Source organism: Halomonas sp. 111, assembly GCF_052379685.1.
GTDB lineage: Bacteria > Pseudomonadota > Gammaproteobacteria > Pseudomonadales > Halomonadaceae > Vreelandella > Vreelandella citrativorans.
Window position 1 is genome coordinate 1 of sequence record NZ_JBQSYV010000005.1, and the last position, 113,118, is coordinate 113,118.

Here is a 113,118-nt window from a genome sequence, read left to right on the forward strand (position 1 = left end):
GAGGGCAGAGCGATTTTTCATAAGAATCATGCCTTGGTCTTGTTGATTAAATGACACTGCAAGCTATAAGGCGCTACGAGATTAATGACGCCAGGTCCTGTTAGTCGATGTCAACAGCCGAACGCCATCTGCCAGCGAGTGTTCGCTTGTCATTTTTGCTATTTTTAAAATGAACAGTCTGTGATCAAATGATTGGGCAGTTAAGGGTCTTTCGTCAAGCATGGTGACGGAGTTTTTGGATGGATGGTTACTATACAAAAGTATAAGTATTATGCTTCTACAGCTTTTTTTGGCTAATAATTTATATTATTCAATCGCTTGCCATAATTATGTTTTATCTCTTTTGTATAAGCGCTGACATATACTTTATGTTCTTATGATCAATCTGTTTACAAATGATCATCTGGTGGTAGATTGAAGGCACCAGTAGGCGGCTGGATAGAGTGTCTGAATATTTGTTGCTATCGGTCGCTGTGCTTCTATTGCTTGTGCGGAGAGAACCAAAATGTCTAATAAAACGCCTACTCTCAGAGTCGCGATTGGTGGTGATGAGGCTGCTTACGGCTTAAAGGAAATGCTGATTAGCCATGTTCGTGAGCTAGGCTTCGAGGTTGAAGATTTTGGCACGTTTAATGCTGAGCCGGTGCTATATCCTGACGTCGCATTTGAGGTAGCAACGGCCATTAAGGAAGGGCGTTTTGATCGTGGAGTACTGGTTTGTGGGACAGGTATTGGAGTAGCTATTTCTGCTAATAAAGTGCCTGGTATACGGGCTGCTCAAACGCATGATGTTTATTCGGCCGCTAAAGCTCAAACCAGTAACAACGCACAAATCGTGACCCTCGGGGCGAGAGTTGTGGGGCCAGAATTAGCCAAGCTAATTGTCTCCACATTTTTGAGTAATCATTTTTCTGGTGGTGCTTCCGAGTTAAAAATAGCAAAAATTGATGAGTACGAGTCTCGATTAACAACCCGCTAAGCATAAGTTGATGAGATGGCGAGACTGATTAATAGCCAGAAATTAACAATAACACCACTATGCAAGCTGTGATGACGCCGTATGTCTTCACTCCGGAGGTATAATAATGACACGCCTGTTTAATGATCCGAGTGATTTTCCTGAAGAAGCGCGCTTAGGATTAGTGGCTGCTAATCGCGATAAGTTGATGGCCGTACCCGGTGGTGTTGTGCGCAGTACGCGCAGTGAACCCGGTACGGTAGCCGTTGTAATTGGGGGGGGGAGCGGCCACTACCCCACGTTTGCTGGTTTGGTTGGGCAGGGGTTAGCGCATGGCGCCGTCATGGGGAATCTGTTCTGTTCTCCTTCCTCTCAGCAGGTTTACTCAGTGGCTAAAGCAGCCCATAACGGTGGAGGTGTGCTGCTTTCGTTTGGCAACTATGCGGGTGATGTACTGCATTTTGGTGAGGCACGAGAGCGCCTCATTGCCGAGGGCATTCCTTGTGAAATCGTGCTGGTGACTGATGATGTAGCTAGTGCACCGCTAGAAGAGATAGATAAGCGTCGTGGCATTGCGGGGGACTTAACCGTTTTTAAGGCCGCTGCTGCCGCTGCTGAAAACGGCTTGTCGCTTGAAGAAGTCGTCGTGGTGGCGAAAGAGGCAAACCGTTGCACGCGCTCTTTTGGTGTTGCCTTTGAGGGATGCACGCTGCCGGGAGCGGATGATTCCCTTTTCCATGTGCCTGAGGGGAGGATGGCTATTGGGTTGGGGATTCATGGTGAGCCTGGTATTAGTGAGGCTGATGTTCCCACCGCCGATGAACTGGCAGAAATGCTCGTTAATCGATTGCTGCAAGAGGTTCCTGAAGGTATTGCAGTCAGCGGAGCCCGCGTGGCCGTGGTACTTAATGGGTTGGGTACCGTAAAGTACGAAGAGCTATTTGTTATTTATCGCAAAGTCGATGAGCTATTGCAGAGTGTAGGCATACATATTGTAGAGCCGGATGTGGGTGAGCTGGTGACTAGCCTGGACATGGCGGGGGTTTCACTGACATTTTTCTGGCTTGATCAACAAATGGAGCCGCTTTGGACCGCTGCAGCTGATGCGCCTGGCTATCGAAAAGGCAGTGTCAAGCCCGCTGAGGCGTTAGACCCGGCTGAGGTAGAGGTCGTGGTGCAGGATACTATTCCTGAGGCCAGCGAGTCTTCTCGTAAGTTAGCGCGGGGCGTTATCGAGTCGCTGGAGGTCCTTGCCAATACCGTGAACAGCCATTGCGATTTATTGGGTCAGATTGATGCCGTCGCGGGTGACGGCGATCATGGCATCGGTATGCAGCGTGGTAGTAAAGCTGCGCTAGAAGGTGCTAACGAGGCTTTTAATAAGGGTGCAGGCGCGCAAACAGTGCTGCAATGGGCAGGGCAGCGCTGGTCAGATAAAGCGGGCGGTACATCAGGGGCTATCTGGCGGGTGATTTTGAAAGCAATGGGAGAGTCGCTAGGTAATGATAGGCCGCTCTCTGGCCAGCGCCTTGCGGCAGGTGTGATAAGTGCGCGTGATCAGGTAATGGCGTTTGGTAAGGCGGAGTTGGGTGATAAGACGCTCGTTGATGTGCTGGTCCCATTTGCCGATGCTTTATCCAAAGAGGTTGAGAAGAGCGGTGGGCTGGTGGCTTGCTGGGAAGTTGCCGCACGCGCTGCTAGCAAAGCGGCTGACGAAACGGCGAAACTGTTACCCCGAGTGGGGCGGGCACGCCCGTTGGCAGAAAAAAGTCTGGGCACGCGTGATGCAGGGGCTGTTTCGCTCGCGCTGATCATTCAAGCGCTTATCCCTGTATTGAAAAAGTGTGAGCCTAGCTGACATTATACGTTCTCGTGCGAGGTGCTCTTAAGTAGGAGCGCCTCGTTTTTAAGTACGTGCCATGCTTTTAAACAATTCCCGGATGCTGAATGAATAGTCAAGATACTGCTGACATTGACTTAATGACAGAGATTTCGACTCTCTACTATGTACAGGGGGAGACCCAAGAAGCGATCGCTAATCGGCTTGGTCATTCACGAGTACGAATAGGACGTCTGCTTAAAAAGGCACAAGCAGAGGGAATTGTTGATGTTCGAGTACGAGTGCATCCCGCTGTTAGCATTGAAATTGAGCAAGAGCTTAAGCGACGTTTTGGCCTCAAGCGGGCGCTAATTGCCCTGGATAACGCGGACCCAGATGCGCAGCGTTCAGGTGTGGCTAGCCTGGTGGCAGATCACCTATCGCGTAGCTTGATTGATGGCCAGATTGTCGCCGTTGGTATGGGGCGTAATGTAGCCGCCGTGGCAGATAACGTTTTTCAGGCAGAGGTATTAAAGGTTTCTTTTGTCTGTGCAATTGGCGGATCGCTGCGTGCAGGTGAGCATATGAACCCTGATCATATTTGTCGACGCTTGGCGAGCCGGTTTGGCGGCGATAGTGAGACACTTTACGCTCCTGCCTTGGTACAAAACGGCGATGTAAGGGACGCATTGTATGAAAATTCCACTGTTCGCCAGACGCTGGACCGTGCGCGACGCGCCGATACCGCTTTAATTGGCGTGGGCGACGTAAGTGAAGATAGCAATATGGTACGCATGGGATGGTTTTCTGCCCAAGAGATAGCCGAAGCGCGCCTGTCTGGGACGGTGGGGGATATGATGGGTTATGACTTTATCGATATCCACGGTCAGCCTTCTGATACACGCATGCAGGGGCGTGTAGTAGGCCTTAATATTCAGGACCTTACGCGAATTCCCGATGTTATTGCTATCGCTAGTGAGAATACCAAAGCTGTGGGTATTTTGGGTGCGCTTCGCACAGGCGTGATTGATACATTAGCGACCAGCGTCACTAATGCTCATACTATTCTGCGCCTTGATGAAGCGACTCAGCGCAATGTGACATAAGCAGATGCCTATCTATTGGCTTTTTGGCTGGCCTGAACGCCCAATTTATTCAGTTGCTTGGCAGCTTTGGTTATCTGCTTAATCCCTTTTTCAGTCACTTCTTTGTTTATCACTTTGTCCATGGCATATGCATTTTGGTATGCCAAGGATGTCATGTGTTAAGCAATGCATTTAATAACCCTATGATCATATGATCGAGGGTTGTTTACGTATTGCTTATATAGGGAGATTTTATGCCTTATAGGGTTTTTATTTTTTATTGTTAATAATCAATTTGTTATGGGCTTAGTCTAAAGTATGAGCATGAAAAGTTACAATATAAATTGACTCGACTATCCTTAAAGTACTTAACTCATATGTACACGGTGATATCTTTTGTAATGCACGAAAGGTTGTAAACCATAATAAGAGACATTAGGAGTGAGCAATGCGTAATGCCGATAACAACAAGCACGCTGAATTACCACTAACCATGCAAGCTGTCGTGGCCTATGCTCCAGGTGATTATCGTCTTGAGGAGGTTGCTGTTCCAGAGGCGAAAGAGGGAGAAGTGGTGATTAAGGTCGAAGCATGCGGCATCTGCGCAGGTGATCTTAAGGCATACGAAGGCGCACCCAGCTTTTGGGGAGATGATACTCAGCCCGCTTATATAAAGGCTCCTATGATTCCGGGGCATGAGTTTATAGGTCATGTAATGGCATTGGGCGACGGCGTTAAACACTTGGAAATTGGTGATCGCGTTATATCTGAGCAAATTGTGCCCTGCTGGGAATGCAGATTCTGTAACCGGGGTCAGTATTGGATGTGTGAAAAGCATGATGTCTATGGGTTTCAGAACAATGTAAATGGTGGTATGGCTGAATACATGGTCTTCCCCAAAGAAGCCATTAACCATAAGCTCCCCGATGAAATCCCGATGGAAAAAGCGGTCCTCATTGAACCCTATGCTTGTTCACTGCATGCCGTTAAACGTGCACAGGTGGAGCTGGGTGATGTCGTGGTTCTCTCCGGTGCAGGTACGCTTGGGTTAGGGATGATCGGCGCGATTAAAAAATCCGGCCCTTCGAAACTGGTAGTCCTGGATCTCAATAATAAACGGCTAGAGCTTGCCAAAGAATTTGGTGCGGACATCGTTCTGAATCCAGCTGAGGTTAATGTTGTCGACTATGTGAAAAGTATTACAGAGGGGTACGGCTGCGATATTTATATTGAGGCTACGGGAGCAGTTAAGTCGGTAGAACAGGGGCTTTATATGATTCGTAAACTTGGGCGGTTTGTTGAGTTTAGTGTTTTTAAAGAACCTGTTACTGTTGATTGGAGTATTATTAGTGACCGTAAAGAGCTGGATATATTGGGTGCTCATTTAGGTCCCTATTGCTACCCATTGGTTATTGAAGGTATTGGTAATAATGATTTTCCGACGGATCGTGTAGTAACTCATAAGCTTCCATTGAATAAATTTCATGAGGGGCTGGATCTTATGCGCAATGATCCCGATGCATTAAAAGTGGTGTTAATTCCAGACTGGAAGTAAGCCGTTAAAGATTTTTATCATAAGCATAATAATAACCGGAGTGACCATGTCAGCGACATTAAATTCGTTGCCCGCTAACAAGCGTATAAAGGTTTATGTGGTGGGTGTTTGTGCCATAGCGCTTATTGTATTAATGGCATTTGATACCAAAATTGTAAGCCTGACCGAGCTTGAGAGTGAAATGGGGTTTTCAGCAGAAAACTTTGCACAACAAAGCTTTCCTGAGATTAAAGAGTACGTAGAAACCAATGCAGTAGAAGCAACCGTGTTGGCGCCAGAGGCTCTTGAAAGTGCCGTTGCGTCAGGAGAGAAATACGGTATTCCATCTGGTATTGGCCATATTATACCGGTGACTTTAACAGGCGTGGCTGTAGACGAAAAGTCGGGCATTTATACCGTTAATGTCGCTGGTATGTCCGATGAAATTGTTGTTCGGGTACAAGCTGGGTCGGCGATTAATGGCACCGCGCTTCGCGATACCACTGGGGATATTCAATTTAGTGATTTCACCAACCAGATTGAATATCAAAATGCAGGTGCTGCTTTAAATGAAGAAATGAAGCGTCAGATACTTTCGGAAATGGCAGGGCAGGATTTAACGGGAAAAACTTTAGTGATCGCTGGCTCCTTTAACATGATTAATCCAAAGAACTGGCTAATTACTCCGGTGAGTATAGCGATCACTGACTAAGGAGTAGCTATGTATAACAATCAGAAATCGACAGCTAAAACTAAAACGACTTCACGTGAGGTGATCCTTTCTGCACGTAATGTTGAAAAACGTTTTGGTGCAGTGCAAGCCCTTAAAGAAGTCAATTTCGATATACACCGAGGGCTGGTGACTACGCTTTTTGGCGAAAATGGGGCGGGAAAATCTACACTGATGAAAATTTTGTCTGGCGTCATCCCTCAGACAGCTGGAGATATTGTTCTTGAAGGAAAAAACGTTTGCTTTTCTTCACCATCTGATGCGGAAGCATTAGGTATTACTATCATTCACCAAGAGCTAAGTTTGGCTCCTAATTTGAATGTCCGCGATAACATCTTCATGGGGCGTGAGCTTACTAAAGTTAGTGGTAGCGTCGACTATAGCGAAGAGGCACGTCAGGCTGAGCTATTAATGAAAGAGTTGGATGAGCCCATTCATCCCTTAACGCCGGTCGAAGATCTGCGTGTTGGTCAACAACAGATCGTTGAAATTGCTAGAGCGCTGTCCAAAAAATCCCGCATTCTCATCATGGATGAGCCGACTTCTGCATTAAGCGCGTCGGAGGTCGAGACACTGTTCAAAGTAGTCCGGGATCTCAAAAGCAAGGGTGTATCGATTGTCTATATCTCACACCACTTAGAGGAAGCGCTGCAGATTACAGACCATGCTGTTGTTCTGCGTGATGGCGTTATGACCGCCTATGCCCCGCGCTGCGAAATCGACCTTCAGTGGATTGTAAGGCACATGGTGGGGGAGAGCTTTGATCTTGGCTCACCCCCGGAAGGGTATGAGCAAGGAGACATAGCGCTTTCTATTCAGCACCTTTGCGTAAGTGACGATAATGTCGCAGATCGCTATGTGGTGGATGACTTGTCACTTGATGTTCGTGCGGGAGAAATAGTCTGTATTTATGGATTGATGGGGGCAGGAAGAACAGAGCTACTAGAGTGTGTTGCTGGGCGAGTAAGGCAGTCGGAGGGGAAAATACGACTCCAGTCACAAGAGATATCGCATTACAACATTGCACAGCGAATAGAAAGAGGTTTGGTGCTAGTACCGGAGGACCGCCAACGGGATGGATTGGTGGCAACCATGACAGTCGGGCGTAATTTGTCGCTGGCTAGCATCAATGCATTTACTCGCAAAGGACTTACTTCATCCAGCTTAGAGGAGGGAATGGTTGCTTCAGCCATCAATAAGGTACATATCAAAACAGATGGTGGTGAGGCTGAAATTGGCTCATTGTCTGGAGGCAATCAGCAGAAAGTTGTTATCGGTAAAATGCTGGCAACCAATCCTGACGTCTTCATGCTTGATGAACCGAGCCGAGGTATTGATATTGGCGCGAAAGCAGAGGTCTTCAAGCTGCTCAGTGAAGGGGCGCGCGAGGGCTTGGCAGTCGTTTTTACAACATCTGAAGTAAGCGAGTGCTTAAGCATACCGCATAGGGTTGTAGTGATGAGCAAGGGGCGAATCTCTGCTGAATTCGGGCCTGGCGTATCGAAGGAAGAAATTATGGCCGCTTCAGGCGAATCAGTTGCCGCGTGAGTATTCAATCGGATAGGTGTTTAACATGTCTCATTACAACAACGGATCACGAGTCAAAAAGGGCAATATTGATATCATCAAGATATTATTGGAAGGAAGGGCCTTTTTTGCATTGATCGCGATTATTATCGTCTTCTCTATTCTCTCGCCTGTTTATTTCTCGACAGGCAATTTTTTGACGATGTCCTCGCACGTAGCTGTTTTCGGTTTGCTAGGTATAGGAATGCTGTTTGTCATCCTAACGGGCGGTATAGATTTGTCGGTAGGCTCTACGTTGGCGCTGTGCGGAGTATTTGCCGGCATGCTGCTAGAAGGGGTTGAGATTGAGGCGCTTAATTTAGCGTTCTTTCCCTCCGTGTGGGTTGTTGTAGTGCTTACGTGTTTACTAGGTGGGCTAGTCGGTAGTATTAACGGTGTTCTGGTTGCCTATTTTAAAGTGCCTGCTTTTGTTGCCACATTGGGCATGTTGTATGTTGCTCGTGGGGCAGCGCTGTTGCTGACTGATGGCCTGACTTTTAATCGCTTGAGTGGTGATCCTGCATTAGGTAATACGGGGTTCGAGTGGCTTGGTTTTAACAAATTATTGGGTATTCCTGTGGGGGTTCTGATCCTCTTTTTTGTGGCTATTGTGTGCATGCTGGCGCTAAGTCGCACACCGTTTGGCCGCTGGGTCTACTCAACGGGTGGTAATGCAAGGGCGGCAGAGTTATCAGGTGTGCCTGTTAATAGAGTGAAGCTCTCTGTTTACATTATTTCCGGTGTATGCGCTGCCTTGGCTGGGATTGTTCTTGCCTCTCAATTAACGTCAGCAGGGCCCACTGCAGGAACAACCTATGAATTAACGGCAATCGCTGCAGTCGTTATAGGGGGGGCTTCACTAATGGGTGGGCGCGGCTCAGTAAGAAATACTCTGCTGGGTGCATTTGTAATTGGCTTCCTGGCAGATGGCCTGGTAATCGTTGGGGTTTCTGCCTACTGGCAAATGGTGTTTACAGGAAGTGTTATTGTTTTTGCCGTCATGCTTAATAACATTCAGTACAGTGCCAAAAATAAGTCTTCTAAAAAGTTAGAGACAAAACAAATAGATTCAAAAGATAAAAGTTCTGAAGCAACAGCCGCTTAGCGTGGTTTTGCTTAGAAGTATGGCCTGCGAAGGACTGCGCAGAAGTTCTAATAATCATAACTATGAGGTGATGTATGTTTCCAAAAAGTAAAAAGCTAGCTCTAACAGCGCTTGCCAGCATGTCAATGCTAGTAAGTGGCTCTATTGTAGCTCAGGATAAAGGGCTAATATCTATTATCGTGAATGATATGTCTAACCCCTACTGGCAAACAGAAGGAGCAATTGCTGAGCGCACCGCACAAGAATTAGGATACACAGCGAATGTCAGCTCACATGTAGGTGATACAAATACGGAAAGTAATCAGGTTGATACGGCTATTACCAATGGGGCTGAGGCTATAATTTTGGATCCTGCTAATGCAGATGGCTCCATTGGCGCTGTCCGAAGGGCTGTCGATGCAGGTATTCCTGTATTTATAATTAATGCTGAGATAAATGAACAAGGATTAGCTAAGGCTCAGTTAGTTTCAAACAACGCTCAGGGGGCTGCGTTAGGTGCGCAAGAGTGGGCAATGCAGTTGAACGGGGAAGGGACCTATATAGAATTAGAAGGTCCGCCTTCAGATAATAATGCAGCAACACGCTCTAATGGGTATGAGACTGTCCTGAGCCAGTATCCTGATCTAACCCAAGTAGCCTCTGACATCGCTAATTGGGATCGTACCCAAGGGCGCAATAAGATGCAGAGTATGCTGCGTTCTCACCCAGATATTAATGGTGTCATTAGCGGTAACGATGAAATGGCACTAGGGGCTATTGTGGCTCTCAAACAAGAGGGCCTGCTTGACGGTGTGTTAGTTGGTGGGTTCGATGGTTCACCTGATGCCGTTGATGCAGTTCGTTCTGGTGAGTTGTCTTATACTGTATTGCAGCCTGTAGCTGTCTTTGCAGAAGATGCCGTCAGAATTGCTGATAATTATATTAGTACTGGCGAAACTGGCTTGGACAATGAAAAGCAGCTGTATGACTGTATTCTTATTACACCAGATAATGTTGATGACTATATCGCACCCTTTGTACTAAAAGGATAGATGATCAGAAAGTGACCTAAAGGCCAGCCAGTTTTATACTGGCTGGCCTTTTTAATAAAGAGAAGAGTTGATGATTTATAATTATGGTTCAATTAATATCGATTATATTTATCACGTTCCTTATTTTGTTCGTCCCGGAGAAACACTTGGGTGCGATGAACACAGTGTAGGGTTAGGTGGTAAGGGGGCAAATCAATCGCTGTCAATAGCACGCGCTAATGGTATGGTAAGCCATTGGGGTAGAGTGTCTTTAAAAGATACTTGGGCGGTTGAAGAGCTGAAAAGTGCAGGAGTAGATGTATGTGATATAGAGTTAACCCAGCAGCCTAGTGGACATGCTATTGTTCAGATTGATGAGCAAGGGGAGAATTCTATAATTTTGTTCCCTGGTGTTAATCACGGTGCTGAAAAAGAACGTTTGGCATTGTTGCTATCCAAGGTTAAGTCGGGAGATATGCTGCTTATTCAAAACGAGTGTGATGGGCTTGGCTATATTATTCCGCTTGCAGCTAGCCGTGGTTGTAACGTTATATTTAATCCCGCACCCATGACCGCAGATATATCAAAACTACCCTTGGATCAATGCAAGTTACTTTTTTTTAATCGCACTGAAGCCGCTTCTTTATTAGAAATGCCGATAAAGTCGAGCGCATCAGATTTGCTCAGAAAGTTAAGGGATAAATTGGGCAGTACCGAGATAGTACTGACCTTGGGAAGCGAGGGCGCATGGTATTCATATAATAGTAAAACTTATTTTCAAGCCGCTTTACCGGTGAGAGCTATTGATACCACAGCGGCAGGTGATACCTTTGTGGGCTATTTTCTCGCAGCTCGCCAGGCGGGCGCTGAGCCACTTGAGTGCCTCAAAAGAGCAACGGCAGCCGCCGCGTTAGCCGTTCAGTACCGAGGTGCTGCCAGCAGTATTCCAAGGGCAGAAGAAGTCGATCGGTTGATGCGGCAAGAAGGGATATAAAGTGCTTTTTTAATATTTTGATGGCTAAGATTTATCCGCCCTGTGCACACGTAGGGATGCGGTTATTATGTGTATTGATGGCTAACATTAATTGGATGCGATGATATTCCGCTCGTTGGCTTTTTATTTTTTTCGCTGATCTTCCGGTCTTTTTCTTCCTCTCAGTATTTCCACATCCTGGGTTTGAGTGTGTGTTTATCTCGTACATGCTCAGACCTTGAGAGCACCCTGCCTTTCTCTCTGCGCTTCGCCATTGGTTGACCATTTGTCCATGGTTTTATTTATATTGCCTGCGGCTGTTGATACGGCATTGATTTGGCGCGTCTGTTTTATATAGTAAGGCAGTGTTTTTCGTTTATCTTTTTGTTTTTGTTGGATTTTTATATGGTTTTTTATTGTTCTGTTTTTTATATTTATTAAATTTAATGTTATTTATCATAGACTAAAGTTCTGTTTCGAGGAATATAAATTGCCTTTATCTTCAATTGGTCAACCAATTGGAGGTGACTTGCATGAGTCAAACAGCTACCGCATCGAAAGCCAGTACCGTAAAAGCGCTTCGACAGCGGGCTTATAGTATTCGCCGCCACGCTCTTCGTATGGGCGAAGTGCAAGGTCAGGGCTATGTGGGTCAAGCTCTGGGAATCGCCGATGTGCTGGCCGTTTCCTACTTTCACGCTTTAAAAATCGACCCTAAAAATCCTGAATGGGAAGAGCGGGATCGCTTTCTGCTGTCCATTGGCCACTATGCCATCGCTCTTTATGCCGCTCTGATTGAGGCAGGCGTTATCAGTGAAGACGAAATTGAAGACTACGGCAGTGATGACAGCATCCTGCCCATGTCCGGCATGGCTGCTTATACCCCGGGCATGGAAATCACCGGCGGCTCCTTGGGGCACGGTTTAGGTATCGGTGTTGGCATGGCGCTTGGACTTAAGCGCAAACAGAGCACTTCACGGATTTTTAATCTGTTATCCGATGGTGAGTTGAACGAAGGCTCCACTTGGGAAGCGGTAGCCTCAGCGGCGCACTGGAAGCTGGATAACCTGATTGCCATCGTTGATGTTAACGACCAGCAAGCCGACGACAAGTCTTCAATGGTGCTTAATTACGAGCCCGTCGCAGATAAGTGGGCGGCGTTTGGCTGGGAAACCTACCGCGTTGATGGCAACGATCTTGAAGCCGTACTTGAAGCCTTCGATAGCGCCTTGGCAAGTAACTCCGACAAGCCCCGCGTGATCATTTGCGACACCTTGATGGGCCGCGGCGTGCCTTTTTTGGAAAAACGGGATAAGAACCACTTTATTCGTGTGGATGAAAACGAATGGAGCGTGGCGCTCAAAGAGCTTGATGACGTTTACGGTATCCAGTCAGGGGAGAAATAAGATGAGCGCCAAGAAGAAGCTTAAAACATCGGCCATGATCGCCTCCATTGCGGGGGAAGACCAGCCGACTACCTCGGCGCCGTTTGGCCACGCGCTGGTCGAGGCCGCCGGTAAAAACGACAAGATCGTCGGTATGACCGCGGACTTGGGCAAGTACACCGACCTGAATATTTTCGCCAAGGCCTACCCGGATCGTTATTACCAGATGGGTATGGCCGAGCAGCTTTTGATGATGGCCGGTGCCGGTATGGCTCGCGAAGGCTTCATTCCCTTCGTGACCACCTATAGCGTATTCGCCTCGCGCCGCGCCTATGATTTTATCTGCCTGGCGATTGCCGAAGAGAATCTTAACGTCAAGATCGTCGGCGGCTTGCCTGGCCTGACCACCGGCTACGGCCCGAGCCACCAGGCCACCGAAGATGTTGCCATCTTTCGCGGCATGCCGAACCTGACGATCGTCGACCCGTGTGATGCGGTCGATATCGAGCAGTCCGTTCAGGCGATGGTGGATTTCAACGGCCCGGTATATCTGCGCCTGCTGCGGGGCAAGGTGCCGCGAGTGCTGGACCGCTTCGAAGGTTACAAGTTCGAAATTGGCAAGGCCAAGCAACTGATCGACGGTAAAGACGCCCTGATTATCTCCTCAGGCCTGATGACTATGCGGGCTATCGAGGCTTCCGACGAGCTCAAGGAGAAAGGCAAAGAGGTGGGTGTGCTGCACTGTGCCACCATCAAGCCGCTGGATACCCAGACTATTCTGGAAGAAGTGCGCCGCCACCCGGACCGCCCCGTCTTCGTCGCCGAGAACCACTCGGTAGTAGGCGGCTTGGGTGAAAGCGTGGCCTTGCTTCTAATGAAAGAGGGTGTGGCCGTCAAGTTCTACCAGATCGGCCTGCCGGATGAGTTTTTGGATGCCGGTGCGTTGCCCACCCTACATGACCGCTACGGTATTTCTACCAAGGAGGTAGTCAAAACCATTGAGCAACATGTTGCTGTAAACGTTAATTGATTCAGAAGCTTAATACGCTAGTTACAACTTACAACAAATAATCGAATTGAGAGAAACGTCATGAAAAAAACTGTTCTTGCTACTGCCATCGCCGGCGCTGTTTTCTTTGCAGGCAGTGCCACCGCCCAGCAGACCCTTCAGTTAACGCATAATGCGGCAGAGGGAAACCCCAAATGGGAGGCATCCGAGCTTTTTGCCGAATTGGTTGAGGAGAAAACCGATGGTGAGTTGATAGTTGATGTTGGTGGTAATGCCCAGTACGGCGACGATATGGAAGCCTTGACGCTCATGCGTATGGGGACTCTGGCGTTCAGTACCAATAGCCAAGGCGCAACCTCCAGCGTAGTGCCTCAATTCTCCGTGCTGGGTCTGCCTTTTCTCTTCGACTCGCTGCCCGCCGCTTGGGAGGTCATGGATGGTGAAGTGGGTGCGGAGCTGAAACGCTTGGCCGAAGAGCAGAACCTGGTACTGCTTGGGCTGTGGGATAATGGAATTCGTCACGTCAGCAACAACGTACGCCCGATTGAGACCCCGGAAGACCTGCGAGGCTTGAAGATTCGCACGCCGCCGGATGAAATGACGGTGGATATCTTTGAGGCGTTGGAAGCCAATCCTACCCCCATGAATTTCTCCGAGCTTTACATCGCGCTTGAACAGGGTGTGGTAGACGGCCAGGAAAATCCTTTGATGAATACCTACTCGTCAAGGCTCCACGAAGTTCAGGATTATATCTCGCTGACCGGGCATAAATATGAGTCCACACCACTTCTGATGAGCAAGATGATGTGGGACATGCTCTCTGCTGAGCAGCAGCAGGCGGTCCAGGAAGCGGCTGACGAGGCAGGTGAATTCAATCGCCAGGCTTCTCTTGAAGCGGATGAGCGGCTTCGTAGCTTGATCGAAGATGCCGGTGTGAATATTAATGAGGTTGATAAGGCGCCTTTTGTCGAAGCGACCTCCTCTGTTTACGATCTGTGGCGGGAAGAATATCCAGAGCTTGTGGATATGGTAGTTAACGCCGCTCAAAACGAGCAGCAGTAACGAACCGGAGGGGTTTTTCATGACGCTCTCAGACGAGAGCCGCAACAGCGAAGCCGGCTTACCGGCTTCGCTGTTAATCGGCTCGAAGAACTTGATTTATCAAGTATCCAAGTGGTTGGCGATCATTTCGATCGTGACCATTTTCGTGTCCCTGCTCTCTGGGGTGGTCGTTCGCTATCTTTTCTCGACAAACCTTGGCTGGGCGACGGAAATTCCCAACCTGTTCTTTCCTTGGTTAACGATGGGCGCCATTGTGGCGGCTGCGGCTAGAAACGAGCATATCGGGATTGAGCTGGTGGTGGAGAAGCTACCAAGGCTACCCCGGAAAGTTGTGACACTCACTGTGAATGTGATCGCGCTGGTGGCCTTCAGCACTATGGCTTATCACGGCTTGAATGTGGTGGAGATTGCAGGCGGACAGCGCTTTCCCATTACGCGTCTTGGCATGTCTTGGGCGTATTGGTCGGTGGTTGCTGGGTTTGCAGGGCTCGCACTTGTCTCGCTGATCAATAGTGCATTGGTTCTGGTGGGCGGTGAGGAGCAGTCCGACCCGCAGGTATCGCACGGGGAGGAAGGAATATGACAGTTCAAATGCTAGTGGCGTTTGTTCTTTTCTTGCTGATGGCAATGCCCGTGGGGTATTCGCTAGTCATTAGCGGTTGGGCGGCATTGTCGGTCTTCGGGCCCATGCCTTCCAGTATGGCGCTGATGAAGATTTTTCAACCAACGCAGAGCTTCCCTCTTCTGGCGATTCCTTTCTTCATTCTGTCCGGTAGCCTGATGATGTCGGGCAAACTCGGCCAGAAACTGGTCGGGTTGGCTTCGATGCTGGTGGGCAAGTATCCTGGCGGGCTGGGCCAGGTCAGCGTAGTTGGTTCGACGGTGTTCGGCGGGGTATCCGGCTCGTCCGTAGCGGAAGCTTCGGCGCTGGGTTCAATGCTCATTCCTTGGCAGAAACGCGAAGGCTACCCCGGTGCGTTCGGCGCAGCGGTCACCTCGGCTTCCTCGGTCATCGCCGGGCTAATGCCTCCGTCGATTCCACTGATTCTGTTTGCCACTGTGTCCAACAGCTCGATTGCCTCATTGTTTATTGCCGCTGTGATTCCCGCCCTGATGCTGGCGGCCGGTATGATGCTGGCTTGTTATTTTGTGGGCAAGCGCCGTGGGTTTCCTCGTCTTAAGCTCAAGCACACGCGTGCCGAGATGCGCAGCACGCTGTTTACCGCACTACCTGCACTGTTGATGCCTGTTTTTATTGTCGTACTGCTAAGAGCCGGTATTGCTACGCCCACCGAGGTCAGCATTATCGCTGTGGCTTACGCGCTGATGGTCAGCGGTATCATCTATCGCGACTTGACCGGCGAGCGGGTGATGGCCGCACTGGTCAATACGGTGATCACCACCGGTATCGTGATGCTAATAATCGCGGCGGCCAATATCATCGCCTATATCTTGACCTCGGGTGGTGTGCCGCAAGCCGTGGCCCAGTGGGCCGTCGAGTATCTTCAACACCCGATTCTGATCATTTTGGCGATCAATTTGCTCCTGCTGTTAATCGGCATGTTCTTGGATCTACCCGCTGCGATCCTGCTACTGGGACCCACGCTCGTTTCCATTGCCAACGCGATCGGCCTGGATCTGGTGCAGCTTGGCATCATGATGTGCGTGAATCTGAGTATCGGTCTGTTTACACCTCCCATCGGCACTACGCTGTTCGTCTCAGCGGCGATTGCCCGTGAGCGCATCGGCGCGGTCGTCAAGGAGCTCGCTCCGTTCTATCTGGTGGCCATTATCGTGCTGTTGCTGGTCTCTTATGTACCGGCACTGATCATCTACTGAGGTTTGGCATGCATAACATTGCTTTTGCAGGACTCGGCGCCATGGGGCGCCCCATGGCCACGAACTTGAAAAACGCCGGTTTCAGCGTGTTGGGGGTCGATGCCTTCGAGCAGGTGGAAACCGCCTTCAACGGCCAGGCCACGACAGATGAGACGAAGCACCGCCACTTGAGCGAAAGCGAGGCGCTTTTCATCATGGTGGTAAACGCCGAACAGGTACGCGCCGTGCTGTTCGGTAACCCAACGGATGACGAAGCTTCGAGCGTGATGAGTTCGCTGAAAGAGGGCGCCTGCATCGTGCAGATGTCGACCATCGCGCCGGACGACGCCGCGGGTATCGCCAGCGAAGTGGCGGCGGTGCGTCCAGACCTTCACTACGTCGACGCGCCGGTGTCCGGTGGCGTGGTGGGCGCCCAAGCCGGCCAATTGACCATCATGGCCGCTGGCAGCGAGGAAGCTCTTGGCCGATGCTCGAAAGCGTTTGATGTGCTGGGAAAGGCGGTGTTCGTCGCCGGGCCCACGCCGGGCCAGGGTGCGGCCATGAAAGCCGTCAATCAGCTGCTGTGCGGCGTGCATATCGCCGCGGCCGCCGAGGCGCTGTCGCTTGCTGAAAAGAGCGGCATCGAGGCGTCGGTCATGCTTTCGATGGTGCAGGGCTCGGCCGCTTCGAGCTGGATGCTGGGCGACCGCGGCCCACGCATGATTGCCGAACCCGGCGAGGTCACCAGCGTCGTCGATATCTTCTGTAAGGACATGGGCATTGTCTGCGACTCCGCCAAGGGCGCCAAAGCGTTCACGCCGCTGGCGGAAACCGCCCGGCAGATGTTCGTGGCAAGCTCCGAGCGGGGTGAGGGCAAGCTTGATGATAGCCAGGTCATCCGCACCTACCGACTGCTCAACGGCAAGGGATGAGGCGACCCATGGCAACGAGTTTTATATCCGTCAGTACCGCTGCCTACGATGGCTATGGGTTCGATGTGATCCTGCCTTCGCTTGCGCGGTGCGGGGTGACAAATGTCGAGTTCGCGTTTATCGATGGGTACGTAGAGGCGTTTACTGATAGCGACTTTACCGAGTCATTTGCCAACGATTTGAAAAACGAAATGCGCCGCTATGGTCAGCAGTGTCATTACTTCTCAGGCCATATTGATCTTGGGCTTGAAAACGCGGCTGCCAGGCTCGAAGCGCGCTGCCGTTTTGCGGCTTCGCTAGGCGCGAGTTTTGTCATTACTAACGCGGCCACGTGTGAGCATGAAAGCACGTTCTTTAAGCAGGCCGCTACACTGGCCGCCATAGCGCGTGAGTATGGTGTGCGTATTTTGCTTGAAAACCCCGGTAACGGGGTGCCCAACGTGTTCGATAGCTCGGCGGATGCGTTGGCGTTACTTGAACGGTTGGGTGATGAGGCCTTCGGTATTAACTACGATATGGGGAATTTGCTCTCACACTGCCCTGGGCAGAATGCCCTTGTTGATGCCCGAGCGGCCATGCCTATCGCCGATCACTTTCATCTCAAGCCCTGTGCTCGACGCAGTGATGGGTTTGATTTTGTTTCATTTGGCGAAGGTGATACAGACGACAAAGCACTCGCTGCTGTGCTGCTTGACCAAGACAAGCCGTTCTCTCTGGAGCTTCCATTTCGACTGCATCGCGATGCTGGCGCTCAGCCGTGGCGCGATGAACAACCACTGCCGCTCGATAGAATCGAATCGCAGATTTTACGCTCCCTTGAGGAGCTGGCTTTACTTACCCAATATTAATAAAAGGAAAACGTCATGCTGCTTAAAGGTAAAGTATGTATCGTGACTGGTGCTGCAGGTGAAAAAGGCATTGGCCTTAGAGCGGCGCGTCTCTTCTACGAGCACGGTGCTTCCATTGTTATTTCCGACATCAATGAGGCAGCCTGCGAGAAGGTACGCAGCGAGTTTGATGCTGACCGCTCGATGGTCGTAACAGGTAACGTGGTAAGCCGTGATGACTGCTTCAGCCTAGCGAAAGCCGTGATGGAAAGGTTTGGCAGAATTGATGTGTTGGTCAATAACGCTGGTATCACTCAGCCGGTTAAGTTTGAAGAGATTACGCCAGAAGATTACGACCGTATTTTGGACGTTAACCTGCGTGGCATGATGTATATGTCGCAAGCTGTCGTGCCGCACATGAAACAGAGCGGAGCTGGGTCTATCATCAATACATCATCGGTTTCTGCACAGCGAGGCGGAGGTATCTTCGGTGGCCCACATTATAGTGCGGCCAAAGCCGGTATGCTGGGGCTTGGCAAAGCCATGGCGCGCGAGCTCGGTGCATCTGGCATTCGCGTTAACTCCGTAACGCCTGGCTTGATTGCCACCGACATTACTGCTGGCAAACTTGATGATCAAATGAAGGCTAAAATTCTGGAAGGTATTCCGCTAGCTCGCTTGGGTGGGCCTGCCGATGTTGCCAACGCTTTCCTTTTCCTGGCAAGCGATCTCTCAAGCTACATGACAGGGACAACCCTGGATGTGAACGGCGGTATGCACATTCATTGACTATGATAAGCTACCCTTATGCTTAAAATACGGTATAGGGGTAGCACTTGGATGACGCTATGAGCCAAATGGATCCGAATCTTTTGGATAGGCTTAAGGAGTTTGTTTCTGTCTCCGAACTTTCCCGGGATGGCCGGTTAAAGCTCCCGCCAGAAAGAGCGCTCTGTGAGCACTTTGATATGCATCGCTCATCGGTACGGAATGTACTTTCAGTGCTGCATAGCCTTGGGTTCATTGAACGCAAGCAGGGCAGTGGTACCTTCCTCAAAATGCCGGAGCCGGTGTTTATGCAGCTCTACTTTGAGCTGGCACTAAAGCTTAACTATATCTCTGTTGATCATCTGGAAACTGCCCGGGAAATGTTTGAAAAAGAGATTGTCCAGGCAGCCGCTGTCAACCATCAGGCCCATGAGCTAGAGCAGCTTGAAAGGCTCTGTAGCAAGATCGTTAATTCCACCGATGTACTTGAAGGTATTCAGGCGGATTACGAGTTCCATGAGCTGTTGGCGATTATGGCCAAAAATCCCGCTGTGTTGATTATTTTTCAAGGGCTGTCATCGGTGCTTAAAAAAGTACTCCATCAGCGCAGAGTTCTTGCCAGGCAGTCAAAGGGTGCACAAAAGAAAACCAACGAGACCCATATCGCGCTTGTTGATGCTGTTAAAACCCGTGATCGCGAGTTGGCACGCCAAGCCATGCACGACCATTTTGAGACTTGGAATCAGCAGACATTACGCTCCTTCCCCCAAGAGAAAGCGTCTGCTTTTTCGATAGAGTAAGCACTTATATTCCAAGGCAGCGGAGCTGTTTTGATAGCCAGCGTAGCGTTGCTGCCTGTCTGATACACGTCAGTGTCAGTCTCCACAGCGATGGCACTGGCAATTCTGCAAGCAGCTTCGTTCTCCTGGTTATTGGTGTCCTTGTATAGCCCAGTCAGTGATAAACTATCGATATATTTAGCGGGTTAACAAACCAACCCGCTGGGGTAGGTTGCGGTAGCGAGGGCTGGTGTGAAAGGTGTTGTAAGTACAAGAAGTGCAAAAGGACTGTTAACGTCGCTCATCGTTGGTGCGATAGGCGGCACGATTTTTCAACTTACCGGTTTACCGCTTGCCTGGATGCTTGGCCCTCTGGTTGCCAATCTGCTGGTTTCCTCTCGGGGCGTTAACGTTGTAGTGCCGGAGCGACTGCGCAATGTTTTTCTCGCTGTTATGGGGTTGGTGTTAGGCAGCCAGGTGACACCGGAGCTCGCTCAGCGGGTGGTCGATTGGCCAATATCAGCCGTGCTATTGCTGGCGGGCATTAGCGCCTCTACGGTAGTGGCCTCGGCCTGGTATCGGCGCTGTGGGTTTGATTCTGTCAGCGCCTGGTTTGCCGCCGCTCCTGGCGCCATGACGGCGATGATTATCCTGGGCGACAAATGTGGCGGTGACCCTCAGCGTATTGCTATTGCCCAGTCGCTTCGCGTGATTTTGGTGATTTTAGTGTTACCTCCTCTTTTTTGGGCCTACGAGGGCGGGGAGGGTGGCATGGCGTTGCGGGCCAATGAGTTTGAACATGCCTGGATGCTATTGCTTATTCCTCTGCTACTGCCGCTCGGGCGCTGGCTACGTTTTCCTACCCCCGCCTTATTGGTACCGTTGCTTACCGCTGCACTGCTTTCAGGGTTTGATATTGCCAGTCTTCGCTTGCCTGACTGGGGAATGAACCTGATGCTTTGGGTATTGGGCAGCGCAATCGGTTCTCGTTTTAAAGGCATGACGCGACGGTTGTGGGGGCGCTATTTATGGCAGTCAGGCATTGCCACGCTGTTGGCGCTTATGGTGTTGGCCTTGTTTGCCGAATTGATTCATCAGTTTGTGGGCGTTGGCCGTGATGTCGCTCTGCTGGCGCTAGCACCCGGCGGGGTTGGCGAGATGGCCATTTTGGCGGTGGCGCTTAATATTGACCCGGTATTCGTCGCATTTCATCACCTTCTTCGCATGGTGACGTTGATGGTTTTTGCGCCATTTTGGGCTCGTTGGCTTTTACGGCATCAGGCATCTAACCCTACTAATGATCGATAAGTAACGTAAGGAACGTTCATGTTTTCTCGTATGCTGCAGCCGCTATTTCGTTACTTTGAAACGCGCGTAGATCCTTACCCCATGGAGGATGTGCAAACACCGCCTAAAGGTCTGTTGCCCTTCATCAAGCACTTCTCGCGCCCGGTATTGCCGTTGCTGATTGCCATGACGCTATTTACTGCGCTGGTGTCATCTGCGGAGGTGGTTTTCTTTAACTATATGGGGCAACTGGTTGATTGGCTGGGCAATGTAGAGCGTGAAGGCTTTTGGGCTGCGAATGGGCTTTGGTTGACCGGGGTAGGTGTGTTGATGCTTGTGGGGCTGCCGCTGCTGGTGCTGGCTCAATCGTTGGTTACTCATCAAAGTATCTTCGGCAATTACCCGATGATTGGCCGTTGGCTCTCGCATCGTCATATGCTCAATCAAAGCCTGGCTTTTTATCAGGACGAGTTTGCCGGGCGGGTGTCCCAAAAAGTGATGCAAACCGCCCTGGCGATCCGCGAAACGGTCACCAAGGTGATGGGCCTTTTGGTCTATGCCATTGTGTACTTCACCGGTGCGGCGATTTTGTTGGGGCGGGCCGATTTATGGCTATTGCTTCCTTTGGGGCTTTGGCTTGTTGGGTATCTGGCCATCATGCGCTTTTTTGTTCCTCGGCTGCGTGATGTGTCCATGGCGCAGGCCGATGCCCGCGCGCAGATGACTGGGCGCGTGGTCGACAGCTACAGCAATATTCAAACCATAAAGCTATTTGCGGATACCGAGCGTGAGCAGCGCTATGCACGCGATGCCATGGAGGGGTTCATGGAAACCGTGCACCGACAGATGCGTTTGGTGACCATTATGAGTGTCAGCCTAACGCTACTAAATACCGCGCTGCTGGTAGGCACGGCAGGTATGGCGATTAGCACCTGGTATTACGACGCCATTTCGCTAGGCGTATTAACCATCGCGATTGCGCTGGTGATGCGCATTCGCTTTATGTCTGACTGGATTTTATGGGAAGTGGCGGGCTTGTTTGAAAATATTGGTACGGTACAGGATGGCATGAACACTATTGCCCGCGAACCGACCATCAGTGATGTGCCCAATGCGCCCGCCCTCCATGTACCGGCGGGTAAAATTCATTTTGATGCGCTGCGCTTTGGCTACGAGCAGGCCAAAGGCGAAAGTCGAACCGTGTTTGATGGGTTGAACCTGACAATCGCCCCTGGTGAGAAAATTGGCCTGATTGGTCGTTCAGGCGCGGGTAAATCGACCCTCGCTAACCTGCTGCTGCGTTTTTATGATGTTCAGGGCGGGCGCATTCTTATCGATGAGCAGGACATTGCTCAGGTCACGCAAACCTCGTTGCGTCACCAGATTGGCATGGTGACCCAGGATACCTCGCTTTTGCACCGTTCACTGCGCGATAACATTCGCTACGGCACCCCACAGGCAGATGATGAAGCGGTATGGGCCGCCGTATGCCGTGCCCATGCGGATGCGTTCATTAACGATCTGGTGGACCCTCAGGGGCGTCGTGGGTTAGACGCACATGTGGGCGAGCGCGGCGTTAAGCTCTCGGGCGGCCAGCGCCAACGTATTGCCATCGCGCGCGTGCTGTTGAAAAACGCGCCTATTTTGGTATTGGATGAAGCCACGTCGGCGCTGGACTCTGAAGTGGAAGCCGCCATTCAAGAGCAGTTGGATACGTTAATGGAAGGCAAAACGGTTATTGCTATTGCCCATCGTCTCTCTACCATTGCAATGCTTGATCGACTGATCGTGGTCGAGCAGGGGCGTATTGTAGAAAGCGGCACGCATACCGAATTGCTCGCTCAAGACGGTATTTATGCGGGGCTATGGAAGCGCCAGTCGGGCGGCTTTCTTGGGGTCGATATGTGATGTTTCTGATCCTCTGCTAACGTGTTCCAGATGACAGCTAACCCAGGAGATCGACAATGCAAGTGGTAACGCTACAGGCCCCAGGCGGGCTGGATAAACTTAATGTGCAGGATGCCACGGCACCTGGCGCACCTGCAGCGGGTGAGATTCGCGTACGCATTTATGCAAGCTCGCTGAATTTTCATGATTACGGCGTAGTGGCGGGCAAAATGCCGACCGCTGACGGCCGTATTCCCATGTCGGATGGGGCGGGTATTGTTGAAGAGGTCGGTGAGGGAGTATCCGAGTTTTCAGTGGGTGATCGCGTGGTATCGACGTTCTTCCCCTACTGGTTGGAAGGCCCTGCACGCATTGGGGATTTTACGACGACGCCTGGCGATGGTGTTGATGGCTACGCCTGTGAACAGGTGGTTCGCCCGGCACAGTGGTTTACCCATCAGCCCAAGGGGTATAGCCATGCTGAGTCGGCAACGCTCACTACCGCAGGGTTAACGGCATGGCGTGCACTTGTGGTGGATGGCGGCTTGAAAGCAGGCGATACGGTTTTGGTGCTGGGCTCTGGTGGTGTATCCATATTTGCGTTGCAGTTTGCACGTATGATGGGCGCCCACGTTATCGCAACGTCATCTTCCAACGCGAAACGCGAGCGGTTACGTGAATTGGGTGCTACCCATACGATTAACTACAAGGAAACCCCTGAATGGGGCAAGCAGGTTAATGAGCTGACGGATGGTCAAGGCGTTGATCATATTGTCGAAGTAGGCGGACCTGGCACGCTACCGCAATCTATCGAAGCGATCAAAATTGGTGGGCATATCTCACTGATTGGTGTGCTGACGGGCCGCCAGGGTGACATTCCAACGGTGAAGCTAATGGCGAAGCAGGCGCGTTTGCAGGGCCTGATTGTGGGCAGTCGTCGCCATCAGATAGAGATGATCAAGGCTATTGAGGCTAACGATATGCGCCCCGTGATTGATCGGGAGTTTGCATTAGCCGAGATTGCGGAGGCTTTTCGCTACCAGGAGGCAGGCAAGCATCTAGGAAAAATTTGTTTAACGTTCTAAAAGCGTTGACGTGTGACCTTTACCAGCACTACCCACAAGGAGGTGCTGGTAGAGCAAGGTGGTTATTCTGCTAAACGGCTATACACGACGCCCTTGATTTCAAGCTCCCAGATATGCTCATAAGGCACGGTGATGCTATCCACCTCATCAGGATCATCGTGACTTTTGTGTAGCTGCTGTTCGGGAATGACCGTTGCATCCATTTTGCGGGCGAGCTGAATGCGCGCACTAAACCGGTTGCCAGCCTGGTCAATAAGAACGCGCTCTCCCGACATGCATTTTTCAAGCTTGGCATAGAGCTCTGCCTCGCTAACATGAACAATACTCATGGTCGCCTCCTGCGTAACATGAAATGGTTGCGGATAATGGTTATCTCTGAAGATGTCATTTTAGTCGATAAGTTCGAATAGCTCCGCAGAGATTTATCCTCAAGATACTAACCTTGTTCTTGTGTAATGTATTGACCGTAAACCTCAGATCGTTCGTTGTTTGATGGCGCCTACTTATCAAGCGTCTGTCCATACAGAGCGACAGCGTTTGGCGGTGTACTGCCGAGGCAGTGAGGTGTGGCAGCAGTTTTTGTTTATTACCGACCTAACCGTGCAGGGGAAGCAGGTGCTGAGCGATGCCGGTATTAACCCCGCGCTGTTGTCACCGAATGCTGCGCTGGGTGGTCATGCGGTATTGGCCGTCAGCAATACGCTGACGGCCACTTTAAACGTACCGAGCGTGCTATTTACGCTGTCTCTTCGGGTAGCTCAGCGCTGTGGAAGACGTTTTGTACATCGTCCAGGTCGGTGAGCATGCCCACAAATTTTTCAAATAGCGCCACGTCATCGCCTTCGAGCGGCGTGGTATTTTGCGGCAGAAACTGAATCTCATCAATTTCAAAATCGAGCTCACCGAATGCATTCAGCAGGGCTTGCTTGGCTTTAGCATATTCGGTGTGTGGCGCATAAACTGTAATACGCGCTTCTTCCTGCTCAATGTCGGTCACATCAACATCGGCTTCCATTAGAGCTTCAAGCACCGCCTCTTCTTCCTGGCCGACAAACGCAAAAATCGCGCAGTGATCGAACATGTGGCTAACGCTGCCGGGGGTGCCAATCTTGCTTTTCGTTTTGGTAAAGCAACCGCGTACATCGCCAAAGGTGCGGTTAGGGTTATCGGTTAAACAGTCGACAATCACCATGGCGTTACCGGGGCCAAAGCCTTCGTAGCGTGCTGGCGAGAAGTCTTCTCCACCTGCGCCGCTGGCCTTGTCTAGCGCTTTATCAATAACGTGCGAGGGAACCTGCTCTCTTTTTGCACGCTCTATTAAACCGCGCAGGGCAAGGTTACCGTTCGGGTCGGAGCCGCCTGCTTTTGCAACAACGTAAATTTCACGCCCGTATTTGCTGTAAACCTTGGTTTTTGCGTCGGCCGTTTTAGCCATCGATTCTTTACGGTTTTGAAACGCCCTACCCATATCGGAGTCCTTTATTAGCCGTGCCACGCCTGTCTTGACAGCAGGCGTCATTTTCATCGAAAAAGGGGCAAATTTTACCCAACAGCGTACCATGCTAACAGCGTTATTTAAGAGAGACGACGTTATACAGCAAGCAACTCAGCCGGTAACGGCATTGGCGCATGTAGACGATGATTCATTAACAAGTAAAAAGAGGAAAAAATGCCGTTCTCACTCTGGTTGTCACTCGCGGCTATCTGCGCCATGGGGGCGATGTCGCCCGGGCCCAGTCTCGCTCTGGTTTTAAAACACACGTTGGGCGGTGGGCGGTTGCCAGGCATTACTGCTGCCTTATTTCATGCGGCTGGTGTCGGATTTTATGCGCTTCTGACCGTCTGGGGGCTGGGCGCGTTAGTGACTCGTTCGCCTGACGTTTTTCAACTGGTTACCTGGGCGGGCGCTGCCTATTTAGCCTGGTTAGGCATCAAGGCGTTACGGGCTGGTAGGGCGGGGGCAATGAGTCAACAGGGGGCGGTAACCACTCGCCGTCAGGCGGCCAAAGAGGGAATGCTAGTAGCGCTGGGTAATCCCAAGCTGATTATCTTTTTTGTAGCGTTGCTGAGCCAGTTTGTTACTCCTGATATGAGTAGTGTGGCAAAGATGATCGTCGTACTAACCGCTATGCTTATTGATGGTGGCTGGTACGTGCTGGTGGCGGTCGGCTTGTCGCATTCGCGGGTACTGCCTTGGTTGCAGCGCCATGCGCACTGGGTCAATCGATTAACCGGCGTGCTACTGATTGCGCTGGCGCTGCGCGTTGTCATGGGGCCAATTACCTTGAGTTAATAGGCCGTTGTGCTTGGCAATAATCGATATAAGGCGCTGGTGCCATCCCTGTAGCCGTGGCAAGGTAGTGTTTATATCGCCTGGAAGGTGTAAGGCTTAATAATGACGATTTACGATCAAGACTGTTACACCCACCAAGGGCAGCCGTTTAATTTACGCGCGCTGCGTGGGCAAGTGCTGTTGGTAGTTAATGTGGCCAGCCAATGCGGATTTACGCCGCAATTAAAAGAGCTTGAGGCGCTATACCAGCGCTATCGTGACCGCGGCTTCACCGTGCTGGGGTTTCCCTGCAACCAGTTTGGCCGTCAGTCGCCGGAAAGTGCCGAGGCATTTTGTACTTTTGGTGAGCAAACGTACGGGATAAGCTTCCCATTGATGGAAAAAATCAGTGTTAATGGCAACCACGCACACCCGCTATTTGTCATGCTGAAACAACAGGCGCCCGGGGTCTTGGGCACCCAAGCCATTAAGTGGAATTTTACCAAGTTTCTGGTTGGACGCGATGGCAGGGTCATTGCCCGTTTTGGCCCGCGAGATCATGGGCAACCCTTACGCTTGGCATTGGAAGCGGCGCTGGATCGTGAGTAGGTCATTGACCATCAACGAACCAGAGTGTTGACAGCAACTTAATGCTCTCCACGGGCAACCTTAACGCGGTTCATAAGCTCGACCCAGCGGTGGCGTACCATCATGGTGGTTAGCCCGGAAAAAAGCGCCCAGCCTTTGCGTCGCCACCCCTTTAAGCGCAGGTTATGGCTCACCAACTGTTGCATCAGCTTATGGTCATCAAACTTTCGCCATTCGCTGGCAATCGAAAGTTGATGGCGTGACATCACCGGGGCTAGCTCCAGGCGAAACATCCACTCAAGCTCCATCAGCGGCATGTCGTACTGGTTAATGACCTCGACCATGCGGGCGTAATCCCGTTCGCTGGGTTCGCGGTCTAGCCATAAGGGGGCCAAGGCAAGCCAAAGGTCGCCGCGCTCGTCGACTAGTTGCTGTGCGTTCATGATGGCCTCGCAGGCATTTAAAAGAAGGGGCACTATCCTGCCGTGAAAGGCAAATAAGCTCAAGAGCGGACAGCGCCCGCTTGGCAAGCTAAAATAGCCGCCATGCTTACAGCATTGTCATGCTGATAATGAAATCAATCCGATAGTGAGGTTCGATGTGATTATTAAACCCAAAGTACGCGGCTTTATCTGCACGACTACTCACCCTAAAGGCTGCGAGCAAAACGTGCTCGAGCAGATTGAAGCAACCCGCGCGCGTGGTTTGGATAAAAGCGCCGGCCCCAAAAAAGTGTTGGTGATCGGGGCTTCCAGCGGCTACGGTTTGGCTGCTCGGATTACCGCTGCCTTTGGTTACGGCGCCGATACGCTGGGCGTGTTTTTTGAAAAGCCCAGCAGTGACACCAAAACCGGTACGGCGGGTTGGTACAATAGCGCAGCGTTTGACAAGTTTGCCAAGCAGGAAGGTCTTTACAGCAAGTCGATCAATGGCGACGCCTTCTCTAACGAAGCGCGTGAAAAAGCCATTGAGCTGATCAAGCAAGATATGGGCGAAATCGACCTGGTGGTGTACTCACTGGCATCGCCTGTGCGCAAGCTGCCGGATAGCGGTGAACTCAAGCGCTCAAGCCTAAAGCCGATCGGTGAGACCTACCGCGCCACGGCCATTGATACCAATAAAGACCGGATTATCGAGGCAGAAGTGGAGCCTGCCACCCAGCAGGAAATCGACGATACCATCACCGTGATGGGTGGCGAAGATTGGGAGCTGTGGATGGACGCGCTGGATCAAGCGGGTGTGCTGGCCAAAGGCGCACGTAGCGTGGCGTTTAGCTATATCGGTACGGAAATTACCTGGCCGATTTACTGGCACGGCGCCTTGGGTAAAGCCAAGGAAGACCTGGACCGTGCGGCCACGGCGATTGATGACAAGCTTAAAACTAGCGGCGGCGGCGCTAATGTCGCGGTACTCAAATCTGTTGTTACCCAGGCCAGTGCAGCTATTCCGGTGATGCCGCTGTATATCGCCATGGTGTATCGCATCATGAAGGAGCAGGGCGTACACGAAGGCACCATCGATCAGCTCAATCGACTCTTCGGCGAACGGCTTTATGCAGCAGAGCAGAGCGGTGATATGGCCACGGATGATAAAGGCCGTCTGCGTCTGGATGATTGGGAGCTGCGCGATGATATCCAACAGGCTTGCCAGGATCTGTGGCCGGAAGTGACTACCGAGAATCTGTTTGATATCACCGATTACGCTGGCTATAAGCATGAATTCTTAAAACTGTTCGGCTTTGAGCGTGATGATGTCGATTACGACGCCGACGTGAACCCTAACGTTGAGTTCGATGTGGTTAATTTATAAACCGTTAAATCGGTAAGCGACTTGCTTACCGCTTTAATGAATTGCCGGGCCTTTGTGCCCGGCAATTTGCGTTTGACGCGTAAAGTCCGCTAGCGGCAGGCGCAAAATCAATCACTGTTAAATGTTTACTGCTGGATACGCAAGTCCTTGAAGGTTCTGCCATGGTTAAAAGCAGAGTGTTACTCGCTTTTAACCATGGAGGAAATATGACCCGTACCGCACGAGTGGAGCCAGTTAGCGAAGACCAGGGCGACGCGATCATCGTATCGGGTTGGCGCGTTGTCGATGTTACCGAGCCCGATGCCCCTCAAGAAATATCCCGCTACGACACTGAGCCGCAAGCAATTGAGGCAGCGCGCCGCTTTGAAGCCGAAACCGCCCACGAACCTGGTTCAGCGTCTGATGATACTCAGGATTACGATGCGTCTGATCCCAACGCAGGCAAAGACGTTTCGTAATAGAGTCGTTTCAGCTGCGGGCCAGAAGATGCCATGCACAAACGATGTCATGAAACTGATTGGATAAACAGGCAGCGATTATCCCGCAACTGGCGGGTATTGGTGATTTTCAATTCGGTCAACTAACTTGTAAGAGTATGGCACTCAAGGAGAGACAGCATGAAACGGACTACATTAGCGATTGCAATTGCAGCTCTTTGCACTGGAATGTCCAGTGGCGTGTTTGCTGAGGATAACCAGCAAGAAAATGGTCAATCAGAAGGTGCGCTGGAACAACAGGAAGAGGCGGTCGATGAACAGGACGACGTTCAGGATGAGCAGCCCGCCGCTATGACAGGCGGCAACGCGGCGTCTTCTTCGGATGTTGACCAGGAGGGGAGTGATGATCCGAACGACCTGATGTCTCGCCAAATAAGTGATATCGAAGGCATGACAGTGGTCAATATGCAGGATGAAGACATTGGCGATATTGACCGGATCGTTGAGCATAAAGAGTCTGGCGAACTGTATGCGGTTATTTCCATTGGTGGCGTATGGGGAATCGGTGCCGATGAAGTGGCGCTGCCATTAGATGAAATTGAGATGAAGGACGACCAACTGGTTACCAACACCACCTATGGTAGTGAAGAGATAGAAGCGACGGCAGAGCAGTATGACGAAGACAATTTCAGCCAGATAGATAACAGTATGACCGTAACGCAGGCCCAGCAGCATCCTAATTAAGATACTGTCATGAGCATGGCCATCTAATGCCTGAAAGGCCATAACACTTTGTTCATGAGTTCGCCTTGCCTTGTATAATGAGGCAAGGCGTTTTTTTGTCGTTAAACGATTATCAAGATCGTTATTAACTTTCATACAAGTTTTAAGAAAGATGGTTTTTTATTGTTACTTTTTTCCTCCGTTGGCTAACGTTTGAAGAGTGACTCATCCAAGGAGGACATCATATGAACCGGACAATAGTAGCCATTGCTATCGGTGCTATCTTTACGAGCATTTCAACAGCCGTGTTGGCCAATGAAAATGATGCATCACAGAGCGACGGTCAGATGACCCAGCAGCAGGACAGCTCAACAGCCGGACAGCAGCAAAGTACGGACACTCCCCGTAATCAGGAACAGGGTGATACCGAGCGTGAAACTGGCACTCAAGGGCCTCAACAGAGTTCCGAAAGTGACGACTTGGATATGCCTGACCAGGCCGATATAGACAGCGACGATACGCAGAATGAACAAGGTGGTAACCGCTTGGAAGTTTTGAAAGATGAGGATGCCGACCAGACCACTGTTGAATAATGTAAAACCTCACCATTGTTTCTTGACGAGTCTTACTAAGTAAGCGGTGATAATATACGTGTTAATTTTTATTATAATTCATCGTTAGCTTTGCTCTTAGGCGCTTAGGTCTACTAGCTTTTTAAGTGCAAGCCAACACAAGGAGCAATATTATGAAACGGACAACACTAGCCATTGCTATTGGTGCGATTTGTGCAGGACTTTCAGGCGGCGCTCTGGCTCAAGACGCTAACCAGAACGACACTGACAATGCCGATCAAATGACGCAGCAGCAAGATGCTACGGCGCAAACGCAGCCACAAGGCACAGCAACTGACAGCCGTGCTCAGTCTCAGCCTAATGGCGACGAAACGATGGACGTTGAAGTCGACCAGGAGCCTGCTGAGGTAAAAGTTGAACAAGACTCTCCCAACATTCGAGTAGAGCAGTCAGAGCCGGACGTGACGGTCGAGCAGCCTGAACCCAACGTGACGATTGAACAGCCCGAGCCCAACGTTACCGTTGAAGACGCTGAGCCTAACGTTACTGTTGAGCAGGGTGGCGAGCCTGACGTTAACGTCGAGCAAGCCGATGATGCACAGGTCGACGTTAATAGCGATGACGATCAAGAACGCCAGCAGGCTGCCCAGGATAATCGTAACGACCAGGATGGCAATAATTCATTGATGTCTCACCCGGTTAGCGAGCTGGAAGGTATGGCCGTCATTAACCAGGATGGCGAAGAGATCGGTGATATTCAACATATCGCTCAACACAACGACTCTGGTGACCTGTTTGCCATTATCTCCGTCGGTGGTATCTGGGGCTTCGGCGCGACAGAAATCGCTTTGCCGATGGATGAAGTGGAGTTCCAGGATGAACAGCTCATCATGAATACCACGTATGGCAGTGACGAGATTGAAGCGTCCTCAGAGGATTATGTCGAGGATAATTATACGCAGGTCGATAGCGATATGACGCTATCCGAAGCGAAGCAGAATCAAAACCAATAAGCGATTTGATCGATAAGCGGCTTAGATGCTGACAGGAAGGGCAGGGCGTTCGCGCCTTGCCCTTTTTCTATTGATGGCTCTGTTATCAATACGATGTATCGCTATGCCCATCACTTCGGCCCTCAGCTGCGGCCCTCAACTACGGTCCTCAAATACGATCAGCGCTAGCTAGGTGCGATTGTGCGTTTCGATACTTAGGCTTTTACCTCTTCCTGCTCTGCAAGGCTGGTTTCTTTGTCAGCAGATGACTCTTTGGTGGTCGCTCGCGTACTAACACCTGATGCATTGCCTTTCGCCGGTAACGTTTTGGTATGGGTGGGCGCGTCATTAAAGCTGTTTTTTAGCATTTCATTGTCGGCGCTCATATCAATGCTGCCGTGGAAAACGCTGCCATCTTCAAGCACAAGGCAGGGCGATACGATGGTGCCAGTCACTTGGGCGCCCTTGTGGATCGTTGCGCGGTGTAAAGCGATTAAATTACCTTCTACTTCGCCGGATACGTGCAAAGTATGAGCAAACACATCGCCTTTAAAATAGCTATTTGCGCCTAATGTGACGGTGTGCTGTTTGCAGGTGATAGTGCCGCTAACACGCCCTTTTACGGTCAAATCCTCATCACTATTGATGTCGCCTTCTACTTGCGTATGGCTACCGATAATGGAGGTGCTGGGGCGCGCATTGCTGCTGGTTGGCGTGCTCGATAGAAGCGTGTCACTTGAGTCTGGAGAGCTGGGCGGCGTCGTTTTTTGCTCGGCAGTTGCATTCTTGGCTTTATTAAACATCGTTAACTCCTGGTAAATGTCGGCCTGGCGCTTTTAAGACGCACGCGTTGAGCATAAAAAGTCATTGAATACTTTAATCTGCTTAACGGCTGGATAAAGCTCAGAATTAAGCCGAGTGGGGGAGGTTATTCGCGCCGCCATAAAAATAAATCGCGTATAACCTTAGTCTGGGCAAAATATTGACAGTGGCGGGACCGGTGTATGGGTATTCAAGCATGGTTTATTCTTATTGGTGTTAGCGCAATGACACTGATTGTATGGGATGGCAGGCGCCGTAAGGCAAGGCAGCGCGCTGAAGGCTCGTACTCTTCAGGTGACGTGCCTCAACCGTCGCCTGCTGTCTCTCTCGTTTCTGACATCGCTGTTGAACAGTCACCACCTAAAGCCACCGTTACACCACTGGTGGCCCCGTTAAAAGAGGGCAGCCGAATTGGGGCGGCCACATCGATTACGGGGAATATCACCGCCAACGAGCCCGTGCTGGTTAAAGGGAACGTGCAGGGCAGGGTCGTCGCGTCGCAGCATTCTTTAACCGTGAATGCATCAGGGCAGGTAGCACCCTATATAGAAGGTGGTTTTGTCACCGTTGATGGCCATGTTTCAGGCACGCTGAAAGCGCATGCCAGGGCCACGCTACTGCCACAAGCAACTGTACAGGGTGTGATTGATACGCCATGTTTAGAGTGTGAGGCGGGTGCCTGGCTTCAAGCAAATGTTAGGCATCGCGCCGTTCAGCAGAACGTTACTGCGATGGTTTCCTAAGACGTTTTCCCAGAACGGGCCTCAAGACCGTTTTAAAGAGTAGGCTATTGATCGCTACGGCCTCCCGGGCCTCAGCTCTTTATCTTCATAGCCTAAGCCCAGCGTACGGCGACACCTTTTTCTATTGGGAGCTATCAGGCACTGCCCAAAACGTCACAATTGGGTAAGATGACGTTTCATTTACTGATGGCGTTTTGGCATGCAGCTCAGCTCTTTGTCTCCCCCGTTAACACTTGCGCGCCAGCGCATTGGGGTATTACTGCTGCCTGGCTTTTCCATGCTCTCACATGCCAGTGCCGTCGAGCCGTTGCTGATGGCTAATCAGCTTAGCGGCCAGGTGCTCTATCAGGTGTTTACGCTCAGTACCGATGAGCAGCCGGTGCGAAGCAGCGCTCAATTATCCTGTCATGCTGACTACACCCTGGAAGGGGCGCCGCCTCATCTGGACATGGTGCTTATCTGCGCGCCTTCGCCTCTGCCCTATGCGTTACCGGCCAAACTAATGGAGTGGCTGCGCCACCAGCCAAGCCGAACGATGCTGGGCGGATTAGCGGGAGGGGCTGAAGTATTGGCCCGCACGGGATTGCTGGAAGGCTATCGAGCGACCTTACCCTGGCAACGTTTTGCGGCCTTTTCCCAAGCGTATCCTCAGGTGGCGTTGTCGCAACAGCTGTTTGAGATCGACCGCAACCGGATCACCTGTGCCAGTGGTACGGCGGCCATGGACATGATGCTGACGCTGGTGCGCCAACAGCAGAGCAGTCATCTGGTTGAGCAGGTGTCAGAACACTTTATGTGTGAGCGAATCCGCATGGCCGATGAGCGCCAACATGTGCCGCTGCGCCACCGCTTGGGCCACGCCCCGCAGAGCTTGGTAGACGCTGTGACGCTGATGGAAGCCAACATAGAAGAGCCGCTTTCGACCCTGGAGCTGGCTGAGCATTTAGGCATTTCCCGCCGCCAGTTGGAGCGCCTGTTTAAAAAATATCTTCAGGCGGTGCCTAGCCGCTATTACCTCAATTTGCGTTTGCAGGATGCCCGTAAACAGTTGCGTGAAAGTGATCGCTCGGTAGGCGATATCGCGTTTGCGACGGGGTTTTCCTCGGCGGCTCATTTCTCAACGGCTTACCGCAATCATTTTGGATTAACCCCACGGGAAGAGCGTTTGAGCTGATGCACGCCCACGTCGCAAAACCTGCAGTAACGCATTAGCACCAGAGACCTCCCTTCAGAAATAATCTGAAATATGGGCAGCATTACATAATTTACCGTCACATTACTGAAAGCGGGTGAGCTTGCTCGCCCCGTATACTGATATAACTGATTGACTCAACGAGAGGGACTGACCCATGAGCACGACCCCAACCCGGCAGGATTTTGATCACTACATGACTCCCAACTATGCGCCGCAGCAGATTATTCCGGTGCGCGGAGAAGGCAGCCGCTTGTGGGATCAGCAGGGGCGTGAATATATTGATTTTGCGGGCGGTATCGCGGTGAACTCGCTGGGTCATTGCCATCCCGTGTTGGTGAATGCCTTAAAAGAGCAGGGGGAAAAACTCTGGCATCTCTCCAATATCTATACCAATGAACCCGCGCTTAAGTTGGCTAAAAAGCTGGTTGAACGGACCTTTGCTGACAAGGTGTACCTGTGCTCTTCCGGCGGTGAAGCCAACGAGGCCGCACTGAAGCTGGCGCGCCGCTACGCGGTAGACCATTACGGCGAAAAGAAAGACAAGATCATCTCCTTCAGCCAATCCTTTCATGGCCGCACGCTGTTTACAGTGAGCGTAGGTGGTCAGCCCAAGTACTCCCAGGGGTTTGGTCCAGTGCCTGGCGGTATTTTACACGCTGAGTTTAATGATCTTGACAGTGCGCGCGCCTTAATGGGCGATGACACGTGCGCGGTGATGGTCGAACCCATGCAGGGTGAAGGCGGCATTTTGCCCGCCACCCCCGAGTTTCTAGAAGGCCTGCGCGAGCTTTGCGATCAGCACAATGCGCTGCTGGTATTTGATGAAGTGCAAACCGGGGTTGGCCGTTGCGGTACGTTGTATGCCTATGAGCGTTATGGCGTAACGCCCGATATTCTCACCAGTGCCAAGTCGCTGGGTGGCGGCTTCCCGGTTGGCGCGATGCTGGCAACCGACAGCGTCGCCAAATCCCTCGCGTTTGGAACCCATGGTTCTACCTACGGCGGTAATGCCTTGGGCTCCGCGATTGCGTTGGCTGCGCTGGAATTTATCGATACGCCAGACGTACTGGAAGGCATTCAAAAGCGCCACGACCTGTTCCGTGAGCAGTTGGAAACCATTAATCGCAAGCATGGCGTGTTTAAAGAAATTCGCGGCATGGGGCTGTTGATAGGTGCCCAGATGTCGGACGCCTATGAAGGCCGCGCCAAGGATATTCTGCCGCTGGCCATCGAAGAAGGCGTGATGGCACTGATTGCAGGCCCTAACGTGCTTCGCTTGGCGCCTTCACTGGTAGTGCCGGAGGTAGACATTACTGAAGGTATGGCCCGTTTGGAGCGTGCGATTGAGCGCCTTGTTGCCAACGCATGAATTCGCCCACGGCGACATTGAGAGAGGGGCGTTAAGAATGCTGGTCATTCGTCCGGTAAAAATGGCGGATCTCGAAGCGCTGGTCGTGTTGGCAGAGCATGCGACGCCCAAGCTTACCAACCTGCCCGCTAACCGCGAACGTTTAGAGGAGCGCATTGAGCGCTCCCTGGCGGCGTTTAATGATGAGATCGAGTTTCCGGGTAACGAGCACTACACCTTTGTGCTTGAAAATAGCGCGCTGGTGGATGAGGCGGGGCATGGTGAAATACTGGGAACGGCCACTATTCGTGCCCAGGCGGGCGCCAATGAGGCCTACTACACCTACCGCCAGGAAACGTTGATTCATGCGTCTCAACAGCTCAACGTACGTCGCGAAGTACAAACCCTGGCGCTCTCTCATGAAGTTTCTGACGCTACGCTGCTGTGCGCGTATTCACTAAATCCGCGTTACAAGGGGACCAGCGCCGAAAGCCTGTTGCGGCGTGCTCGGCTGATGTTTATTGCCCAGTACCCCGAGCGCTTTTCGCGCATATTGGCCGTGGCGTTTCCCGGTTACCTGGATGCGCAGAACGAATCGCCCTTTTGGGAAAGTGTGGGCCACCACTTTTTTGCGCGCAGTTTTCACGATATCAACCACATCGCAGGTGTGCGCTCTAAAAGCTTTATTGCTGAGGTGATGCCTCAGTTCCCGCTCTATTTGCCGCTGTTGACGCCACCGGCTCGGGCGGCGATTGGCCGGGAGCATCCTGCGCATGAAGAAGCTTTGCAGGAGATGCTTGCCGAAGGCTTCGTGCGCTCGCGCCATGTGGACATCTTCGACGCGGGGCCGCTTGTGAAAGCCGAACGCGAGCGTTTGGCGACATTCAACCGTGCCGCTTGGCATCCGGTACGTCTTCGTCCGGACGAAACGCTTCCCGATGCCGAACCTGCCTTGATCGCTAATCAGGCGCTGGGTGATTTTCGCTGCATTGTCGCCCGTTACGCGCTTTCAGCCACTGGGCAACTGATGCTTTCAGAGGCGGATGCCAAACGCTTGGGAGTAGAGGAGGGGCGAGCTGTATTTGCCGCACCACTTACTCTGCCCAGCGCGGTGGATGCCTTTGATGAAGGAGAAATATGATGCGCATTCGTCCTATCGCCCGTGCAGATGTTGATGGGTTGCTGGCGCTTGCGCAGCAGGCGGGCGTGGGCTTTACCTCGCTGCCCAATAACCGAGAATTTCTGGCAGAAAAAATTGAAACGTCTGTCCGCGCGTTTGAAGAGCGTACCCCGGTTAACAATCGGCTCTACTTCTTTGTGCTGGAAGATGAGGCCAATGGCGAGCTGGCTGGCTGCTGTGCCATTGAAGGCCAGGTAGGGCACGAAGTGCCTTTTTATAACTATCGGTTGGGCACGTTGGCGCACTCGTCGGTACAGCTGGATTTACACCGCACCATCGATACGCTGTTTTTAAGCTCTGACCATACCGGCGATGCCGAAGTATGCTCACTGTTTTTGCGCCCGGAATACCGCGGCGAGGCCAATAAACACCTGCGCAACGGTGCGCTGCTCTCCAAGGCACGTTGGCTGTTTATTGCACAGTTTCGTGATCGTTTTCCTGAGAAAGTGCTCGCTGAAATGCGCGGCGTGTTCGATGAGCAGAACCGCAGCCCCTTCTGGGAGAGCCTGGGAAAACACTTTTTTCCCATGGATTTCAGCGAAGCCGACCGCTTGACCGGTCTTGGGCAGAAAAGCTTTATCGGTGAATTAATGCCGCGCTTTCCCATTTACACCACGTTTATGGCCGAGGAGGCGCGCGCGTGTATTGGTCAAGTGCATCGGCATACTCGGCCCGCCCTTGAAATGCTCAAAAAAGAGGGGCTGCGCTGGGAAGGCTATATCGATATTTTTGATGGTGGCCCGACGGTTGAAGCCTATATCGACGATGTGCGGGCTGTGCGCAATTCGCAGCTATATCACGTTGAAGTATCGACCAAGGCGCCTGATGAGAGCGTTAGCCGCTGGTTGGCCGCGACCACCACCATGCAGGCCTTTACCGCCGCGTGGATAGGCCGTGCACCCACCCGCGATACGATTGTTTTAACCCACACAGAAGCCGAGCGCCTAGGGGTGACCACAGGTGATGCCGTGCGGCTTCTGGAAACCTGAACAGGTAGGAGAGCATGATGCACGCCCAACAACAGCAGCTTATCAACGGCGCCTGGGTGAATGGCGCTGCAGCATCGTTTAGTAAGTTTGACCCCGTCTCAGGAGGGCTGCTCTGGCAAGGGGCATCAGCCAGTGATTCGCAGGTTGAAGAAGCAGTAGCCGCTGCGCGTAAGGCGTTTCCCGAATGGGCAAAAACGCCCTTTAGCGAACGCCAGGCGTTGGTCGAGCGTTTTGCTGAGGTACTTAAATCGCGCAGTGAAGCGCTGGCTGTCGCTATTGCCTCTGAAACCGGCAAGCCGCTTTGGGAAGCGCGTACGGAAGCGGGCGCTATGGTGGGGAAAATAGCGCTCTCACTCAAGGCGTACAAGGAGCGCACCGGCGAGCGCGAAAAAGCTGTAGGCAGTGCCAAAGCGGTGCTGCGCCACCGTCCGCATGGCGTGATGGCGGTGTTTGGCCCCTATAACTTCCCGGGCCACTTGCCTAATGGCCACATGGTGCCGGCTCTCTTGGCAGGTAACACCGTTGTCTTCAAACCGAGCGATCAAACACCGCTAACCGCGGACTTGGCGCTGCAGTGCTGGCAAGAAGCCGGGCTGCCTGCTGGCGTCATCAATCTTGTTCAAGGCGGTGTACCGGTGGGGCAGGCGCTCTCTGCACACCCTGGGATCGATGGCCTGCTGTTTACCGGCAGTGCAAAGGTTGGCGGCATGCTGCAACAGCAGTTTGCCGGGCAGTTGGATAAAATCCTCGCACTGGAGCTTGGGGGCAACAATCCGCTGGTGGTCAAGGACGTGGACGATGAGCGCGCCGCCGTGCTGGCCATTTTGCAATCCGCCTTTCTGTCCGGCGGCCAGCGCTGCACGTGTGCTCGCCGTTTAATCGTACCCCAGGGCGAGGTTGGCGACCGGCTAATTGACGCGCTTTCCGAAGCGATTGCCAGGCTTCATGTGGCCGGGCAGTTTGATGAGTCGCCCACACCGTTTTACGGCGGCCTGGTCAGTGTGGCGGCGGCTGATGGCCTGCTAAAAGCACAGGATGCGCTGGAGGCGTTGGGTGGCACGGTGATTAACCGTATGCAGCGTGTTAAAGACAATACCAGTCTGCTCACGCCTGCGTTAATCGATGTGACGGGCCTGGAAGTGCCTGACGAGGAGTACTTTGGCCCGTTATTGAAGGTGCACCGTTACCACGATTGGGACGAGGCGTTAACGCTTGCCAATAACACGCGCTATGGCCTCTCGGCGGGTTTGATTGGCGGCGAAAAGGCCGACTGGGACGATTTTCTGCTGCGCATCCGTGCGGGTATTGTGAACTGGAATCGCCAGACTACCGGGGCTTCGGGTGATGCGCCGTTCGGCGGCGTCGGCGACAGCGGCAACCATCGCCCCAGCGCGTACTATGCGGCGGACTACTGCGCCTATCCGGTGGCTTCCATGGAAGCCGAGGCGTTGGAGATGCCCGATACTCTGCCGCCGGGGATCAGCCTGTGAGCACCTCTGCCATCAATAACGTTAGGGAAGTCAATTTCGACGGCCTGGTAGGCCCGACGCATAACTACTCAGGACTCGCCGTAGGCAATGTGGCTTCCATGAGCCACGGCGGCCTTGAGTCCAATCCTAAAGAGGGGGCGCTACAAGGGCTTTTAAAAATGAAATCCTTGATGGAGGCAGGCTACGCCCAAGGCGTTCTGCCGCCTCAGCAGCGCCCGGATATCGGCGCGCTGCACGACTTGGGTTTTAGCGGCAGCAATCATGATGTGCTGGCCCGTGCTGCCGCCGATGCACCGCAGCTGTTGCGGGCCGTTTGCTCGGCTTCCAGCATGTGGACAGCCAATGCGGGCACCGTTACTCCCAGCATCGACGCGCCGGACCGCCGGGTGCACTTCACTCCGGCCAACCTGCAATCAAGCTTTCATCGCTTTCTTGAGCCGCAAACCACGGGCCGTGTGCTGCAGGCCATTTTTCACAGCGAACAGCACTTCGCCCACCACCCAGTGCTGCCCGCCACGCCTGCATTTTCCGATGAGGGGGCAGCCAATCATACTCGTCTGTGTGGTGAGTACGGTGAGCCGGGCGTTCATCTGTTTGTGTATGGCCGCCAAGCGTTTGGTGACGTGCGTAGCGGTGAGCGCGAACCTGTTCGTTACCCCGCCCGCCAAACGCTGGAAGCCAGCCAAGCGGTAGCCCGTCAGCATGGGCTTGTTGAGTCGCAAACGGTATTTGCTCAGCAGCATCCGGACGCTATTGATGCGGGCGTATTTCATAACGACGTCATCGCCGTGGGTAACGGAGCCGTGCTGCTGTATCACGAAATGGCTTTCCTGGACGAAGAGGGCACGCTCGACGAGCTGCGCCGCAAAATGACCACGCCCTTGATTCCTGTCCGCGTACCCATTGAAGCAGTGAGCCTGGAAGATGCAGTGGCGTCGTACCTGTTTAACTCGCAGCTGCTTTCCAACCCCGATGGCACCATGACGCTAGTCGTGCCCAGCGAATGTCAGGAGCGTGAAGCCGTCTGGCGCACCGTTCAAGACTACCTGTTGGCAGGCAATAACCCCATCAGTGACGTGGTGGTGAAAGACGTCAAGCAAAGCATGCGCAACGGCGGCGGCCCCGCTTGCCTGCGTCTGCGCGTTGCTCTTTCAGAAGCCGAGCGCGCAGCACTGACCGGCCGCGTATTGCTCACCAATGATCTTTACGAAGACCTTACTGCTTGGGTCAACCGCCACTACCGGGATCGTTTGGCACCTGACGACCTCGCCGATCCGCAGTTGGCAGAAGAGTCGCTCAGCGCACTGGATGAGTTAACGCAGCTTCTGCAAATAGGGTCGGTTTACCCGTTTCAGTTGGGGTAGAAGAAATCAGCTTTGAGCTAAAATCAGGTGTTATGTAACCTGGGGAGTTTCAATAAATATGTCATTCAGTGAAGCAGAAAAAGCTGCGCTACTGAAGGTGAAGGGTGTTGGGCCTATGGTAGTTAAGCGCTTTGAGGAAATAGGTATCGGTTCGTTTTCTGAGTTGGCGAATTACGAACCAAAAGAAATAGCCGAAATGGTCGCTTCGATGCTTAGGTCCACGTGTTGGAAGAATAGTCCTCAAGCGCTGTCAGCGGTTGAGTCTGCTATAAAAAGGGCTCGACAAGGTTTGTAGTGGCTACGCTCACATAATAGTGTTGGGTGGCACTGACGTGATGTGCATAGTTTTGTAAAAGCAAAATGCGTATATCGGATGTTTCAGCACGAGATAATAACCTAACCAGTAGGGACTCAAAATGACGGTTGAAACATGGGTTCTATATGTCGGTACGGTGCTGCTGTTCATGAGTACACCGGGGCCGAGTCATTTGCTCATGCTTTCTGTCAGTGCGTCGAATGGGTTCCAAAGGTCGCTTGCCACGGCCGCCGGCGATTTAACCGCCAATACCTTTCAAATTATTTTGGCAGGGCTAGGGTTGGCAGCAGCTTTACATGCTTCCAAGTATGGGTTCTCCGTTGTCAAATGGCTCGGCGTGGGCTATCTGATTTGGCTAGGCATCCGTCAGATTATCCGATCATTCAGCCCCCATGGCGTAGCCGCGCCTGCCCGCAAGGCATCGCTGAAAACGCTCTGGGCTCGTGGATTCATCACATCAGCTGCTAACCCCAAAGCAGTTATATTCTTTGCCGCTCTGTTCCCGCAGTTTTTAAGTTCTACTCATAGTTTGCTCCCGCAAATACTCGTGCTGGGCTTTTCGTATATCGTGATCGACGGCCTGTTTCTCAGCACCTACGGTAAGTTCGGAAACTGGATAGCAACGAAATTAAGCGGTAGAAAACAGGTATGGGTTGAGCGATTTTCAGGAACGGGATTAATTGGTGCAGCCCTCTTGCTTGGGCTCAAGTCTCAGCACTCATGGGTCAATTAATGTGTTTTCTCAATGAGAGCGGGAGGGCGCCAGCAGTCAATGTGGCGCCACTCATTCAGCCGACTAACGATAAGGATTATGCAGAGCAGCTGATCCGCCAGAATATGTCCGGCTACTATGAACAGCTGGATATGCACTGGGACAGCGCTTTGTTTGAAAGCGAGTGGCGTACCCTGGAAAGCTATCAGTTGGTCATCAACACGCACCCGGTGGGCTTGCTGTGTATCAACCAGGCTACCGAGGCTTGCTATATTCGCGAGCTGCAAATCGCGCCGCAGTGGCAGCGTCAGGGTTTTGGTACGGCAGCCATCCACCATATGGTAAACAGGGCGCGGCAATCGAATATCGATACGCTGCGCCTTCGGGTGTTCTGCATTAATCCTGCCGTCGCGCTCTACGAACGCATGGGCTTTCACATTCGTAAAACGGAAGGCAATACTCACTACATGGAACGGCGTGTTTTCTAAGTGATGTCTGCCTGACATGATTTGCTTTGTTTAGGCAAGTTGCTTGGCTTTGCCAATGTTAAGCAGAGCGATACCTGTGCCTATCAGCAGGGCGCCGGGTAGTAAGCCCTCCGGCGCGGCTTCTCCTTGGAGCATTATCGCCACCGGAACGCCAACCACGGCGCCGACGGAACCCAGCAGACTGAGAAGCACTGGCCCGCCGGTTTTCTGAAGCAGAAATAGCAGTAAAAACTGGCCTGCAAATACCATTGATTGAAGGGTAATTAGGAGAAGTGGAAGGCGTTGCCCGCTTGGAATACCAAGCGAAAATTCAGGCAGCAGGCCGACGCTGAACAGAAAAGCCGCCGCAGCGACTAGCATACCGGGCGCAAGAGCGTCGCCTGAGACACCCGCTGGCCAGCGCAACGTTCGGTAAAGATTGCCGATGGCCAACAGTACCGGCCCTGCCAACGCCAGCAAAATCCACATATAGTCGGCATCAGGCGCGGAAAGCTTGTGAGCTGCCAAGGTGACGGCGCCCGCGAGCGCTGACATAACGCCCATCGCCCGCATCATCTGAAAGCGTTCCAGCTTTACTATCAGCGCACCAACGTAGGTAAGCAACGGCGGCAATGTAATCACAAGGGCGACAAAACCTGCACCAATATGCGGAATGGCCGAGAAGAAAATCAGGTTAGAACCCGCCACGCCGACAAAGGCCGAAACCAGGTAATACTCAAGCGTACGGCCTGTGACAGGCGGCAAATTGCTGCGTAGTGCTGCTACGACCAGCAGAATTAAAGCCGCGCCAGTAATCGACCAAAATAGAAAGGCGAGTGGCGACAGCTGCACATCACCGGCTAGTTTGGCCACGTTGGTCGAAAGTCCCAGCAGCGCGCCACCTGCCACAAGATAGATAAATGCGGCAAGTCGTTTCTGTTTGGGAAGTGCCCCTGATCTTGCCTTGGGTGGTTGCATAGTGTGGCTCTTGTGGTTGCTCTTTAACATGCTTCTTAAGATATCTTGATGCCAAGGTATATGGCTTTTTATCTTGACGTCAAGCTAAAAAGCGGTAAGCATGAACCCCATGGATCATGTCGATAAAATACTCACACAGTGGCAGCAACAGCGCCCCGACCTGAACGTGGCCCCAATGGGCACGCTGGGCCGACTCAAACGATTGAATCAGAGCTTAATGCGGCGCATGGAGCAGACGTGGGCGGCGTACGGCCTTAACGACTCAAGCTTTGACGTACTGGCCACGCTGCGCCGTGAAGGCCCACCTTACGCGCTTTCTCCCAGCGACTTAATGGCCTCCACCATGGTGACGTCCGGCACCATGACACATCGGCTTCAGCAGTTGGAAAAAGCGGAGTTGATTGAGCGTGTCAAAAACCCTGCCGACGGGAGAGGCTTTCTGATTTCGCTATCTGAGAAAGGGTTTGCGTTAATTGATGAAGCTGTTGCCGCCCATGTAGAGACCCAAGCAGAGCTGGTTAGTGGTTTGAGTGACAAGCAGCGGGCGCAGCTTGACGCGCTACTTAAGCAGTTTTTGAACAGTGTTGAGAAGCAGTGAGGCGCTGAACGTGGGCACTCTGTGAGATATCTTTGTCGCAGGCTGTGTTGGCTGCAGAGGTTAGTGACTATTTGGCGAGATGGCCGTATGTCGGACCATGTATAATCGGCGTTTTATACTGTTTGAATTCTTAATGCCCGATGGAGATTGTACCGCGATGTCTTTACGTTTTAGCTGGTCGCGACTGGACGAATTAAGCACGCGCGAATTCTATGAAATCGTAAAGGCACGCATAGCGGTGTTTGTGGTGGAACAGCGGTGTGCCTACCAGGAAATTGATGAGCTGGACCCGCTTGCCTGGCATCTTTCCGCCACGGTTGATGGTCAGCTCGCGGCGTATATCCGAGTAGTGGGGCCGGGCGATAAGTTTTCTGAGCCCTCGATTGGCCGGGTGATGACCCTTAAGGCTTTTCGAGGCCATCAGTATGGCCGAGCGCTTATGGGCGAGGCGATCCGTTTTACCGAGCAAACCTATCCGGGCCTGGGCATTAAAATTGGTGCGCAAATCTACTTGAATGCTTTCTATGAGGCGTTTGGGTTCGAGCGCGTCAGTGAGCCCTACGATGAAGACGGCATACCGCATATTGATATGGTCAAACCCGCCTCCCACGCATAAACGATCATGGAACAGGAGTTTAATCCCGTGACCGCTTCAGATGCCTGCTTTTCAGAGAGTGAACGCCACGGGCTTTATCGTGCCATTTATGAGCGCCGTGATGTGCGTTCACAGTTTCTTCCTGACCCGATTCCGGCTGACGTGCTGGCGCGTCTATTGCAGGCTGCCCACCATGCGCCTTCGGTAGGGTTCATGCAGCCCTGGGATTTTATTGTCATTGAAGGTGACGAGGTCAGGGCGTCTATCCTTGCGTTATTTGAGCAGGAAAACCAGAAAGCCGCTGAGCGTTTTGAGGGGGAGCGTAATGATCTTTACCGTAGCCTCAAGCTTCAAGGGATTGTCGAAAGCCCGCTGAATCTATGCATCACCTGTGACCGCAGCCGAGGTGGACCACACGTGCTAGGCCGCAACAGTATTGTCGAAACTGACTTGTTCAGCACGTGCCTGGCGGTACAAAACCTGTGGTTGGCTGCGCGGGCCGAAGGGGTTGGCGTTGGCTGGGTAAGTATTATTGATCAGGCTCAGTTAAGTGACGCCTTGAACCTGCCTGATCACGTATATCCCGTGGCCTATCTATGCCTTGGTTATGTCAGCGAGTTTCTGGATCAGCCGGAGCTTGAAGCCAAAGGCTGGCGCTCCAGGCTACCGTTAAGTGAGTTGGTACATGGCGATAGTTGGGGGCAGCCGCTTGAGAATGGTCCTCTTGATGCGCTGCTGCGCGATCAGTCACGCTAATCGCCGCAGGTGCGCGCTTTTGCATGATGGTACGACGGCTAACAAAATTTTAGGGAATCACCATGCGGCGTTTACTGGTACTGCCCACCTCGCGTGCGGGTTGGGGTTTATTAATTGCGTTTTTAACACTCATCGCTATGGGAACGTGGCCGATGATTGGTTGGGTAAACCGGGCAACGTTAGTGCTAGGCCTGCCCCTGATGGTGGTATGGAGCTATTTGGTTATTTTTTCTTGCGTGGTGGTCATGCTGATAGGCAACCGTATCGTAGAGCGAGATAACCATGAATAGCCTCTGGCCTCTGCTGATTACGCTTATCTATGTGGCCATTGCCATGATGATTGGCTTACGCGCCCGCGGTGGTCAGGCCACCCGTGCCAATATGAACAGCCTGGAAGAGTGGGGGGTTGCTGGGCGTAGCATGGGGCCGGTCACGCTGTATCTGCTGATTGCCGCAGGGAGCGTCAGTGCTTATACCTTTATGGGCGCACCGGGCTGGGCTTATTCGAAAGGGGTTGCGGTCTTTTACGTCGCTATCTATTTGGCATATCTGGCCCTGATCGCCTGGTACTTTGGCCCAAAGGTATGGCAGTTTGGCGCTGAATTTGGCCACGTTACTCAGGCAAGCGCGATTGCTGACCGTTATCAAAGCCCTGCCTTGGGGGCGCTGGCATCGCTGGTAATGGCGGTTGGCTCAATTGCTTACGCGGTGCTTCAAACGGTTGGTTCGGCCTATATTCTGTTTGTGATGAGCGGCGGTATCATTCCTGTTTGGTTAGGCGTTGTGCTAGTGCTTGCCTCTATTGCTGTCTATTTATACGCCAGCGGTCAGCGGGCGATTGGGCGTACCAACGCCTTTCAGGGCGTATTAATGTTGGTCGTTGCCTGGGCTGTAGGCTTGTGGGCAGTGCATAGCGCCACCGGCGGTTTAAGTTTTGCAGCGGTATTTGAGCGTATTCAGGCTGAGCATGTGGCGTTTTTAACCCTACCAGGGGCTGGCGGGGATATGAGTTTTAGCTTCTGGACCACCTCGATTATTGTCTCGATGCTCTCGTTTATGCCCCCGGTATGGACCCAGTGGATGAGTGCGTCTTCCGCACGCACCATCCGGCGCAGCGCTACCTGGCTGCCAACGTACTATGTGGTGATTTTACCCATGGTGATTGTGGGCTTTATCGGTATTTACTCGCTACCTGACCTGGCCCGAGCAGACACGGTGGCGCTTGAATATGCCATGCAGCATTTGCCCGTTGTGCTGGTCGGGCTACTGGGGGCGGGAACCCTGGCGGCTTCCATGTCATCAAGTGAGCCGTTTATTCATTCGGTGTCGCTGTCATTAAGTAAGGATGTACTGCAACCGCTGTTAAAGCTTTCAAATGCTACTACTGGTCGACTTGCCAGGCGTATGATCTTACCCATCATGGCCTTGGTGATTGCACCGCTCGCGATTGCTGAACCGGGCAGTCTGGTGATGATTTTGCTGGTAGGGCTGGGGTTTGCCTCGCAAGTCTTGCCTGCTTTTGTTGGCATGTTCTTCTGGCCGCGCGCGTCACGCTTGGGCGTTATGGCGGGCATTGTGGCAGGGTTTTTGGTTACCGTGGCGTTTACTACGCTATGGCCACACCCGCTGGGAATCCACGCGGGGTTCTGGGGGCTAATCATCAACTTGCCGATATTTGTGGGGGTGTCGTTAGTGACTCCGGCCACACAAGCGGATGTCGTGGAGCGTTTTTTTCGTATTGCGGCGCCGCGTGGTTTAACCCGGCTTGGGAAAAAGTCAGCACTGTAGCGTCTCAGGTCATATCAACCTGTAGCATGGCGTGTTTACTGATTGCCTTTTGGCAATCAGCTTATCGCTGGACAGCGAGAGGGGGATTTTATGCTGGGCTACGACTGCCCCAGCATAAAATCGCGCGTTTTAGGCGTTTCAGGCCACACAATGCAGCGATTGCGGCCGCCGTTTTTAGCTTGATATAGCATCTCATCAGCCATTTTTAGCAGTTTGAATGGGTCCTGGGTATGGTCTGGATAAGTCGCTACTCCGCAAGAAAGCGTCACTTTTGTTAGTGGCGCTCCCTGGTATGCTAGAGAGAGTTCTGATGCCAGTGTCAATAGCGCGTTAGCACGAGACTCGGCAGCATGAACTGATGTCCCAGGTAGTAGAGCAACGAACTCTTCGCCTCCAAACCGACAAACGATATCAAGGCCACGAAAGTGATGCTTTAGCAGTTCCGCCATTTCCACCAGCACGCTATCGCCTGCATCATGGCCAAAGTGATCGTTGATCTGCTTAAAGTGGTCAATATCCAGCATGAGTAGCGATAGTTGGCTGGCGTTTTGCTGCGCGCGGAGGCATTCATGCTCGAGCACTCTATCAAAATGACGTCGGTTATATAGGTTAGTGAGAGGGTCTTTAAAAGAGAGGTTTTCTAGCTCCTGGACGAGGCGGCCAAGCTTCTTGGTCCTTGATGCCACTTGATATTCCAGAGTTTCATTCGCAAGTGACATCTGCTGCTGAGTATGCCGGTAGTGCCAAAGAAAGATCGCCGCGTTAGCCAGTGAAAAGATCAGCGTGCCGTAGCTTAACGGTATGGTGCGCCAGGCAATAAAGCCGTGGGCTACCAGCATGTCAGTCAATAAGAGTGGTATGAACAAAGTGAAGCAAAGTGCTAATAATCGCTGCTCAGTACTTAGTTCTCGGAACCTAAACAGGGCGAGTATTAGCATGGTGGGCAGCGTGACGGTGAGTAATGCATCAAATACGGGAAAAGTGATAGAAAGGCTAACAAGCCCTAATTGAACCAGGCTGATCGCTATGGCGAGATAGGCTAAGTGTAGCGCCCAAATACTGGTCAGCCAGCGATTTGTTTTTCCGTTAAACCAATGGCTTAGTAGTAGCCCAAGAGCAATGGGTAGCGTGTAGTAACTGCCCGCGCGCAATGTGTCCCAAGCCAGAGCATTATCAACGATCAACTGGCGAGCTGGCGCTTCAGCCAACAACATTAGGCCAGAGGCATAGGCAAACAGAGCAATAGCTGAAAAGCCGCGCCTTTCAGGGCCAATAACGGCGAATATAGTCGCTATAAACGCTAAAACAAATACCAGGGTACTGACTGCAAGGTCTTGGACGGACATGTGGATGATACTTTCCAATACCTCAAGACGCTCTATGACCTTTACTTCGCCCCACAGGCCGATATTGGTGTAATAGGAAAATACTCGGATGTTGAGCGGTTTGCCGGAAAAATTCTCAGGCAGTTCAACCATGTGCCACGGCCAGCCTGCAAAATCTCCCCGCCCTTGGGCATCGAATTCGCCGTACTGGTAGATCAGTGCATCATCCAGATAGATCTGGCCAATCAGGTTAATACTGGTGATGTAGAGTACGGGGTCATTCCAGTTACCGTCTGGCAATACACCGCGGAACCATACCTGTTCCTGGCCGTTTCTTTCCGGTGGATCGGCAGGAAAGTTGATGGGGTTCCAGGTGAGTGATGTATCGGGCGGCTGGGAAAGAGTGCCTTGAGTTCCCGCAGGAAGGTCTCCCCAGTGGTACTCCCAGCTATGCAGAGGTTGAGGGGCTGAGTCAGCCTGTAAAACACCCGAATACAGCACCCACACGCAAAGTGTAATGCTCCACAGAATAGCCTTATATTTGCCATCCCCAAGCGGCAACAAAATTCTGTCCTGGTCGCTGTTATGCGGCTGTTAAACGCATCATCACTGATGATAAGTCAATGAAGTGATGCTAAAACCCGCTCGGCCAGCCAGTGTATACATAGTGAAAGCGGCTGATGATGCTCGGCTTGGCAGGGGGAGGAGCCCCTGTTAGCTTAAAAACCGGCTGATAAACCTCATTTCCTCGTGGTGAAATGAAGTTTGTCATTCTGCGGGCTGTATAAAAAGGCGCGTATCGAAGTTTTGTTATTGCGCAAATTAAAGCAACTTTATGTCATGTTGGCTACGAAAAAAAGTCGGGTGTATTGTTACCCGACTTGGCCTGGGCTTTTTTAATGAGTGTTATCAGCTAATCGTTATTAACTGCTAATACTTCCGCCTACCACGCCGCTGCGAAAGCTGTTGGATGGGTTAGTATTGCCGGTGCGGTGTTTTAGATGTTCTCCTACCGCATCCTCAGGTGAGCCTGCCAGTTCGCGGAACATGCCCATGGAACCCAGCAGAGCAGAAGATTCATAAGGCACAAAGACGCGCTCGCCGTCTTTCGCCATGTTGGGCAAACCCTTGATATAGCTCTGGCCGAGTAAATAACCCACCACGGTGCGTTTGTTTTCCTCGCTGTCGCCAATAGCATTCAATACCAGTTTGATGGACTCCTGCTCGCCCTGGGCGCGCAGAATGGCCGATTCCTTATCACCCTGGGCGTTAAGAATGGACGATTCACGCTGGCCCTGAGCCATGGCGATAGCGGCAGATTTTTCACCTTCGGCTTCGGTAACGGTGGCGCGGCGTTTACGCTCGGCAGCCATTTGTAGGCGCATGGCCGTTTCTACTTCTTCAGGCATGGCGATGTCCTGTACCTCGACGCGAGATATTTTGACCCCCCATTTGGATGCAGGCTCTTCCATGGCAGCCTGAATCTCATTGTTCACTTCCGCGCGGGATTCAAATAGTTTATCCAGCTCCATTTTGCCGACCACCGAGCGTAGCGTGGTTTTCGCCAGAACCTCGACGGCCTGGCTCATGTTGACGACTTCGTAAACTGCGCGCTTAGGATCAATAATTTGGTAATAAAGCGCGCCATTGATACGAACCGTTACGTTATCGGTGGTCACGACCGGCTGGCCGGGGAAATCCATCACCGTTTCACGGCGGTCAATGCGAATCTCATCCGTGGTAATTGCCTGGTACTCTTCGCCCATTTTGCGATAGCGCAGCATGGTGATCGCGCGAGGCTGCTCAATAAAGGGAACGATGATATTGATGCCACTTTCGAGCACACGATTAAATGAGCCGAGGCGCTCAACTACCATTACTTCCGACTGACGTACAATCACCAGTCCTTTGGAAATAATCACAATGCCGATAACGACAATAATCAGGCTTATTAATAAACCGGGGCTAATAGGTAAATCCATTATTAAGGCTCCTTGCGTAGGGTGGTATCGTCTTGCAAAGGGTTAGGGGCTGACGAGGGGAGGGCAACCAGCGCTGTGGTACCTTCAAAGCGCTGGAAGATAACGGACGTATCGGGTGGAAGCTCTGTGGCACCTGTGTCCATAACGCGCAAGCGGTAAAAGTCGCCGTTGATTTTGATACCGGTCGCATCGTCATAATCGCGGCGCAACGTGTGGTAATGATTGCCTTTTTCGACCCCAGTGCCGGTGGTGCCGTAGGCAACGCCGCGAGGAGAAAAGCGCGGACGAATCACCATCACACCCAAGGGAACTAATAGGCCAGAAAAAATGCCCATGCTCAGCAATTGCCAAGGTAGAGAGAGCCCAAGGGCAGTGACCGCCGCGGTAAGCGCGGCAGCAATACCCAGTGCCAGTAGTACCATTGCACCAGAGGTTAACTCCCCTAAACTGAGAAGTAGCGCCAGTACTAACCATGTATAAGCAGGGTTCCAATCCATAGCACCTCCTTTTAAAAAGTTCTCACAAGCGTACCCTAAGCCACGGCGTTAAGTCGGGTTAATTAGCGAATGAGCAAGCGATAGGCGAAAAACGCATTAGTGGTATTCTGCCTGCTTTAAGAAACCGCTTTAAAAAACATAGCGCACAAAGGGGAATCACGTGACGGGTGTGGTGTATTGGTTGGACATGATGGGTGTGATTGTTTTTGCGCTATCGGGCGTTATTCTTGCGTGTCGGTCAAAAATGGACCCGTTTGGCATGCTGGTGTTGGCCGCTGTGACCGGTATTGGTGGCGGTACACTGCGTGATTTAGTGCTGGGCTTGCGGCCTGTCTTTTGGGTCGCTGATCCCACTTACTTATGGGTTATCCTGGCAACGGTGGGCATTTCGCTGGTGGGGTTCCACTATATTCATCGCTTGTCGCGAAGGTTTTTGCCGATTGCGGATGCCTTTGGCCTTGCCTTGTTTACGGTCATCGGCACCCATAAAGCACTGTTGCTGGGAACCTCCGGTGTAGTGGCGGTATTGATGGGGATGATGACCGGTGTCGCCGGCGGAATGATCCGCGACATGCTGGCTCAGCGCGTACCGATGGTGTTGCGTGAAGAGATCTACGCTACCGCTGCCATGGCTGGCGGCACTGTATATGTCGCGCTGAACACCTTGAATACGCCGCTGAGCGTTAGTATCGCAATGGCCTTGGCGATTACGCTGGGGCTGCGGTTAGCCGCGATTCGCTGGCACTTGGCATTGCCGGTGTTTGCTTGGGTCACTTTGCCGCCCAAAGAGACGGATTCAGCAGCGCCGCTTTCGACGCCGGCTAAAGCCAAAGAGCGGGTCAGGATGATTCGGCGCCAGCGCAAAAAGCGCTAATCAGGACGAGGGTAGCGAACCGCTTGCCGCCAGCGGTCAAACCAGCGCTTGGGTTGCAGTACGTGTAGCCTGGGTTCGCTGTTAACAAGCTCCACGCCTATGCCAAGTGCGCCAAGGCGGGCATAGAGCGCGCCATTGGCGCTCTGCTCTTCAAGCGTGACATCGGAAAGCAGCAGTAGAGGGCCGCCGGTGAGTACCAGGTTGCTCAGCTGGATACGTTCGCCATTAAGTGCAAGTTCAGCGGTGCCATTAACATTGCGCACGTTGAGTAGCCTGCCGAGCCAGTCGCTTTCTCGGGCTCGGGCTAAAAACAGCCTAGCGACCAAACCGGTGTCGCGCATGGCCAGACGCAGCTGTGTGGACAGGCGAATGGGGTCATCCCAGGTAAGCTGTGCGTCATCCATGGAGAGCTGCACCCACCAGCCAGCGTCCTGAGCGCCTTGCTCGCTGATACGGAACACATTTTCCAAGCGCAGAAATGAGTCATTAGCCGTAAAACGCCGTGCCTGTAAATCGCCTTCAGTAAGTTGTAAGTAGAGTTCGATATCGCCACGTAGCCGCTGATCAAGAAGGGCGAGGTCGGCGCCAAACGCACGCAGGGTCATGTTGCCTTGGGCGCTCATCCCCTCCAGTAGCCACTCGCTGCCCAGGTTTGCCTGACCGCCAAGCAGGCGAAGGCCTGTATCTTCAGGCAGGTAGCGGTTATAGCGAGTAAAGTCCGGCACTTCGGTAATCGGCAAGGCTATTCGGGTAACAAAGTATTCTGCTTCTGGCGATATGAGCACGTTGCTGAGCTGGTCTGTCTGGGTGGTTAAGGCAAAGTGACGCCCCTCTACATGAGGCCTGTCATCATCGTTACGCTGTAGCGAAAAGCGCGGAATGCCCAGCGAAAGTTGTGCCTGTTCGGGGCTGTCGATTTGCGCGGTTAGCTCGCCGCGCCCGCTGGCTTGGTAGTCTAAAAATGCGACTTCAAGCTGGTTGGCATCGATACGCAGCCGAGTAGGTGCCAACAGGCGCTTACCACTAAAAGAGCCTTGGGCGAACAGTTGCCCATTGCCAGACAACGAAACGCCGTGATCTGTGGGTAAAAAGGCGTTCAGAAAACTCAAGCGCTGCACGCTGCCCTCTAGCTGAAACTGCCCACTGGGAATCTCGCCACGCCGCTGAAAGCGGCCTTCGCGAACCACTAAGATACTTTCCAGGCGCTCTTCGGGCTGTGTGTCATCAGCGACCTGCCAGCGTAAACGGCTACCACTGATATCAACGCTTGTGCCATCGGTAGCGGCCTCGCGTAGTTGCAGTGAAAGCTGCATATCGCTAGTGAGCAGGGTGCTCTGCTCATCACGTTGCCAGCGGGTAGTGAGCGAATCGCCGGTTAAGGTGAGCGCTCCGCTAAGCTGTTCAGGGGTAATATGGAGCGTTCCATTACTTTGCGCTTGGCCGCTGACCAGGCTAAACGGAGCCGGGTCCGGCAGGTAGGTGGCAATATACGGTTGCAGGGCGCTAATGCTGGCCATACGGGCGTCCTGCCAGTGAAGTGTCGCGGTGGCGTGGCTGCGGGCTAATACGGGTTCGATAGGACTTTGTGCTACCAGGTCAAGTGTCGCGTCGTTAAGCAGTGTTTGGTCAGCGTGGGAGAGTGTTGCCTGGGAGAAACCAAGTGTCGCGTCCACCATCGAGGCGTCCTTTAGCTCAGCGTTAAGTATGCCTTGCCCTTGAGCGGTCATATCCAGTGCGTTGACCGCGATTGCGTCTGCCTCGACCCGCAAATGGGCGCTATGGGCGTGAGTGTCGCGAACGCTAACCCCGGCCTCTAAACGGCCATTGCCGGATAAGCGAATGCCCTGACCCTCCAGCGTATTGGCGAGGTAGCGGTCCATCATGTCCAGCCGGGTAATGGTGCCTTCAAGCGCTAGTTCAGCATCCGTGGGTGGTGTTAGGTGGTCCAGGCGCTGGTTGGCCATATCGCTTTTAAGGCTTAAGGCGGTATTTACTGCATAGGGCTGTGTATCTGCCAGCGTGACATCCTGCAGGCGAGTCTCAAAATCAATGTGGTGATCGGCTACGCGTAGCTGGACGCTTCCTCTACCGGTTGCTGTGTGGCGTGGGGGTGGTGCATCTGCCTCTCTCCAGGTCGTTGGTTGATCGTGCTCTAAAAGCGTTCGCTCATCCAGCGTTAAACGTAATTCAGGTGCCTTCAAAGTAAGCAGGCTACCTGGTTTAAGTGTGCCTGAGGCAAGTTCAATATGGCCCTCCAGTGCGCCGCGGCCGTCCAGGAAAAGCCACGGAATGGCCTCCAGGTAGGGCATGAATACATTCCAGGCATCTGCCTGCGCCTTAATATCAAGTGTTGCGGAAAGTGCCGCTAGCAGTTCAGGGTTAAGTGCACCCGTGGCCGGGTCCGTGGGCGTGATCTCATCAAGCGTTGCGGTGGCTTCAAGGGTTATGGCGTTAACCAGTGTGGCGTGGTCACTTGGGCGTATCAGGCGGCCTTCTGTGATTGCCAAGTTCACATGGGGTATGGCCAGGTTTTCACGGCTAAGGGTTGTATCAGCCACTTCTAGCGTGCCCTGCGCTTCAAGGGCGATATCACCCACCGTTAAGCGGCGGATTCCTTCGGCCTCTAATACCTTGATATGTAACTCGCCGCGCAGCAGCGACCATAACGAGAGTGTGAGCGTGGCATGCTCGGCCTCAATTGCCATCGGTAGCGCATCGTCTTCACGGGCAAGATAAAGGTTGTCTACTTCCCAGCGTCCAGGGTGGCGGCTAGTTCCTTGGCTCCAGCGAACCTCAATACCTTCAAACTGAGAAATTCTTTCCGGTAACCACTGACTATTCAGCAACCAGTAGCTGCCCACCAGCCAAACCGTTATGATAAACAGGCTACTGATCAAGGTAGCCAATACAACGCGGGATAAGCGCTTTTTAGTAATGTTCGTGTTTGACATACTCGCTTCCTGGCAGGTGACTCCTGTTGGCGCGTGTTTTATGGCATTATGCGCGACGCTGGATAGTTATGGGTTTTCGATTTCAACGCTAGGCAGGCAGCAAACGCCATGTTCAAGGATTTTTACGCGCAACACGGAGAGTATGTAGTGGTCTCCGCCGAGCAGGCCAGCCGTTTCGCTAAAGGCGTGGCAGGTGATTACAACCCGATCCATAATCCGGGTGCGCGACGTTTCTGCGTGCCTGGTGACCTGTTGTTTACGCTAATACTGGTAAAGTTCGGGCTGTCGCGGCAAATGGAATTTCGCTTCACCAATATGGTAAGTGCTGATACGCCACTGCTCTTTAGTGAAGCAGAAAATGGTGAGCTTCACGTAAGTGATGAGAGTGGAAAATGTTATTTACAGGTGGTTCGTGATGGCGAGACGACCCACGATAGTGCTGCTATTGAAGCCTTTGCTCGCTGCTATGTGGCGTTCTCAGGCAAAAATTTCCCGCATTATTTAAAGCCGCTAATGGAAAAGCATGGGGTAATGTTTAACCCTAAACGCCCTTTGGTTATCTACGATAGCATGGGGTTTTCATTAGAGCGTTTGGATGGGTTTACACCAGGCCTTGCCTTAACGCGCTCATCGCTTGATGTGCAGGGGAAGCGAGCAGACGCATTGCTTGAGTTTTCCATTGAATCGAAGGGCGTTGCAATCGGTGTCGGCTCTAAAAAGCTGGTGGTCAGTGGCCTTTGTCATTATGACGCCGCTGAAATGGCCGCCATTGTTGATGAGTTTTACCGGCTTAAAGCTGCCTACGAAGCTGCCTGAGTTGTTTCTGCAGTGCTGGTCCAGCAGGACTGGTTGAAATACGATTCTTGCAGGACATTTTTGCAGCACGTTGAAGTATTTCAAAAGGCCACCCGTTAATAGCGGGTGGCCTTTACGTATGGGTATCAGGCGGGGTGTTGCTCTACAGTGAGTTCTGGCTGACTGATGGTCAAACCTACCGTGGTAATGCGCCCATCAAGTACGCCTTGAACGGAGAGGGTCACGTTTTCCAACGCTATTGAGTCACCTATGCGTGGTTCGTCCGTCAATCGCTCACGCAGAAGCGCGTCTAATGTGCAGTGCATATCACGGTCTAGCGTAATGCCATAGGAGTTAAATACTTCGTCGACGTTGGTGTTGCCTTTCAGATGCAATATTTGATTGGGGAGTTGGTAGTGGTCGACCGTGGCTCCCTCCGCAAAAATACAGTCAACAAACGGCAGAACCTGTGGACGCAGCACGACAAACAAGTGATCGCCTGGCTGTAATTGGGTGGACCCACGCGGTGGGATAACGTCTTTGCCACGGGTGATCATGGCCACCACTGTGCCGTCAGGCAGTGCGAGTTGCGATAAACGACGGTTGGCTGCACGAGTAAAGTCACCTAGCCGATATTCCACAATGTCGGCGTCAACGTCCTCCAATGAGGTAATCTCCAGGCTGGCGGCAGGCACAACAGGCGGTGCTTCGGTAAGTTTCAGTTTACGCGCCAAGTAGGGCAGCGTAGTGCCTTGAATAGTGGCAGAAATTAATACCACGAAGAACACCACGTTGAAGATAAGTTCAGCGCCTTCCAGGCCGAAAATCAGTGGGAAAATAGCCAAAATAATGGGCACTGATCCACGCAGGCCTACCCAGGCAACCAGCCCGGTTTCGCGGTTCGTAAAACCGAACAGTTTAAGAATGGGAGTGACGGCGAGAGGGCGAGCCACCAAGGTTAATATAGCCGCAATCATCAGGCCTTCCAGCCATACATCCAGTAGGGAAACAGGATTAATCAGCAGCCCAAGCACCACGAACATGACGATCTGACTCATCCACGCTAATCCGTCATGAAACAAAAACGTGCTGCGCTGAAAGGCAATCGGGCGATTGCCGATCATGACGCCTGCAATAAAAATCGCCAGGAAGCCACTGCCTCCAAGGTTCGCAGCAACGCCAAAGGCGAAGAGCCCGCATGCCGCAACCAGAACGGGATAAAGGCCCGATGTGACCAGATGAATACGGTTAATAAGTTGAACGGCTGCCCAGCCGACCAGCAAGCCGACGGCGCCACCTACCCCGATTTGCAGGATAAAGAGTTTTAACAGGCCCACTCCAAGGGGCATATCGTTAACCAGTACTTCAAGTAATCCGATGGTTAAGAAAATCGCCATCGGGTCGTTGGATGCGCTTTCAATTTCAAGCGTAGACTTGAGCCGCTGATTAATATGGATGCCAGCATTACGCAGTAATGAGAAAACCGCAGCGGCGTCGGTGGAGCCGACGATGGCGCCGAGTAATAAACCATCCAACAAGGGGAGCTTTAGAATATAAGCAGCAGCGACCCCGGTAATCATTGATGTGATCAAAACGCCGAGCGTGGCCAATAGCGAGGCTGGCTTCCACACCAGGCGGATTGAGGCGAGGGGCGTTTGTAAGCCGCCATCGAACAAAATCATTGCCAGTGCCAACGTGCCCAGCGCGTGTGCCAAACCAGGATTATTAAAGTCGATACCGCCAATGCCTGCTTCCCCCGCAAGCATACCGGTTCCTAAAAACAGTACGAGTACCGGCATACCCAAGCGAGCTGACAGCTTGCTTGAAATAATGCCGACCAGTAGCAGGATGGCTGCTAGTAAAATAAGTTGGTCCACCAGAAACATACGCACGATTCCTGAAATAACTTGATATGGCCAGACCTTTTAATAATAAATGCCTGGTGTCATGTACGTGGCAAAGAGGCGTTATGCACCTCTGTTAACTGTCGTTATTTGTTAAGCGTAGGGTGGTGCTCTGCAGGGAGGAAGGCCGCCTGGTAAGCCTGGGTTCGATGAGCCAAGGGTATTCAATACGCAGTGATAAACGGCAGGCGCAATACCAGGCCATCTTTCATGGGCGGGCAGAGCCACCCCGGTATCATTTTGAATTACTACCGGGTTTTGGCGTCGCTTGTCATGGTCCAGGCTAAGGCGATTAAGTGGGTTAGCCAGTACGATCAGCGGCTTGGCGTGGTCTTCCAGGGCTGAGTGATGAACTGGCTCAGCAGCCCGCGGCATCGCCTCGTGAGGAGCGGCGCACCACAGCAATAGCGCCAAGCTCCAGAGGCCCACTTGGCCGAGCCGGAGAGACGTCATAGCGGTGGGCATGTATTGCTGAGGCAAAGAGACATCTCCTGGGTGCGCCGTATTATCATCCCTTATTGGGAGGGGAGGTCAAGCGGTTAAACATGCGTTTGCACTGTCTTTGGCGTCTTGTCATCGCTAATCGGGATTGTCACTAACCGTTAGTTGACGTTTACGTTAACTTGCTGATATACCCTATTCTTGGCCCTGGGGCAGCTATAGAGACTGCCTCTGTTACAAACACAATCATAATCAGGAGCAAGCGTAATGGCCGTTCGCGAAATTCCCATGATCATTGATGGTCAAGCCGTCCTGTCTCAAAGCCAGGAGTGGCGTGATGTGGTTAATCCGGCGACCCAAAAGGTGGTTGCCCGGGTGCCTTTTTGCACGGCAGAAGAAGTAGAGCATGCGATTGCAAGCGCCCATCATGCGTTTAGAGAGTGGCGCAAGGTACCGCTTGGAAAGCGCATGCGTATTATGCTGGCGTTGCAGGCACTGATTCGTGACAACACCGATGAACTAGCCGCCTTAATCACCGAAGAGCATGGCAAAACGTTGCCAGATGCCAAAGGTGAAGTAGGGCGAGGTCTGGAGGTGGTCGAACACGCCTGCTCGATTACCTCGCTCCAGCTAGGAGAGGTGGCCGAGAACGCGGCAAGCGACGTCGATGTTTATACGCTACATCAGCCGCTAGGCGTAGGGGCCGGTATTACGGCCTTTAACTTCCCGATCATGCTGCCCTGTTTCATGTTTCCGCTGGCCATCGCGACAGGCAACACCTTTGTGTTGAAGCCTTCTGAGCAGGATCCCAGCTCGACCATGCGCTTGGTGGAGCTTGCCCATGAAGCCGGTGTGCCAGCTGGGGTGCTGAACGTGGTGCACGGCGGTCCTGAGGTTGCCAACCAGATTGTCGATCACCCAACGGTTAAAGCGCTATCGTTTATTGGCTCAACCCACGTCGGCTCATTGCTTTACAAGCGGGCGGCAGATGCGGGTAAGCGTATGCAGGCGATGATGGGGGCGAAGAACCACTGTGTGGTTATGCCCGACGCAAATCGCAGCCAAGCCATCAACAATCTGCTGGGCTCAGCATTTGGCGCCGCAGGCCAGCGCTGTATGGCTAATTCGGTCGTGGTGCTGGTCGGTGAGGCGCGACAATGGATTGATGATATTGTGGATGCTGCAGGCCAGATGAAAGTGGGGCCTGGCACCCAACAGGATGCCGATTTAGGGCCGCTGGTATCGCCTGCCGCCAAGGAGCGTGTGTTAGGTCTTATCGAGACCGGTGAAAAGGAGGGCGCAACGTTATTGATTGATGGGCGTAACTGCCAGGTACACGGTTATCCGAAGGGCAATTTTGTGGGACCGACGTTATTTACCGATGTGACTGCGGAGATGACCATTTACCGTGAAGAGATATTTGGGCCGGTACTCTGCGTTGTCAACGTGGAAACACTCGACGAAGCGATTGCGTTTATTAATGCTAATCCTAACGGCAACGGCACGTCTATCTTCACGAATTCTGGCTGGGTGGCGCGGCGCTTTGAAACTGATATAGACGTGGGGCAGGTGGGTATCAACGTGCCAATCCCGGTGCCGGTTGCCTATTTCAGCTTCACTGGCTCACGTGCTTCAAAGCTCGGCGATTTAGGGCCAAATGGAAAACAGGCGATCGCCTTCTGGACGCAAACCAAAACGGTAACGGCACGCTGGTTTGAGCCTGAAAACGTTTCAAGCGGTATCAATAGTACTATTGCATTAAGCTGACGCTTACTTACTAAGCAGTCACTGGCTCTTGCGGGGGGCCAGTGACGTTGTTGTACTCAAGGCTTAAAAATCATTCAGCAGGCTCAAGCTTTCTTCCAGTAGCTTTTCAATCGGCTTAAGTTGGCTTTCATGCAATACGAGTAGAGACGGCGCCTCTTTTGGCTGTCCGACAAGGGGCACTAAAAGGGCGAACTCACTCTCCTCTAGATGAAATTCATGAATTTCACGCGGGCCTAAGGCCGTTTGGCATTGGGAGCAGCGGTAGACATCGTCCTCGCCATACACCAACCGGTGATACATTTTAAAAAGCGTATAAAGTGCCAAGCCGCCTTCAAGCGCAGACCAGCGTTCGGGCGTTTTGGGTATATCGTCGGTGACCTCTTGCCCTTCGGCTTTGGCATCGGCGATCACATTTGCTAAAGGCATCGCCAAAATGGCAGGGTCTTCAGAGGGGAGCGGAGCGTTTTGCTTCGTGGCCTGGTCGAAGTCTTTCACCGCGCGCTTTACATCATCTAGCGTATTTAAAACGTAGTCAGCATGCTGTAAGTCGCCAGGCTCGCAGCTACCGTTCTCCCAGCCATGGATCACGCGTAGCGTCATGTCTCCTCGTGACATGGGGCGGGCCAGCAGCATATAAAGCATTACGCGAACGTGAAGCTGGCGCTCATCGGTATTGTTTTCAAACGCACGGTAGGGGTCAGCAAACAGAGTATTGAGCCGCCCTTGCGTATGCTCCTTGGCTTCGGTGTATGACATATTGGTTTCCTGTAAGCGCGTCGCTTATTCTCCTGTGCGACGCTTGTAACATTAATGTTTTATAACACTAATGGCAGTAAGCTACTTTTATTTTGTAATGCTTTGACTCAGTTTACAGCAGCTTTTGTTAGTCTAGACAACGTTGTAGCGAATGAATAGCAGAAGTAAACCGTTTTCCTGTTAGCTATTTAGCGGCTAGGATACGGCGCGAGTAGCTGCTCATTTTGACGGTTAGCTCGCTTTACATCAGGATACGCTCTCAATTCACTGTCGCCAGGGGAGCCACGTTGCGTGGCTGAGAATGCTATGACGCAGACCCTGGAACCTGAACCGGTTAGTACCGGCGGAGGAAGTGCGACATGCCATACCTAACGTCAGCCGTGCTGGGCGCGGCGCTCTGTTGCTTTGCATTTTTAGGCCTTAAAGCCCGTGGGCGTAAAGGCTCATTGGATGACTTTGTAACCGCTCGTAATTCACAAACCAGCACCACGCTAGGGCTCTCTTTTGTTGCATCTGGTATGGGCGCCTGGATTTTGTTTGCACCGCCAGAAATTGGCGCTTTTATTGGCCCACTGGCCTTGGCAGGCTATGCCCTTGGCTCCTCACTGCCTTTTATCGTCCTTGGCTTTTATGGTCCGTCTATACGCCGGGCTCTCCCTGAAGGGCGGAGCATCGCTGAGTTTGCTGAGGCGTGCTATGGGCGCGGAGTGCGCCACTGGGTAACGCTGGTTTCCGTGGTGTATATGGCCTGCTTTTTAGCCGCTGAATTAACCGCCATTGGAGCGATCACCTCGCTGCTTTCTGATGTTCCGTCGAGCTGGGTGATTATTGGAGTAACGCTCACTACGTTGCTTTACACGGTAAGCGGTGGGCTGCGCGCAAGCCTGGCCACTGACCGTTGGCAGGCATGGTTGCTGCTTGCACTGTTAGTGGTGGTTTCCAGTGTCACCCTTTGGCACTTGCCTGCCATGCCGAGCAGTGCGGCATGGCCCTTTATCGCCACTTCTGATGCGCTTAGTGTGGCACTAACGCTTGTCATCGCGGTTACCGCAGCGAACTTGTTTCACCAGGGCTACTGGCAGCGGGTATGGGCGGCACGTGATGACCACAGTTTGGCCCGCGGGGCTTGGGTAGGAGGGGGCGCCACGGTCATGATCGTTATGGTGATTGGCGGTTTGGGTATGCTTGCTGCCATGAACGGTGTTCCGCTGGGCGAACCGCCCATGCCTTTTTTTGCACTGCTCAATAACGCGCCACCCTGGCTAGCTATAACGGCACTAGTACTTGCCGTTACATTGGTGGCGTCCAGCGTAGATACGCTACAAAGCGGTATTGCCTCACTGATCGTGTCGCGCAGTGAACAGCCAAGCGTTTCTATCGCGCTCACACGCTGGATGACCGTTTTGCTTATGGTGCCTGTCGTGGTTGTCGCACTTCAAGGTGTGTCTGTTTTACGTCTTTTTTTAATCGCTGATTTAGTCTGCGCTGCAACTGTGGTGCCCGTGCTGCTGGGCTTATGGCGGCGCATGACGCCCCTTGCGGCTATCGGTGGCGGCATGGCGGGTCTATTGGGTGCGATCTTGCCTGGGTGGATGAGTCACGCCAGCATAAGCGAAGGGATAATGGCGGCAAGCTTTCCGAACAGTGTACCCACACTAGCGCCGTTTCTAGGTGCGTTGTTAGCTTCCACGGTGGTAAGCGTGTTATTAGCGTATTTAAGAACCCCTTGGAACCAAGGACAGTTATGATTCGCAGTATTTTGACTACCCCTGATGGCGAAACCCATGAAGGGAACGAAGAGCTTTTTGTCACATGGCAGAATACCCCCGGCAGTCATATATGGATTGATATGCAGGGGGAATCAGCAGAATCTGCTGAGCGGCTACTGGGCAAATTTGAGTGTCACCCCATGGCTATTCAGGATGCCCATAAGGAGCGTGTACCACCCAAAATAGAAGAGTTTGATAACCACGCACTGATTATTTACCGCGGTATTTCATCTTTTGATGCCCAGCTAAACTTTGTTCCTCAGCAGGTCTGCTTTTTTATTGGTGAGTGCTTTCTAGTGACGCTACATCCAGGCGTTGCCATGAGCATTGAGCGGCTCTTTAAGGAGCAGGGTAAGACGTTATTAGCGAAATCACCGGAGCAGGTGGCGCTCAAGGTGATGTATATCTCTGCTGGGTACTACATCGATAGCCTGCTTGAATTTGAAGCGGAATTAAGCGATTTAGAAGATGAGTTACATGAAAATGGCAACGATGTATTAATGCGCAAAATTACCATGTACCGCTCCCGGCTGGTTAAGATGCGGCGCGTGTTTAATTATCATAAAGGGATTACCCAAGAGTTAACTGTCTACGACTATGAGCACGTCCCGCGTGAGGAAAGTGAAACGCTGCATGCCATTAACGATGTTGCCGAACGTTTTGAGCGGCTTTATACGCTTACTCAGATGTATTACGACATTTGCGGTGATTTAGTAGACGGTTACATATCAATCTCGTCGCACCAACTGAACATTACAATGCGCGTTCTAACGGTCATTACGGCGATTTTTGTTCCGTTAACGTTTGTTGCGGGTATCTACGGGATGAACTTTGACTACATGCCGGAGCTGCACTATCGCTATGGCTACTTCTTCATTTTAGGCATGATGGCAGGAATCGGTGGCGTGCTGATTTGGGTGTTCAGGCGAAAGGGCTGGTTCTAATTCAGCAGGCTTTTAAGGGGTAGCAAGAGTTTGCTATGGTCGGCTAGTCTTATTCCTTTGTATCAAGGAGCCTGACAATGCCTGAATCTACCACCGTTTCTTCTACGATGGCTGCCATGCTCTTGGTCGGGCATGGTGGCGTCGAACAACTGCATTACCGTGAAGACGTCAAAACGCCGTTACCCGGCCCAGGTGATGTTCTGGTCCAAGTGACGGCGACCGCGAAAAATAATACCGACCGTAAAGCGCGTGAAGGCCTGTATCCCACCAAAGAGAAAGGCGACGTGACGTCTTTTGCCATGGGCGGCACGCCCACCTTAACGTTTCCGCGTATTCAGGGGGCAGATGTGGCCGGGCGTATCGTAGCGGTAGGCGAAGGCGTGGATGCCGAGCGTATTGGCCAGCGTGGCCTGCTTGATTTCAATATTTATGCGGATGAGCGCCGGGATATCAATCTAACTCCCGACTACTACGGCCATGGGGCCGATGGCGGCTACGCTGAGTATATTGCGGTACCCGCAGACCAGTTCCACTCCATTGATAATCCCGAACTCCGCGACGCTGAGCTAGCCGCGATGGGCATGTGCTCCTATCAAACGGCGTACCATATGATGACCTCGGCACACATCAAGGCTGGCGAGCGCGTGTTGGTAAGCGGTGCCAGTGGTGGCGTAGGCACCGCGCTCATTCAGCTATGCCGTATTATCGGTGCCGTTCCTTATGCGGTCAGCCAGCCTGATAAAGCCGCTGCGCTGCAAGCGTTAGGAGCTGAAGCCGTCATTGACCGTGGCGACCTGCCGACCTTTGTTAGCCGCGTCTTAGAAGCCACTGGCGGAAAGCCAATTGATGCGGTGATGGACTTGGTCGGCGGCGAGATGACCGATCTGTTTATCGATACCATGATTGTTGATATGCAGCACCGCCAATCCTATCCGCGCCTTTCCATAGCAGGGGCCAGCGACGGTAATCTCAGTGAGATCATGTGGACGCGTATTTACCTTTACCAGGTGCAGATATTTGGCGTTTCTCATGGTACTCGTGAAGAAGCCGAGCAGCTAATCGCCTGGATTCGTAGTGGTGAACTCAAGCCTGTTCTCCATGCGGCGTTCAAGCTTTCTGAACTGCATGACGCCGAGCGCTATTTTGTTAATCGGGGCAGCAATTATCTCGGCAAAATTGTCATTGTTCCAGATGCGCAGTGGGATACTCACGGCGCACCTTTTGCACTAACAAACGCTCAGGAGCAACGCCTTTGAAAAAGATCCATACGCTTCAATTAATGGATACTCATGCGGGTGGCGATGTCAGCCGAATCGTAACGGGCGGGATTGATGCTCTGCCGGGCGCCACGGTGCGGGAGCAAATGGAGTACCTGCGCGACGATGCCGATGGCTTGCGTCGCTTGCTGCTGGAAGAGCCCTACGGCATTCCGGAGATGTCGGTGGACTTACTGGTGCCAGCGACGCACCCTGAGGCCGCAGCGGGTTATATCATTATGGAAGTGATGGGCTACCCGATCTATTCAGGCTCTAATACCTTGTGTACGGCAACCGCGGTGCTTGAGTGTGGGATTGTACCTAAGCAGGAAGGCATTCAGCAGTTTTCGTTGGAGGCCCCGGCAGGCCTGGTACATATCGAGGCACGTGTGCATAACGGCGTGGTCGAGTCGGTTACCTGTGAAGGCTTACCCAGCTACATTGATACCTACCGCGATACCATCCAGGTGCCTGGTATCGGTACAGTGACGTACTCTGTCGCCTATAGCGGCGGCTTTTACGCGTTAGTGGATGCTGCCGAGCTTGGTTTTAAGCTTATTCGTGAGGAAGAGCAGGCGCTTTCGGCCTGTGCGCATAAAATTGTTGAGGCCTTGCAGGCTCAGCGCGGTTTTTCCCACTACACGCTGGGTGATGTAGGCCCGTTGCCTTTCCTGCATTTTATGGGCCCCGAAGAGCAAGTGGGTGAAGGGTATGTACGCTCTCGTTCAACAACCTACGTTCATCCAGGTGTGATTTGTCGCAGTACTACCGGCACCGGCACCTCCGCCAGGCTAGCGTTAATGAACTACGAAGGTCGACTCAACATAGGGGATAAACTGGAAACGGTCTCGCTACGTGAAACCGGATTTATTGGCACGTTTACAGGGACTCATCAGGAAGGCGCCTATCAGGTGGTTGAAAATACGATTACCGGGCGCAGCTATGTGCTGGCTCAGTCGGATATCGTGATCAACTGTGATGACCCTCTGGTTGCTTGCGGTGAACTGCACCATATTTTGAGCGACCGCCACTCTGTTAACCACTAATCTGTGAATCAATACCCTGTTAATCACTGCTCTGTTAAGTCGGGTGGCTAATCTCGGTTAACGCGATATCGAGATAGCCTTGCGCTTCCAGGCGCTTCCAGGCGCTCCCAGACCGGGGCTTTTTCGACCTCGGTCATTTGGCCCCAATAGGCAATTTCATCCAGCGTACGGCCACAGCCTTGGCACGTATTTGTCGTGTCTAGTTGGCAGTGCTGGATGCAAGGAGAGAGCGGTCGGGAAACGGTGGTCATGCGCAATTCACTTGACTCAATAGCGCTTACGCAGAGGAAACTTTACCACGTAGCGATTTTATTTTTCCTTTGCGGGTCTTGTGGTCAACGCGACGTCGCTGGGAGCCTTTGGTGGGTTTTGTCGGGCGGCGTACCTTTTGTTGCCGAGTCGCGCTGATGATCAATTCTTTCAGGCGAGCAAGGGCATCTTCTTTATTAAGCTCCAGCGTGCGATAACTCTGCGCCTTGATAATCACCACACCCTCTTTACTGATGCGTTGATCATTGAGTGCTATCAAACGTTCTTTATAAAACGGCGGCAGGGTAGAGCGTGAAATATCAAAGCGCAGATGTACCGCTGACGCCACTTTGTTGACGTTCTGACCGCCTGCACCCTGAGCGCGAATTTGGCTAATATCAATTTCCCAGTCGGCCAAGGCAACATGGTTGGAAATAGTGAGCATCAAGTCCTCTGTGTCACAGGTGAGTGATAAGGCTAGCACACTTGACACAGAGGTGGTCGCAGCGACGGAGTTTAAGAGGCGAGATTAGTGACCGGCTCACCGTTGCTAAACGCGACGACATTCGCAAACGCGTCACCAAAGTAGAGCTCGTAGCTATCTTTTTCGACATAACCCAAGTGAGGCGTCGCTACGCAGTTGGGCAGGGTGAGCAGAGGATCGTCGCAGGTCGGTTCGCTATCGAAAACATCAACCGCCGCGCGTCCTGGCCTGCCTGCTTCGAGGGCGCTAACTAATGCACCTGATGCAATTAATGGTGCGCGACTGGTGTTTACCAGAAGCGCTGTGGGTTTCATGCAGGCCAAATGGTCAGCGGTCACAATACCCCGCGTTTCATCGTTTAGGCGCAGATGCAGGCTAAGCACATCGGCACGTTTAAAAAGATCCTGCTGGCTCTCGGCAACCGTTAACCCGGCGTCCATGGCTCGAGTTCTGGTGCCTTCGCGCCCCCATACCAGCACGTTCATTTCAAATGCCTGCGCGTAACGGGCCACCAGGCTACCAATTTTGCCCAAGCCAAAAATCCCCATTGTGCGGCCTTTTAGCCCAGTGCCCAGCGTTTGTTGCCAGCGGCCAGCTTTAAGGTTTTCTACTTCTTCAGGCAGGTGGCGCATGCCGCAAAGTACCAATCCCCAGGTTAATTCGGCCGCCGCGTGTGGCGAGCCTTTACCTGTCATAACGGTAACGCCTTGTTGCTGACACGCTTTTAGGTCGACATGAGCCGCACCGCCCCCGGTTTGGCTAATCACTTTTAAATTGGGCAAGCGTTCAAGCAGCGCTGCAGTGATAGGGGTACGTTCACGAATTAACACAAGCGCATCCGCGTGATAAAACCGTGCCACCAACGCCTCAAAATCGGTTAGCGTATCGTGATAAATAGTTACGTTGTGCCCGTTGAGCATTGCATAGGCATCCAAATGGCGTACACAGTCCTGGTAATCATCAGGTATCACGATATTCATTGATTCGTTCCTTTTCTCTAAGTATGTAGCAACCCTAAAAGGCCTTACGCTAAAGCGAGGCTGAAACAACGTGATACTCCGCTCTTGCTTGGTAATCAATAGGCAGTGAACGAGCGATTATAGTTAAGCCGCTTGTTGCCGATATTAAATCCTGTAGGCTTCTGTATCACGTAACTTCAAAAGGGAAACATACCTTAACCGACGGTTTTTTTAGAAAATAAATGCCAGGTTTTGGTTGTAACGGTTATCCTTGACCGCCTGGCTAGTGGTACTTTTTCACCAAAAGTAGACGCTCCTGCATGACTTCTGACACAAGCGAACACGCACAATGAAAAAGACGTTAAGTATACGTACCATGCTCATCAGCCTCTTTATTGTGGCCATGTTGGGCGCGGTTGCGCTTGCCGTGACCGGCTGGTTTACCAACCAGCGGCTAATCAACGTTCAACACACTATTACCGACGATGTACTGCCTCTTCAGGATGCCAGTCGTCGTTTGGTGCTCACCGTGGCGGCCTTCGGCCAGCGTCATAACGAACTGCTCGCTGCAGAAAGCGCGTCTGACCTGGACAGCATTGTCACGGAAGAGACACTTAATCAGCGCTTTCTGGAAGCTCGTCGGGGATTAGGAGAAGAGGGGCTCCAAGGGCAACTGGAAAACCTGAACAATGAGTACGATGCGTTACGTGTGGGTGACGCAGCGCTTGAAGCGGCCCGCCAGACGGAGCTTGGCCTAAAAGCAGACACGGCCACTACGTTGACGCAAATGGAGACGTTAATCAGTAATGCCATGAGCAGTGCTGAAGAAGTGGCTAACGTCTCAGTGATTAACCAGCAGCGCTATCAGAGCGAGCAGCGTGAGTTAATGGAAGCGTGGCGTGAGGATGGCATGACCACGTTACCCACAACGGTGCTGGATAGCCTGGTGGTTGAAGGCACGGATATCAGCCGTTACAGCGCGAATGTCAGCACTGCGTTGGCATTGCTGGCGGGTTATGGCCATCAAATGGTGCAGGCCACAAATGCCGAAGCGCTGTCTACGCTGCGCCAGAACGCTATCGAACCCCAGTTCACTCAGATGCGTGACTGGTTAACGGCGATTAACGATGCACCTGATTCAGAAAGAAGCCAGATAGCGATGGTCAATGCCTTGAGAGAGGATATTAATCGACTGGAAAGCGTGATGATCACTGACGCCTTGTCTGTTTACCGGCTCCGTGAACAGCAGCTGGAATTAGGTCGCCAGGTTCAGGAGGCGCTAGCGAGCGTGGCAAGCGCTATGGCACAAATAGAGCAGACGCTGAGCGACGTAGAGCGATATGCGGCGGCGCAGGCGGACAATGCGGTTGACCAGGCAGAAACACTGGCCGCCGCCGGGCTCACTTTACTGATCACTGTCACGTTAGGCGTTGTCGCTCTGCTGGCGATTTTTGGCTGGCGTACGCTGGTACGTGTACTTGGCCCGCTGGTGGCCATGCGCCGGCAAATGGAGAACATTAGTGGCGTAGGTGGCGAAAATACCAATCTGTCACAACGTCTTGATCTACAGCGAGACGATGAAGTCGGCCAAACTGCCCAAGCGTTCAACCGTATGATGGACACGTTTGAAGGTATGGTTGCCCAGGTGCGTGAAAGCGCTGAGGCGATTGCCGAAAGCAGCCGACAAATTGCTTCGGGTAATGAGAACCTGTCACAACGCACGGATCAGCAGTCCGCCTCGCTAGCCGAAACGGCTTCCAGTCTTGAGCAAATCACCTCTACCGTGAAGCAGACAGCCGACTATGCGGATCAGGCAAAAGGTGCCAGTGGCGGTGTCGATCAGCGGGCACGCTCGGCGGGGGATGTCGCCAAACGTACAACGGCGGCGATGGGGGATATACGTGAAGCGAGTGAGAAAATCACCTCGATCATTAAAGCCATTGATGATATTGCCTTCCAAACCAACTTGCTGGCGCTAAACGCCTCTGTTGAGGCCGCTCGTGCAGGGGAGCAGGGGCGTGGTTTTGCCGTGGTCGCCCAGGAAGTGCGTAAACTTGCCGGTCGCAGTGCCGATGAGGCAGCGCAAATTCGTCACTTGGTGGCTGACAGCGTGGCCAAAGTCAGTGAAGGCGAGCAACTGGTTAATGCGTCCAGCACGCACCTTCAAGAAATCATCGATAGCTTGTCAGAAGTCACTCGCTACGTGACAGAAATTGCCGATGCCACGCAGGAGCAGTCGACGGGTATAGAGCAGATTAATCAGGCGATTTCGCAGCTGGATCAGGTAACCCACCAAAATGTCCGCTTGGTTCAGGATGCTTCAAGCGCAAGCCACGAACTTGATGCGCGAGCTGGCGATATGCATCTGCTGGTAAGCCGATTCCAGGTGAGCGGTGATGCGGGGCAGCAAGTACGTTCATTGCCTTATAAAGAGGTGCCTGCACGACTGACCTAGCGTCATCGTATTGCCTGTTAACAGCGAATGCATCTACGGTGCATTCGCTGTTTTACGTTTCGGGGGTTGATTGCTTCAGGCCGTGACTACACTGATTGATAAACAGCCCATGAACGTGCATAACCAGAGCGGCAGCAAGGCGATACGCTGTAAAACAGCCTGCCTTGAAAGACAAGGAGTTCACGCTCTTGAACGGTAAGGAACATACGAGTGATTTGGTGCATTGAGCCTGAACATCACATATTAACCCTTGAAGCGCCTATTGGCGTCATTGCCGACACGCATGGGTTGCTACGCGAGGAAGCACTCACTTGCCTGGAAGGTTGTGGGCTGGTTTTGCATTTAGGCGATGTCGGCCAAAAGCCTGGGGACAAGGTAATCCTTGATCGCCTTGAACAAATAGCCCCGCTGCTGGTGGTTAAAGGCAACATCGATACTGCCTCTTGGGCGGCGTCATTGCCGCTCACCCAGTCGCTTACCGTGAATGGTTGGCGGTTACACTTGGTACATCGCTTTGTTGATTTTAATGCAGCGACGCCCTGTGATGTGATATTGCACGGCCACTCTCATAAGCCCCGCAATGAATGGCAGGAGGATCGTCTGTTATTTAATCCTGGAGCGGCGGGCAAGCGCCGATTTAAGCTTCCCCTTACCCTTGGCAAATTATGGCTTGAAGAGCGCCACATAAAGCGTGCCATCATGCATCTGCCGGTTTGACCGCGTGTTTTCGCTATAAAAAAATCAGTGTAGTAATGGCGTACTACCGCTATCGAAAACGTGCTTGCTAGGCTTGTTTGGCACACGCAGCGTGTGCGCAACGACAAAACAAGAAGGAGTACGGAGATGACCAGCAAGCGCATTCTGATGATTACCGGCGACTTTACTGAAGATTACGAGACCATGGTGCCTTTCCAGACATTGATGGCTGTTGGTCATCAGGTTGATGCCGTTTGCCCTGGCAAGGCATCGGGCGACACCGTGGCGACAGCGATCCATGATTTCGAAGGTGATCAAACCTATTCTGAAAAACCTGGCCATCGCTTTGCGCTCAATGCTGATTTTGAGCGTATTGATCCCGCTGACTATGATGCGCTGGTGGTGCCCGGTGGACGTGCTCCGGAATACCTACGCTTGAATCAGGATGTGTTGGCGATGGTTCGGCACTTTTTTGAAGCCAATAAGCCTGTCGCTGCGATTTGCCACGGCGCGCAATTGCTAGCCGCTGCAAACGTGCTCAAAGGCAGGCAGTGTTCTGCATACCCGGCTTGCCAGCCAGAAGTTGAGTTGGCAGGCGGGCATTTCGCCAGCATTGAGGTAAGTGAGGCGGTAACCGATGGCAATCTGGTGACGGCGCCCGCTTGGCCAGCACACCCGGCTTGGCTTGCTCAATTTATGGCGCTGCTAAACCAGTGAGCGCTGGGCCGTTAGCATCATCATACAAAGCAAAGCTTACGCGCCTAACAGACATGCACCTAACAGACATTAGGCGCGTAGCGTATTTGCCCGCTATGCTAACGGCTTACCTGAACGTTAAGAGATCACACCCATGTGCAAACTCTTTATTCACGCCAATCCTGAATTATGGTCCAGTGCGACGCATTCACTGCGTATTGATGGCATGGTGACGAGCGTGCGAATGGAGCACTATTTCTGGCTTATTTTGGAAGAGATCGCCACGCGTGATGGTATGAATACGGCTCAACTGATTACTCGCCTGTATCATGAATCTATCGATGCCGGACACGACTTGGGCAACTTTACCTCGTTTTTACGCGTGTGTGCGCTACGCTATCAGGCGCTTCAACTAACGGGAGATATTCCCACTCAGCATGAGATACCGATTGCGACGCTGGATGCTGAGGAGATCCTCGTGCGTGAAGGCCGCTCTAGGCGCCGCCAGGTTCACTAATCACTGACCGTCTCAGCGTGATAGTGAGTAGCGATAAAGCCAGTACGTGAGACAGACATTAACAGGGTTTTTATGACAGATGTTGCGACTGCCGTGCGCCAATTACTCACCACGGCACCCGAAAAAACATTACCGATCACCTATCAGCAAGTGGCGGTGGCGTTGGGTCTGACACCTCCACGTACTATTCAGCGGGTGGCTCAGGCGCTAGAGCAGCTTATGCGCGATGATGCTGCTGCCCATCAGCCGTTTATCGCCGCGCTGGTGGTAAGCCGCCGGGGCGATAATATGCCCGCCGCTGGTTTTTTTGAGCTGGCCGTAGCGCTGGGGCGCTTCCCCGATGACGCCACGCAACATGCCAAGGCGTATCGTCATGAATATCAGCAGGTATTGGCGTCGCGCTCAAACGCGTAACCTTACTTGGACGGCTTTCGTAACGGCTCCAGCAAGTCGCTTAACCCATTATGGTCAATTTCCTGCATTAGTTGCAGCAGTTGGCCAATCTCTCCCGATGGAAAACCTTCCCGCGCAAACCAGTTAAGGTAGGGCCCCGGCAAGTCGGCAATGAGCCAGCCCTGGTGTTTGCCAAACGGCATGGTGCGAGTTACCAGTTTTTCAAGGTCTTCAGGTCTCATGTCTTACTTTCCTTTGTGCGTGTCTATCGCATTGGTTCCCGAAAAGATCTAATTTTGCTAGACTTTAGTCGAAGTTAATACCCCCCTCGATGCCGGGCAATTATAGCTTCGGCAAGTTATTTCTGTATCGTCAGGATATGACATGCATAAACATTTACGTTTTTTACTCTGCACACCGCTTTTAGCGTTTGCAGCGATGCCCGTTGCGGCGGATGAGCCTGTTGATGTTGTATTAATTGGTGGCGGCATTATGAGCGCCACACTAGGTACCTATCTTCAAGAATTAGAACCCGACTGGGATATCCATCTTTACGAGCGCTTGGGCCAGGTCGCTGAAGAGAGTTCCAATGCCTGGAACAACGCAGGCAGCGGTCACTCTGCCTTCATGGAAATGAACTATACGCCGGGTGATGGCGACCACGTTGAAATTGAGCGTGCGGTTAACGTTACCGAGCAGTTTGAAATTTCCCGCCAGTTCTGGGCCCACCAGGTCGATCAGGGCATCCTGAGCGACCCGAAAGCCTTTATTAATTCGGTGCCGCATCATGCGTTGGTGTGGGGGGAAGACGATGTCGCTTTCCTGCGCGAACGCTACGCACGCATGACCGAAAACCCGCTTTATGAAGGCATGGAATACTCGGAAGATCGCCAGGAAATCGCTGAGTGGATGCCGTTAGTGATGGCTGGCCGTGATGAGAACACGCCGGTTGCCGCGACTCGTATGCAGATGGGTACGGAAGTTAACTACGGCGCGCAGACTCGCCAGATGGTCGAAGGCCTGGGCGATAGCGATAACTTCACGCTTTCGCTTAACAGTGAAGTGCGCGGTCTTGAGCGTAACGACGACGATACCTGGCACGTGACGATCAAAAACCTGGAAAGCGGTGATGAAACCACCATCGATTCCCGGTTTGTGTTCATTGGTGCGGGCGGTGCTGCGCTGCCGCTACTTCAGGAATCCGGTATTCCGGAAGCGGACGCTTACGCCGGCTTCCCGGTGGGTGGCCAGTTCCTTTACACCACTAACCCTGAGATTGTCGCCCAGCACCAGATCAAAGTGTATGGCAAAGCCGGTGAAGGTTCTCCGCCGATGTCGGTTCCGCACCTGGACTTCCGCAACCTGGATGGCGAGCCTGCGCTATTTTTTGGCCCATTTGCCACGTTCTCAAGCAAGTTCTTGAAAGAAGGCTCCTGGACCGACCTGTTTGGCTCCATAACATTTAACAATATCTGGCCGACAACCCAGGTGGGGTTGCATAACTTCAATCTGGTGAGCTACCTAGTGGGTCAGGTAATGATGTCCGATGACGACCGCTTTGAAGCGCTGCAGGACTTTTTCCCTGAAGCGAACAGCGATGACTGGAAGCTTTGGACCGCCGGTCAGCGGGTTCAAATCATCAAGAACGACCCTGAACATGGCGGCCTGCTGCAGTTTGGTACCGAAGTGGTAAGTGCTGAAGACGGCTCAATCGCTGCACTTCTGGGGGCTTCACCCGGTGCCTCAACCGCGCCGCCCATTATGCTGCATTTGCTGGAAAACGTGTTTGCTGAGCAAGTGCAAAGCGATGCGTGGCAGGAAAAGCTGACCGAAATCGTACCGTCTTACGGCCAGCGTCTTTCTGAAAATCCGGAGCTGCTGCGTGAAATGCGGGTATACACGGCAGAAGCGCTTAAGCTGAATGAGCCGATGAATGCTGCTGAAACAGATACAGACGTTCAAGCGGAAGTTGAAAACGCGCAGCCTGAATCAGAAGCCTCTGATGCCGGTGATGAGAGCAGCGCTGACGAAAACGCTGATGCACAAAGCGAAGAGCAGGACGCCGAAACAGAAGAAGTTGCTCTGTAAGGTTTTGCCTGCTTAAGCCCTGAATGCACTAGTGTGCCATGTCAGGTGTGGTCGATAACGCTAACCCCTTTTTAAGGGGCTAGCGTTTTTTTTTGGATTCAATAGTGGGGATTGGCAGCTTCACAAATCAGCTGGGCAAGCGCGCGGGCTGGGGCACTTAACTGGCTGCTTGCGCGATGAATCAATCCTACATCCCGATGAAACGTATGTTCACCCAGCGGGATGGCGCGCACCGCTGGTGGCCAGGGCTGCAGGGCGGCTACCTCTGGCACCAGGGCAATGCCCACGCCGTTGGCCACCAATTGGATAATGGTATCCAGCTCGTCCACCTCACACAGCTCATGCACATGACAGTGCTGGGCGCGTAAAAAGCGGTCGACTTGGCGGCCGCCAAACGAGGTGCGGTCGTAACGCACAAAAGGCTCGCGGCTGAGCAGCTTGCGCCAATCATCGCCTTCCGTTAAGGCCGGGACGATTAGGCGGTAAGGTTCATGGGCTAGTGGTGTCCAGCGTAAATCGCTGTGCAGTGAGAAAGGCGGGCGAATAATGGCCGCCATATCAAGCTCGCCTGCATCCACCTGATTGACCAGCGCCATGGAGAGCCCCGGCACCACGCGGCTCCGGCAGTCGGGATAGGCTCGGTGAAAACGGGCCAAGGCACTGGGCAGTAGCGAGCGCTGAATGGAGGCAATAGCGCCTATGTTCACCGGCGTGCTGGCAGGCGTATCGGTATTGGCTTCGCCAAGTGTCCGGTAAAGGGCGAGTAGGGTATACGCCTGTTGAAGAACGTCCTGGCCTTGCGCCGTTAATACCGCCGCACGCCCTTTTCGGGCAAACAGGGTAACGCCCAGCTGTGCTTCCAGCCGCTTCATCTGTGCGCTAACAGCCGCTTGCGTTAAGCCGATTTTCTGGCCTGCCGAGGCAAAGGTACCTTCTTGAGCGACGGCTGTTAGGGTTTTAAGCTCTCGTATCATTGATAAATAATATTTGTGAGTTGAAGAAAAAGATATTGATTTTATTTTTATAAAGCTCGGCCTAGGATGACCATCGCGGGTTGGCACTTCGTGTCACTCATTACATAACGAGAGCGAGCAGGAGACCACTATGAGCCTTTCCCCCTTTCATTTGGCCATCCCGGTTTACGATGTAGCGCTAGCCCGGGCTTTTTACAACGACGTTTTTGGTCTGGAAGAAGGGCGCTCCAGTGACAACTGGGTCGACTTCAACTTTTTTGGTCACCAGCTGGTAATTCACGGCCACCCTAAAACGCCCAGCCAAGAGAATGCCCATACCAACCCGGTAGATGGCCACAACGTACCGGTGCCGCATTTCGGCGTAATTTTAGAGTGGGATGAGTGGGAGGCACTTGCTGAGCGCTTGACGTCTCGCAACACCGTTTTTGTGATTGAGCCTTACGTACGCTTTAAAGGTGAAGTGGGCGAGCAAGCCACCATGTTCCTGCTCGACCCCTGTGGCAACGCGCTAGAGTTCAAGGCGTTCAAGGACAAGAGCCAAATCTTTGCAAAGTAAGTCTGCAAAGTAATTTCGCCAGTGAGCTAGCCAAGTAAGCGATAACTACCCCTGCAACATCTGCTCTTGGCGACGATGTTGCAGGGGAGATTCGCCAAAGTAGCGTTTATAGTCACGGCTGAATTGCGGCACGCTACGATAGCCGACCGCCAATGCCGCCTGGTTGACACTATGGCCCTGCTGCGACAGAAGCTGCTGGGCTTTTATCAACCGCAGCCGCTTTAGGTACTGGGCTGGCGAGGTGCGAGTAATCTGCTTGAAATAGTGATGGAACGTCGAAACGCTCATGCTGGCTCGCTGAGCCAGCTGTTCAACCGTAAACTCATCGGCGAAGTTTACGTGAAGCTTCGATAGCACCTGCACAATGCGTGAATAGTGCCCTTGGCCGTTCACCAGCGCCCTGAGTGCGGGCCCCTGTTCTCCTTTCAGCGCCTCGAAAACCACCTCGCGGATGCGCGACACCCCCATGACCGCACACTCTGTTTCGCATTTCAGCGTGTTTGCCAAGCGGGCAACGGCATGCTGCATACCTTCTGTCATGGCAACGGATGCCATGGGCTTGGGAGAAAGGGCGGGTGCGCTGGCATCGCCCATGGCCATGACCATCTCGCTTAACAAGGGCGGATCCAGCTTTACTGAAATACCCAGTAGTGGTGCTTCGGGTGAGCCATGAGTTTCACACTCAAACGGCAGCGGCAGGGTCTGTACCAGGTAGTGGCCGGGGTTGTAGTGAATTTCACGATCTCCCAGATAGCCCACTTTCCGGCCCAGAGCGATAACGGTCAAGCTGGGCTCGTACAGTAACGGAGTGCGAGCTTGATGGCGCCCCAAACACAGCAGCGAGACGCCCGGTAGATGCGTCTGGGTGATGCCGTCTGCCTGGGTTAGCGCTGCAATAGTGCGCGCCAAGGGCGGGTAGGTAGGAAGCAACGAGCTCATGAAGACCTTCCAGAAACGTGCAAAAATGGGTGGCTTCGGATAATAGTGCCATAATATCGGTTTATTTTTGTTATTTAATCACAGTTATTTGTAGGAATAGGCAAAAAATACGGAGCTTCGCTCATCGTTATTGCGGTTTAATCGGCGAATAATGGTCAGGCGTCCTCACGGTCACGAGGATCACCGATTTAAGGAGTTTTATCTGATGAGCCAAGCTAAATCCTACGCTGCCTTTGCGGCGGATAAACCGTTAGCGCCTTTTTCATTCGAACGTCGTCAACCGCGTGCCGATGATGTCGCCATAGAAATTCTTTACTGCGGTGTTTGCCATAGCGACCTGCACTTTGCTCAGAACGATTGGGGCATGAGCCAATACCCGGTCGTGCCGGGGCATGAAATTGTAGGCCGAGTCACCTCGGTAGGCAGTCAGGTGAGCCGTTTTAAAGCAGGTGATTTAGTGGGCGTTGGCTGCATGGTTGATTCTTGCCGCACCTGTAGTGCCTGTAACGATGGCGTTGAACAGTACTGCCTGGAAGGGTCCACCATGACCTACGGTAGTGAAGACCGCCAAGACGGCACGATTACCCAGGGTGGTTATTCCGATAGCATCGTGGTGAGCGAACATTTCGTGTTGAGCATGCCTGATGGCATCGACCTTGCCTCTGCAGCCCCTATTTTGTGCGCAGGTATCACTACCTATTCGCCGCTTAAGCACTTTGGTATCGGCAAAGGACATAAGCTGGGCGTTATCGGTATGGGCGGTTTGGGCCATATGGCTGTGAAACTGGCCAAAGCACTTGGCGTAGAAGTGACCGTCTTTACCCGTTCCGATGCCAAAGTAGAAGAAGCCAGGCGTAACGGCGCCGACCATGTGGTGGTTTCAAACGACTCAGCACAGATGGAAGCCGTGGCTGAGAGCTTTGACTTCATGATGGATACCGTACCCGTTCAGCACGACCTAAATCCTTACCTAAAGGCGCTTAAATACGACGGTACGCATATTCTTGTTGGTTTGCTGGAGCCTATCGAGCCTCCTGTGGAAGCCTTCAATCTGGTATTCAAGCGTCGTGTCGTGGCAGGTTCTTTAATTGGTGGCATTGCTGAAACACAAGAACTTTTAACACTGTGTGCTGAGCAAAACATCACGTGTGATATCGAAATGTTGGATATCAATAATATCAACGAAGGGTTTGAGCGCATGGCGAAAGGCGATGTGCGTTATCGTTTCGTGATTGATATGGCAACCCTTAAAAATACTGCTGCTTAAAAAAGCGTCGGTATTTACCCATCGTGGCCTAAGCCATGGTGGGTTTTTTATACCTTTTAGTTATACATAGGTCGATAGTGGCACATAAAGTACTTCAGCTTGGTTTACTCTTGCCGATAGTAATGAACAACCATAAACGGCAAGGGAATCAGTTGGATGAGACATCTCTCTATTAAGTGGACTTTGACCGCAGCGCTCGCGCTGATGGTATTGATGATAGGACTGATAAGTGGATTGGGGTTTTATGCCAATCACACCAGCGGCCGAGCGCTTGAGGAGTTAGCCGATGTCAATGTTCGGTTAACCAATCTCGCCAACCGTACCCAAGTCAATGCACTCAGAGCACAAACGTTCCTGGACCGTTTTGCAAGCTTCAGTACGCAAGGCAATCCTGATAAAGGCCTGGAAAGCCTCCAACTGGCGATTGAGGCCGTAGCAATGGCCCAAGCGAATTTTGATGAATTCAGTGCGCTGTCGGTGCCAGAAGAGAGTGAGCTTGCCGGCTACCGTGAGGCTGTTGTTTTAAGCTACGAGGCATTTGTTACCGACGGCATTGTGCCCCTGCTGGAGGCTCCGCCGTTCCAGGTGCAGCGTCACCAGGAGGAATTAGGCGAGAGTGGTGTACGGCTGGATGAGGCCATGAACGGTTTTATCGCTTACACCGAGGCACGGGGGCAGCGCGTGATCGAGCAGGTGGGGAATTTGACCCAAACGGTCGGCGTGATTGCATTAGCGCTGCTCATCCTTTCGTTAGTGGCCGCCACTATTATCCGTATGGCTATGATGCACAGCGTCGTGCGCCCACTTAACCAGGCAATAGCGCATTTTGCTACCATTGCCGAAGGAGACTTGACCGACCGCATTGAAGCGCGAGGGCGTAACGAGGTGGGCCAATTGTTCAGCGCCCTGGCGGACATGCAGGCCAAGCTGAAAGCACTGGTGCACTCTCTACGCAGTAGCAGCGAGAGCGTTTTTAATGGCGCGGGCGATATCTCATCGGGAAGTCAGGACCTCTCTTCGCGCACTGAGCAGCAGGCATCTGCGCTGCAGCAAACAGCTTCGAGCATGGAGCAAATGTCAGCGACCGTGAGCAAAAACGCAGAAACCGCTCACACTGCAGACCAGCTGTCGATTGCTGCCTCTCAATCAGCGGAAGCTAGCGGCGAAGAAGTGCAGCGCACGGTACAGTTGATGCGCGACATTGCAGCCAGCGCAAGCCGCGTTAACGACATTATCGGGGTTATTGACTCGATTGCTTTTCAAACCAATATCCTGGCGCTTAATGCATCGGTTGAAGCTGCTAGAGCCGGGGAACAGGGGCGTGGGTTTGCGGTTGTTGCCAGTGAGGTTCGCTCATTGGCTACGCGCAGTGCCGCCTCCGCCAAAGAAATTCGTGACTTGATTGGGCAAACAACATCACAAATTAACGGCGGCGCGGAACAGGCTGAACGCAGTGGACATACGATTCAACAAACGGTGCAGGCGATTGGGCAGGTAACCACGTTGATGAGCGAGATATCCACGGCAAGTCGTGAGCAGGATGGGGGCATTGAACAGATTAATGCCGCACTCACTGAAATGGATTCGGTCACGCAGCAAAATGCTGCCCTGGTGCAACAAACCAGTAGTGCAGCCAGCGCGCTTGAAGACCAGGCGCAGCAGTTAGCCACGTTGATAGCGACGTTTCGGCTAGATAAACAAGCACCTGCCACTTCATCAAACCAACTGCCTGCGAAAAAAGCCGTCATAAAAGAGAGCGTTGGTAGAGAAAGTATTGCAAAAGAGAGCGCAGCTGAGGAGTGGGACGCGTTTTAATCGAACTACTCTAGCTGTTTTAAGAACGGGGGCTGGATGCCTGCCAGGGCTACAAAGCATGTTGCTCTGGCAGGTGGCTGTAACAGGTTATACGTGGGCCGAGACGCGTAAGCGGACATAATCTGCTGTCCAGTTCCCTTGGCCATCTTTTAAGCTATGGCCAAGAAGAATCATGGTGTTATCCATAATTGAGTCTCGAAGATCATCTTCTAATCCATGTAAAAACGGATTGGCGAAGGTTTCAAGCCAGCCTGCCATCCCCGCCGGTAACGCGGTAGGGCGCGGAAGCAGCTCAATTGAATCTACCTGAAAACCAACCGTTTGCAGCAGGTGCGCGTACTCTTCCGTGGTCGGAAAATACCAGGGGTGCCGACCGCGAGCGCTAATACCCCGAAACTGAAGCGAAGCAATGAGCGCGGTACAAATAGCCGCGACATTACCGTGCCCGCCAAACTCAGCTACGAACCGCCCACCCGGTTTTAAAGCACGCTTAACGCCAGAAAGAACAGCCTGAGGATCCAGCATCCAATGCAGTGAGGCGTTACTGAAAACGGCATCAAATTCGTGGTCAAACGGAAGCTCATGGGCATCAACAACGCGAGCAGTAACGCCGCGTTGACGTGCGGCTGTCACCATTTCCTCTGATGAGTCAATGCCTAATACATCAGCACCAAGATGCATTAAGCGTTCGGTTAGTACGCCGTCGCCGCAGCCCAGATCCAAAATGCGCTGGCCTGGTTGTGGCGAGAGCAGCTTTACGACGTCACTGCCTAATTTGGGAACAAAATGGGCATTTTCCGCATATTGTCCGGCATTCCACTCTTGACCATAGGCATCAGATTTAATGTTATTCATGGCAGCTTCCTGGCATCGTTATGTTTCATCAGGGGATTATCAAAGAGTATAGCCTGAAGCGCTACAACATCCTTGTATGTAAAGAAAATTTCTTAACGCTAAGCGATTCCATTAGTGGAATATTCGTGACCTGCCGATAGCTGCTACCTTGATAGATAAACCAGCGAGTAGGGAGTTCAATAATGGCAGGCGGATGGGCAAAAGAGGGTGCCGAACAAGAGCAAATCGAAAGAACACTGGATGATGCTGTCGAGCTTGCCCGCAGTCGGCTGCCGCAGGGCAAAAGCCGTAAGTATTGTGAGGAGTGCGATGAGATGATTCCTGAGGCGCGCCGCCTTGCAGTCCCCGGGATTCGCCTGTGCGTTATTTGCCAGAACGAGCATGACAAGAAACAGTCGAACGCTAGCAGCTATAATCGCCGAGGTAGTAAAGACAGCCAGCTTCGCTAGTAAGCCCATGTTTGCGCTTATTGGATAAAAGCGTTTAGCAGTAGGCTATTAGCGTGCGACTGTGCGATTCTAGGCTTTGTACGAAAACTGCTTGCGCTCGACCATACGGCGTTAAAAATCAGCTCAAAATACTCATTTACCCATGTAAACTCCGTTTTTTCGCTGATTTTTGCCTTGTCTGGTCTTCGCTCAGCGACTTTTCGTACAAACCCTGGTGTTTGATAAGCGATACTGATTTATAAAGGCGAGGTACCATGAACGACGTTATTAAACTCTTGAAATCCCACCGTTCAGTTCGAAAATTCAAGGATCAGCCGATTGCGCGAGAGCTGCTGATCGAACTTATCCAGGCGGGTCAAGGCGCGGCAACGTCCAGTCATGTTCAAGCCTATACGGTTATTCATGTTACAAATCCGGCTAATCGCGAGCGGATTGCTGAGTTAGCGGGTGGCCAGCCTTATATTGCCAGCTGTGCGGACTTTCTGGTCTTCTGTGCCGATATGAAGCGCCCAACCGAGGCATCTGAGCGGGCGGGTTCCAACGTTGTTCGAGGGATGACAGAACAGCTGTTGGTAGCCACGGTAGACACTGCTTTAATGGCGCAGAATGTTGCGACAGCTGCTGAGTCAGAAGGGCTGGGCATCTGTTATATTGGCGGTATTCGCAATAACCCCCAAGCGGTTAGCGATCTTTTAAAGCTGCCTGAGCATGTTTACCCTGTATTTGGTATGTGCCTTGGCTACCCGTCTCATGAGTCGGAGATAAAGCCCCGCCTGCCGGTTGAAGCGATCTTAAAAGAAGACTACTACAGCGACGACAGTGCGCAGGTGCAAGCGTTTGATGACACCATGCAGGCGTATTATCAGTCGCGTAGCAGTGGCAATAAAGACGCCGATTGGTCACAGAACCTGAAGCCGCTGTTTGATAACAAACTACGACCCCATATGCGTGACTTCTTGATTCAGCGTGGCTTTGAAATGAAGTAGCCCAAACGGCACCTTGCTTATGACTGCCATCGCTCCTCTTCCTGATGCTTCATGAGTGATCGAATTCACTGCTGCCAGCAGGTGGCAGTGATAATCTGGAAGCCGCCGTTTTTGAGGAAGCACTATGTGTAAGTTACGAACAGGGTATACGCGACAAGCGGGCTTTGGCCTATTAATGGTGGTGACGATGTCGGCTGCAGGATGCAGCGGTTCCGAAGATGAGCCGCCGCGTAATGTATCTGAACAGACAGCTACCAGCACGCAACCGGCTGGTGCTTCTGTAGCGGAAGAGCCTGCGACCATCGCACCCTTGGAAGTCGCTATTTCGACATCGGTTGCCTTGCGCCCTGATCGGCGCCTGATGGTGGAGGGAGAAACCAATCTACCTGATCAGGCGCAGGTGCAGGTTATTGTCGAGCGCGAAGTGAGTCGTGTGCGCTGGAGGGCACGTGCGCGGGTTAGTGACGGAGGCTTTATTGCCGGTCCATTTGGTTCAGGGAGCGGTTTGCCGGATGGTGGCTATATCGTACAGGTGCAGCTTTCTGAGGCCAGTGTGCAGCCTCAAACCGTACAGGCCGTGATCGGTAATCGCGGGGAGAATTTGGCGGGAGAGCTGGTTAGCCAATCCCGCCATGGGTTGGGTCAAGTGGCCACCTACTCACGCCGTTTCTTGGTGGGGGAGGAGCCAAGACGAACACGTGACCAGGTGGAAGTGCATTAACATTTACGGGGATGTAGATGCTTTAGACAGAACGCCAATGGGCTAGCAGTACCGCATGTATTTCTACGTCAGAAGGCGCTTTTGCAAAGTGCTCAAGTACAAAACGCTCATCGCGACTGACAAGATAATGCCCGGCTTTATGAAATACGTGCGTCGGGCCCAGTAGCAGTAAATCATTGGCTGCGACGGGTGAAAAGTCTGTGCCTGAATCTGGCGTTGCCATAACACAGGGCGCTTTCCAGTCGATATTTAACGCTAAATGGTGTGGGACGGTAATTGTCGTTGCTTGCACCTGTTCCCAGGGGAGGGGGCCAGTGTGTTTCAACGTCAACAGTTGAGGGGCGGTGTCGCCTTCCAGCAAGGTAGCAAGTGAACAATCCAACGCCTCGGCTAGAGCGACCAAACGCTCGTGACCAATTTGTTTAATTGCACCTGATTCCCAGTAGGAAATAGTAACATCCGACACGCCAACGTTACGTGCTAGGGCAGCTTTGTTGAGCTTGGCCCTAAGACGCAATTGCTTAATACGTGAGCCTAGCGATTCCATTTCGATTTCCTATAATTGAGCTGTGTAAGCTCGTTAAGTTTACTTCAACCACAGTTGCAGCGATGTGAGCACGCTTAGTGCGTTTAAGCACTTTTATAAGCATGATCGCCGATCATCGATGCCGCGCCATACTAAGCGATTGTTTAGTGTCGCGCATCTTGTAATCTTATAACCGTATTACTTTTTGTAAGACGCTTTAATATGAAAGTCGTTCCATCTACAGCGCTGTTGGTTATGCGTAGGGTAGGTATAATATCGCTACGCTTTCTCGCTATAAGGATGTCTTGATGACCGTTCGTACTCGCATTGCACCTTCCCCGACGGGGGATCCCCACGTTGGCACGGCGTATATTGCGCTGTTCAATTTATGCTTTGCGCGTCAGCATGGCGGGCAGTTTATTTTGCGCATTGAAGATACGGACCGCGTACGCTCAACGCCTGAGTCAGAGCAGATGATTCTGGACTCCTTGCGCTGGCTTGGGTTGGAGTGGGATGAGGGGCCTGACGTTGGCGGCCCACACGGTCCGTACCGCCAAAGCGAACGTGGCGATATTTATGCGCAGCATGCTCAACAGTTGCTGGACGCTGGCCATGCGTTTAAATGCTACCGCACTGCAGAAGAGCTGGATGAGCTGCGTGAGTCGCGTAAGGCAGCAGGCTTGCATCTGGCTCTCAAGCCGGGTGACTTGGCTTTGGATGACGCAGAAGCTGCACGCCGGCAGCAGGAAGGCTGGCCTTATGTCGTGCGTATGAACGTGCCCAGCGAAGGTGTCTGTGTAGTAAACGATATGCTGCGCGGTACGATTGAAGTGGAGTGGGCACAAGTTGACGCGCAGATACTGCTCAAGTCGGACGGCATGCCTACTTACCATTTGGCGAATGTGGTAGATGACCATTTAATGGAAATCACGCATGTGCTGCGTGGCGAAGAATGGATTAACTCTGCACCCAAACACCAGCTGTTATATGAATACTTTGGTTGGGAAATGCCTGAGCTATGCCATATGCCGCTTTTGCGTAACCCCGACAAATCCAAGCTTTCCAAACGTAAAAATCCCACGTCGATTAATTTCTATCGCCGGATGGGCTTTTTGCCTCAAGCGGTTACCAATTACCTCGGCCGTATGGGCTGGTCCATGCCGGATGAGCGCGAGAAATTTAGTTTACCCGATATGATGACCGAGTTTGATATTCAGCGTGTATCGCTGGGCGGCCCGGTGTTTGATCTTGAGAAACTTACCTGGCTCAACGGCGTTTATATCCGCGAGGACCTGGATGATGATGCGCTGCTTACTGCGCTGCGCGAATGGGCGTTTAATGATGCCTATGTAAGGCAGATTTTGCCCCAGGTACGCCCACGCGTAGAAACACTTTCACAAATCATGCCGCTAGCCGGACACTTCTTCTCAGGCTTACCTACGCTTACAGAAGATGACTTCGCCAGTATTAAGCTGGAGAAAGACGAGTTAGTGAAATTGCTGCAGTTCCTGGTCTGGCGCTTCGAGGTGCTACCTGCCTGGGATAAAGAAGCGTTGCTGGCCGAAGTAAAGAGCTTGTCAGCGTATTTCGAGCTTAAAATGAAAGTATTCTTGGCGCCTATTTTTATTGCGATTACAGGCAGTAGCTCAAGCACGTCTGTTATGGATGCCATGGCGATTCTGGGGTCCGATATCACTCGTGCGCGTCTGCGCAACGCTATTGATGTGCTGGGTGGCGTTTCCAAGAAACAAGCGAAACGTTTTGAAAAAGAGTACCGCGATCTGTAAGTCGTTCAGCTAATGGCTGCAGGAAACGCCATTCTCCATTGACGTTAGGCGTCTGGCGTTTTTCTGGGGTATTAATGCGCTTGACGAAGACGAGCGTAATCAGTATTATACGCTCCGTCTTCAGGACATGTGGGGCCTTAGCTCAGCTGGGAGAGCGCAACACTGGCAGTGTTGAGGTCAGCGGTTCGATCCCGCTAGGCTCCACCATTTAGTTTGTTTGTCGTAACGTCCCATTCGTCTAGTGGTCCAGGACACCGCCCTTTCACGGCGGTAACAGGGGTTCGAACCCCCTATGGGACGCCATCTCTTTTATACTCTTCTATCCCCATATTGATGTAGTAATGAACTCTTTCATTTGCTGCGTTTTTTCCTGCCTGTTATCTAGCTGAGCCGCTAAATCCTCACTTTATTTGTGGTATTTTCGCTTGACTTGTCCACTTTTGGTGGTCCTTGCTAAAGGTTGTGCACAACCCCGTGCTGCACCCGCGAAAAATATTCGAATTAACTTATCTTGTTTAAAAACAATGACTTACATGCGGTCAAAAAATGACCAATTTAAGGGGAGGTCACTGTTCATGGCGATTCAGGGGCATTTGTGAGAGGTTATGAACAAGGTTATCCACAGATAGTGTGGAAAACATTTTTCCAGCCTGGCTCTTAAAAAAGTCAAGCGCTATTACGGCCTTTTGCTCGCTTTTTGACTGGCGTTTTCGTCTATTGATGAGGTGAAGCATGCGCGTTTGGAGAGGCGTTGTTGGATGTCGTGCTAATGAGGTCAGAATGCGCGTCTAGCGCACGTATTCGAACATGTTTAGAGGGATGGGCTTGCGGGAGTTATTAGGCTTGGAGAGCGGTCATATACAAGCAGAGACGCTTAAACAAGGAAGGCCACCCGTGGGTGGCCTTCTTGAAGATTAAACCATCGAAAATTATTTCGACGGGTAATCGCGTTGGTCATGGCCAGTGTAAAGCTGGCGCGGACGACCAATTTTATAGCTTTCGCTCAACATTTCGTTCCAATGGGAGATCCAGCCAATCGTGCGTGATACGGCAAAGATTACCGTGAACATATTGGTGGGGATGCCCATCGCTTTCAAAATAATGCCAGAGTAGAAGTCGACGTTCGGGTAAAGCTTGCGCTCAATGAAGTATTCGTCTTCAAGCGCAATTTGCTCTAGGCGTTTGGCAATTTTAAGCTGCGGGTCGTTCGCCATGCCCAGCTCGGCGAGTACTTCGTCGCAGGTCTCTTTCATTACCTTGGCGCGGGGATCAAAGTTGCGATACACGCGGTGACCAAAGCCCATTAGCTTGAACGGGTCTTCCTTGTCTTTTGCCTTATCAATGAAGCGTTGGATGTTCTCTTCAGAGTCGTCGCCAATCTCATCAAGCATCGCCAGTACGGCTTCGTTCGCACCGCCGTGTGCCGGGCCCCATAGTGCCGCAATGCCAGCGCTAATGCAGGCAAAGGGGTTGGCGCCGGTCGAGCCTGCCAAGCGTACGGTAGAGGTGGAAGCATTCTGCTCATGGTCGGCATGTAGCATGAAAATGCGGTCCATCGCTTTCGCGTAAACCGGGTTGATCTTGTACTCTTCGCACGGGTTGCTGAACATCATGTAGAGGAAATTCTCTGCATAACTCAGGTCGTTGCGCGGGTAATTAAACGGCTGGCCAACATTATACTTGTGCGACATGGCCGCCAGAGTAGGCATTTTGGCGATCAGGCGAATAGCACTAATAGTGCGGTCTTCTTCTTTAGTGATATCCATGTGGTCATGGTAGAACGCCGCAAGGCCGCCTACGACGCCGCACATAATTGACATGGGATGCGCGTCGCGGCGAAACCCTTTAAAGAAGTTGTTGATTTGGTCGTGCACCATCGTGTGATTACGAATGCGTGCAGCGAAGTCCGTGTACTGCTCGTCGTTGGGCAGTTCACCAAAAAGCAGGGTGTAGCTCAGTTCAACAAAGTTGGACTCTTTAGCCAGTTGGTCAATAGGGTAGCCGCGATGCAGCAGTACGCCTTTGCCGCCGTCAATATAGGTGATGGCAGATTGGCAAGAAGAGGTGGCCATAAAGCCAGGGTCGTAGGTGAACAGGCCTTCCGCACCTAAGCCACGGACATCAATAACGTCTGGGCCAAGGGTGCCGGAGTACATGGGTAGTTCGATCGTTTTATCAAGACCGTCTACCGTCAATGTTGCTTTCCTGTCAGCCATGTTGGCCTCCTTTCGGATTCGGGTTGGGACGTAAAGTCATTGTTTCGCATGCCGCGCCGGCGAAAAGGTTTGCCCACTATAAGAGCGCGCGACATTTTGTCAATTATGCAAAGCGCTAGGCATGGGTGGTGCGTGTATGGTTATGCAAAATTATTATCTTAGACAATTTTTGTATATGGCAAATGATAGCTATAGTAACCAGGTGTCAGAGATTTGACGAATCCTTAACAGGCTTATCAAATTATCGTGACTCTGTCACTATATCGATGCTGCATTGCAAAATCGACTCGGGCGGGCTGCTTTTTTTTGCAACATAATTGAGTTAGGTCCGAGTTCGGTTTGTCAGCAGGGGCGAAGGTTCTTATAATCCACGGCGCGCGACCGGCAGGTAGGTGGTCGTGCCCGACTTGGCAAACGGCCGAGCCCCTTCCAGCAACCACTGCCCGCTCGGGCTATGCCCGACCTGTCGCAGAGCGGGCCAAGAGAGTGTGTATAAGCCGTGAATAGCAAACGACCCGTAAATTTAGATCTAACAACGATACACTTCCCACTTCCGGCACTGACGTCGATTGCCCACCGTATTACGGGGGTTATTCTGTTCGTCGGCCTGGTGTTCGCTTTTTGGGCGTTGGGTAAGTCACTTTCATCTCCAGCAGGCTTTGATGCCGTTAGCAGCGCACTTGCCAATAATTTATTGGCCAAGTTCATTGCTTGGGGACTGCTTTCTGCGCTGGCGTTCCATTTTGTAGCAGGGATTAAACACCTGTTAATGGATGCCGATATTGGTGTGACACTAGAAGGTGGTGTGCAAAAAGCACAGATCACCGTTGTGGTGAGTGCCGTTCTAATTATTCTGGCAGGAGTTTGGGTATGGTAACCAACGTCACAAGTTTTGGCCGAAGCGGACTGTCTGATTGGCTGATGCAGCGTGTGTCTGCGGTGGTGCTGGCCGTTTACACGGTCTTTATGGTGGCCTATCTGTTGTTTAATCCAGACCTTGACTACTACACCTGGAGCGGCCTGTTTAACCAAACGTGGATGCGGATCTTCTCATTGCTGGCTTTTATATCCATTGCAGCACATGCCTGGATTGGCTTGTGGACCGTAACCACTGATTACCTTAAGTCCACTGGCCTGCGCGTAGGTGCCCAGACGCTGATTATTCTGGCTATCTTCGTGTACCTGGTTTGGGGCATTCAAATTCTGTGGGGAGCTTGATAAATGTCTAACCTTCGTAGCCTGACGTTTGACGCCATTATTATCGGTGGCGGTGGCGCTGGCCTGCGCGCTGCTTTAGAACTGGCGAAGTCCGGTAAACAAACAGCCGTCCTTTCCAAAGTCTTCCCGACACGCTCTCACACTGTCTCTGCCCAGGGCGGTATTACCTGCGCTATCGCGTCTTCTGATCCCAATGACGATTGGCGCTGGCACATGTACGACACTGTTAAAGGCGGCGACTATATCGCTGACCAGGACGCGTCGGAGTATATGTGCTCTGAAGGCCCGAAAGCTGTATTTGAACTTGAGCACATGGGCCTGCCGTTTTCGCGCTTTGATAACGGCCGCATCTATCAGCGTCCGTTCGGTGGCCAGTCCAAGAATTTCGGTGAAGGCGGCCAGGCGGCGCGTACTTGCGCGGCGGCAGACCGTACCGGTCACGCACTGCTGCACACGCTTTACCAGAACAACCTTAAGAACAATACAACGTTCTTGAATGAGTGGTACGCGGTTGATCTGGTGAAGAATGGCAACGGTGACGTGGTGGGTTGTATCGCCATGTGCATTGAAACTGGCGAAGTTGTTCACGTTAAATCCAAAGCCACTGTATTGGCGACTGGCGGTGCTGGCCGAATTTACGCATCTACCACCAATGCCCTGATCAATACGGGTGACGGTATCGGTATGGCGTTGCGTGCGGGCTTCCCGATGCAGGATATGGAAATGTGGCAGTTCCACCCGACCGGTATTTACGGTGCGGGCACGCTGGTAACCGAAGGGTGCCGCGGGGAAGGTGGCTACCTGATCAATAAAGACGGCGAGCGCTTTATGGAGCGTTACGCGCCCAACGCGAAAGACCTGGCGGGTCGTGACGTTGTTGCGCGTTCCATGGTCATGGAAATTCTGGAAGGCCGCGGTTGTGGCGAGAAGGGCGACCACGTCTTCCTGAAGCTTGATCACTTGGGTGAAGAGGTGCTGAGCAAGCGTCTGCCTGGTATCGTTGAGCTTTCAAAGACTTTTGCTCATGTCGATCCAGCGAAAGACCCGATCCCGGTCGTGCCGACCTGCCACTATATGATGGGCGGTATTCCGACCAACATTCATGGTCAGGCGATTCTGCAGGACGAAAGCGGCAACGACCAGATCATCAACGGTCTGTTCGCCTGTGGTGAAGCAGCGTGCGTATCTGTTCACGGTGCTAACCGTCTGGGCGGAAACTCCTTGCTGGACCTGGTGGTGTTTGGCCGTGCCGCCGGTATGTTTATTGAAGGCGCGCTGAACGAAGGTATTGAGTACCTGGATGCCTCCGAGTCTGATATTGAATCAGCGATGAAGCGCATTACTCGTTGGAACGAGTCGGAAGGCGGTGAGAGCATTCCTGCGCTGAAAGCAGAGCTTCAGGACATCATGCAGAACTCTTTCGGTGTATTCCGTGAAGAGAAAAACATGCTGGAAGGCGTTGAGAAGCTTGCCAACCTGCGCAGCCGTATTGCCAATGCTCACCTGCCTGATAAGTCCAATGCTTTCAACACGGCCCGTGTAGAAGCGCTGGAACTTGATAACCTGATGGAAGTGGCCGAAGCGACGGCAATTGCTGCCCTTGAGCGTAAAGAGAGCCGCGGTGCCCATTCACGTTACGATTACCCAGACCGTGACGACGTCAACTGGCTGAAACACTCGCTCTACTTCCCGCTCACCAAAGAGCTGAAGCAGCGCGACGTCAACTTCAAGCCGAAAACTGTTGATACGTTCGAACCCAAGGTTCGTACCTACTAAACTCCGCATTGACGAGAGGGAGTTATAATGTCCAATCTTCAGGTATCCGTATACCGTTACAATCCGGAAACCGACTCCGCGCCCTATATGCAGGAGTTCCAGGTTGATACCAAAGGGCGCGATGTCATGGTGCTGGATGTTCTTCATATGATGAAAGAACAGGACAGCGGTCTGGCATTCCGTCGTAGCTGCCGCGAAGGCGTTTGCGGCTCTGATGGTATGAACATGAACGGCAAAAACGGCTTGGCGTGTATTACACCGCTGTCAGATGTTGTGAAAAACAACAAGCTGATCCTGCGCCCGCTGCCTGGTCTGCCGGTTATCCGCGATATGGTTGTGGATATGGGGATTTTCTATAAGCAGTACGAGCGTATTCAGCCGTACCTGCAAAATGAAACGCCAGCGCCCGCCATTGAGCGCCTGCAGTCGCCCGAAGACCGTGAAAAGTTGGATGGCCTGTACGAGTGTATCTTGTGTGCTTGCTGCTCTACGTCTTGCCCGTCGTTCTGGTGGAACCCGGACAAGTTCGTAGGACCTGCTGGCTTGCTGCAGTCTTACCGTTTCCTGGCGGATTCGCGCGATACCGCAACCCGCGAGCGTTTGACCAGCCTGGAAGATCCGTTCTCGGTGTTCCGCTGCCGCGGCATCATGAACTGCGTAGCGGTTTGCCCGAAAGGCTTAAATCCGACGCGCGCGATTGGTAAAATTCGCGAAATGCTGCTCGCAGATGCAACATAAACGCCTTGTGAGTCAATAAAAAGCGATTGCCACGCAACAAGTCTCGTTTTACTACTTAAATCGTGGCGCTTCGCTTGTTATCATAGGGTTTGTCATAAGGTGCGGCGCGTCGCCGCACTTTATGAGCAGTCAAGTTTAAAAGCCGGTGCTGCGAGTACCGGCTTTTGAGCATGAACTGAGTAAGAATAGCAATTAAGAAATAGTAATTAAGAAATAGCAATTAAGTAGGGCTTCCGGCCGTTGGTCGGTGCCGCCGGTACATGTTCCGCCCCGCCGGCAGGGCAATAGCGATGTCGTTGTTTTTTGCAGCGATGCCGATACCACCCCATCAGTGTAGGGTGACCGAGAGATGCAACAAGGCATAATGGAGTTAATGTGGCGTTCCTCTCACGTTAGTGGTGGCAATGTCCACTACGTGGAAGCGCTTTACGAGCAGTACCTCGCCGATCCAGATGCTGTTTCTGACGAATGGCGTAGCTATTTTGACCAGCTACCGAGTTCCGAGGGCAGTGCCTCCCACGATGTTCCACTAAGCCCGACTCGTGATCAATTCTACCAGCTAGGTCGTGAAAGCCGCCCGGGCCGGGTAGTTGCCGCTGCCGATAGCGGTGAGAACAAAAAGCAGGTGAAAGTCCTGCAGTTGATCAATGCGTATCGCTTCCGTGGTCATCAAAAGGCTGATATCGATCCGCTTGGGCTGCGTAATCCTACCCCCGTCCCTGACCTCGATTTATCATTCCATCAGCTGACGAAGGCTGATCTTGATACCGAGTTCCAGACCGGTTCGTTTTTCCTGGGTATTGATAAGGCACCACTGCGTGAGATCGTGGACGCGCTGGAGAAGACGTACTGTCGCTCCATCGGCTGTGAGTTCATGCATATCGTGGACACAGAAGAGAAACGCTGGCTACAACGGCGCTTCGAATCAGTGCGCAGTGCTCCCAAGTTTAGTGACGATGTTCGCAAGCATGTGCTCGAGCGTCTGACGGCTGCTGAAGGTTTGGAAACTTACTTGGCATCCAAATATCCAGGTACCAAACGCTTTGGTCTTGAAGGTGGTGAAGTCTTTGTACCCATGATGGACGAGCTTATCCAGCGTGCTGGCGGTTATGGTACGAAGGAAGTCGTTATCGGTATGGCGCACCGTGGTCGCCTCAACCTGTTGGTCAATATTCTGGGCAAAAACCCGGCTGACTTGATTGATGAGTTTGATGGTAAGAAGGTGATTGAGCGTGGTTCTGGCGATGTGAAGTATCACCAGGGCTTTAGCTCCAACGTCATGTCACCGGGCGGCGAAGTCCACTTGGCCATGTCGTTCAACCCCTCGCACCTGGAAATTGTCGCACCGGTTGTTGAAGGTTCCGTACGCGCGCGCCAAGACCGCCGCAAGGATCCTGCTGGCGACAAGGTGTTACCCATCAATATTCATGGTGATGCTGCCTTCGCGGGTCAGGGCGTGGTCATGGAGACATTCCAGATGTCTCAGACCCGGGCCTATAAGACCGGCGGCACGATTCACATCGTCATCAATAACCAGGTGGGCTTTACGACGTCCAACCCCATGGATGCTCGTTCGACCGAGTACTGTACTGACATTGCCAAGATGGTCCAGGCGCCCATCTTCCATGTGAATGGTGATGATCCTGACGCCGTTATCCATGCGACCCAAGTGGCGCTGGATTACCGTCAACAGTTCAAAAAAGACGTCGTTATTGATCTGGTCTGCTACCGTCGCCGTGGGCATAACGAAGCCGATGAGCCGTCCGGTACGCAGCCTTTGATGTACGCCAAAATCAAGGATCATGCGTCGACGCGTACGGTTTACGTTAAGCGCTTGGTTGACCAGGGCGTTTTATCTGAAGATGACGCCAAAGCGATGATGGAAACGTATCGCGATGACCTGGTCGCGGGTAACCACGTTGCCAATGCACTGGTTCAGGAACCCAATCAATCCCTGTTTGTGGATTGGGCGCCGTACCTGGGGCATGAGTGGACGGGCGATGCGGACACGTCTTTTGACATGAAGCGTCTTCAGCAGCTGGCTGCGAAAATGTGCGAGATTCCGGATGGGGTCGAAGTGCAGCGCCAGGTAGCCAAGATTTACGAAGACCGCCGCAAGATGCAGGCCGGTGGCATGGCCATGAACTGGGGCTTTGCTGAAACGCTGGCCTACGCCACGTTACTTGACCAAGGGCACCCGATCCGGATTACCGGTCAGGATGTGGGTCGCGGTACGTTCTCGCACCGTCACGCTGTGGTTCATAACCAGAAAAATGGCTCTACCTACGTGCCGCTGCAAAACATGGCCGATGGTCAGCCGGTTTTCACCATTCACGACTCCTTCCTATCAGAAGAAGCTGTGTTGGCGTTTGAGTACGGTTATTCCACTACTGCGCCGAATGACCTGGTTATTTGGGAAGCCCAGTTTGGTGACTTCTTCAACGGTGCACAGGTGGTCGTTGATCAGTTCATCTCTTCTGGTGAGAGCAAGTGGGGTCGTTTATGTGGCCTAACGATGCTGCTACCCCATGGCTATGAAGGCCAGGGACCAGAGCACTCGTCTGCGCGACTGGAACGTTTCCTGCAAATGTGTGCTGAGCACAACATGCAGGTCTGTGTGCCGACGACACCTGCGCAGATTTATCACTTGCTGCGTCGTCAGGTGATTCGTCCGCTGCGCAAGCCGCTGATTGTTATGTCGCCCAAGTCGTTGCTGCGTCACAAGGAAGCGGTATCGAGCCTTGAAGATCTTGCTCACGGCAAATTCCAAATGGTATTGCCGGATCAAGCGGATCTGGCCGCTGAAAACGTAACGCGTACGATTCTGTGCTCAGGCAAGGTCTACTATGACTTGGCCGCCTGGCGTGCAGAAAACGAGCGTAACGATACGGTGATCATTCGTCTTGAGCAGCTGTATCCCTTCCCGAAAGAAGAACTTCTGGAAGTGCTCCAGGCGTATGGCAATGTGGAAGATATTGTCTGGTGTCAGGAAGAGCCGTTGAACCAGGGCGCTTGGTACTCCAGTCAGCACCACATGCGTACAGTGGCCGATATGCTTAAAGATGGCCTCGGACGCGAGTTGAAATTTGCAGGACGTCCTGCCTCTGCCGCGCCGGCAGCGGGCTATATGTCCGTCCATACTGAACAGCAGCGCCAGCTGGTGGAAGACGCTTTCAATCTGTAAAGCGCCCACCGGGTTTAGAGAACACCATAAGGGAAACGACATGGCTACCGAGATCAAAGCGCCAACCTTTCCGGAATCCGTTGCCGAAGGTACTGTGGCTACGTGGCATAAAAAGCCGGGTGACAGCGTCGAGCGTGACGAACTGATTGTTGAAATCGAAACCGACAAAGTGGTGCTGGAAGTGGTGGCACCTGAAGCGGGCACCCTGACTGACGTAATGGCCGAAGAGGGCGAAAGCGTCGCGTCTGAGCAGGTGCTTGGCAAAATCGGTGAAGGCAGCGCCTCAGGCGACAGCGGTAAAAAAGAAGAGCCATCTTCTGATGAGCCGAACGCCGAGAAAGCTGACCAGCAAGACGAAAAGAAAGAAGAGAAAACAGAAGAGAAGAAAGCCAGCGGCGGCAAGCAGCATGATGTAAAAGCGCCGAGCTTCCCTGAGTCTATCCAGGAAGGCACCGTGGCGACTTGGCACAAAAAGGTCGGTGAAGCGGTTAAGCGCGATGAAGTACTGGCTGATATCGAAACCGATAAAGTCGTACTGGAAGTGGTTGCGCCTGCTGACGGTGCGCTGGCAGAAATTAAAGCCGAAGAGGGCAGCCAGGTAGAGTCCGAAGCAATTCTTGCGGTCTTCACCGAAGGTGGCGGTAGCGACGTAGCAACAGCGGCTGATAAAGAGCCAGCCGCCTCTGCTGACGATGGCGCCAGCGATGAGAAAATGGGCGACAAGATCGTCGCACCGGCGGCGCGCAAGCTGGTTGCCGAGCACGACCTTGACGTTGCCAAAATTGAAGGTACGGGCAAAGGCGGTCGTGTTCTAAAAGAAGACGTGCAAAAAGCCGTTAAAGATGGCTCCGCCAAGAAAGGTGCTGCCAAGTCTTCTGCGCCGAGCAACGCCGCAGCAGCCCCAGCGGCTGTTGAAGGCGAGCGTGTTGAAAAACGCGTGCCGATGACCCGCCTGCGTCAAACCATTGCCAAGCGTCTGGTACAAGCTCAGCAAACCGCTGCCATGCTGACCACGTATAACGAAGTGGACATGACTGAGATCATGGCCCTGCGTGCGCAGTACAAAGACACCTTCCTCAAAGCTCACGATATCAAGCTGGGCTTTATGGGCTTCTTTGTAAAAGCGGCAACTGAAGCTCTCAAACGCTTCCCGGATGTTAATGCCTCTATCGACGGCACCGACATCGTGTATCACGGTTACCAGGATATCGGTGTTGCGGTATCCACTGACCGTGGTCTGGTGGTTCCCGTACTGCGTGACACCGACAGCATGAAAATTGCTGATGTCGAAAGAACGATTGTTGATTTCGGTAAGCGTGGTCGTGACGGCAAGCTGGGCATGGACGACATGATCGGCGGCACCTTCACCATCACCAACGGTGGTACGTTCGGTTCTCTGATGTCGACGCCGATTATCAACCCGCCGCAAACGGCTATTCTGGGGATGCACAAAATCCAGGATCGTCCGATGGCTATTAATGGCAAGGTTGAAGTCCGCCCCATGATGTACCTGGCACTGTCATATGATCACCGTATGATTGATGGCAAAGACGCCGTACGTTTCCTGGTTACGCTTAAAGAATTGCTGGAAGATCCGGCACGTCTGCTGCTGGACGTCTAAGGTACGTAGACCACGTATCCTTGCGTATTGATATTTCGATACGCGCCACCCTTCTTATGCAGTCGCACACCGCTCTTCTCTCGGCATTGTAAAGACGGGAGAAGAGCACCGAGCTAAAGGAGCCAACATGGCTGACAAGTTTGATGTGATCGTTATCGGCGCCGGCCCTGGCGGTTACGTAGCTGCTATCCGCGCAGCACAAATGGGCCTGAAAACAGCCTGTGTTGAAAAATGGGTTAACAAGGAAGGCAAGACTGTTCACGGCGGCACCTGCCTGAACGTCGGTTGTATTCCTTCCAAAGCGCTGCTGGAAACCTCACATAAGTTTGTTGAAGCACGTGATCACTTTGCTGAAGTTGGCATCGAGATTGACGCGCCGAAGGCTAACATTGCCAAAATGCTCGAGTTCAAAAACTCGGTCATTAACAAAAACGTGGGCGGCATCAGCGCACTGTTCAAGGCCAACGGTGTTACTTCGCTGGAAGGTAAAGGTAAAGTTACTTCGTCTACAGAAGTTGAAGTAACCGACCACGATGGCAATGCCACGACCTACACGGCTGACAACATCGTTATCGCCGCAGGCTCCGTGCCGGTTGAAATTCCGCCGACGCCGCTGACCGACGACCTGATTGTGACGTCTACAGGCGCACTTGAGTTTACCGAAGTACCCAAGCGTTTGGGTGTGATCGGTGCTGGTGTTATCGGCCTGGAGCTGGGCAGCGTTTGGAAGCGTTTAGGTTCTGACGTGACCGTTCTTGAAGCCATGGACAGCTTTTTGCCGATGGTTGACGGCGCGATTGCCAAAGAGACCCAGAAGCTGCTCAAGAAACAGGGTCTGGACATCAAACTGGGCGCACGCGTGACCGGTTCTGAAGTCAAGGACAACGAAGTCGTCGTTAAGTACACCGACGGTGACGGCGAACAGGAAATGACCTTCGACAAACTGATTGTTTGTGTGGGGCGTCGTCCTTATACGCAAGGCGTGATTGCCGACGGCGTAGGCGTTGAGCTTGACGAGCGTGGCTTTATCTTCGTCGATGACCAGTGCCGTACCAATGTCCCGAGCGTTTATGCAATCGGTGACTGTGTACGTGGTCCAATGCTTGCTCATAAAGCGTCTGAAGAAGGCGTTATGGTCGCTGACATTATCGCTGGCCATAAAGCTGAAATGAATTACGACGCCATCCCCAGCGTTATCTACACTTCGCCTGAAGTCGCGTGGGTAGGTATAACCGAGCAAGATGCCAAAGCGAAAGGCATTGAAGTCAAAACCGGCTCTTTCCCGTTCTCTGCCAACGGTCGTGCGCTTGCCAACAATGCGCCTGAAGGTATGGCCAAGATTATTGCCGATGCCGAAACAGACCGCATTCTGGGTATGCACATCGTCAGTCAGCACGCGGGTGAGCTGATTGCCCAAGGCGTTATCGCGATGGAATTTGGTTCCAGCGCTGAAGATCTAGCGTTGACCTGCTATGCCCACCCGAGCACTTCTGAAGCTATTCATGAAGCGGCTCTCGCGGTGGAAGGCCATGCAATCCACATGGCTAATCGTAAAAAGCGCAAATAAGTTCAGCGGTAACTACCAGGCGCCACCATTAGGTGGCGCATCACTTTCGGGCATGTTGTAAAATAGCGCGCGAAAGTACGGGGACAGCCCGTTTTTAAAACGGGTTGTCGTTCGAGTCACATGCAACCAATGGCATGAATCGATGAACCTTCACGAGTATCAAGGCAAACAGCTGTTTGCTGATTATGGTCTACCAGTGTCTAAAGGCTTTGCCGTGGACACTCCCGAAGAAGCAGTAGAAGCCTGCAAAAAGATCGGCGGCGACATGTGGGTAGTTAAAGCCCAGGTGCACGCAGGTGGCCGTGGTAAAGCGGGTGGCGTTAAGCTGATCAAAGATCCGGCTGAAGCGAAGGCGTTTGCCGAGCAGTGGCTGGGCAAAAACCTGGTAACCTTTCAGACTGACGAACAAGGTCAGCCGGTTGCCAAGATTCTGGTAGAGACCTGCACTGATATCGCCGATGAGCTTTACCTCGGTGCCGTTGTCGATCGTACTACCCGTCGCGTGGTCTTCATGGCCTCGACCGAAGGTGGTGTTGAAATCGAAACGGTTGCTGAAGAGACGCCGGAAAAGATTCTTAAAGCCGAAATTGATCCGCTGGTTGGCGCACAGCCGTACCAGGCGCGTGAGTTGGCCTTTGCTCTGGGCCTGAAAGGCGACCAGGTCAAACAGTTCACCAAGATCTTCCTGGGCCTATCCAAGTTGTTCCACGACAAGGATCTGGCACTTTTAGAGATCAACCCGTTGGTTATCACTGACGAAGGCAACCTGCACTGCCTCGACGCCAAACTGGGCCTCGACAGCAACGCGTTGTACCGTCACCCGGACCTGCAGGCCATGCGCGATCCTTCCCAGGAAGATCAGCGTGAAGCCGATGCAGCGAAGTGGGAACTGAACTACGTCGCACTCGACGGTAACATTGGTTGCATGGTAAACGGCGCAGGCCTGGCCATGGGCACCATGGACATCGTTAACCTGAGTGGCGGCAAGCCGGCTAACTTCCTGGACGTTGGCGGCGGCGCGACCAAAGAGCGCGTAGCAGAAGCGTTCAAGATCATCCTGTCTGACGACAACGTGAAAGCCGTTCTGGTTAACATCTTCGGCGGTATCGTACGTTGCGACATGATTGCTGAAGGCATTATCGGTGCCGTTGAGCAAGTAGGTGTCAACGTGCCGGTCGTGGTTCGCCTGGAAGGTAACAATGCCGAGTTGGGTGCTGAGAAACTGGCGTCCAGCGGTCTGAACATCATCGCTGCTACCAGTCTGACCGATGCGGCTCAGCAGGTTGTTAAAGCGGCGGAGGGCAAGTAATGAGTATCCTGATCGATAAGAACACCAAGGTCATCTGCCAGGGTTTCACCGGTGGCCAGGGCACGTTCCACTCCGAGCAGGCGATTGCCTATGGCACGCAAATGGTCGGTGGTGTTACGCCGGGCAAAGGCGGCCAGGAGCATTTGGGCCTGCCAGTTTTCAACACCGTTAAAGAAGCGGTTGAGAAAACAGGCGCGGAAGCTAGCGTTATCTACGTACCGGCTCCGTTCTGCAAAGACTCAATCCTTGAAGCCGCTAACGCTGGCATCAAGCTGATCGTTTGCATCACCGAAGGCATCGCTACGCTTGATATGCTCGACGCAAAAGTAAAATGCGACGAGCTGGGCGTGCGTCTGATTGGCCCGAACTGCCCGGGTGTTATTACTCCGGGTGAGTGCAAAATCGGTATCATGCCGGGTCACATCCACCAGCCGGGCCGTGTGGGTATCGTTTCCCGCTCTGGTACGCTGACTTACGAAGCCGTTAAGCAGACCACTGACCACGGTTTCGGTCAGTCTACCTGTGTCGGTATCGGTGGCGACCCGATTCCGGGTTCCAACTTCATCGACATTTTGGAAATGTTCGAGAAGGATCCGAAAACCGAAGCGATCGTCATGATCGGCGAAATCGGTGGTACGGCTGAAGAAGAAGCAGCCGCCTACATCAAGGATCACGTTTCCAAGCCAGTGGTTTCTTACATTGCCGGTGTTACTGCACCTCCTGGCAAGCGTATGGGCCACGCTGGCGCCATCATTTCTGGTGGTAAAGGCACGGCTGACGAGAAGTTTGCTGCTCTGGAAGACGCCGGTGTTAAAACCGTTCGTTCTTTGGCAGAAATCGGCGACGCACTAAAAGAAGTGACGGGCTGGTAAGCTGGCAAGCGGATCAAAAAGGGGTGCCGTTTGGCGCCCCTTTTTTGTGTCTTCAAGTTGACTGCACCGCCGTCATTTTAACCCTCGACCTCACGCTTGCGCCCTTCAAGAATTTTTCTGAGTAGCGGGCGTCCTGCCATCAGCATAAATACCGGCGCCCCGGCGATCAGATAAAAATAGTAGGTGACAGCACGCCAGATCAAGATGGCGGCTGCCGCACTGCTTTGACCCACGATAGGGGCCAGCAGGGCCGACGAGGAGAGCTCTGCACCCCCGGCACCGCCGGGCAGCAGGGTCAGTTGGCCTGCCGCCATGGAGAGCATCTGCACCAGGAAGGTCCATGCCCAGTCCAGATGTTGCCCAAGGCCGTACAGCGTGACGTAGAGAATGCTGTAGCGCACGATCCAGTGCACGATCCCGAATCCGAAGGCCAAGGCCAGCGCGGAGCGTGGCAACTGAAGGGTTTCGGTAAAGGCCTGCTTGAAGAGCAGGATGCGGCGCACCATGGCATGCTGAAGCCGTGCACTGACACGCATTCGAGACAGTAGGCGGCCGGTCACAATTAGTACGCGACGATGATAGCGGCCTATGAGAACGACGCCGAGCAGCGCCAGGCACAAGAGTGCCATGGGCACCACTAGCATCCATCCTAGCCGGGCATCAATGGAGCGCGTGATGACATAAATCATCATCGCGATCATTGAACAGAGAAAAAACAGCAGGTCAATGATTTGGTCTACAGCAAAAATGGCAGTGGTCTGCGCGGGTCGTACGCCACGTCGCGTGAGAAGGGCGATCAGTGTCAATGGCCCACCGCTTCCCCCTGGCGTGGCGCAAATGGCGAATTCAGTGGCCATTACCGTACCAGTAGCACGCATCAGGCCCATGTTGCCGGCGCGTCCCGCCAGTAGAACACGCAGCTTGGCACCGTTAAGCAGCCAGCAGGCCAATATCATGCACAGCATCAGCGCAAACAGACTTGGTGGAAACCCGGCAAGTAAATGAATAAGGTCAGTGCCACCCAATAATAGGGGGATGGCCATAACAGCGATGAGGCCTGCGGTCAGCAGCCAGAGTGTTCTTTGCATGCGTTTAATTATTCAGGGGTGGGTTTGGCGCTGGGCGAGCGTTTTCAAGGCGGGTACCCATACGTGATGACAAGGTGCCAGTATCGTGCTGACTGCAATGGCGCTGTAACCAACTGATCTTGGTGGTGGGCCGATAGCCTTCTTCTAACAGGCGCCGAATCGTCGTCAGCCAGTAGCGCCTTGAAATAGCATGGCGCATATCCACGGGGTGTAACCCCAGGCGAATCAGTGGCGCTTGGCGATGACGACGCCTGGCCCGCTCATTAACGACCCAGGACATACCGCGCCGCCAGCGGCTGCGTGCGCTCCACACTAGCGAGGGCGCCTTAATCGGTGTGTAGTCTGGCAGAAAGTACAGCTGGCCGGGGTCGCTGGTATAGGTAAACCCTTGGGTTTTCAGTGCCTGCCGGGCGCCTTCGCCTAAAAGCCAGGCGGGCGCAACGAATCCCTCCAGTGGCCAGTCTTGAGCACGAAAAAGTTCGACGCCACGCTGTAAACGTTCAAGCGCATCAGCGTAGCTGAGCGGGTAAAACTCACCTTCATAGGTATAAAGCCGTCGCATGAAGTAATCGCGCGGCGTGCGGGGGGCGGGCGCATCATCGCAGTGATAGAAACCATGTAACGCCAGTTCGTCTCCGCGCTCCCTGCGCTGATGCAGAAGCTGCAGCATGTCGGTGTCTTTAAAGGTGTTACTGCGATGATGAAAGTCAGGCACGACAAGCCAAGTCATGGGGATTTTTCCCATGCTATCGACCTCCTCGACAAAGGCGCGATAGTCCGGCCAGGTGATGGGGGCAATGTCATGGAGTACCAGTGCAAATTCCCTGTTAGCCATGCTGTGCGCTCACCGTTGCCGTATGACTAATGCCGAGAAGTTCGCGATAGTGCTGCATAACCCCCTGCACGACGATATCCCAGTCATGATGGCGTTCTACATGCGCGCGCGCGCGACGGCCCATGGCTTTTGCATCGTTTTCGAAAAGCGCCTGAATGCTGCGAGCCATATCTTCACTGTCCAGTGGTCGACACAGCATTCCGCACTCTTCGGGAATGTTTTCGGTCAGCGCACCGGCGCGGGCTGCCACTACCGGAATGCCACAAGCCATGGCTTCCAGCACAATCAGCCCGAAGGTTTCCTGGGTGCCCGCATGCAACAACGCATCGCTACTGGCGAAATAACGTGCAATCTCGGCGGTCGGGCAAAAATGATTGATGACCGTTACGTTGTCGGGAACCTGAGTCGGCATTGAGGAGCCGACCATCAGTAAATGATAGCGCTGTGTGGATGTGCCGCTCTTCAGGCGGCGCATGGTCTCCAGCAGGATCGACAGGTTTTTTTCCTGCGAGCCACGCCCGGCAAAAACCAGCAGGCGTGTGTCGTCATCAAGCCCCAGCTCGACCCTGACCTGCTCATCGCGAAGTTCAGGACGAAAGGTTGTGAGATCTACGCCCAGCGGCTGAACGCGAACCTCCTTAATACCCAGTCCTTCGAGTCGCTCTGCCATCACACGGCTCGGAGCGAGGACGCGATCATAATGATCATAAAGCCGCGAGATGTAGCCATTGATCAGCGAACGTGACCAGCCCCCCAGCCGATTGCTGATCATGGTGGGTAGGTCGGAGTGGTAAAAGGCTATCAGCGGGATATCAAGCTCACGGGCGCTTGCGATGGCTGCCCAGCCGACGGTATACGGGTCGCCGGCTTCGATCAGGTCCGGACGCACCTCATTAAGCGCTCGCCGCCAGGGACGCCTTGTCAATGGGAAGCGATAGCCATTGCTGAAAGGCAGTGGGGTTGCGGGCACATCAACACGGTGATCTTGGGCTATATACACATGGCGCTCGCCGGGCACCAGCAGGGTATGGCGAGCATCGGTCAGGGCGTTCAAGCGATGACGCTTGGCATCAAGATAGGTACGTACGCCGCCACTGGAGGGCGCATAAAACATGGTCATGTCGGCAATATGCACTACGCCGATACCTCCTCGAACCACTGATAGTTGAGCGGGCGACTTATGATTGCAAACGCAGGGGGCCGCAGGCGCCCCCTGTATAATGTGTCATTTTGATGACCGCTGAGGCAAGCGGAAATCGGCTATTGCCAGGTTGCCGAGGTCATAAGCCCGCCCATATGGGCGGGAAGGCACTTTAGGCGGGGCGTGCCACCAGCGAACGGGTCTCTTCACGCGCTTCTACCAGCGCAACACGCAGGCTATCGCCCAGTTTATAGCGCTCTTCACCCTCGATCTGAATGCGTCCCTCTTTATCATCAATAGCCACTTTGTCGCGGTCGCTATGCATCAAGGGAGCTGGAACAAACGCGGTAGCGCCATTCTCAATCAGGCGTACGCGCATACCGCCACGGTTAATCGCCATAATGTCAGCTTCAAACGTGTCCTGGTTCTGCGCCGCAGGCGTTAAGAAGCGCACGTAGAGCCAGTCTTTCACATCACGCTCGGCCATCCGGTTTAGGCGGCGGCGCTCGGTGAGCTGCTCGGTTAACGCCTGGCTTGCTTCTGCCGGGGCCTGTTCGCTTTTCAGTACGCGTTTGATCAAACGGTGATTGACCATATCGCCATACTTACGAATCGGCGATGTCCAGGTCGCGTAAGCAGCCAAGCCAAGGCCAAAGTGCGGGCCGGGCTGAGCAGACATGCTGGTAAAGCCCTGGAAACGACGCAGACGGGCATCCAGCCAAGCGTCATCGCGGCTCTCAAGCGCGCGCTTAAGCTCTTTGTAGTGATCCAGTTCCGTTAACGCTTCACGCTCAACGGTAATCTCCTGGCTTGCCAGGAACTCTTGCGCCGCCTCGGCTTTTTCGGGCTCAAAGGCACGATGCACGTTAAAGATACCGTGGCCGATGTGGCTTGCCAGGAAGTCCGCGCAGCAGGCGTTGGCCGCAATCATCGACTCTTCAATCATGCGGTTGGCGATACGCCGGTCTTCGGTATTGATCGCCAGCACATTGCCTGCCGCGTCCAGCTCAAAAACGTAATCGGGGCGATCTTTAAAGACCAGTGCGTGCTCGTTGCGCCAGGCGGTACGTGCTTCGGTGAGTTCTTGCAGCGCAGTAAGCTGCTCGGCGATGTTATCTTCGGGTGCCCAATCGCCTTGACCGTCAATCCAGTCAGAAACGCGGTCATACACGAGCCTGGCATGCGATTTAACGTTCGCCGCGAAGAAGCGGTAGTCACCCAAGCTGCCGTCGGCATTGATAACCAACGTGCAGGCGAGTGTCGGGCGCTCTTGGCCTTCCCGTAGCGAACACAGGTCATCGGCCAACTGTTCAGGCAGCATGGTCACGTTTTGGCCCGGCAGGTACACGGTGAAGGCGCGGGTACGTGCTTCCAGGTCAGCGGCATGCCCCTCTTCTACATAGGCAGTGGGGTCCGCAATCGCGACGCTTAGCTGCCAGCCGCCTTCCGCGCGTTTGCTGACGTGTAGCGCATCATCCATATCGCGGGTTTTTTCACCGTCGATAGTGAAGAAGGGCTGCTCGGTAAGGTCTTCGCGGGTCAGGCCTTCTTCGTGTAATGGCCATTCGGTGCCCGCATCGGGGCAGTCCTGTTCCAGCGCGTGACGGGCAAGTGTGACGCGCCATGGCACCGCAGGGTCGTCCGACTTGGCGACCAACTCATCAATTTGGGCAAAAAATCCGCGGTCATTCTCTTTAAGCGGATGGCGAACCAGGCGGGCAACCACCCAGTCACCATCGGCAATGCTGGCTTCATCCAGGCTGTTTTTGATACGTGACTTGATCACATTACGAATAGAGGGGTGATCAGGGACGACGGCCAAACGATCTTCGCGCTTTTGAACACGCGCCACAAAGCGGTCAAGACCGGCTTCAATCAGCTTTTCAGGCTCAACCGATTTCTTGTCACCGTTTTCGTGAATCACCGCTTCTACGCGGTCACCGTGAATCACCTGCTTCATTGCGGGAGGCGGCACGAAGTAGGATTCACCGTTATCGGTTTCGAGAAAGCCAAAGCCTTTCTCGGTAGCTTTAATCACCCCTTCAGCGCGCGGGGTGGTATCACGAATTTGTTGCTTGAGCTGAGCAAGCATAGAATTATTCTGAAGCATGAGATCAATCAGTTGGCGAGAGTAGCTTGCCACTATACGGATTCCCAGGGGCTGCGCCAATTATCCGCCGTGGAAGTTGATGTTAGTTAGATAGTATCTTAGATAGTATCAAGGTGTTACATAGCTCAAGGAGGATCGGTTAAGCTGATGTTTCATTAATGGAGAGCGCACGTTATGACACCACGGCTGATTGTTTCTGATCTTGATGGCACCCTGTTGGGGCGCGACCATCGCTTGCACGAAGATACCATTGAGGTCTTGAGAACGTTGGTCAACCAGGGGCATCTCTTGGTGCTTGCATCAGGACGCCACTATGCCGATATGCGTGTTTTTAGAGATCAGCTCAATGTTCCCATCCATTTAATCAGCAGTAACGGTGCCTATACACACGACCCTAACGATCAATTGCTGGCGGCCTACCATGTCGGATCCCCTCAGGCTGCCGCGTTGATTAAATTGCCGCGCCCGGGCAATGTGCGGTTAAGCCTTTACTTGGACGATGCTTGGTACATAGATGCTGAGTCACCCAGCCATTTGGAAATGCATGCAGCCACGGGATTTGTCTACCAAGTGGTGCCGCCGGAGAAGATGCCTACCGAGGGGATCGGTAAAGTACTTTACGGCGGGCGCCCCGATGCGCTGTTAAAGGTCGAAACCGCCATCCGCGAAATTAATGATGGCTCGCTTCACGTGACCTATTCAACCAGCGATTCATTAGAGATTATGGCGGGAGGCGTCAATAAGGGAGTGGCGTTGTCGGCGCTGCTCAAGCGCCTCTCGGTTGCGCCTGAAGACTGCCTCGCTTTTGGCGACAACCTCAACGACGTTGAGATGCTAAGCCTGGTGGGCGAGCCGCACTTCATGATTAACTCACACCCAGAAATGGCCGGCAGACTGAGCGCCGCGCGGCAGATAGGCCACCACGGCGAGGCGGCCGTAGCTGTGCTGTTACGCGAGCGATTTGCACTCTGAAAGCGGCATTAAAAAGAAGATTCGTTAGCGTCAGTCCCATCATTAGTCGAAGGGGACTTGAGATGCCCGGTCCCCTCGACCATCATCATGGCCCCAGAACGACAACAACGTAGGGCCAAAGCCGCTGCAATGACGACACCCGCTGCTACCTTGATTGTGGTCGATGACGATCCGGAAATTCGTGAGCTGCTTGCTGATTATCTGGGTCGCCACGGTTATCGTGTTTTTACCGCCGATGGCGCCGAAGCGCTGCATGCTCTGCGCTTGGAGTGTTCTCCCGACTTGCTGATTGTCGATTTAATGTTGCCCGGCGATGACGGGTTTACCATCTGCCGTGATGTGAGAAAGCATAGCGATGTGCCGATTATTATGCTCACGGCCAGTGCTGATGAGACCGATCGAATTCTCGGCCTGGAGTTAGGTGCTGATGACTACCTGAGCAAGCCATTTAACCCCCGCGAGCTGTTAGCGCGTATTAAAGCGGTGTTGCGGCGTACGCGCAGTGATGCGGCGCCTATTCCCACAGGGCAAGCGCGTTGGGTAGGGTTCGGTCAGTGGCAGCTGGATCGCATGACGCGAGAGCTGATTGACGAGAAGGGTGAGCGTACCTCGCTCTCAGGGGCCGATTTTCAACTACTTCAAGTGTTTCTGGAACACCCTGCCACGGTGCTCTCGCGGGATGATCTCTATGCGCTGACCCGGGGGAGAGACGCGCCGCCGTTTGATCGCTCCATTGATGTTCACGTTTGTCGGCTTCGCCAACGGTTGGGCGAAGATGCTCAGCATTCGCAACTGATCCGCACGGTGCGAGGGGCGGGCTATGTGTTAACCGCCCAGGTAGATGCACTAACGTGAAAGCGACAGGCTGGAGAGGCATTAGACGTAGGCTGGCCCGCTGGCTGCCTGCTTCTCTGCGTGGCCGTTTTGTCATTATCATGATCGCTGGGGTACTGGTGGCTCAAGGCGCCAGCTATGCGCTTTGGAGTTCTCAAGTACGATCCAGCCATTTGGCTCAGCTTGATGAGCTGTCCACTAACATGGCCTTTAGCATCGCCTCCACCATGCGGTTCTTCCGCTCGCTACCCGTTGAATACCGCCATATTGTGCTGGATCAGTTACGTAATATGGGCGGAACGCGATTTTTTGTGAGCGTTAACGAGCGCCGACTCATGGTCAACGATATTGGCTCGGGGCTGGAAAAAGAAGTCGTCGTTAACAACGTACGTTCGGTGCTCACTCGCGAGCTTAATATTGACGATGTCGTCGTCGAATTTTCGCGTCCGGAAAATCTGCGCGTACTCAATAACGAGGTGCTGCTTTATGACCTGCCGCCCCGTTGGGGGCAGCACAGCCTGATGATGGAGCCGCTATCGCCACCCATTTTAGTCGTACAGTTAGAGCTTTCACCCGGCACCTGGCTCTACGTTGCCACGCTCCTGGGCGTGCCCGATATTTTTAGCGGCTATCGCTGGCTTTCTGAAGAGCGCTTGCTGGTAGGGCTTTTGGTACTGCTGAGCGTGTTGGCGCTTTCGTTACTGGGCATTACCAGCGTGACTCGGCCGCTGGCACGGCTTTCACGCGCGGCCAGGCAGTTGGGAGATGACCTTGATATTCCCCCCTTAAAGGAGAGTGGACCCAAAGAGGTGGCGGCCACTGCCATTGCGTTTAATCGAATGCAGCGACGCATACGCGAGCAGATTGAGGAGCGCGAGCGGCTGTTCTCCGCTATTTCTCATGACCTAAAAACACCGATTACCCGTATGCGCCTGCGTGCCGAGATGCTGGATGACACGCTCCAGCGCGAGCGTTTCTGTGCCTCTCTGGACGAATTGGATAGTTTGGTAAAAGGCGCGCTGGCATCGGTAAAAGGGCTGGATTTGCACGAAGAACCGGTGCCTGTCTCTCTGGAGCAACTGCTTGAAGAACTGGCCGAGGCGCTTAGCTTGCAAGGGGGGGAGGTCAAGATTGAGCGCCAGAGTGCCGTCAACATCGCGCCGATTGTTGCCAAGCCTCTAGCGCTAAAGCGTTGCCTGGCCAATTTGCTTGAGAACGCGATTTTTTACGGTAAGCAGGCGGATATCTATCTGTTTGATGAGGAGGAAAGCGTCACCTTACAGATACGCGATTACGGCCCGGGCATTCCTGAAAAGCAGTTAGAACGCGTGTTTTCGCCCTTTGTAAGGCTGGAACCTTCTCGCAGCCGCCATACCGGCGGTAGCGGCCTGGGGTTAGGCATTGCCAAGCATATCGCCCGGGCACACGGTGGCAATATTCAGCTTGCTAACCATGCCGAACAAGGCCTAATCGTGACCCTTACGCTACCCCGTCAGGAAACTATTACGGGTTTGTAATAAACCTCCAACACTATGCAGCACTCGGTAACTCACGTTGCTGCTTTTCCTGGAGTAACCTTTTAAAGGCCGAACGTCCGAGAGGACAATAACAATATCAGGAGCGACGTAATGCCGATGTTTAAGAAAACCACCCTCGCACTCGCCTTAGCCGGGGCTACACTTGCCGCGACAGCTCACGCCGATGACGTCGAAGTACTTCACTGGTGGACCTCCGGCGGTGAAGCCCGCGCTGCCAACGTGCTTAAAGAGCTGATGGAAGCGGAAGGTTATGGCTGGCAGGATTTTGCTGTCGCCGGGGGCGGTGGTGAAACGGCGATGACCGTGCTCAAGTCGCGTGCCATGTCTGGGAATCCTCCTTCAGCGGCTCAAATCAAGGGGCCTGAAATCCAGGAGTGGGGCGAGCTGGGTCTGTTAGGTAATCTTGATGATGTCGCAGACGCCGAAGGCTGGAATGAACTGCTGCCTGAGGTTGTCGCCAATATTATGCGCTATGACGGTCAGTATGTGGCGGTACCTGCTAACGTCCACCGGGTGAACTGGCTATGGGCCAACCCCGAAGTACTGGATGCCGCTGGGGTTGAAATGCCAACGACCCTGGATGAGCTGTTTGTCGCGGGAGAGGCCATTCGCGAAGCGGGCTTTGTGCCGTTGGCGCACGGTGGCCAAGCCTGGCAAGACGCTACGGTATTTGAAAGCGTGTTATTAGGTGGTCAAGGCAGTGAGTTTTACCAAGCGGCGTTGGTGGATTTAGATCCGGAAGCGCTGGGCGGCGATCAAATGATCGAGTCGCTGGAAGACTTCAAGCGTCTGCGTGAGCTAATGGACGAAGGTATGCCCGGGCGTGACTGGAACATTGCCACTGCGATGGTGATTGAAGGTGTGGCAGGCATGCAGTTGATGGGTGACTGGGCCAAAGGTGAGTTTACCGCGGCGGGGCTGACAGCCGGTGAAGAGTATCTGTGTGCAGCGGCACCCGGCACGGAAGACGCATTTACCTTCAACATTGATAGTCTGGCCATGTTCCGGGTGACGGATGACGGCGAGCGTGAGGCGCAACAGGCATTGGCACGTTTGGTGCTTGAACCTACTTTCCAGGAAGCCTTCAACCTGGCGAAAGGCTCAATTCCAGCGCGTCCTGACCTGGATATGAATGAATTCGACAGCTGTGCCCAGCAGTCGCTGGCCGACTTTCAGCGCACCGCTGAAGAGGGCGGTTTAGTGCCTAGTATGGCGCACGGCATGGCCGTTCGCGCGGATGTACAAGGGGCTATTTTTGACGTCGTAACTAACTACTTCAATAGTGCTGATATGACTGCCGAAGAAGCCGCTGAACGCATGGTGAGCGCAGCGCAAGCGGCCTCGTTCTAACGCGCTTTTCGCTTGGCTTGGTTTAGCTTGGCTCAGGTAGGGGGCAGGCAATACCGCCAGGAAATGCTGTAGGGCGCCGCCGCAACGGCGGCGCTTGAGTTTACGGGTAAGCCACTTCTTTTATAAGAGTTACCTCCCCATGAAAAATACCTCTGCGCTGCGCCTAGCGCCTGGTGCCAAGCGGTCAACATCTTCTGGTGGTCTGCAGGCGTGGCTTCCGCGCCTAGTGTTGGCACCGTCGGTAGCGATTTCTCTGTTTTTTGTTTACGGCTTTATGCTGTGGACCTTCGTGCTCTCGTTGACCAGCTCGCGCATGCTGCCCAGCTACGATTTTGTGGGCTTTGGGCAATATGCCCGTTTAATGGCGAACGACCGCTGGTGGGTTGCCTCAACCAACCTGATGATTTTTGGCGTGCTGTTTGTGGCCATTTGTCTGGTAATCGGTGCGTTTCTGGCCATTTTGCTGGATCAAAAAATTCGCCAGGAAGGCGCGCTGCGCACCATTTATCTCTATCCCATGGCGCTTTCATTTATCGTCACTGGCGTCGTGTGGAAGTGGTTGCTTAACCCGCAGCTGGGTATTCAAGCGATGGTGCAGAGCTGGGGGTTTGAGTCCTTTCGCTTTGACTGGATTATTGACCCCGATATGGCGATCTACACGCTGGTCATTGCGGCCGTATGGCAGGCATCCGGGTTTGTCATGGCGCTGTTTCTGGCCGGGCTGCGCGGCATCGACGACAGCATTGTCAAAGCGGCTCAGTTAGATGGTGCAAGCCTGCCGCGCATTTACTGGCGTGTGGTAATGCCCTGCCTGCGCCCGGTGGTGTTTAGTGCCGTAATGATTTTGGCGCATATTGCGATCAAAAGTTTTGACTTGGTGATTGCACTGACTGGCGGCGGGCCTGGGTACGCGACCGACTTACCGGCCACCTTTATGTATGCCCACGCGTTTAATCGCGCCCAGATTGGCTTGGGGTCTGCGAGTGCCATGCTCATGCTTGGCGGCGTGTTGGCGATTTTGATTCCTTATCTCTACTCCGAATTAAGGAGCCGTAAGCATGGATAATGTCATTCGTCGCCAAACCTTCGCGGCACGCTTGGGCCGGGGTGTGCTGTACGGCGTACTGATTCTCGCTGCGCTGTTTTATATCCTGCCGCTTATCGTGATGTTGATGACCTCGGTGAAGCCACTTAGTGAAATCAGCGCCGGGACACTTTTATCGTGGCCACAGAATCCGACGCTCGCGCCCTGGACAAAAGCCTGGGGAGAAGCCTGTACCGGCATGCGCTGCGATGGCGTCGGCGGTTATTTCTGGAACTCCTTTGCAATCGTTATACCCGCGGTATTGATCTCAACCACCATCGGCGCCCTTAACGGCTACGCGCTCACCAAATGGCGCTTTAAGGGGTCCGAATTGGTGTTTGCGTTAATGCTGTTCGGCTGCTTCATTCCCTTTCAGGTGGTGTTGCTGCCCATGGCGCAAACCCTGGGTTGGCTGGGCATTTCCAGCTCACGTGCTGGCTTGATACTGGTGCATGTGGTGTTTGGGATTGCGTTTACCACGCTCTTCTTTCGTAACTTTTATGTGGGTATTCCCAACGAGCTTGTGTCGGCTGCGAAGTTGGACGGCGCCGGATTCTTCCGCATTTTCTGGCGAATCCTGCTGCCGGTTTCTGCACCGATCATCGTCGTCTCGGTGATTTGGCAGTTCACTCAAATCTGGAATGACTTTTTGTTTGGCGTGGCCTTTTCGGCCCATAACACTCAGCCCGTGACCGTGGCGCTTAATAATCTCGTCAACACCTCCACCGGCGTACGTGAATATAACGTCGATATGGCCGCGGCGATGATCGCAGCGCTACCCACCCTGGTGGTGTACGTACTGGCAGGTAAATACTTCGTGCGTGGGTTAACCGCCGGTTCCGTCAAAGGCTAGTTCTGAGAAGAGCCTGATAACAAAACAGGGTGTTTTTTATGTCGACATTAGAAATTCGCAACGTTCGTAAAGAGTTTGGCAGCGAGCGAGTGCTGAAAGACGTCAGTATTTCGATTAATTCCGGTGATTTTTTGATTCTGGTCGGGCCTTCTGGCTGCGGCAAGTCCACGCTAATGAACGCGATTGCCGGGCTTGAGCCGGTGACCAGCGGCCATATTTTGATTGATGGCGAAGACGTCACCTTTAACACGCCTGCCGAGCGCGATATCGCCATGGTGTTTCAGTCCTATGCGCTTTATCCCAGCATGACCGTGCGCCAGAACATTAGCTTCGGGTTAGAGATGCGTAAAGTGCCCAAAGCCGAACGCGAAGCCTCGGTAGAGCGCGTGGCAGATTTACTGCAAATCACTCACCTGCTGGAGCGCAAGCCTGCCCAGCTTTCCGGCGGGCAGCGCCAGCGGGTGGCGATGGGGCGGGCGCTGGCGCGGGAGCCCAAGGTCTATCTGTTCGATGAGCCGCTTTCCAACCTGGATGCCAAGCTGCGCGTTGATATGCGCACCGAAATCAAAAAGCTTCACCAGCGCCTAGGCACCACGATTGTCTACGTTACTCATGACCAGGTAGAAGCAATGACGCTGGCCGACTGCATTGCCGTCATGCGTGATGGCAATATCCTCCAGCTTGGCAGCCCTGATGAGGTGTATAACAACCCGGTCGATATGTTTGTGGCGGGCTTTATGGGGTCGCCCTCCATGAACTTTATTCGCGCGATGCTGGAAAAAGAGCATGACCGCTACCAGCTGCGAATTGCAACACCAGGTGAGACGGACTTGCTGCTTCCCTGGCCTGAAAGCCGTGTGACGCCCGATATGGCCGAGCGTCTTAATCAACCGGTCATTCTTGGCCTGCGTCCGGAACACTTTAGCGAAGAGGATGTGCGTCTAACGGCGCAGGCCGAAGGCACGCTGCTCAACGCACATATCAGCGTGGTAGAGCCGACCGGCGCGGATATCCTGCTGCGGTTGCCGCTGGGCGAGCAGGAAGTTACCGCTCGCGTTGGTCCTAAATGCCCGGTTGTCGCCGGAACGCGCCTGGCGCTGCGTATTGATATGGAACAAGCCATTCTGTTTGATGCGGTGAGCGGGCAGCGAATCGCTTAGCCAGTGACTACTCCCTGGCCCGTGTGGCCGGGGCAGGCTCTTTATCCAACCGTTTGATCTGACGCCAGAGGTCCTGGCGCAGGTCGGCCATTCTGGGTTGCTCTTCGGGTATAAAGGCTACTGGGCGGCAGAGGCGCTGGGCACGTAGCCCCAAACGGGCGCTAAGCAGCCCGGTGGCCAGCCCTTGACTTGCGCGAGTGGAAATTCGGCCAGCCAGGTGCAGCGAGAGCATATCCATACTGGCATCGGCGGCGAGTTCGCTTACGCCTGCAAACGCCATGTTGCGCAACACATTTCTAAACAGACGTAAGCGGCTGGCGTAACCAAGTTCCAGGCCGTAAAGCCGGCATAACCTGTCGACCATGGCGAGACTGCGCCAGGCTACCAGCGCCATATCCACCAGCGTAAGGGGGCTGATCGCCACCATAATGGCGGTTTCCCCCGACATACGGGTTATCAGACGCTGCGCCTCACGATCGCGGGGTGCCAACAAGTGGTGGCGCAGCAGCGCCTGAACTTCCTCTCCGTTATGATGTGGCTCACAGGCGCGCTCAAACGCTTGCCAGTGGGGATCGTCCGCTGAAAGCTTTAATTGCTGGCGAAGCGCTTCGGCCATTCTCTTTGCCTGATGGGGCGAGCGTTGGGGCAGTTCAGCTAAATCGCTACGCAGTCGATCATGGCGTTTCAGACGCCTTAATCGGCCGAGTTCTCTGATCAGTGACATGCCCCCTAAGCCAATCAGGCTGATGCCAAACAGCTGCCACGCCAAATTCATCCACGCTGACTGGGAAAGCGCATCGGGAATGCCGGTGGCCAGTTCGATGATGCCCAGCGTGGCTCCACCTGCCAAGGCAAACATTAATCCCCAGCGGCGTTTGCGTGGGGCGCCCAGGCTGGTAGCGGGCAACGCCTGTTCCTCGGCCGCCGTTATAAGGGGCTGGTCATCGTCGGTTGCTTCAAAGCGCTGCTGCTGGCGTAGGCGGGTCTCCTGCTCGGTAGCCGTGTCGGGCGTATCGTGCAGGCGAAAATTACGCCGTGGCTGTGGGTCAGTCATGCGAGTTTATCTCCAATCAGCCAATCAATGGCGGCGTCCATTCGAATATGTGTCAGTGCATCCGATGTCGATGGCATGGGTCGAAAGCTGGGGAAGTCAAAGCCCTGGTGCTGCCAGAAGTCGGCATTGGGCAGGCGGGTCGGGACATCGCCTGGGTAAACCAGCACGTCTTCGCCCTCAAGCGTCGTGCCGCGTAGCGCCGAGGAGCGTTTTCCATCTTGCAATACTTCGCGTGCCTCGGTGGCCCGAATAGCAGCAAGCGACAGTGCTTTTACCGGCACGTTGGCAAAGCGTAAATCCTTCAGCGGTTCGGCTAGCAGCGCTTCCAGTAACTGTACAACATGGCCGTGCTGGTCTGGCGTTACGTGATCCGCTTTGGTGGCGGCGATGGCCAAACGGTCAATTTTGGGTGCGAACAGACGCGATAGCAGGCTGCGTTTGCCGTAGTCGAAGCTTTGCATTAATTGACGCAGCGCACGGGAAAGGTCCTCAAACCGTTCTGGCCCGGCGTTCAGTGCACCCAGTA

The 113,118-nt window shown here is 53.0% G+C and carries 106 protein-coding genes, 2 tRNA genes and 1 riboswitch (1 of these 109 only partly in view); of the genes, 81 read left to right on the top strand and 27 right to left on the bottom strand.

Annotated features, from left to right (window positions below):
- Positions 1–505: 505 nt before the first annotated feature.
- From ACT3T7_RS05050 to ACT3T7_RS05150, 21 genes are all read left to right on the top strand, one after another.
- Positions 506–979: an RpiB/LacA/LacB family sugar-phosphate isomerase gene (locus ACT3T7_RS05050; protein ID WP_193054755.1), complete on the top strand. Its 474-nt coding sequence runs from the start codon at positions 506–508 to the stop codon at positions 977–979.
- Positions 980–1,085: 106 nt separating this feature from the next.
- Positions 1,086–2,816: a dihydroxyacetone kinase family protein gene (locus tag ACT3T7_RS05055; RefSeq protein WP_193054756.1), complete on the top strand. Its 1,731-nt coding sequence runs from the start codon at positions 1,086–1,088 to the stop codon at positions 2,814–2,816.
- Between the two features lie 89 nt (positions 2,817–2,905).
- Positions 2,906–3,883: a sugar-binding transcriptional regulator gene (locus tag ACT3T7_RS05060; protein ID WP_193054757.1), complete on the top strand. Its 978-nt coding sequence runs from the start codon at positions 2,906–2,908 to the stop codon at positions 3,881–3,883.
- 427 nt (positions 3,884–4,310) lie between these two features.
- Positions 4,311–5,417 (top strand): MDR/zinc-dependent alcohol dehydrogenase-like family protein, encoded by a 1,107-nt coding sequence (locus ACT3T7_RS05065; protein WP_193054758.1) that lies wholly within the window; start codon positions 4,311–4,313, stop codon positions 5,415–5,417.
- Between the two features lie 46 nt (positions 5,418–5,463).
- Positions 5,464–6,108: a DUF2291 family protein gene (locus ACT3T7_RS05070; protein ID WP_444630246.1), complete on the top strand. Its 645-nt coding sequence runs from the start codon at positions 5,464–5,466 to the stop codon at positions 6,106–6,108.
- A 9-nt stretch (positions 6,109–6,117) separates the two neighbouring features.
- A complete protein-coding gene (locus ACT3T7_RS05075; protein ID WP_444630247.1) occupies positions 6,118–7,674 on the top strand; it encodes a sugar ABC transporter ATP-binding protein in 1,557 nt (518 codons plus the stop codon).
- A 25-nt stretch (positions 7,675–7,699) separates the two neighbouring features.
- Positions 7,700–8,797: an ABC transporter permease gene (locus tag ACT3T7_RS05080; RefSeq protein ID WP_193054761.1), complete on the top strand. Its 1,098-nt coding sequence runs from the start codon at positions 7,700–7,702 to the stop codon at positions 8,795–8,797.
- A 74-nt stretch (positions 8,798–8,871) separates the two neighbouring features.
- Positions 8,872–9,828: a D-ribose ABC transporter substrate-binding protein gene (locus ACT3T7_RS05085; RefSeq protein ID WP_193054762.1), complete on the top strand. Its 957-nt coding sequence runs from the start codon at positions 8,872–8,874 to the stop codon at positions 9,826–9,828.
- 70 nt (positions 9,829–9,898) lie between these two features.
- A complete protein-coding gene (locus ACT3T7_RS05090; RefSeq protein WP_193054763.1) occupies positions 9,899–10,801 on the top strand; it encodes a ribokinase in 903 nt (300 codons plus the stop codon).
- A 512-nt stretch (positions 10,802–11,313) separates the two neighbouring features.
- Positions 11,314–12,186: a transketolase gene (locus tag ACT3T7_RS05095; RefSeq protein ID WP_444630248.1), complete on the top strand. Its 873-nt coding sequence runs from the start codon at positions 11,314–11,316 to the stop codon at positions 12,184–12,186.
- Between the two features lies 1 nt (position 12,187).
- Complete coding sequence (locus ACT3T7_RS05100; protein WP_444622539.1) at positions 12,188–13,195, top strand: transketolase family protein; 1,008 nt, start codon at positions 12,188–12,190, stop codon at positions 13,193–13,195.
- A gap of 60 nt (positions 13,196–13,255) precedes the next feature.
- On the top strand, positions 13,256–14,236 hold the full coding sequence (locus ACT3T7_RS05105) for a TRAP transporter substrate-binding protein (RefSeq protein WP_193054766.1): 981 nt from the start codon (positions 13,256–13,258) through the stop codon (positions 14,234–14,236).
- 19 nt (positions 14,237–14,255) lie between these two features.
- Positions 14,256–14,819 (top strand): TRAP transporter small permease, encoded by a 564-nt coding sequence (locus ACT3T7_RS05110; RefSeq protein ID WP_193054767.1) that lies wholly within the window; start codon positions 14,256–14,258, stop codon positions 14,817–14,819.
- Positions 14,816–16,075: a TRAP transporter large permease gene (locus ACT3T7_RS05115; protein ID WP_444630249.1), complete on the top strand. Its 1,260-nt coding sequence runs from the start codon at positions 14,816–14,818 to the stop codon at positions 16,073–16,075. Before ACT3T7_RS05110 ends, ACT3T7_RS05115 begins: the two co-directional genes overlap by 4 nt.
- A gap of 8 nt (positions 16,076–16,083) precedes the next feature.
- The gene (locus tag ACT3T7_RS05120; protein ID WP_444630250.1) at positions 16,084–16,986 is read left to right on the top strand and encodes an NAD(P)-dependent oxidoreductase; all 903 of its coding nucleotides are present in this window, start codon (positions 16,084–16,086) and stop codon (positions 16,984–16,986) included.
- Positions 16,987–16,994: 8 nt separating this feature from the next.
- Positions 16,995–17,834, top strand: coding sequence for a sugar phosphate isomerase/epimerase family protein (locus tag ACT3T7_RS05125; RefSeq protein ID WP_444630251.1), 840 nt, complete (start codon positions 16,995–16,997; stop codon positions 17,832–17,834).
- 15 nt (positions 17,835–17,849) lie between these two features.
- The gene (locus ACT3T7_RS05130) at positions 17,850–18,602 is read left to right on the top strand and encodes an SDR family NAD(P)-dependent oxidoreductase (protein ID WP_444630252.1); all 753 of its coding nucleotides are present in this window, start codon (positions 17,850–17,852) and stop codon (positions 18,600–18,602) included.
- A 59-nt stretch (positions 18,603–18,661) separates the two neighbouring features.
- Positions 18,662–19,381, top strand: coding sequence for a FadR/GntR family transcriptional regulator (locus tag ACT3T7_RS05135; protein WP_444630253.1), 720 nt, complete (start codon positions 18,662–18,664; stop codon positions 19,379–19,381).
- A 231-nt stretch (positions 19,382–19,612) separates the two neighbouring features.
- On the top strand, positions 19,613–20,668 hold the full coding sequence (locus tag ACT3T7_RS05140) for an AbrB family transcriptional regulator (protein ID WP_444622544.1): 1,056 nt from the start codon (positions 19,613–19,615) through the stop codon (positions 20,666–20,668).
- Between the two features lie 18 nt (positions 20,669–20,686).
- Positions 20,687–22,555: an ABC transporter ATP-binding protein gene (locus ACT3T7_RS05145; protein WP_444630254.1), complete on the top strand. Its 1,869-nt coding sequence runs from the start codon at positions 20,687–20,689 to the stop codon at positions 22,553–22,555.
- Positions 22,556–22,611: 56 nt separating this feature from the next.
- Entirely contained in the window at positions 22,612–23,619 is a 1,008-nt protein-coding gene (locus ACT3T7_RS05150; protein WP_444630255.1) for a zinc-dependent alcohol dehydrogenase family protein, read from the top strand.
- A gap of 62 nt (positions 23,620–23,681) precedes the next feature.
- Here ACT3T7_RS05150 and ACT3T7_RS05155 read toward each other — a convergent pair whose 3' ends face one another.
- Positions 23,682–23,948 (bottom strand): hypothetical protein, encoded by a 267-nt coding sequence (locus tag ACT3T7_RS05155; RefSeq protein WP_172117262.1) that lies wholly within the window; start codon positions 23,946–23,948, stop codon positions 23,682–23,684.
- 163 nt (positions 23,949–24,111) lie between these two features.
- On the opposite strand from ACT3T7_RS05155, the gene ACT3T7_RS05160 reads away from it, so the two are divergent.
- Entirely contained in the window at positions 24,112–24,420 is a 309-nt protein-coding gene (locus ACT3T7_RS05160) for a hypothetical protein (protein WP_444630256.1), read from the top strand.
- On the opposite strand, the gene ACT3T7_RS05165 is transcribed toward ACT3T7_RS05160, so the two are convergent.
- On the bottom strand, positions 24,356–25,087 hold the full coding sequence (locus ACT3T7_RS05165) for a YebC/PmpR family DNA-binding transcriptional regulator (protein ID WP_444630257.1): 732 nt from the start codon (positions 25,085–25,087) through the stop codon (positions 24,356–24,358). The genes ACT3T7_RS05160 and ACT3T7_RS05165 overlap by 65 nt on opposite strands.
- 201 nt (positions 25,088–25,288) lie before the next feature.
- On the opposite strand from ACT3T7_RS05165, the gene ACT3T7_RS05170 reads away from it, so the two are divergent.
- Positions 25,289–25,912, top strand: a complete 624-nt coding sequence (locus ACT3T7_RS05170) for a LysE family translocator (protein WP_444630258.1) — start codon at positions 25,289–25,291, stop codon at positions 25,910–25,912.
- Between the two features lie 102 nt (positions 25,913–26,014).
- Positions 26,015–26,500: a glutathione peroxidase gene (locus ACT3T7_RS05175; protein WP_172117260.1), complete on the top strand. Its 486-nt coding sequence runs from the start codon at positions 26,015–26,017 to the stop codon at positions 26,498–26,500.
- Positions 26,501–26,538: 38 nt separating this feature from the next.
- Here ACT3T7_RS05175 and ACT3T7_RS05180 read toward each other — a convergent pair whose 3' ends face one another.
- Complete coding sequence (locus ACT3T7_RS05180) at positions 26,539–26,922, bottom strand: DUF7079 family protein (RefSeq protein ID WP_087106394.1); 384 nt, start codon at positions 26,920–26,922, stop codon at positions 26,539–26,541.
- A 157-nt stretch (positions 26,923–27,079) separates the two neighbouring features.
- Here ACT3T7_RS05180 and fabV point away from each other — a divergent pair, with 157 nt between their 5' ends.
- From fabV to ACT3T7_RS05205, 5 genes are all read left to right on the top strand, one after another.
- The gene (gene fabV, locus ACT3T7_RS05185; protein WP_172117259.1) at positions 27,080–28,288 is read left to right on the top strand and encodes an enoyl-ACP reductase FabV; all 1,209 of its coding nucleotides are present in this window, start codon (positions 27,080–27,082) and stop codon (positions 28,286–28,288) included.
- Between the two features lie 206 nt (positions 28,289–28,494).
- Positions 28,495–28,746 carry a hypothetical protein gene (locus tag ACT3T7_RS05190; RefSeq protein WP_444630259.1) on the top strand — a complete coding sequence of 84 codons (252 nt, stop codon included), beginning with the start codon at positions 28,495–28,497 and terminating at the stop codon, positions 28,744–28,746.
- Between the two features lie 159 nt (positions 28,747–28,905).
- Positions 28,906–29,469, top strand: coding sequence for a PRC-barrel domain-containing protein (locus tag ACT3T7_RS05195; protein ID WP_444630260.1), 564 nt, complete (start codon positions 28,906–28,908; stop codon positions 29,467–29,469).
- Positions 29,470–29,693: 224 nt separating this feature from the next.
- Entirely contained in the window at positions 29,694–30,041 is a 348-nt protein-coding gene (locus tag ACT3T7_RS05200; protein WP_172117256.1) for a hypothetical protein, read from the top strand.
- A gap of 152 nt (positions 30,042–30,193) precedes the next feature.
- Complete coding sequence (locus tag ACT3T7_RS05205) at positions 30,194–31,033, top strand: PRC-barrel domain-containing protein (RefSeq protein ID WP_172117255.1); 840 nt, start codon at positions 30,194–30,196, stop codon at positions 31,031–31,033.
- A gap of 194 nt (positions 31,034–31,227) precedes the next feature.
- Here the strand turns inward: ACT3T7_RS05205 and ACT3T7_RS05210 are convergent, their stop codons facing one another.
- Complete coding sequence (locus tag ACT3T7_RS05210) at positions 31,228–31,815, bottom strand: bactofilin family protein (protein ID WP_444630261.1); 588 nt, start codon at positions 31,813–31,815, stop codon at positions 31,228–31,230.
- 201 nt (positions 31,816–32,016) lie between these two features.
- Here ACT3T7_RS05210 and ACT3T7_RS05215 point away from each other — a divergent pair, with 201 nt between their 5' ends.
- From ACT3T7_RS05215 to ACT3T7_RS05255, 9 genes are all read left to right on the top strand, one after another.
- Complete coding sequence (locus ACT3T7_RS05215; protein WP_444622555.1) at positions 32,017–32,577, top strand: bactofilin family protein; 561 nt, start codon at positions 32,017–32,019, stop codon at positions 32,575–32,577.
- A gap of 199 nt (positions 32,578–32,776) precedes the next feature.
- Positions 32,777–33,751: a GlxA family transcriptional regulator gene (locus tag ACT3T7_RS05220; RefSeq protein ID WP_172117252.1), complete on the top strand. Its 975-nt coding sequence runs from the start codon at positions 32,777–32,779 to the stop codon at positions 33,749–33,751.
- A gap of 175 nt (positions 33,752–33,926) precedes the next feature.
- On the top strand, positions 33,927–35,141 hold the full coding sequence (locus tag ACT3T7_RS05225) for an aspartate aminotransferase family protein (RefSeq protein ID WP_444630262.1): 1,215 nt from the start codon (positions 33,927–33,929) through the stop codon (positions 35,139–35,141).
- Positions 35,142–35,178: 37 nt separating this feature from the next.
- Positions 35,179–36,261: an arginine N-succinyltransferase gene (locus ACT3T7_RS05230; protein WP_193054782.1), complete on the top strand. Its 1,083-nt coding sequence runs from the start codon at positions 35,179–35,181 to the stop codon at positions 36,259–36,261.
- Positions 36,261–37,289 (top strand): arginine N-succinyltransferase, encoded by a 1,029-nt coding sequence (gene astA, locus ACT3T7_RS05235; RefSeq protein ID WP_444630339.1) that lies wholly within the window; start codon positions 36,261–36,263, stop codon positions 37,287–37,289. The genes ACT3T7_RS05230 and astA overlap by 1 nt, the downstream gene beginning before the upstream one ends.
- Positions 37,290–37,306: 17 nt before the next feature.
- Entirely contained in the window at positions 37,307–38,779 is a 1,473-nt protein-coding gene (gene astD / locus ACT3T7_RS05240) for a succinylglutamate-semialdehyde dehydrogenase (protein ID WP_444630263.1), read from the top strand.
- Positions 38,776–40,143, top strand: a complete 1,368-nt coding sequence (astB, locus tag ACT3T7_RS05245; protein ID WP_444630264.1) for an N-succinylarginine dihydrolase — start codon at positions 38,776–38,778, stop codon at positions 40,141–40,143. Before astD ends, astB begins: the two co-directional genes overlap by 4 nt.
- Before the next feature lie 416 nt (positions 40,144–40,559).
- The gene (locus ACT3T7_RS05250) at positions 40,560–41,192 is read left to right on the top strand and encodes a LysE family translocator (protein WP_444630265.1); all 633 of its coding nucleotides are present in this window, start codon (positions 40,560–40,562) and stop codon (positions 41,190–41,192) included.
- 41 nt (positions 41,193–41,233) lie between these two features.
- On the top strand, positions 41,234–41,659 hold the full coding sequence (locus ACT3T7_RS05255) for a GNAT family N-acetyltransferase (protein ID WP_444630266.1): 426 nt from the start codon (positions 41,234–41,236) through the stop codon (positions 41,657–41,659).
- A gap of 30 nt (positions 41,660–41,689) precedes the next feature.
- Here the strand turns inward: ACT3T7_RS05255 and ACT3T7_RS05260 are convergent, their stop codons facing one another.
- The gene (locus tag ACT3T7_RS05260) at positions 41,690–42,616 is read right to left on the bottom strand and encodes a DMT family transporter (protein ID WP_444630267.1); all 927 of its coding nucleotides are present in this window, start codon (positions 42,614–42,616) and stop codon (positions 41,690–41,692) included.
- A gap of 100 nt (positions 42,617–42,716) precedes the next feature.
- On the opposite strand from ACT3T7_RS05260, the gene ACT3T7_RS05265 reads away from it, so the two are divergent.
- From ACT3T7_RS05265 to ACT3T7_RS05285, 5 genes are all read left to right on the top strand, one after another.
- The gene (locus ACT3T7_RS05265; protein ID WP_444630268.1) at positions 42,717–43,214 is read left to right on the top strand and encodes a MarR family winged helix-turn-helix transcriptional regulator; all 498 of its coding nucleotides are present in this window, start codon (positions 42,717–42,719) and stop codon (positions 43,212–43,214) included.
- 157 nt (positions 43,215–43,371) lie between these two features.
- On the top strand, positions 43,372–43,830 hold the full coding sequence (locus ACT3T7_RS05270) for a GNAT family N-acetyltransferase (RefSeq protein WP_444630269.1): 459 nt from the start codon (positions 43,372–43,374) through the stop codon (positions 43,828–43,830).
- 6 nt (positions 43,831–43,836) lie between these two features.
- Positions 43,837–44,565: a 5,6-dimethylbenzimidazole synthase gene (bluB, locus tag ACT3T7_RS05275; RefSeq protein ID WP_444630270.1), complete on the top strand. Its 729-nt coding sequence runs from the start codon at positions 43,837–43,839 to the stop codon at positions 44,563–44,565.
- Between the two features lie 62 nt (positions 44,566–44,627).
- Positions 44,628–44,855, top strand: a complete 228-nt coding sequence (locus ACT3T7_RS05280; RefSeq protein WP_192527844.1) for a hypothetical protein — start codon at positions 44,628–44,630, stop codon at positions 44,853–44,855.
- Positions 44,848–46,353 (top strand): sodium:solute symporter family protein, encoded by a 1,506-nt coding sequence (locus ACT3T7_RS05285; protein ID WP_444630271.1) that lies wholly within the window; start codon positions 44,848–44,850, stop codon positions 46,351–46,353. Before ACT3T7_RS05280 ends, ACT3T7_RS05285 begins: the two co-directional genes overlap by 8 nt.
- A 98-nt stretch (positions 46,354–46,451) precedes the next feature.
- Here ACT3T7_RS05285 and ACT3T7_RS05290 read toward each other — a convergent pair whose 3' ends face one another.
- The 3 genes from ACT3T7_RS05290 to ACT3T7_RS05300 form a co-directional block, all read right to left on the bottom strand.
- Positions 46,452–48,242, bottom strand: coding sequence for a GGDEF domain-containing protein (locus tag ACT3T7_RS05290; protein ID WP_444630272.1), 1,791 nt, complete (start codon positions 48,240–48,242; stop codon positions 46,452–46,454).
- Between the two features lie 359 nt (positions 48,243–48,601).
- Positions 48,602–49,660, bottom strand: coding sequence for an SPFH domain-containing protein (locus ACT3T7_RS05295; RefSeq protein ID WP_172117243.1), 1,059 nt, complete (start codon positions 49,658–49,660; stop codon positions 48,602–48,604).
- A 2-nt stretch (positions 49,661–49,662) separates the two neighbouring features.
- Positions 49,663–50,157: a nodulation efficiency, NfeD-like protein gene (locus ACT3T7_RS05300; RefSeq protein ID WP_441678920.1), complete on the bottom strand. Its 495-nt coding sequence runs from the start codon at positions 50,155–50,157 to the stop codon at positions 49,663–49,665.
- A 160-nt stretch (positions 50,158–50,317) separates the two neighbouring features.
- Here ACT3T7_RS05300 and ACT3T7_RS05305 point away from each other — a divergent pair, with 160 nt between their 5' ends.
- Positions 50,318–51,031, top strand: coding sequence for a trimeric intracellular cation channel family protein (locus ACT3T7_RS05305; protein WP_193056777.1), 714 nt, complete (start codon positions 50,318–50,320; stop codon positions 51,029–51,031).
- Here the strand turns inward: ACT3T7_RS05305 and ACT3T7_RS05310 are convergent.
- Entirely contained in the window at positions 51,028–53,982 is a 2,955-nt protein-coding gene (locus ACT3T7_RS05310) for a hypothetical protein (protein ID WP_444630273.1), read from the bottom strand. The genes ACT3T7_RS05305 and ACT3T7_RS05310 overlap by 4 nt on opposite strands.
- Positions 53,983–54,090: 108 nt before the next feature.
- On the opposite strand from ACT3T7_RS05310, the gene ACT3T7_RS05315 reads away from it, so the two are divergent.
- On the top strand, positions 54,091–54,798 hold the full coding sequence (locus ACT3T7_RS05315) for a DUF3581 family protein (protein WP_087106339.1): 708 nt from the start codon (positions 54,091–54,093) through the stop codon (positions 54,796–54,798).
- A 125-nt stretch (positions 54,799–54,923) separates the two neighbouring features.
- On the opposite strand, the gene ACT3T7_RS05320 is transcribed toward ACT3T7_RS05315, so the two are convergent.
- Together ACT3T7_RS05320 and ACT3T7_RS05325 are read right to left on the bottom strand one after the other, a co-directional pair.
- The gene (locus tag ACT3T7_RS05320; protein WP_444630274.1) at positions 54,924–56,663 is read right to left on the bottom strand and encodes a potassium/proton antiporter; all 1,740 of its coding nucleotides are present in this window, start codon (positions 56,661–56,663) and stop codon (positions 54,924–54,926) included.
- A 111-nt stretch (positions 56,664–56,774) separates the two neighbouring features.
- Positions 56,775–57,161, bottom strand: coding sequence for a hypothetical protein (locus ACT3T7_RS05325; RefSeq protein WP_172117237.1), 387 nt, complete (start codon positions 57,159–57,161; stop codon positions 56,775–56,777).
- Positions 57,162–57,389: 228 nt separating this feature from the next.
- Here ACT3T7_RS05325 and ACT3T7_RS05330 point away from each other — a divergent pair, with 228 nt between their 5' ends.
- The gene (locus ACT3T7_RS05330; RefSeq protein WP_444630275.1) at positions 57,390–58,889 is read left to right on the top strand and encodes a CoA-acylating methylmalonate-semialdehyde dehydrogenase; all 1,500 of its coding nucleotides are present in this window, start codon (positions 57,390–57,392) and stop codon (positions 58,887–58,889) included.
- Between the two features lie 63 nt (positions 58,890–58,952).
- On the opposite strand, the gene ACT3T7_RS05335 is transcribed toward ACT3T7_RS05330, so the two are convergent.
- Positions 58,953–59,645: a hypothetical protein gene (locus ACT3T7_RS05335; RefSeq protein ID WP_193054802.1), complete on the bottom strand. Its 693-nt coding sequence runs from the start codon at positions 59,643–59,645 to the stop codon at positions 58,953–58,955.
- 265 nt (positions 59,646–59,910) lie between these two features.
- Positions 59,911–60,015, top strand: a riboswitch (TPP riboswitch).
- On the opposite strand from ACT3T7_RS05335, the gene ACT3T7_RS05340 reads away from it, so the two are divergent.
- The 4 genes from ACT3T7_RS05340 (at position 60,005) to ACT3T7_RS05355 (ending at position 64,660) form a co-directional block, all read left to right on the top strand.
- The gene (locus tag ACT3T7_RS05340; protein WP_444630276.1) at positions 60,005–61,393 is read left to right on the top strand and encodes a sodium:solute symporter; all 1,389 of its coding nucleotides are present in this window, start codon (positions 60,005–60,007) and stop codon (positions 61,391–61,393) included. Its footprint overlaps the riboswitch before it by 11 nt.
- Positions 61,390–62,358, top strand: coding sequence for a magnesium/cobalt transporter CorA (gene corA, locus ACT3T7_RS05345; protein WP_193054804.1), 969 nt, complete (start codon positions 61,390–61,392; stop codon positions 62,356–62,358). The genes ACT3T7_RS05340 and corA overlap by 4 nt, the downstream gene beginning before the upstream one ends.
- 77 nt (positions 62,359–62,435) lie before the next feature.
- The gene (locus ACT3T7_RS05350; RefSeq protein WP_444630277.1) at positions 62,436–63,614 is read left to right on the top strand and encodes a zinc-binding dehydrogenase; all 1,179 of its coding nucleotides are present in this window, start codon (positions 62,436–62,438) and stop codon (positions 63,612–63,614) included.
- Between the two features lie 23 nt (positions 63,615–63,637).
- Positions 63,638–64,660 carry a proline racemase family protein gene (locus tag ACT3T7_RS05355; RefSeq protein WP_444630340.1) on the top strand — a complete coding sequence of 341 codons (1,023 nt, stop codon included), beginning with the start codon at positions 63,638–63,640 and terminating at the stop codon, positions 64,658–64,660.
- Positions 64,661–64,707: 47 nt separating this feature from the next.
- Here the strand turns inward: ACT3T7_RS05355 and ACT3T7_RS05360 are convergent, their stop codons facing one another.
- From ACT3T7_RS05360 to ACT3T7_RS05370, 3 genes are all read right to left on the bottom strand, one after another.
- Positions 64,708–64,911 (bottom strand): DUF1289 domain-containing protein, encoded by a 204-nt coding sequence (locus tag ACT3T7_RS05360; protein ID WP_444630278.1) that lies wholly within the window; start codon positions 64,909–64,911, stop codon positions 64,708–64,710.
- 26 nt (positions 64,912–64,937) lie between these two features.
- Entirely contained in the window at positions 64,938–65,354 is a 417-nt protein-coding gene (gene arfB, locus ACT3T7_RS05365; RefSeq protein ID WP_193054807.1) for an alternative ribosome rescue aminoacyl-tRNA hydrolase ArfB, read from the bottom strand.
- A gap of 71 nt (positions 65,355–65,425) precedes the next feature.
- A complete protein-coding gene (locus tag ACT3T7_RS05370) occupies positions 65,426–66,373 on the bottom strand; it encodes a D-2-hydroxyacid dehydrogenase family protein (protein ID WP_444630279.1) in 948 nt (315 codons plus the stop codon).
- A 328-nt stretch (positions 66,374–66,701) separates the two neighbouring features.
- Between ACT3T7_RS05370 and ACT3T7_RS05375 the strand changes: the two genes are divergently transcribed.
- From ACT3T7_RS05375 to ACT3T7_RS05395, 5 genes are all read left to right on the top strand, one after another.
- Positions 66,702–68,807 carry a methyl-accepting chemotaxis protein gene (locus ACT3T7_RS05375; protein ID WP_444630280.1) on the top strand — a complete coding sequence of 702 codons (2,106 nt, stop codon included), beginning with the start codon at positions 66,702–66,704 and terminating at the stop codon, positions 68,805–68,807.
- A 210-nt stretch (positions 68,808–69,017) separates the two neighbouring features.
- Entirely contained in the window at positions 69,018–69,524 is a 507-nt protein-coding gene (locus ACT3T7_RS05380) for a metallophosphoesterase family protein (RefSeq protein ID WP_444630281.1), read from the top strand.
- A gap of 126 nt (positions 69,525–69,650) precedes the next feature.
- Positions 69,651–70,220: a DJ-1/PfpI family protein gene (locus ACT3T7_RS05385; RefSeq protein WP_444630282.1), complete on the top strand. Its 570-nt coding sequence runs from the start codon at positions 69,651–69,653 to the stop codon at positions 70,218–70,220.
- 133 nt (positions 70,221–70,353) lie between these two features.
- Positions 70,354–70,716 carry a ribbon-helix-helix domain-containing protein gene (locus ACT3T7_RS05390; RefSeq protein WP_193056763.1) on the top strand — a complete coding sequence of 121 codons (363 nt, stop codon included), beginning with the start codon at positions 70,354–70,356 and terminating at the stop codon, positions 70,714–70,716.
- A gap of 72 nt (positions 70,717–70,788) precedes the next feature.
- Positions 70,789–71,130, top strand: a complete 342-nt coding sequence (locus ACT3T7_RS05395; RefSeq protein WP_444630283.1) for a hypothetical protein — start codon at positions 70,789–70,791, stop codon at positions 71,128–71,130.
- 2 nt (positions 71,131–71,132) lie between these two features.
- Here the strand turns inward: ACT3T7_RS05395 and ACT3T7_RS05400 are convergent, their stop codons facing one another.
- The gene (locus ACT3T7_RS05400; RefSeq protein ID WP_172117222.1) at positions 71,133–71,351 is read right to left on the bottom strand and encodes a DUF3820 family protein; all 219 of its coding nucleotides are present in this window, start codon (positions 71,349–71,351) and stop codon (positions 71,133–71,135) included.
- Between the two features lie 142 nt (positions 71,352–71,493).
- Here ACT3T7_RS05400 and mqo point away from each other — a divergent pair, with 142 nt between their 5' ends.
- Positions 71,494–73,197 carry a malate dehydrogenase (quinone) gene (gene mqo / locus ACT3T7_RS05405; RefSeq protein ID WP_444628906.1) on the top strand — a complete coding sequence of 568 codons (1,704 nt, stop codon included), beginning with the start codon at positions 71,494–71,496 and terminating at the stop codon, positions 73,195–73,197.
- Between the two features lie 98 nt (positions 73,198–73,295).
- Here the strand turns inward: mqo and ACT3T7_RS05410 are convergent, their stop codons facing one another.
- Entirely contained in the window at positions 73,296–74,171 is an 876-nt protein-coding gene (locus ACT3T7_RS05410; protein WP_444628907.1) for a LysR substrate-binding domain-containing protein, read from the bottom strand.
- 130 nt (positions 74,172–74,301) lie between these two features.
- On the opposite strand from ACT3T7_RS05410, the gene ACT3T7_RS05415 reads away from it, so the two are divergent.
- On the top strand, positions 74,302–74,727 hold the full coding sequence (locus tag ACT3T7_RS05415) for a VOC family protein (RefSeq protein WP_444628908.1): 426 nt from the start codon (positions 74,302–74,304) through the stop codon (positions 74,725–74,727).
- Positions 74,728–74,772: 45 nt separating this feature from the next.
- On the opposite strand, the gene ACT3T7_RS05420 is transcribed toward ACT3T7_RS05415, so the two are convergent.
- The gene (locus ACT3T7_RS05420) at positions 74,773–75,666 is read right to left on the bottom strand and encodes an AraC family transcriptional regulator (RefSeq protein ID WP_444630285.1); all 894 of its coding nucleotides are present in this window, start codon (positions 75,664–75,666) and stop codon (positions 74,773–74,775) included.
- A gap of 205 nt (positions 75,667–75,871) precedes the next feature.
- On the opposite strand from ACT3T7_RS05420, the gene ACT3T7_RS05425 reads away from it, so the two are divergent.
- Together ACT3T7_RS05425 and ACT3T7_RS05430 are read left to right on the top strand one after the other, a co-directional pair.
- Positions 75,872–76,933: an NAD(P)-dependent alcohol dehydrogenase gene (locus tag ACT3T7_RS05425; RefSeq protein WP_444630286.1), complete on the top strand. Its 1,062-nt coding sequence runs from the start codon at positions 75,872–75,874 to the stop codon at positions 76,931–76,933.
- Positions 76,934–77,089: 156 nt separating this feature from the next.
- Positions 77,090–78,748 (top strand): methyl-accepting chemotaxis protein, encoded by a 1,659-nt coding sequence (locus tag ACT3T7_RS05430; protein ID WP_444630288.1) that lies wholly within the window; start codon positions 77,090–77,092, stop codon positions 78,746–78,748.
- An 87-nt stretch (positions 78,749–78,835) separates the two neighbouring features.
- Here ACT3T7_RS05430 and ACT3T7_RS05435 read toward each other — a convergent pair whose 3' ends face one another.
- A complete protein-coding gene (locus ACT3T7_RS05435) occupies positions 78,836–79,603 on the bottom strand; it encodes a class I SAM-dependent methyltransferase (RefSeq protein ID WP_193054817.1) in 768 nt (255 codons plus the stop codon).
- Positions 79,604–79,785: 182 nt separating this feature from the next.
- On the opposite strand from ACT3T7_RS05435, the gene ACT3T7_RS05440 reads away from it, so the two are divergent.
- The 3 genes from ACT3T7_RS05440 (at position 79,786) to ACT3T7_RS05450 (ending at position 81,759) form a co-directional block, all read left to right on the top strand.
- Positions 79,786–80,052, top strand: coding sequence for a DksA/TraR family C4-type zinc finger protein (locus tag ACT3T7_RS05440; RefSeq protein ID WP_444630290.1), 267 nt, complete (start codon positions 79,786–79,788; stop codon positions 80,050–80,052).
- A gap of 254 nt (positions 80,053–80,306) precedes the next feature.
- Positions 80,307–81,038, top strand: a complete 732-nt coding sequence (gene nfsA, locus ACT3T7_RS05445; RefSeq protein WP_444630292.1) for an oxygen-insensitive NADPH nitroreductase — start codon at positions 80,307–80,309, stop codon at positions 81,036–81,038.
- A gap of 124 nt (positions 81,039–81,162) precedes the next feature.
- On the top strand, positions 81,163–81,759 hold the full coding sequence (locus ACT3T7_RS05450) for a hypothetical protein (protein ID WP_444630293.1): 597 nt from the start codon (positions 81,163–81,165) through the stop codon (positions 81,757–81,759).
- Between the two features lie 22 nt (positions 81,760–81,781).
- Here the strand turns inward: ACT3T7_RS05450 and ACT3T7_RS05455 are convergent, their stop codons facing one another.
- Positions 81,782–82,306 carry a helix-turn-helix domain-containing protein gene (locus tag ACT3T7_RS05455; RefSeq protein ID WP_087106281.1) on the bottom strand — a complete coding sequence of 175 codons (525 nt, stop codon included), beginning with the start codon at positions 82,304–82,306 and terminating at the stop codon, positions 81,782–81,784.
- A 287-nt stretch (positions 82,307–82,593) separates the two neighbouring features.
- Here ACT3T7_RS05455 and gltX point away from each other — a divergent pair, with 287 nt between their 5' ends.
- The 3 genes from gltX (at position 82,594) to ACT3T7_RS05470 (ending at position 84,375) form a co-directional block, all read left to right on the top strand.
- A complete protein-coding gene (gene gltX, locus ACT3T7_RS05460; RefSeq protein ID WP_444630294.1) occupies positions 82,594–84,072 on the top strand; it encodes a glutamate--tRNA ligase in 1,479 nt (492 codons plus the stop codon).
- A 131-nt stretch (positions 84,073–84,203) separates the two neighbouring features.
- Positions 84,204–84,279: transfer RNA gene (locus ACT3T7_RS05465), tRNA-Ala, on the top strand.
- A 20-nt stretch (positions 84,280–84,299) separates the two neighbouring features.
- A tRNA-Glu gene (locus tag ACT3T7_RS05470) sits at positions 84,300–84,375 on the top strand.
- A 626-nt stretch (positions 84,376–85,001) separates the two neighbouring features.
- Here ACT3T7_RS05470 and gltA read toward each other — a convergent pair.
- On the bottom strand, positions 85,002–86,288 hold the full coding sequence (gene gltA, locus ACT3T7_RS05475) for a citrate synthase (protein ID WP_172117211.1): 1,287 nt from the start codon (positions 86,286–86,288) through the stop codon (positions 85,002–85,004).
- A gap of 499 nt (positions 86,289–86,787) precedes the next feature.
- Between gltA and sdhC the strand changes: the two genes are divergently transcribed.
- The 9 genes from sdhC to sucD all read left to right on the top strand — a co-directional run bounded on the left by sdhC (position 86,788) and on the right by sucD (position 98,573).
- Complete coding sequence (sdhC, locus tag ACT3T7_RS05480) at positions 86,788–87,165, top strand: succinate dehydrogenase, cytochrome b556 subunit (RefSeq protein ID WP_087106275.1); 378 nt, start codon at positions 86,788–86,790, stop codon at positions 87,163–87,165.
- Positions 87,159–87,506, top strand: a complete 348-nt coding sequence (gene sdhD / locus ACT3T7_RS05485; protein ID WP_172117210.1) for a succinate dehydrogenase, hydrophobic membrane anchor protein — start codon at positions 87,159–87,161, stop codon at positions 87,504–87,506. Before sdhC ends, sdhD begins: the two co-directional genes overlap by 7 nt.
- A 3-nt stretch (positions 87,507–87,509) precedes the next feature.
- Positions 87,510–89,282 (top strand): succinate dehydrogenase flavoprotein subunit, encoded by a 1,773-nt coding sequence (gene sdhA / locus ACT3T7_RS05490; RefSeq protein ID WP_172117209.1) that lies wholly within the window; start codon positions 87,510–87,512, stop codon positions 89,280–89,282.
- A 27-nt stretch (positions 89,283–89,309) separates the two neighbouring features.
- A complete protein-coding gene (locus ACT3T7_RS05495; protein ID WP_087106268.1) occupies positions 89,310–90,020 on the top strand; it encodes a succinate dehydrogenase iron-sulfur subunit in 711 nt (236 codons plus the stop codon).
- Positions 90,021–90,369: 349 nt separating this feature from the next.
- A complete protein-coding gene (locus tag ACT3T7_RS05500; RefSeq protein WP_444630295.1) occupies positions 90,370–93,204 on the top strand; it encodes a 2-oxoglutarate dehydrogenase E1 component in 2,835 nt (944 codons plus the stop codon).
- A gap of 40 nt (positions 93,205–93,244) precedes the next feature.
- Positions 93,245–94,825, top strand: coding sequence for a 2-oxoglutarate dehydrogenase complex dihydrolipoyllysine-residue succinyltransferase (gene odhB, locus ACT3T7_RS05505; RefSeq protein ID WP_444630297.1), 1,581 nt, complete (start codon positions 93,245–93,247; stop codon positions 94,823–94,825).
- A gap of 127 nt (positions 94,826–94,952) precedes the next feature.
- Positions 94,953–96,392: a dihydrolipoyl dehydrogenase gene (gene lpdA / locus ACT3T7_RS05510; RefSeq protein WP_172117206.1), complete on the top strand. Its 1,440-nt coding sequence runs from the start codon at positions 94,953–94,955 to the stop codon at positions 96,390–96,392.
- Positions 96,393–96,534: 142 nt separating this feature from the next.
- Positions 96,535–97,701, top strand: a complete 1,167-nt coding sequence (gene sucC / locus ACT3T7_RS05515; protein ID WP_193054822.1) for an ADP-forming succinate--CoA ligase subunit beta — start codon at positions 96,535–96,537, stop codon at positions 97,699–97,701.
- On the top strand, positions 97,701–98,573 hold the full coding sequence (gene sucD, locus ACT3T7_RS05520) for a succinate--CoA ligase subunit alpha (RefSeq protein WP_172117205.1): 873 nt from the start codon (positions 97,701–97,703) through the stop codon (positions 98,571–98,573). Before sucC ends, sucD begins: the two co-directional genes overlap by 1 nt.
- A gap of 77 nt (positions 98,574–98,650) precedes the next feature.
- On the opposite strand, the gene ACT3T7_RS05525 is transcribed toward sucD, so the two are convergent.
- The 4 genes from ACT3T7_RS05525 to ACT3T7_RS05540 form a co-directional block, all read right to left on the bottom strand.
- The gene (locus ACT3T7_RS05525) at positions 98,651–99,661 is read right to left on the bottom strand and encodes a lysylphosphatidylglycerol synthase transmembrane domain-containing protein (RefSeq protein ID WP_444630298.1); all 1,011 of its coding nucleotides are present in this window, start codon (positions 99,659–99,661) and stop codon (positions 98,651–98,653) included.
- Positions 99,662–99,665: 4 nt separating this feature from the next.
- Entirely contained in the window at positions 99,666–100,496 is an 831-nt protein-coding gene (locus ACT3T7_RS05530; RefSeq protein WP_441679619.1) for a DUF2334 domain-containing protein, read from the bottom strand.
- A complete protein-coding gene (locus ACT3T7_RS05535; protein ID WP_444630299.1) occupies positions 100,489–101,631 on the bottom strand; it encodes a glycosyltransferase family 4 protein in 1,143 nt (380 codons plus the stop codon). The genes ACT3T7_RS05530 and ACT3T7_RS05535 overlap by 8 nt, the downstream gene beginning before the upstream one ends.
- Positions 101,632–101,809: 178 nt before the next feature.
- Positions 101,810–103,747 (bottom strand): exoribonuclease II, encoded by a 1,938-nt coding sequence (locus ACT3T7_RS05540; protein ID WP_192527849.1) that lies wholly within the window; start codon positions 103,745–103,747, stop codon positions 101,810–101,812.
- A gap of 174 nt (positions 103,748–103,921) precedes the next feature.
- On the opposite strand from ACT3T7_RS05540, the gene ACT3T7_RS05545 reads away from it, so the two are divergent.
- The 7 genes from ACT3T7_RS05545 to ACT3T7_RS05575 all read left to right on the top strand — a co-directional run bounded on the left by ACT3T7_RS05545 (position 103,922) and on the right by ACT3T7_RS05575 (position 111,538).
- Entirely contained in the window at positions 103,922–104,719 is a 798-nt protein-coding gene (locus ACT3T7_RS05545; RefSeq protein ID WP_444630300.1) for an HAD family hydrolase, read from the top strand.
- Between the two features lie 129 nt (positions 104,720–104,848).
- Positions 104,849–105,574, top strand: coding sequence for a response regulator (locus ACT3T7_RS05550; protein WP_193056748.1), 726 nt, complete (start codon positions 104,849–104,851; stop codon positions 105,572–105,574).
- A gap of 80 nt (positions 105,575–105,654) precedes the next feature.
- Entirely contained in the window at positions 105,655–107,070 is a 1,416-nt protein-coding gene (locus tag ACT3T7_RS05555) for an ATP-binding protein (RefSeq protein WP_193054867.1), read from the top strand.
- A 111-nt stretch (positions 107,071–107,181) separates the two neighbouring features.
- On the top strand, positions 107,182–108,441 hold the full coding sequence (locus ACT3T7_RS05560; RefSeq protein ID WP_193054827.1) for an ABC transporter substrate-binding protein: 1,260 nt from the start codon (positions 107,182–107,184) through the stop codon (positions 108,439–108,441).
- A 139-nt stretch (positions 108,442–108,580) separates the two neighbouring features.
- Positions 108,581–109,507 (top strand): carbohydrate ABC transporter permease, encoded by a 927-nt coding sequence (locus ACT3T7_RS05565; RefSeq protein ID WP_172117198.1) that lies wholly within the window; start codon positions 108,581–108,583, stop codon positions 109,505–109,507.
- The gene (locus tag ACT3T7_RS05570) at positions 109,500–110,378 is read left to right on the top strand and encodes a carbohydrate ABC transporter permease (RefSeq protein WP_441679560.1); all 879 of its coding nucleotides are present in this window, start codon (positions 109,500–109,502) and stop codon (positions 110,376–110,378) included. The genes ACT3T7_RS05565 and ACT3T7_RS05570 overlap by 8 nt, the downstream gene beginning before the upstream one ends.
- 38 nt (positions 110,379–110,416) lie before the next feature.
- Positions 110,417–111,538, top strand: coding sequence for an ABC transporter ATP-binding protein (locus tag ACT3T7_RS05575; protein ID WP_444630301.1), 1,122 nt, complete (start codon positions 110,417–110,419; stop codon positions 111,536–111,538).
- Between the two features lie 7 nt (positions 111,539–111,545).
- Here ACT3T7_RS05575 and ACT3T7_RS05580 read toward each other — a convergent pair whose 3' ends face one another.
- Together ACT3T7_RS05580 and ACT3T7_RS05585 are read right to left on the bottom strand one after the other, a co-directional pair.
- On the bottom strand, positions 111,546–112,592 hold the full coding sequence (locus ACT3T7_RS05580) for a YcjF family protein (RefSeq protein WP_444630302.1): 1,047 nt from the start codon (positions 112,590–112,592) through the stop codon (positions 111,546–111,548).
- Positions 112,589–113,118, bottom strand: the 3' portion of a protein-coding gene (locus tag ACT3T7_RS05585; protein WP_444630303.1) for a YcjX family protein. The gene runs 859 nt beyond the window's last position; only the last 530 of its 1,389 coding nucleotides appear in the window; the start codon falls outside the window, past its right edge; its stop codon occupies positions 112,589–112,591. The genes ACT3T7_RS05580 and ACT3T7_RS05585 overlap by 4 nt, the downstream gene beginning before the upstream one ends.

What these genes read in the sequence shown, in the direction of transcription:
- ACT3T7_RS05050 (WP_193054755.1), top strand. Translation starts at nt 506, where the DNA reads ATGTCTAATAAAACGCCTACTCTCAGAGTCGCGATTGGTGGTGATGAG.
- ACT3T7_RS05055 (WP_193054756.1), top strand. Translation starts at nt 1,086, where the DNA reads ATGACACGCCTGTTTAATGATCCGAGTGATTTTCCTGAAGAAGCGCGC.
- ACT3T7_RS05060 (WP_193054757.1), top strand. Translation starts at nt 2,906, where the DNA reads ATGAATAGTCAAGATACTGCTGACATTGACTTAATGACAGAGATTTCG.
- ACT3T7_RS05065 (WP_193054758.1), top strand. Translation starts at nt 4,311, where the DNA reads ATGCGTAATGCCGATAACAACAAGCACGCTGAATTACCACTAACCATG.
- ACT3T7_RS05070 (WP_444630246.1), top strand. Translation starts at nt 5,464, where the DNA reads ATGTCAGCGACATTAAATTCGTTGCCCGCTAACAAGCGTATAAAGGTT.
- ACT3T7_RS05075 (WP_444630247.1), top strand. Translation starts at nt 6,118, where the DNA reads ATGTATAACAATCAGAAATCGACAGCTAAAACTAAAACGACTTCACGT.
- ACT3T7_RS05080 (WP_193054761.1), top strand. Translation starts at nt 7,700, where the DNA reads ATGTCTCATTACAACAACGGATCACGAGTCAAAAAGGGCAATATTGAT.
- ACT3T7_RS05085 (WP_193054762.1), top strand. Translation starts at nt 8,872, where the DNA reads ATGTTTCCAAAAAGTAAAAAGCTAGCTCTAACAGCGCTTGCCAGCATG.
- ACT3T7_RS05090 (WP_193054763.1), top strand. Translation starts at nt 9,899, where the DNA reads ATGATTTATAATTATGGTTCAATTAATATCGATTATATTTATCACGTT.
- ACT3T7_RS05095 (WP_444630248.1), top strand. Translation starts at nt 11,314, where the DNA reads ATGAGTCAAACAGCTACCGCATCGAAAGCCAGTACCGTAAAAGCGCTT.
- ACT3T7_RS05100 (WP_444622539.1), top strand. Translation starts at nt 12,188, where the DNA reads ATGAGCGCCAAGAAGAAGCTTAAAACATCGGCCATGATCGCCTCCATT.
- ACT3T7_RS05105 (WP_193054766.1), top strand. Translation starts at nt 13,256, where the DNA reads ATGAAAAAAACTGTTCTTGCTACTGCCATCGCCGGCGCTGTTTTCTTT.
- ACT3T7_RS05110 (WP_193054767.1), top strand. Translation starts at nt 14,256, where the DNA reads ATGACGCTCTCAGACGAGAGCCGCAACAGCGAAGCCGGCTTACCGGCT.
- ACT3T7_RS05115 (WP_444630249.1), top strand. Translation starts at nt 14,816, where the DNA reads ATGACAGTTCAAATGCTAGTGGCGTTTGTTCTTTTCTTGCTGATGGCA.
- ACT3T7_RS05120 (WP_444630250.1), top strand. Translation starts at nt 16,084, where the DNA reads ATGCATAACATTGCTTTTGCAGGACTCGGCGCCATGGGGCGCCCCATG.
- ACT3T7_RS05125 (WP_444630251.1), top strand. Translation starts at nt 16,995, where the DNA reads ATGGCAACGAGTTTTATATCCGTCAGTACCGCTGCCTACGATGGCTAT.
- ACT3T7_RS05130 (WP_444630252.1), top strand. Translation starts at nt 17,850, where the DNA reads ATGCTGCTTAAAGGTAAAGTATGTATCGTGACTGGTGCTGCAGGTGAA.
- ACT3T7_RS05135 (WP_444630253.1), top strand. Translation starts at nt 18,662, where the DNA reads ATGAGCCAAATGGATCCGAATCTTTTGGATAGGCTTAAGGAGTTTGTT.
- ACT3T7_RS05145 (WP_444630254.1), top strand. Translation starts at nt 20,687, where the DNA reads ATGTTTTCTCGTATGCTGCAGCCGCTATTTCGTTACTTTGAAACGCGC.
- ACT3T7_RS05150 (WP_444630255.1), top strand. Translation starts at nt 22,612, where the DNA reads ATGCAAGTGGTAACGCTACAGGCCCCAGGCGGGCTGGATAAACTTAAT.
- ACT3T7_RS05155 (WP_172117262.1), bottom strand. Translation starts at nt 23,948, where the DNA reads ATGAGTATTGTTCATGTTAGCGAGGCAGAGCTCTATGCCAAGCTTGAA.
- ACT3T7_RS05160 (WP_444630256.1), top strand. Translation starts at nt 24,112, where the DNA reads ATGGCGCCTACTTATCAAGCGTCTGTCCATACAGAGCGACAGCGTTTG.
- ACT3T7_RS05165 (WP_444630257.1), bottom strand. Translation starts at nt 25,087, where the DNA reads ATGGGTAGGGCGTTTCAAAACCGTAAAGAATCGATGGCTAAAACGGCC.
- ACT3T7_RS05170 (WP_444630258.1), top strand. Translation starts at nt 25,289, where the DNA reads ATGCCGTTCTCACTCTGGTTGTCACTCGCGGCTATCTGCGCCATGGGG.
- ACT3T7_RS05175 (WP_172117260.1), top strand. Translation starts at nt 26,015, where the DNA reads ATGACGATTTACGATCAAGACTGTTACACCCACCAAGGGCAGCCGTTT.
- ACT3T7_RS05180 (WP_087106394.1), bottom strand. Translation starts at nt 26,922, where the DNA reads ATGAACGCACAGCAACTAGTCGACGAGCGCGGCGACCTTTGGCTTGCC.
- ACT3T7_RS05190 (WP_444630259.1), top strand. Translation starts at nt 28,495, where the DNA reads ATGACCCGTACCGCACGAGTGGAGCCAGTTAGCGAAGACCAGGGCGAC.
- ACT3T7_RS05195 (WP_444630260.1), top strand. Translation starts at nt 28,906, where the DNA reads ATGAAACGGACTACATTAGCGATTGCAATTGCAGCTCTTTGCACTGGA.
- ACT3T7_RS05200 (WP_172117256.1), top strand. Translation starts at nt 29,694, where the DNA reads ATGAACCGGACAATAGTAGCCATTGCTATCGGTGCTATCTTTACGAGC.
- ACT3T7_RS05205 (WP_172117255.1), top strand. Translation starts at nt 30,194, where the DNA reads ATGAAACGGACAACACTAGCCATTGCTATTGGTGCGATTTGTGCAGGA.
- ACT3T7_RS05210 (WP_444630261.1), bottom strand. Translation starts at nt 31,815, where the DNA reads ATGTTTAATAAAGCCAAGAATGCAACTGCCGAGCAAAAAACGACGCCG.
- ACT3T7_RS05215 (WP_444622555.1), top strand. Translation starts at nt 32,017, where the DNA reads ATGGGTATTCAAGCATGGTTTATTCTTATTGGTGTTAGCGCAATGACA.
- ACT3T7_RS05220 (WP_172117252.1), top strand. Translation starts at nt 32,777, where the DNA reads ATGCAGCTCAGCTCTTTGTCTCCCCCGTTAACACTTGCGCGCCAGCGC.
- ACT3T7_RS05225 (WP_444630262.1), top strand. Translation starts at nt 33,927, where the DNA reads ATGAGCACGACCCCAACCCGGCAGGATTTTGATCACTACATGACTCCC.
- ACT3T7_RS05230 (WP_193054782.1), top strand. Translation starts at nt 35,179, where the DNA reads ATGCTGGTCATTCGTCCGGTAAAAATGGCGGATCTCGAAGCGCTGGTC.
- astA (WP_444630339.1), top strand. Translation starts at nt 36,261, where the DNA reads ATGCGCATTCGTCCTATCGCCCGTGCAGATGTTGATGGGTTGCTGGCG.
- astD (WP_444630263.1), top strand. Translation starts at nt 37,307, where the DNA reads ATGCACGCCCAACAACAGCAGCTTATCAACGGCGCCTGGGTGAATGGC.
- ACT3T7_RS05250 (WP_444630265.1), top strand. Translation starts at nt 40,560, where the DNA reads ATGACGGTTGAAACATGGGTTCTATATGTCGGTACGGTGCTGCTGTTC.
- ACT3T7_RS05260 (WP_444630267.1), bottom strand. Translation starts at nt 42,616, where the DNA reads ATGCAACCACCCAAGGCAAGATCAGGGGCACTTCCCAAACAGAAACGA.
- ACT3T7_RS05265 (WP_444630268.1), top strand. Translation starts at nt 42,717, where the DNA reads ATGAACCCCATGGATCATGTCGATAAAATACTCACACAGTGGCAGCAA.
- ACT3T7_RS05270 (WP_444630269.1), top strand. Translation starts at nt 43,372, where the DNA reads ATGTCTTTACGTTTTAGCTGGTCGCGACTGGACGAATTAAGCACGCGC.
- bluB (WP_444630270.1), top strand. Translation starts at nt 43,837, where the DNA reads ATGGAACAGGAGTTTAATCCCGTGACCGCTTCAGATGCCTGCTTTTCA.
- ACT3T7_RS05280 (WP_192527844.1), top strand. Translation starts at nt 44,628, where the DNA reads ATGCGGCGTTTACTGGTACTGCCCACCTCGCGTGCGGGTTGGGGTTTA.
- ACT3T7_RS05285 (WP_444630271.1), top strand. Translation starts at nt 44,848, where the DNA reads ATGAATAGCCTCTGGCCTCTGCTGATTACGCTTATCTATGTGGCCATT.
- ACT3T7_RS05295 (WP_172117243.1), bottom strand. Translation starts at nt 49,660, where the DNA reads ATGGATTTACCTATTAGCCCCGGTTTATTAATAAGCCTGATTATTGTC.
- ACT3T7_RS05300 (WP_441678920.1), bottom strand. Translation starts at nt 50,157, where the DNA reads ATGGATTGGAACCCTGCTTATACATGGTTAGTACTGGCGCTACTTCTC.
- ACT3T7_RS05310 (WP_444630273.1), bottom strand. Translation starts at nt 53,982, where the DNA reads ATGTCAAACACGAACATTACTAAAAAGCGCTTATCCCGCGTTGTATTG.
- ACT3T7_RS05315 (WP_087106339.1), top strand. Translation starts at nt 54,091, where the DNA reads ATGTTCAAGGATTTTTACGCGCAACACGGAGAGTATGTAGTGGTCTCC.
- ACT3T7_RS05320 (WP_444630274.1), bottom strand. Translation starts at nt 56,663, where the DNA reads ATGTTTCTGGTGGACCAACTTATTTTACTAGCAGCCATCCTGCTACTG.
- ACT3T7_RS05330 (WP_444630275.1), top strand. Translation starts at nt 57,390, where the DNA reads ATGGCCGTTCGCGAAATTCCCATGATCATTGATGGTCAAGCCGTCCTG.
- ACT3T7_RS05335 (WP_193054802.1), bottom strand. Translation starts at nt 59,645, where the DNA reads ATGTCATACACCGAAGCCAAGGAGCATACGCAAGGGCGGCTCAATACT.
- ACT3T7_RS05340 (WP_444630276.1), top strand. Translation starts at nt 60,005, where the DNA reads ATGCCATACCTAACGTCAGCCGTGCTGGGCGCGGCGCTCTGTTGCTTT.
- corA (WP_193054804.1), top strand. Translation starts at nt 61,390, where the DNA reads ATGATTCGCAGTATTTTGACTACCCCTGATGGCGAAACCCATGAAGGG.
- ACT3T7_RS05350 (WP_444630277.1), top strand. Translation starts at nt 62,436, where the DNA reads ATGCCTGAATCTACCACCGTTTCTTCTACGATGGCTGCCATGCTCTTG.
- ACT3T7_RS05355 (WP_444630340.1), top strand. Translation starts at nt 63,638, where the DNA reads ATGGATACTCATGCGGGTGGCGATGTCAGCCGAATCGTAACGGGCGGG.
- ACT3T7_RS05360 (WP_444630278.1), bottom strand. Translation starts at nt 64,911, where the DNA reads ATGACCACCGTTTCCCGACCGCTCTCTCCTTGCATCCAGCACTGCCAA.
- arfB (WP_193054807.1), bottom strand. Translation starts at nt 65,354, where the DNA reads ATGCTCACTATTTCCAACCATGTTGCCTTGGCCGACTGGGAAATTGAT.
- ACT3T7_RS05370 (WP_444630279.1), bottom strand. Translation starts at nt 66,373, where the DNA reads ATGAATATCGTGATACCTGATGATTACCAGGACTGTGTACGCCATTTG.
- ACT3T7_RS05375 (WP_444630280.1), top strand. Translation starts at nt 66,702, where the DNA reads ATGAAAAAGACGTTAAGTATACGTACCATGCTCATCAGCCTCTTTATT.
- ACT3T7_RS05385 (WP_444630282.1), top strand. Translation starts at nt 69,651, where the DNA reads ATGACCAGCAAGCGCATTCTGATGATTACCGGCGACTTTACTGAAGAT.
- ACT3T7_RS05390 (WP_193056763.1), top strand. Translation starts at nt 70,354, where the DNA reads ATGTGCAAACTCTTTATTCACGCCAATCCTGAATTATGGTCCAGTGCG.
- ACT3T7_RS05395 (WP_444630283.1), top strand. Translation starts at nt 70,789, where the DNA reads ATGACAGATGTTGCGACTGCCGTGCGCCAATTACTCACCACGGCACCC.
- ACT3T7_RS05400 (WP_172117222.1), bottom strand. Translation starts at nt 71,351, where the DNA reads ATGAGACCTGAAGACCTTGAAAAACTGGTAACTCGCACCATGCCGTTT.
- mqo (WP_444628906.1), top strand. Translation starts at nt 71,494, where the DNA reads ATGCATAAACATTTACGTTTTTTACTCTGCACACCGCTTTTAGCGTTT.
- ACT3T7_RS05410 (WP_444628907.1), bottom strand. Translation starts at nt 74,171, where the DNA reads ATGATACGAGAGCTTAAAACCCTAACAGCCGTCGCTCAAGAAGGTACC.
- ACT3T7_RS05415 (WP_444628908.1), top strand. Translation starts at nt 74,302, where the DNA reads ATGAGCCTTTCCCCCTTTCATTTGGCCATCCCGGTTTACGATGTAGCG.
- ACT3T7_RS05420 (WP_444630285.1), bottom strand. Translation starts at nt 75,666, where the DNA reads ATGAGCTCGTTGCTTCCTACCTACCCGCCCTTGGCGCGCACTATTGCA.
- ACT3T7_RS05425 (WP_444630286.1), top strand. Translation starts at nt 75,872, where the DNA reads ATGAGCCAAGCTAAATCCTACGCTGCCTTTGCGGCGGATAAACCGTTA.
- ACT3T7_RS05430 (WP_444630288.1), top strand. Translation starts at nt 77,090, where the DNA reads ATGAGACATCTCTCTATTAAGTGGACTTTGACCGCAGCGCTCGCGCTG.
- ACT3T7_RS05435 (WP_193054817.1), bottom strand. Translation starts at nt 79,603, where the DNA reads ATGAATAACATTAAATCTGATGCCTATGGTCAAGAGTGGAATGCCGGA.
- ACT3T7_RS05440 (WP_444630290.1), top strand. Translation starts at nt 79,786, where the DNA reads ATGGCAGGCGGATGGGCAAAAGAGGGTGCCGAACAAGAGCAAATCGAA.
- nfsA (WP_444630292.1), top strand. Translation starts at nt 80,307, where the DNA reads ATGAACGACGTTATTAAACTCTTGAAATCCCACCGTTCAGTTCGAAAA.
- ACT3T7_RS05450 (WP_444630293.1), top strand. Translation starts at nt 81,163, where the DNA reads ATGTGTAAGTTACGAACAGGGTATACGCGACAAGCGGGCTTTGGCCTA.
- ACT3T7_RS05455 (WP_087106281.1), bottom strand. Translation starts at nt 82,306, where the DNA reads ATGGAATCGCTAGGCTCACGTATTAAGCAATTGCGTCTTAGGGCCAAG.
- gltX (WP_444630294.1), top strand. Translation starts at nt 82,594, where the DNA reads ATGACCGTTCGTACTCGCATTGCACCTTCCCCGACGGGGGATCCCCAC.
- gltA (WP_172117211.1), bottom strand. Translation starts at nt 86,288, where the DNA reads ATGGCTGACAGGAAAGCAACATTGACGGTAGACGGTCTTGATAAAACG.
- sdhD (WP_172117210.1), top strand. Translation starts at nt 87,159, where the DNA reads ATGGTAACCAACGTCACAAGTTTTGGCCGAAGCGGACTGTCTGATTGG.
- sdhA (WP_172117209.1), top strand. Translation starts at nt 87,510, where the DNA reads ATGTCTAACCTTCGTAGCCTGACGTTTGACGCCATTATTATCGGTGGC.
- ACT3T7_RS05495 (WP_087106268.1), top strand. Translation starts at nt 89,310, where the DNA reads ATGTCCAATCTTCAGGTATCCGTATACCGTTACAATCCGGAAACCGAC.
- ACT3T7_RS05500 (WP_444630295.1), top strand. Translation starts at nt 90,370, where the DNA reads ATGCAACAAGGCATAATGGAGTTAATGTGGCGTTCCTCTCACGTTAGT.
- odhB (WP_444630297.1), top strand. Translation starts at nt 93,245, where the DNA reads ATGGCTACCGAGATCAAAGCGCCAACCTTTCCGGAATCCGTTGCCGAA.
- lpdA (WP_172117206.1), top strand. Translation starts at nt 94,953, where the DNA reads ATGGCTGACAAGTTTGATGTGATCGTTATCGGCGCCGGCCCTGGCGGT.
- sucC (WP_193054822.1), top strand. Translation starts at nt 96,535, where the DNA reads ATGAACCTTCACGAGTATCAAGGCAAACAGCTGTTTGCTGATTATGGT.
- sucD (WP_172117205.1), top strand. Translation starts at nt 97,701, where the DNA reads ATGAGTATCCTGATCGATAAGAACACCAAGGTCATCTGCCAGGGTTTC.
- ACT3T7_RS05525 (WP_444630298.1), bottom strand. Translation starts at nt 99,661, where the DNA reads ATGCAAAGAACACTCTGGCTGCTGACCGCAGGCCTCATCGCTGTTATG.
- ACT3T7_RS05530 (WP_441679619.1), bottom strand. Translation starts at nt 100,496, where the DNA reads ATGGCTAACAGGGAATTTGCACTGGTACTCCATGACATTGCCCCCATC.
- ACT3T7_RS05540 (WP_192527849.1), bottom strand. Translation starts at nt 103,747, where the DNA reads ATGCTTCAGAATAATTCTATGCTTGCTCAGCTCAAGCAACAAATTCGT.
- ACT3T7_RS05545 (WP_444630300.1), top strand. Translation starts at nt 103,922, where the DNA reads ATGACACCACGGCTGATTGTTTCTGATCTTGATGGCACCCTGTTGGGG.
- ACT3T7_RS05550 (WP_193056748.1), top strand. Translation starts at nt 104,849, where the DNA reads ATGACGACACCCGCTGCTACCTTGATTGTGGTCGATGACGATCCGGAA.
- ACT3T7_RS05555 (WP_193054867.1), top strand. Translation starts at nt 105,655, where the DNA reads ATGATCGCTGGGGTACTGGTGGCTCAAGGCGCCAGCTATGCGCTTTGG.
- ACT3T7_RS05560 (WP_193054827.1), top strand. Translation starts at nt 107,182, where the DNA reads ATGCCGATGTTTAAGAAAACCACCCTCGCACTCGCCTTAGCCGGGGCT.
- ACT3T7_RS05565 (WP_172117198.1), top strand. Translation starts at nt 108,581, where the DNA reads ATGAAAAATACCTCTGCGCTGCGCCTAGCGCCTGGTGCCAAGCGGTCA.
- ACT3T7_RS05570 (WP_441679560.1), top strand. Translation starts at nt 109,500, where the DNA reads ATGGATAATGTCATTCGTCGCCAAACCTTCGCGGCACGCTTGGGCCGG.
- ACT3T7_RS05575 (WP_444630301.1), top strand. Translation starts at nt 110,417, where the DNA reads ATGTCGACATTAGAAATTCGCAACGTTCGTAAAGAGTTTGGCAGCGAG.
- ACT3T7_RS05580 (WP_444630302.1), bottom strand. Translation starts at nt 112,592, where the DNA reads ATGACTGACCCACAGCCACGGCGTAATTTTCGCCTGCACGATACGCCC.